The organism is Bacillus sp. AFS015802, assembly GCF_002561455.1.
In the GTDB taxonomy this organism is placed as follows: Bacteria; Bacillota; Bacilli; order Bacillales; family Bacillaceae_B; genus Rossellomorea.
This window is the reverse complement of record NZ_NTUP01000015.1, coordinates 1-115,343: the sequence shown is the minus strand read 5'-3', so window position 1 is coordinate 115,343 and position 115,343 is coordinate 1. Positions and strand designations below refer to the sequence as shown.

At 41.9% G+C, this 115,343-nt stretch carries 125 protein-coding genes and 6 pseudogenes (1 of these 131 running past the window's edge); 103 read left to right on the top strand and 28 right to left on the bottom strand.

From position 1 onward, the window contains the following. The 4 genes from CN378_RS12155 to CN378_RS12140 all read left to right on the top strand — a co-directional run. On the top strand, nucleotides 1-1,198 hold the 3' portion of the coding sequence (locus tag CN378_RS12155; RefSeq protein WP_179884896.1) for a YhgE/Pip domain-containing protein. 959 nt of this gene lie to the left of the window's left edge; only the last 1,198 of its 2,157 coding nucleotides appear in the window; the start codon falls outside the window, past its left edge; it ends in the stop codon at nucleotides 1,196-1,198. A 113-nt stretch (nucleotides 1,199-1,311) separates the two neighbouring features. After that, entirely contained in the window at nucleotides 1,312-2,199 is an 888-nt protein-coding gene (locus tag CN378_RS12150) for a YegS/Rv2252/BmrU family lipid kinase (protein WP_098352250.1), read from the top strand. Between the two features lie 12 nt (nucleotides 2,200-2,211). Next, nucleotides 2,212-2,523 carry an iron-sulfur cluster biosynthesis family protein gene (locus CN378_RS12145; RefSeq protein WP_098352248.1) on the top strand — a complete coding sequence of 104 codons (312 nt, stop codon included), beginning with the start codon at nucleotides 2,212-2,214 and terminating at the stop codon, nucleotides 2,521-2,523. Nucleotides 2,524-2,630: 107 nt separating this feature from the next. Beyond that, on the top strand, nucleotides 2,631-3,005 hold the full coding sequence (locus tag CN378_RS12140; RefSeq protein WP_098352246.1) for a nucleotide excision repair endonuclease: 375 nt from the start codon (nucleotides 2,631-2,633) through the stop codon (nucleotides 3,003-3,005). Between the two features lie 32 nt (nucleotides 3,006-3,037). On the opposite strand, the gene CN378_RS12135 is transcribed toward CN378_RS12140, so the two are convergent. Together CN378_RS12135 and CN378_RS12130 are read right to left on the bottom strand one after the other, a co-directional pair. After that, entirely contained in the window at nucleotides 3,038-3,514 is a 477-nt protein-coding gene (locus tag CN378_RS12135; protein WP_098352244.1) for a hypothetical protein, read from the bottom strand. A 173-nt stretch (nucleotides 3,515-3,687) separates the two neighbouring features. After that, nucleotides 3,688-4,245: an MEDS domain-containing protein gene (locus CN378_RS12130; protein WP_098352243.1), complete on the bottom strand. Its 558-nt coding sequence runs from the start codon at nucleotides 4,243-4,245 to the stop codon at nucleotides 3,688-3,690. Between the two features lie 241 nt (nucleotides 4,246-4,486). Here CN378_RS12130 and CN378_RS12125 point away from each other — a divergent pair, with 241 nt between their 5' ends. After that, nucleotides 4,487-5,014 carry a GNAT family N-acetyltransferase gene (locus CN378_RS12125; protein WP_098352242.1) on the top strand — a complete coding sequence of 176 codons (528 nt, stop codon included), beginning with the start codon at nucleotides 4,487-4,489 and terminating at the stop codon, nucleotides 5,012-5,014. A gap of 326 nt (nucleotides 5,015-5,340) precedes the next feature. Further along, nucleotides 5,341-6,045, top strand: coding sequence for a class I SAM-dependent methyltransferase (locus CN378_RS12120; RefSeq protein ID WP_098352241.1), 705 nt, complete (start codon nucleotides 5,341-5,343; stop codon nucleotides 6,043-6,045). A gap of 50 nt (nucleotides 6,046-6,095) precedes the next feature. Here the strand turns inward: CN378_RS12120 and CN378_RS12115 are convergent, their stop codons facing one another. Next, on the bottom strand, nucleotides 6,096-6,974 hold the full coding sequence (locus CN378_RS12115; RefSeq protein WP_098352239.1) for a LysR family transcriptional regulator: 879 nt from the start codon (nucleotides 6,972-6,974) through the stop codon (nucleotides 6,096-6,098). 115 nt (nucleotides 6,975-7,089) lie between these two features. On the opposite strand from CN378_RS12115, the gene CN378_RS12110 reads away from it, so the two are divergent. From CN378_RS12110 to CN378_RS12095, 4 genes are all read left to right on the top strand, one after another. After that, a complete protein-coding gene (locus tag CN378_RS12110) occupies nucleotides 7,090-8,175 on the top strand; it encodes a citrate synthase/methylcitrate synthase (RefSeq protein ID WP_098352237.1) in 1,086 nt (361 codons plus the stop codon). 100 nt (nucleotides 8,176-8,275) lie between these two features. Continuing rightward, nucleotides 8,276-8,659 carry a VOC family protein gene (locus tag CN378_RS12105; RefSeq protein ID WP_098352235.1) on the top strand — a complete coding sequence of 128 codons (384 nt, stop codon included), beginning with the start codon at nucleotides 8,276-8,278 and terminating at the stop codon, nucleotides 8,657-8,659. 549 nt (nucleotides 8,660-9,208) lie between these two features. After that, complete coding sequence (locus CN378_RS12100; protein ID WP_098352233.1) at nucleotides 9,209-9,613, top strand: hypothetical protein; 405 nt, start codon at nucleotides 9,209-9,211, stop codon at nucleotides 9,611-9,613. A gap of 25 nt (nucleotides 9,614-9,638) precedes the next feature. After that, entirely contained in the window at nucleotides 9,639-10,148 is a 510-nt protein-coding gene (locus tag CN378_RS12095; RefSeq protein ID WP_257141121.1) for an NUDIX hydrolase, read from the top strand. Nucleotides 10,149-10,342: 194 nt separating this feature from the next. Here the strand turns inward: CN378_RS12095 and CN378_RS12090 are convergent, their stop codons facing one another. Next, a complete protein-coding gene (locus tag CN378_RS12090) occupies nucleotides 10,343-10,849 on the bottom strand; it encodes a GNAT family N-acetyltransferase (protein ID WP_098352231.1) in 507 nt (168 codons plus the stop codon). A gap of 210 nt (nucleotides 10,850-11,059) precedes the next feature. Here CN378_RS12090 and CN378_RS12085 point away from each other — a divergent pair, with 210 nt between their 5' ends. Together CN378_RS12085 and CN378_RS12080 are read left to right on the top strand one after the other, a co-directional pair. Next, complete coding sequence (locus CN378_RS12085; RefSeq protein WP_257141120.1) at nucleotides 11,060-11,689, top strand: pentapeptide repeat-containing protein; 630 nt, start codon at nucleotides 11,060-11,062, stop codon at nucleotides 11,687-11,689. 140 nt (nucleotides 11,690-11,829) lie between these two features. Beyond that, nucleotides 11,830-12,276: pseudogene (locus CN378_RS12080) on the top strand (GNAT family N-acetyltransferase); the annotation flags it as partial. Nucleotides 12,277-12,384: 108 nt separating this feature from the next. Here CN378_RS12080 and CN378_RS12075 read toward each other — a convergent pair. Next, complete coding sequence (locus CN378_RS12075; protein ID WP_098352226.1) at nucleotides 12,385-12,873, bottom strand: sigma-70 family RNA polymerase sigma factor; 489 nt, start codon at nucleotides 12,871-12,873, stop codon at nucleotides 12,385-12,387. Nucleotides 12,874-13,132: 259 nt separating this feature from the next. Between CN378_RS12075 and CN378_RS12070 the strand changes: the two genes are divergently transcribed. After that, the gene (locus tag CN378_RS12070; RefSeq protein ID WP_098352224.1) at nucleotides 13,133-13,420 is read left to right on the top strand and encodes a hypothetical protein; all 288 of its coding nucleotides are present in this window, start codon (nucleotides 13,133-13,135) and stop codon (nucleotides 13,418-13,420) included. Nucleotides 13,421-13,625: 205 nt separating this feature from the next. Here CN378_RS12070 and CN378_RS12065 read toward each other — a convergent pair whose 3' ends face one another. Continuing rightward, nucleotides 13,626-14,675 carry a serine hydrolase domain-containing protein gene (locus CN378_RS12065; RefSeq protein WP_179884895.1) on the bottom strand — a complete coding sequence of 350 codons (1,050 nt, stop codon included), beginning with the start codon at nucleotides 14,673-14,675 and terminating at the stop codon, nucleotides 13,626-13,628. A 259-nt stretch (nucleotides 14,676-14,934) separates the two neighbouring features. Here CN378_RS12065 and CN378_RS12060 point away from each other — a divergent pair, with 259 nt between their 5' ends. Next, nucleotides 14,935-15,387 (top strand): NUDIX domain-containing protein, encoded by a 453-nt coding sequence (locus CN378_RS12060; protein ID WP_098352220.1) that lies wholly within the window; start codon nucleotides 14,935-14,937, stop codon nucleotides 15,385-15,387. Nucleotides 15,388-15,449: 62 nt separating this feature from the next. Here the strand turns inward: CN378_RS12060 and CN378_RS12055 are convergent, their stop codons facing one another. Next, nucleotides 15,450-15,632: a DUF1272 domain-containing protein gene (locus tag CN378_RS12055; protein WP_098352218.1), complete on the bottom strand. Its 183-nt coding sequence runs from the start codon at nucleotides 15,630-15,632 to the stop codon at nucleotides 15,450-15,452. 297 nt (nucleotides 15,633-15,929) lie between these two features. On the opposite strand from CN378_RS12055, the gene CN378_RS12050 reads away from it, so the two are divergent. The 6 genes from CN378_RS12050 (at nucleotide 15,930) to CN378_RS12025 (ending at nucleotide 21,232) form a co-directional block, all read left to right on the top strand. Further along, nucleotides 15,930-16,670 (top strand): class I SAM-dependent methyltransferase, encoded by a 741-nt coding sequence (locus CN378_RS12050; protein WP_098352216.1) that lies wholly within the window; start codon nucleotides 15,930-15,932, stop codon nucleotides 16,668-16,670. A gap of 27 nt (nucleotides 16,671-16,697) precedes the next feature. Further along, nucleotides 16,698-17,372, top strand: a complete 675-nt coding sequence (locus CN378_RS12045; RefSeq protein ID WP_098352214.1) for an HAD family hydrolase — start codon at nucleotides 16,698-16,700, stop codon at nucleotides 17,370-17,372. Nucleotides 17,373-17,682: 310 nt separating this feature from the next. Continuing rightward, nucleotides 17,683-17,910, top strand: a complete 228-nt coding sequence (locus CN378_RS12040; RefSeq protein ID WP_098352213.1) for a hypothetical protein — start codon at nucleotides 17,683-17,685, stop codon at nucleotides 17,908-17,910. 223 nt (nucleotides 17,911-18,133) lie between these two features. Beyond that, nucleotides 18,134-19,405 carry an MDR family MFS transporter gene (locus CN378_RS12035; RefSeq protein ID WP_098352211.1) on the top strand — a complete coding sequence of 424 codons (1,272 nt, stop codon included), beginning with the start codon at nucleotides 18,134-18,136 and terminating at the stop codon, nucleotides 19,403-19,405. A gap of 224 nt (nucleotides 19,406-19,629) precedes the next feature. After that, nucleotides 19,630-20,310 (top strand): serine/threonine protein kinase, encoded by a 681-nt coding sequence (locus CN378_RS12030; protein ID WP_098352209.1) that lies wholly within the window; start codon nucleotides 19,630-19,632, stop codon nucleotides 20,308-20,310. Between the two features lie 232 nt (nucleotides 20,311-20,542). Beyond that, a complete protein-coding gene (locus CN378_RS12025) occupies nucleotides 20,543-21,232 on the top strand; it encodes a hypothetical protein (protein ID WP_098352207.1) in 690 nt (229 codons plus the stop codon). Between the two features lie 34 nt (nucleotides 21,233-21,266). Here CN378_RS12025 and CN378_RS12020 read toward each other — a convergent pair whose 3' ends face one another. Further along, nucleotides 21,267-21,746 (bottom strand): hypothetical protein, encoded by a 480-nt coding sequence (locus CN378_RS12020; RefSeq protein WP_098352205.1) that lies wholly within the window; start codon nucleotides 21,744-21,746, stop codon nucleotides 21,267-21,269. 95 nt (nucleotides 21,747-21,841) lie between these two features. Between CN378_RS12020 and CN378_RS12015 the strand changes: the two genes are divergently transcribed. The 14 genes from CN378_RS12015 to CN378_RS11945 all read left to right on the top strand — a co-directional run bounded on the left by CN378_RS12015 (nucleotide 21,842) and on the right by CN378_RS11945 (nucleotide 36,135). Continuing rightward, complete coding sequence (locus CN378_RS12015; protein ID WP_098352203.1) at nucleotides 21,842-22,429, top strand: vWA domain-containing protein; 588 nt, start codon at nucleotides 21,842-21,844, stop codon at nucleotides 22,427-22,429. A 286-nt stretch (nucleotides 22,430-22,715) separates the two neighbouring features. Next, the gene (locus CN378_RS12010) at nucleotides 22,716-23,891 is read left to right on the top strand and encodes a TraB/GumN family protein (RefSeq protein WP_098352201.1); all 1,176 of its coding nucleotides are present in this window, start codon (nucleotides 22,716-22,718) and stop codon (nucleotides 23,889-23,891) included. Nucleotides 23,892-24,075: 184 nt separating this feature from the next. Continuing rightward, nucleotides 24,076-24,207: a hypothetical protein gene (locus tag CN378_RS22945; RefSeq protein ID WP_257141119.1), complete on the top strand. Its 132-nt coding sequence runs from the start codon at nucleotides 24,076-24,078 to the stop codon at nucleotides 24,205-24,207. Nucleotides 24,208-24,332: 125 nt separating this feature from the next. Continuing rightward, nucleotides 24,333-24,884: a histidine phosphatase family protein gene (locus tag CN378_RS12005; protein ID WP_098352199.1), complete on the top strand. Its 552-nt coding sequence runs from the start codon at nucleotides 24,333-24,335 to the stop codon at nucleotides 24,882-24,884. A gap of 991 nt (nucleotides 24,885-25,875) precedes the next feature. Next, nucleotides 25,876-26,700 (top strand): M55 family metallopeptidase, encoded by an 825-nt coding sequence (locus CN378_RS11990; protein WP_098352195.1) that lies wholly within the window; start codon nucleotides 25,876-25,878, stop codon nucleotides 26,698-26,700. A 14-nt stretch (nucleotides 26,701-26,714) separates the two neighbouring features. After that, nucleotides 26,715-27,647, top strand: coding sequence for an ABC transporter permease (locus CN378_RS11985; RefSeq protein WP_098352193.1), 933 nt, complete (start codon nucleotides 26,715-26,717; stop codon nucleotides 27,645-27,647). Further along, on the top strand, nucleotides 27,647-28,600 hold the full coding sequence (locus CN378_RS11980) for an ABC transporter permease (RefSeq protein ID WP_098352191.1): 954 nt from the start codon (nucleotides 27,647-27,649) through the stop codon (nucleotides 28,598-28,600). The genes CN378_RS11985 and CN378_RS11980 overlap by 1 nt, the downstream gene beginning before the upstream one ends. Before the next feature lie 5 nt (nucleotides 28,601-28,605). Beyond that, nucleotides 28,606-29,616 carry an ABC transporter ATP-binding protein gene (locus CN378_RS11975; protein ID WP_098352189.1) on the top strand — a complete coding sequence of 337 codons (1,011 nt, stop codon included), beginning with the start codon at nucleotides 28,606-28,608 and terminating at the stop codon, nucleotides 29,614-29,616. 42 nt (nucleotides 29,617-29,658) lie between these two features. Then, nucleotides 29,659-31,284, top strand: coding sequence for a peptide ABC transporter substrate-binding protein (locus tag CN378_RS11970; protein ID WP_098352187.1), 1,626 nt, complete (start codon nucleotides 29,659-29,661; stop codon nucleotides 31,282-31,284). A gap of 91 nt (nucleotides 31,285-31,375) precedes the next feature. After that, on the top strand, nucleotides 31,376-32,311 hold the full coding sequence (locus CN378_RS11965) for a S66 peptidase family protein (RefSeq protein WP_098352185.1): 936 nt from the start codon (nucleotides 31,376-31,378) through the stop codon (nucleotides 32,309-32,311). After that, nucleotides 32,308-33,387 (top strand): dipeptide epimerase, encoded by a 1,080-nt coding sequence (locus CN378_RS11960; protein WP_098352183.1) that lies wholly within the window; start codon nucleotides 32,308-32,310, stop codon nucleotides 33,385-33,387. Before CN378_RS11965 ends, CN378_RS11960 begins: the two co-directional genes overlap by 4 nt. A gap of 17 nt (nucleotides 33,388-33,404) precedes the next feature. Next, the gene (locus tag CN378_RS11955) at nucleotides 33,405-34,328 is read left to right on the top strand and encodes a C40 family peptidase (RefSeq protein WP_179884894.1); all 924 of its coding nucleotides are present in this window, start codon (nucleotides 33,405-33,407) and stop codon (nucleotides 34,326-34,328) included. After that, a complete protein-coding gene (locus CN378_RS11950; protein WP_098352181.1) occupies nucleotides 34,325-35,329 on the top strand; it encodes an ABC transporter ATP-binding protein in 1,005 nt (334 codons plus the stop codon). Before CN378_RS11955 ends, CN378_RS11950 begins: the two co-directional genes overlap by 4 nt. Before the next feature lie 17 nt (nucleotides 35,330-35,346). Continuing rightward, entirely contained in the window at nucleotides 35,347-36,135 is a 789-nt protein-coding gene (locus CN378_RS11945; protein ID WP_179884893.1) for a serine hydrolase, read from the top strand. A gap of 90 nt (nucleotides 36,136-36,225) precedes the next feature. Here CN378_RS11945 and CN378_RS11940 read toward each other — a convergent pair whose 3' ends face one another. After that, on the bottom strand, nucleotides 36,226-37,227 hold the full coding sequence (locus tag CN378_RS11940; RefSeq protein ID WP_098352349.1) for a DUF3231 family protein: 1,002 nt from the start codon (nucleotides 37,225-37,227) through the stop codon (nucleotides 36,226-36,228). 171 nt (nucleotides 37,228-37,398) lie between these two features. Further along, nucleotides 37,399-38,220 (bottom strand): STAS domain-containing protein, encoded by an 822-nt coding sequence (locus CN378_RS11935; RefSeq protein ID WP_098352177.1) that lies wholly within the window; start codon nucleotides 38,218-38,220, stop codon nucleotides 37,399-37,401. Between the two features lie 307 nt (nucleotides 38,221-38,527). Between CN378_RS11935 and CN378_RS11930 the strand changes: the two genes are divergently transcribed. Then, nucleotides 38,528-39,082, top strand: coding sequence for a helix-turn-helix domain-containing protein (locus CN378_RS11930; protein WP_098352176.1), 555 nt, complete (start codon nucleotides 38,528-38,530; stop codon nucleotides 39,080-39,082). Between the two features lie 87 nt (nucleotides 39,083-39,169). Here the strand turns inward: CN378_RS11930 and CN378_RS11925 are convergent, their stop codons facing one another. Beyond that, on the bottom strand, nucleotides 39,170-39,514 hold the full coding sequence (locus CN378_RS11925; RefSeq protein ID WP_098352174.1) for a YqzG/YhdC family protein: 345 nt from the start codon (nucleotides 39,512-39,514) through the stop codon (nucleotides 39,170-39,172). A 259-nt stretch (nucleotides 39,515-39,773) separates the two neighbouring features. Here CN378_RS11925 and CN378_RS11920 point away from each other — a divergent pair, with 259 nt between their 5' ends. After that, entirely contained in the window at nucleotides 39,774-42,857 is a 3,084-nt protein-coding gene (locus CN378_RS11920; protein WP_098352172.1) for a GNAT family N-acetyltransferase, read from the top strand. Between the two features lie 122 nt (nucleotides 42,858-42,979). Here the strand turns inward: CN378_RS11920 and CN378_RS11915 are convergent, their stop codons facing one another. The 3 genes from CN378_RS11915 to CN378_RS11905 all read right to left on the bottom strand — a co-directional run bounded on the left by CN378_RS11915 (nucleotide 42,980) and on the right by CN378_RS11905 (nucleotide 43,846). Continuing rightward, entirely contained in the window at nucleotides 42,980-43,180 is a 201-nt protein-coding gene (locus CN378_RS11915) for a twin-arginine translocase TatA/TatE family subunit (RefSeq protein WP_098352171.1), read from the bottom strand. Between the two features lie 48 nt (nucleotides 43,181-43,228). After that, nucleotides 43,229-43,423, bottom strand: a complete 195-nt coding sequence (locus CN378_RS11910) for a hypothetical protein (protein WP_098352169.1) — start codon at nucleotides 43,421-43,423, stop codon at nucleotides 43,229-43,231. 81 nt (nucleotides 43,424-43,504) lie between these two features. After that, a complete protein-coding gene (locus tag CN378_RS11905; RefSeq protein ID WP_098352167.1) occupies nucleotides 43,505-43,846 on the bottom strand; it encodes a hypothetical protein in 342 nt (113 codons plus the stop codon). Nucleotides 43,847-44,055: 209 nt separating this feature from the next. Here CN378_RS11905 and CN378_RS11900 point away from each other — a divergent pair, with 209 nt between their 5' ends. After that, nucleotides 44,056-44,610: an STM3941 family protein gene (locus tag CN378_RS11900; protein ID WP_098352166.1), complete on the top strand. Its 555-nt coding sequence runs from the start codon at nucleotides 44,056-44,058 to the stop codon at nucleotides 44,608-44,610. 44 nt (nucleotides 44,611-44,654) lie between these two features. Here CN378_RS11900 and guaC read toward each other — a convergent pair whose 3' ends face one another. Next, nucleotides 44,655-45,638 carry a GMP reductase gene (guaC, locus tag CN378_RS11895; protein ID WP_098352164.1) on the bottom strand — a complete coding sequence of 328 codons (984 nt, stop codon included), beginning with the start codon at nucleotides 45,636-45,638 and terminating at the stop codon, nucleotides 44,655-44,657. 241 nt (nucleotides 45,639-45,879) lie between these two features. Between guaC and CN378_RS11890 the strand changes: the two genes are divergently transcribed. The 10 genes from CN378_RS11890 to CN378_RS22615 all read left to right on the top strand — a co-directional run bounded on the left by CN378_RS11890 (nucleotide 45,880) and on the right by CN378_RS22615 (nucleotide 53,365). Next, entirely contained in the window at nucleotides 45,880-46,431 is a 552-nt protein-coding gene (locus tag CN378_RS11890; protein ID WP_098352162.1) for a 2'-5' RNA ligase family protein, read from the top strand. Between the two features lie 198 nt (nucleotides 46,432-46,629). Then, a complete protein-coding gene (locus tag CN378_RS11885) occupies nucleotides 46,630-47,016 on the top strand; it encodes a MerR family transcriptional regulator (protein WP_098352160.1) in 387 nt (128 codons plus the stop codon). 76 nt (nucleotides 47,017-47,092) lie between these two features. Further along, a complete protein-coding gene (locus CN378_RS11880; protein WP_098352158.1) occupies nucleotides 47,093-48,775 on the top strand; it encodes an acyl-CoA dehydrogenase family protein in 1,683 nt (560 codons plus the stop codon). Between the two features lie 329 nt (nucleotides 48,776-49,104). Further along, entirely contained in the window at nucleotides 49,105-49,656 is a 552-nt protein-coding gene (locus tag CN378_RS11875) for a hypothetical protein (protein ID WP_098352157.1), read from the top strand. A 340-nt stretch (nucleotides 49,657-49,996) separates the two neighbouring features. Next, nucleotides 49,997-50,866, top strand: a complete 870-nt coding sequence (locus tag CN378_RS11870) for a cation diffusion facilitator family transporter (protein ID WP_098352347.1) — start codon at nucleotides 49,997-49,999, stop codon at nucleotides 50,864-50,866. 171 nt (nucleotides 50,867-51,037) lie between these two features. Then, nucleotides 51,038-51,229, top strand: coding sequence for a hypothetical protein (locus CN378_RS11865; protein ID WP_098352155.1), 192 nt, complete (start codon nucleotides 51,038-51,040; stop codon nucleotides 51,227-51,229). 55 nt (nucleotides 51,230-51,284) lie between these two features. Further along, nucleotides 51,285-52,115, top strand: a complete 831-nt coding sequence (locus CN378_RS11860; RefSeq protein ID WP_098352345.1) for an alpha/beta fold hydrolase — start codon at nucleotides 51,285-51,287, stop codon at nucleotides 52,113-52,115. A gap of 16 nt (nucleotides 52,116-52,131) precedes the next feature. Then, a complete protein-coding gene (locus CN378_RS11855; RefSeq protein WP_257141117.1) occupies nucleotides 52,132-52,596 on the top strand; it encodes a GNAT family N-acetyltransferase in 465 nt (154 codons plus the stop codon). 189 nt (nucleotides 52,597-52,785) lie between these two features. Continuing rightward, nucleotides 52,786-53,208 carry a GNAT family N-acetyltransferase gene (locus CN378_RS11850; protein WP_098352341.1) on the top strand — a complete coding sequence of 141 codons (423 nt, stop codon included), beginning with the start codon at nucleotides 52,786-52,788 and terminating at the stop codon, nucleotides 53,206-53,208. Between the two features lie 16 nt (nucleotides 53,209-53,224). Continuing rightward, nucleotides 53,225-53,365 carry a hypothetical protein gene (locus CN378_RS22615; RefSeq protein ID WP_179884883.1) on the top strand — a complete coding sequence of 47 codons (141 nt, stop codon included), beginning with the start codon at nucleotides 53,225-53,227 and terminating at the stop codon, nucleotides 53,363-53,365. 37 nt (nucleotides 53,366-53,402) lie between these two features. On the opposite strand, the gene CN378_RS11845 is transcribed toward CN378_RS22615, so the two are convergent. Together CN378_RS11845 and CN378_RS11840 are read right to left on the bottom strand one after the other, a co-directional pair. Further along, nucleotides 53,403-53,789 (bottom strand): sporulation protein, encoded by a 387-nt coding sequence (locus tag CN378_RS11845; protein ID WP_098352153.1) that lies wholly within the window; start codon nucleotides 53,787-53,789, stop codon nucleotides 53,403-53,405. Continuing rightward, nucleotides 53,789-53,926, bottom strand: coding sequence for an FbpB family small basic protein (locus CN378_RS11840; protein ID WP_098352152.1), 138 nt, complete (start codon nucleotides 53,924-53,926; stop codon nucleotides 53,789-53,791). Before CN378_RS11840 ends, CN378_RS11845 begins: the two co-directional genes overlap by 1 nt. Before the next feature lie 384 nt (nucleotides 53,927-54,310). On the opposite strand from CN378_RS11840, the gene CN378_RS11835 reads away from it, so the two are divergent. The 3 genes from CN378_RS11835 (at nucleotide 54,311) to CN378_RS11825 (ending at nucleotide 55,886) form a co-directional block, all read left to right on the top strand. Next, nucleotides 54,311-54,733 (top strand): DUF1801 domain-containing protein, encoded by a 423-nt coding sequence (locus CN378_RS11835; RefSeq protein ID WP_098352150.1) that lies wholly within the window; start codon nucleotides 54,311-54,313, stop codon nucleotides 54,731-54,733. A 197-nt stretch (nucleotides 54,734-54,930) separates the two neighbouring features. Next, complete coding sequence (locus CN378_RS11830) at nucleotides 54,931-55,566, top strand: FMN-dependent NADH-azoreductase (RefSeq protein WP_098352148.1); 636 nt, start codon at nucleotides 54,931-54,933, stop codon at nucleotides 55,564-55,566. Between the two features lie 134 nt (nucleotides 55,567-55,700). Further along, complete coding sequence (locus CN378_RS11825; RefSeq protein WP_098352147.1) at nucleotides 55,701-55,886, top strand: hypothetical protein; 186 nt, start codon at nucleotides 55,701-55,703, stop codon at nucleotides 55,884-55,886. Nucleotides 55,887-56,023: 137 nt separating this feature from the next. Here the strand turns inward: CN378_RS11825 and safA are convergent, their stop codons facing one another. Further along, nucleotides 56,024-56,656: a SafA/ExsA family spore coat assembly protein gene (gene safA, locus CN378_RS11820; protein WP_098352145.1), complete on the bottom strand. Its 633-nt coding sequence runs from the start codon at nucleotides 56,654-56,656 to the stop codon at nucleotides 56,024-56,026. Between the two features lie 327 nt (nucleotides 56,657-56,983). Here safA and CN378_RS11815 point away from each other — a divergent pair, with 327 nt between their 5' ends. From CN378_RS11815 to CN378_RS11805, 3 genes are all read left to right on the top strand, one after another. Beyond that, a complete protein-coding gene (locus tag CN378_RS11815; protein WP_098352143.1) occupies nucleotides 56,984-57,154 on the top strand; it encodes a tRNA U-34 5-methylaminomethyl-2-thiouridine biosynthesis protein in 171 nt (56 codons plus the stop codon). Nucleotides 57,155-57,228: 74 nt separating this feature from the next. Then, nucleotides 57,229-57,993, top strand: a complete 765-nt coding sequence (locus CN378_RS11810) for an HAD family hydrolase (RefSeq protein ID WP_098352141.1) — start codon at nucleotides 57,229-57,231, stop codon at nucleotides 57,991-57,993. Continuing rightward, nucleotides 57,950-58,681 carry a nucleotidyltransferase domain-containing protein gene (locus CN378_RS11805; protein WP_098352139.1) on the top strand — a complete coding sequence of 244 codons (732 nt, stop codon included), beginning with the start codon at nucleotides 57,950-57,952 and terminating at the stop codon, nucleotides 58,679-58,681. Before CN378_RS11810 ends, CN378_RS11805 begins: the two co-directional genes overlap by 44 nt. Nucleotides 58,682-58,749: 68 nt before the next feature. Here CN378_RS11805 and CN378_RS11800 read toward each other — a convergent pair whose 3' ends face one another. After that, nucleotides 58,750-59,136, bottom strand: a complete 387-nt coding sequence (locus CN378_RS11800) for a sporulation protein (protein ID WP_179884891.1) — start codon at nucleotides 59,134-59,136, stop codon at nucleotides 58,750-58,752. A gap of 376 nt (nucleotides 59,137-59,512) precedes the next feature. Between CN378_RS11800 and CN378_RS11795 the strand changes: the two genes are divergently transcribed. The 11 genes from CN378_RS11795 to CN378_RS11750 all read left to right on the top strand — a co-directional run bounded on the left by CN378_RS11795 (nucleotide 59,513) and on the right by CN378_RS11750 (nucleotide 72,498). Beyond that, nucleotides 59,513-61,645 (top strand): peptidoglycan D,D-transpeptidase FtsI family protein, encoded by a 2,133-nt coding sequence (locus CN378_RS11795; RefSeq protein ID WP_098352340.1) that lies wholly within the window; start codon nucleotides 59,513-59,515, stop codon nucleotides 61,643-61,645. 253 nt (nucleotides 61,646-61,898) lie between these two features. Then, nucleotides 61,899-63,773, top strand: coding sequence for an IucA/IucC family protein (locus CN378_RS11790; RefSeq protein ID WP_098352136.1), 1,875 nt, complete (start codon nucleotides 61,899-61,901; stop codon nucleotides 63,771-63,773). A 2-nt stretch (nucleotides 63,774-63,775) separates the two neighbouring features. Next, nucleotides 63,776-65,764, top strand: coding sequence for an IucA/IucC family protein (locus CN378_RS11785; protein ID WP_098352134.1), 1,989 nt, complete (start codon nucleotides 63,776-63,778; stop codon nucleotides 65,762-65,764). Further along, on the top strand, nucleotides 65,761-66,972 hold the full coding sequence (locus CN378_RS11780) for an MFS transporter (protein WP_098352132.1): 1,212 nt from the start codon (nucleotides 65,761-65,763) through the stop codon (nucleotides 66,970-66,972). Before CN378_RS11785 ends, CN378_RS11780 begins: the two co-directional genes overlap by 4 nt. Before the next feature lie 3 nt (nucleotides 66,973-66,975). Beyond that, entirely contained in the window at nucleotides 66,976-68,172 is a 1,197-nt protein-coding gene (locus CN378_RS11775) for a type III PLP-dependent enzyme (protein ID WP_098352130.1), read from the top strand. 96 nt (nucleotides 68,173-68,268) lie between these two features. Continuing rightward, nucleotides 68,269-68,433 (top strand): hypothetical protein, encoded by a 165-nt coding sequence (locus tag CN378_RS22610; protein ID WP_179884890.1) that lies wholly within the window; start codon nucleotides 68,269-68,271, stop codon nucleotides 68,431-68,433. Nucleotides 68,434-68,593: 160 nt separating this feature from the next. Then, nucleotides 68,594-69,217, top strand: a complete 624-nt coding sequence (locus CN378_RS11770; protein ID WP_098352128.1) for a nucleotidyltransferase family protein — start codon at nucleotides 68,594-68,596, stop codon at nucleotides 69,215-69,217. A gap of 29 nt (nucleotides 69,218-69,246) precedes the next feature. Then, entirely contained in the window at nucleotides 69,247-69,993 is a 747-nt protein-coding gene (locus CN378_RS11765) for a YdcF family protein (RefSeq protein WP_179884889.1), read from the top strand. 131 nt (nucleotides 69,994-70,124) lie between these two features. After that, entirely contained in the window at nucleotides 70,125-70,607 is a 483-nt protein-coding gene (locus CN378_RS11760) for a YjdJ family protein (protein WP_098352124.1), read from the top strand. A 168-nt stretch (nucleotides 70,608-70,775) separates the two neighbouring features. Continuing rightward, nucleotides 70,776-71,186 carry a MerR family transcriptional regulator gene (locus CN378_RS11755; RefSeq protein WP_098352122.1) on the top strand — a complete coding sequence of 137 codons (411 nt, stop codon included), beginning with the start codon at nucleotides 70,776-70,778 and terminating at the stop codon, nucleotides 71,184-71,186. 43 nt (nucleotides 71,187-71,229) lie between these two features. After that, complete coding sequence (locus tag CN378_RS11750) at nucleotides 71,230-72,498, top strand: hemolysin family protein (protein WP_098352120.1); 1,269 nt, start codon at nucleotides 71,230-71,232, stop codon at nucleotides 72,496-72,498. Nucleotides 72,499-72,716: 218 nt separating this feature from the next. Here the strand turns inward: CN378_RS11750 and CN378_RS11745 are convergent, their stop codons facing one another. Both CN378_RS11745 and CN378_RS11740 read right to left on the bottom strand, forming a co-directional pair. Continuing rightward, nucleotides 72,717-73,109, bottom strand: a complete 393-nt coding sequence (locus CN378_RS11745) for an SET domain-containing protein (RefSeq protein ID WP_098352119.1) — start codon at nucleotides 73,107-73,109, stop codon at nucleotides 72,717-72,719. Nucleotides 73,110-73,213: 104 nt separating this feature from the next. Further along, nucleotides 73,214-74,527, bottom strand: coding sequence for a D-alanyl-D-alanine carboxypeptidase family protein (locus tag CN378_RS11740; protein ID WP_257141115.1), 1,314 nt, complete (start codon nucleotides 74,525-74,527; stop codon nucleotides 73,214-73,216). A 267-nt stretch (nucleotides 74,528-74,794) separates the two neighbouring features. On the opposite strand from CN378_RS11740, the gene CN378_RS11735 reads away from it, so the two are divergent. From CN378_RS11735 to CN378_RS11715, 5 genes are all read left to right on the top strand, one after another. Continuing rightward, nucleotides 74,795-75,808: a S66 family peptidase gene (locus tag CN378_RS11735; RefSeq protein ID WP_098352117.1), complete on the top strand. Its 1,014-nt coding sequence runs from the start codon at nucleotides 74,795-74,797 to the stop codon at nucleotides 75,806-75,808. 112 nt (nucleotides 75,809-75,920) lie between these two features. Next, entirely contained in the window at nucleotides 75,921-76,841 is a 921-nt protein-coding gene (locus CN378_RS11730; protein ID WP_257141114.1) for an alpha/beta fold hydrolase, read from the top strand. A 12-nt stretch (nucleotides 76,842-76,853) separates the two neighbouring features. Next, entirely contained in the window at nucleotides 76,854-77,399 is a 546-nt protein-coding gene (locus CN378_RS11725; protein WP_098352115.1) for a GNAT family N-acetyltransferase, read from the top strand. After that, on the top strand, nucleotides 77,396-78,421 hold the full coding sequence (locus CN378_RS11720; protein ID WP_257141113.1) for a serine hydrolase domain-containing protein: 1,026 nt from the start codon (nucleotides 77,396-77,398) through the stop codon (nucleotides 78,419-78,421). Before CN378_RS11725 ends, CN378_RS11720 begins: the two co-directional genes overlap by 4 nt. 84 nt (nucleotides 78,422-78,505) lie before the next feature. Beyond that, the gene (locus tag CN378_RS11715; RefSeq protein WP_098352114.1) at nucleotides 78,506-79,006 is read left to right on the top strand and encodes a CBO0543 family protein; all 501 of its coding nucleotides are present in this window, start codon (nucleotides 78,506-78,508) and stop codon (nucleotides 79,004-79,006) included. A gap of 53 nt (nucleotides 79,007-79,059) precedes the next feature. Here the strand turns inward: CN378_RS11715 and CN378_RS11710 are convergent, their stop codons facing one another. Then, entirely contained in the window at nucleotides 79,060-79,563 is a 504-nt protein-coding gene (locus tag CN378_RS11710; protein WP_098352113.1) for a GNAT family N-acetyltransferase, read from the bottom strand. Nucleotides 79,564-79,688: 125 nt separating this feature from the next. Here CN378_RS11710 and CN378_RS11705 point away from each other — a divergent pair, with 125 nt between their 5' ends. From CN378_RS11705 to CN378_RS11650, 12 genes are all read left to right on the top strand, one after another. Then, complete coding sequence (locus tag CN378_RS11705; protein ID WP_098352112.1) at nucleotides 79,689-80,135, top strand: HIT family protein; 447 nt, start codon at nucleotides 79,689-79,691, stop codon at nucleotides 80,133-80,135. Continuing rightward, a complete protein-coding gene (locus tag CN378_RS11700) occupies nucleotides 80,132-81,373 on the top strand; it encodes an aminopeptidase (RefSeq protein ID WP_098352111.1) in 1,242 nt (413 codons plus the stop codon). Before CN378_RS11705 ends, CN378_RS11700 begins: the two co-directional genes overlap by 4 nt. Before the next feature lie 277 nt (nucleotides 81,374-81,650). After that, nucleotides 81,651-82,418, top strand: coding sequence for a DeoR/GlpR family DNA-binding transcription regulator (locus tag CN378_RS11695; RefSeq protein WP_098352109.1), 768 nt, complete (start codon nucleotides 81,651-81,653; stop codon nucleotides 82,416-82,418). 172 nt (nucleotides 82,419-82,590) lie between these two features. Then, nucleotides 82,591-82,971 carry a DUF805 domain-containing protein gene (locus CN378_RS11690; protein ID WP_098352107.1) on the top strand — a complete coding sequence of 127 codons (381 nt, stop codon included), beginning with the start codon at nucleotides 82,591-82,593 and terminating at the stop codon, nucleotides 82,969-82,971. Nucleotides 82,972-83,184: 213 nt separating this feature from the next. Then, nucleotides 83,185-83,742 carry a glycerol-3-phosphate responsive antiterminator gene (locus tag CN378_RS11685; protein WP_098352332.1) on the top strand — a complete coding sequence of 186 codons (558 nt, stop codon included), beginning with the start codon at nucleotides 83,185-83,187 and terminating at the stop codon, nucleotides 83,740-83,742. A 338-nt stretch (nucleotides 83,743-84,080) separates the two neighbouring features. Then, nucleotides 84,081-84,911 carry an MIP/aquaporin family protein gene (locus tag CN378_RS11680; protein ID WP_098352105.1) on the top strand — a complete coding sequence of 277 codons (831 nt, stop codon included), beginning with the start codon at nucleotides 84,081-84,083 and terminating at the stop codon, nucleotides 84,909-84,911. Nucleotides 84,912-84,929: 18 nt separating this feature from the next. Further along, nucleotides 84,930-86,420, top strand: coding sequence for a glycerol kinase GlpK (gene glpK / locus CN378_RS11675; RefSeq protein WP_098352103.1), 1,491 nt, complete (start codon nucleotides 84,930-84,932; stop codon nucleotides 86,418-86,420). 167 nt (nucleotides 86,421-86,587) lie between these two features. Beyond that, the gene (locus CN378_RS11670; protein WP_098352101.1) at nucleotides 86,588-88,252 is read left to right on the top strand and encodes a glycerol-3-phosphate dehydrogenase/oxidase; all 1,665 of its coding nucleotides are present in this window, start codon (nucleotides 86,588-86,590) and stop codon (nucleotides 88,250-88,252) included. A gap of 114 nt (nucleotides 88,253-88,366) precedes the next feature. Further along, nucleotides 88,367-88,927 (top strand): hypothetical protein, encoded by a 561-nt coding sequence (locus tag CN378_RS11665; protein ID WP_098352099.1) that lies wholly within the window; start codon nucleotides 88,367-88,369, stop codon nucleotides 88,925-88,927. Between the two features lie 270 nt (nucleotides 88,928-89,197). Next, complete coding sequence (locus CN378_RS11660; protein WP_098352097.1) at nucleotides 89,198-90,052, top strand: SDR family oxidoreductase; 855 nt, start codon at nucleotides 89,198-89,200, stop codon at nucleotides 90,050-90,052. A 169-nt stretch (nucleotides 90,053-90,221) separates the two neighbouring features. Beyond that, nucleotides 90,222-90,641 carry an NUDIX hydrolase gene (locus tag CN378_RS11655; protein WP_098352095.1) on the top strand — a complete coding sequence of 140 codons (420 nt, stop codon included), beginning with the start codon at nucleotides 90,222-90,224 and terminating at the stop codon, nucleotides 90,639-90,641. 62 nt (nucleotides 90,642-90,703) lie between these two features. Further along, nucleotides 90,704-91,147, top strand: coding sequence for a DUF4064 domain-containing protein (locus CN378_RS11650; RefSeq protein ID WP_098352093.1), 444 nt, complete (start codon nucleotides 90,704-90,706; stop codon nucleotides 91,145-91,147). A gap of 227 nt (nucleotides 91,148-91,374) precedes the next feature. Here the strand turns inward: CN378_RS11650 and CN378_RS22940 are convergent, their stop codons facing one another. Then, nucleotides 91,375-91,470, bottom strand: a complete 96-nt coding sequence (locus CN378_RS22940; protein WP_224940763.1) for a putative holin-like toxin — start codon at nucleotides 91,468-91,470, stop codon at nucleotides 91,375-91,377. Between the two features lie 259 nt (nucleotides 91,471-91,729). Between CN378_RS22940 and CN378_RS11645 the strand changes: the two genes are divergently transcribed. The 11 genes and pseudogenes from CN378_RS11645 (at nucleotide 91,730) to CN378_RS23330 (ending at nucleotide 101,615) form a co-directional block, all read left to right on the top strand. After that, complete coding sequence (locus CN378_RS11645) at nucleotides 91,730-92,827, top strand: M24 family metallopeptidase (RefSeq protein WP_098352091.1); 1,098 nt, start codon at nucleotides 91,730-91,732, stop codon at nucleotides 92,825-92,827. A gap of 187 nt (nucleotides 92,828-93,014) precedes the next feature. Continuing rightward, the gene (locus CN378_RS11640; protein ID WP_098352089.1) at nucleotides 93,015-93,458 is read left to right on the top strand and encodes a DUF6376 family protein; all 444 of its coding nucleotides are present in this window, start codon (nucleotides 93,015-93,017) and stop codon (nucleotides 93,456-93,458) included. 183 nt (nucleotides 93,459-93,641) lie between these two features. After that, complete coding sequence (locus CN378_RS11635; RefSeq protein ID WP_098352087.1) at nucleotides 93,642-95,804, top strand: DNA topoisomerase III; 2,163 nt, start codon at nucleotides 93,642-93,644, stop codon at nucleotides 95,802-95,804. Nucleotides 95,805-95,957: 153 nt separating this feature from the next. Next, complete coding sequence (locus tag CN378_RS11630) at nucleotides 95,958-96,611, top strand: type 1 glutamine amidotransferase domain-containing protein (protein WP_098352085.1); 654 nt, start codon at nucleotides 95,958-95,960, stop codon at nucleotides 96,609-96,611. Between the two features lie 135 nt (nucleotides 96,612-96,746). Then, nucleotides 96,747-97,127, top strand: coding sequence for a CidA/LrgA family protein (locus CN378_RS11625; protein WP_098352084.1), 381 nt, complete (start codon nucleotides 96,747-96,749; stop codon nucleotides 97,125-97,127). Further along, complete coding sequence (locus tag CN378_RS11620) at nucleotides 97,111-97,797, top strand: LrgB family protein (protein ID WP_098352082.1); 687 nt, start codon at nucleotides 97,111-97,113, stop codon at nucleotides 97,795-97,797. Before CN378_RS11625 ends, CN378_RS11620 begins: the two co-directional genes overlap by 17 nt. 66 nt (nucleotides 97,798-97,863) lie before the next feature. Beyond that, nucleotides 97,864-98,694 carry a DUF2254 domain-containing protein gene (locus CN378_RS11615; RefSeq protein WP_179884888.1) on the top strand — a complete coding sequence of 277 codons (831 nt, stop codon included), beginning with the start codon at nucleotides 97,864-97,866 and terminating at the stop codon, nucleotides 98,692-98,694. Then, complete coding sequence (locus CN378_RS11610) at nucleotides 98,681-99,151, top strand: DUF2254 family protein (protein ID WP_179884887.1); 471 nt, start codon at nucleotides 98,681-98,683, stop codon at nucleotides 99,149-99,151. The genes CN378_RS11615 and CN378_RS11610 overlap by 14 nt, the downstream gene beginning before the upstream one ends. A 114-nt stretch (nucleotides 99,152-99,265) precedes the next feature. Continuing rightward, a complete protein-coding gene (gene map / locus CN378_RS11605) occupies nucleotides 99,266-100,009 on the top strand; it encodes a type I methionyl aminopeptidase (protein WP_098352076.1) in 744 nt (247 codons plus the stop codon). 319 nt (nucleotides 100,010-100,328) lie between these two features. Beyond that, nucleotides 100,329-100,853, top strand: a pseudogene (locus CN378_RS23335) (protoglobin domain-containing protein); the annotation flags it as partial. 15 nt (nucleotides 100,854-100,868) lie between these two features. Continuing rightward, nucleotides 100,869-101,615, top strand: a complete 747-nt coding sequence (locus CN378_RS23330; RefSeq protein WP_483295082.1) for a methyl-accepting chemotaxis protein — start codon at nucleotides 100,869-100,871, stop codon at nucleotides 101,613-101,615. Nucleotides 101,616-101,664: 49 nt separating this feature from the next. On the opposite strand, the gene CN378_RS22605 is transcribed toward CN378_RS23330, so the two are convergent. Beyond that, on the bottom strand, nucleotides 101,665-101,823 hold the full coding sequence (locus CN378_RS22605) for a DUF8096 family protein (protein WP_098352072.1): 159 nt from the start codon (nucleotides 101,821-101,823) through the stop codon (nucleotides 101,665-101,667). Between the two features lie 926 nt (nucleotides 101,824-102,749). Here CN378_RS22605 and CN378_RS23325 point away from each other — a divergent pair. After that, nucleotides 102,750-103,043: pseudogene (locus CN378_RS23325) on the top strand (3D domain-containing protein); the annotation flags it as partial. A gap of 323 nt (nucleotides 103,044-103,366) precedes the next feature. Further along, nucleotides 103,367-103,939: a 3D domain-containing protein gene (locus CN378_RS23085; RefSeq protein ID WP_098352068.1), complete on the top strand. Its 573-nt coding sequence runs from the start codon at nucleotides 103,367-103,369 to the stop codon at nucleotides 103,937-103,939. Nucleotides 103,940-104,009: 70 nt separating this feature from the next. Here the strand turns inward: CN378_RS23085 and CN378_RS22930 are convergent, their stop codons facing one another. Continuing rightward, nucleotides 104,010-104,138, bottom strand: coding sequence for a hypothetical protein (locus CN378_RS22930; RefSeq protein WP_257141111.1), 129 nt, complete (start codon nucleotides 104,136-104,138; stop codon nucleotides 104,010-104,012). A gap of 580 nt (nucleotides 104,139-104,718) precedes the next feature. Between CN378_RS22930 and CN378_RS11580 the strand changes: the two genes are divergently transcribed. From CN378_RS11580 to CN378_RS11560, 6 genes and pseudogenes are all read left to right on the top strand, one after another. Next, the gene (locus CN378_RS11580; RefSeq protein ID WP_098352066.1) at nucleotides 104,719-106,248 is read left to right on the top strand and encodes a glycine betaine uptake BCCT transporter; all 1,530 of its coding nucleotides are present in this window, start codon (nucleotides 104,719-104,721) and stop codon (nucleotides 106,246-106,248) included. A 230-nt stretch (nucleotides 106,249-106,478) separates the two neighbouring features. Next, a complete protein-coding gene (locus tag CN378_RS11575) occupies nucleotides 106,479-106,613 on the top strand; it encodes a YjcZ family sporulation protein (protein ID WP_142323601.1) in 135 nt (44 codons plus the stop codon). A gap of 152 nt (nucleotides 106,614-106,765) precedes the next feature. After that, nucleotides 106,766-107,401 (top strand): lytic transglycosylase domain-containing protein, encoded by a 636-nt coding sequence (locus tag CN378_RS11570; protein WP_098352062.1) that lies wholly within the window; start codon nucleotides 106,766-106,768, stop codon nucleotides 107,399-107,401. 107 nt (nucleotides 107,402-107,508) lie between these two features. Then, a pseudogene (locus CN378_RS23320) lies at nucleotides 107,509-108,054 on the top strand (protoglobin domain-containing protein); the annotation flags it as partial. Nucleotides 108,055-108,372: 318 nt separating this feature from the next. Continuing rightward, a pseudogene (locus tag CN378_RS23315) lies at nucleotides 108,373-108,819 on the top strand (methyl-accepting chemotaxis protein); the annotation flags it as partial. Nucleotides 108,820-109,031: 212 nt separating this feature from the next. After that, the gene (locus CN378_RS11560; RefSeq protein WP_179884885.1) at nucleotides 109,032-111,257 is read left to right on the top strand and encodes an AAA domain-containing protein; all 2,226 of its coding nucleotides are present in this window, start codon (nucleotides 109,032-109,034) and stop codon (nucleotides 111,255-111,257) included. Between the two features lie 48 nt (nucleotides 111,258-111,305). Here CN378_RS11560 and selD read toward each other — a convergent pair whose 3' ends face one another. After that, nucleotides 111,306-112,358 (bottom strand): selenide, water dikinase SelD, encoded by a 1,053-nt coding sequence (gene selD, locus CN378_RS11555; RefSeq protein WP_098352056.1) that lies wholly within the window; start codon nucleotides 112,356-112,358, stop codon nucleotides 111,306-111,308. A gap of 236 nt (nucleotides 112,359-112,594) precedes the next feature. Between selD and CN378_RS11550 the strand changes: the two are divergent. Further along, nucleotides 112,595-112,780 (top strand): annotated as a pseudogene (locus CN378_RS11550) (Rdx family protein); the annotation flags it as partial. A gap of 52 nt (nucleotides 112,781-112,832) precedes the next feature. Here the strand turns inward: CN378_RS11550 and CN378_RS11545 are convergent. Continuing rightward, on the bottom strand, nucleotides 112,833-113,225 hold the full coding sequence (locus CN378_RS11545; protein WP_098352052.1) for an Hsp20/alpha crystallin family protein: 393 nt from the start codon (nucleotides 113,223-113,225) through the stop codon (nucleotides 112,833-112,835). 99 nt (nucleotides 113,226-113,324) lie between these two features. Here CN378_RS11545 and selA point away from each other — a divergent pair, with 99 nt between their 5' ends. Next, nucleotides 113,325-114,725 carry an L-seryl-tRNA(Sec) selenium transferase gene (selA, locus tag CN378_RS11540; protein WP_098352050.1) on the top strand — a complete coding sequence of 467 codons (1,401 nt, stop codon included), beginning with the start codon at nucleotides 113,325-113,327 and terminating at the stop codon, nucleotides 114,723-114,725. Between the two features lie 57 nt (nucleotides 114,726-114,782). On the opposite strand, the gene CN378_RS11535 is transcribed toward selA, so the two are convergent. After that, nucleotides 114,783-114,920, bottom strand: coding sequence for a small acid-soluble spore protein P (locus CN378_RS11535; protein WP_098352048.1), 138 nt, complete (start codon nucleotides 114,918-114,920; stop codon nucleotides 114,783-114,785). Nucleotides 114,921-115,038: 118 nt separating this feature from the next. Here CN378_RS11535 and CN378_RS11530 point away from each other — a divergent pair, with 118 nt between their 5' ends. Beyond that, on the top strand, nucleotides 115,039-115,296 hold the full coding sequence (locus CN378_RS11530) for a hypothetical protein (RefSeq protein WP_098352046.1): 258 nt from the start codon (nucleotides 115,039-115,041) through the stop codon (nucleotides 115,294-115,296). Nucleotides 115,297-115,343 lie beyond the last annotated feature (47 nt).

Below are 115,343 nucleotides of genomic sequence, written 5' to 3'. Positions count from 1 at the left end.
GTCTTCCTTAAAGTCCCTGCAGAACAAAGAAAAAAACCAAAATCAGGAACAGATTAAACAAGCCCTGAATCAGCTGGGAGCGGTTAAACAGGAATTAGAGGCCATTCAACAAGATGGGCAGAATGTAAAAAATCTCCTAATTGCCAAACAGAAGGACGCAGACAAGGTGATAAATGGTATAAAAGAACGTGCTGTCAAAACAAAAACCAAAATAGATGCCTTTCTAAAAGAATATAAACAAACGATCGAACCGTCTGTATTAAAGGAGGTAGCCTCAGCAAAGAAAACATTAAATGATGCAAGGGGTATCCTTCAAGACATTCAAAGAACGATCCCGGAAGTAGAACGCATTCTTTCCAGTACCGATGAAAATATTGGGAAAGGAACCGAAACCCTTCAAGATGTGTTAGGGCAATTTCCGTATATAAAAAATAAAATCAGCCATCTCGCTGACCGTATCAGAGACATTCAAGGGAAAACGGATATCAATGAAATCATTGAACTTCTTCAAAACGACCCCAACAAAGAGAAAGATTTTTTTGAAGAGCCGGTCGTTTTAAATAAGAACAGCTTGTTTCCTATCCGGAATTACGGGGCAGCCATGACCCCGTTTTACACGGTGCTGGCCATATGGGTAGGTTGCCTCCTGCTAATTTCCCTTCTGGCGACTGAAGTGATGGGACAGCACGGGTTTTCCGAGAGGCATGTTTATTTCGGGAAACTTCTGACGTTCCTATTCATCGGATTGATCCAAGCCACGATTGTAACAGTGGGGGACATCTTCATTCTGGGGGTGCATATTGCTGAACCCGGGTGGTTTATCTGCTTCGGATTGTTCATAAGTTTCGTTTTTATGACCGTGGTTTATACGTTAGTGTCTGTGTTTGGAAATATCGGTAAGGCCATGGCAATCGTCCTGCTTGTTTTACAGATTGCAGGGGCAGGGGGGACATACCCGGTTGCGCTTTTACCCTCGTTCTTTCAAACGATTCACCCTTTCCTTCCATTTTCTTATGCGATTGATCTCATGAGGGAAGCGGTTGGGGGCATCGTATGGGAGAGGGTGTATAGGGATGTTCTTATTCTCACTCTCTTTGGTGTGTCCGCCTTGCTTTTCGGTGCATTTTTAAAAGGTCCATTAAGTGAGAAGACCAAAGCATTCATGAAAAAGTCAAAAGAGTCGGGGCTGTTTCATTAATTTCATTACCTATACAGAAATTTCTCTCTGCTCCTAAACGTGAGAAGGATTCCTCATTTGAAAATAGGGTATAGTCTAACTAAACACATATGCAGGAAGAGGGAGGAAGCAGCGTGAAGCAAGCTATGTTAATTGTCAATCCGAGTTCAGGGAAGGAAATGGGGAAAAAATACAGCAATTATGCTTTTGAAACGATGAAGGGGATGGGATACGAGACCGAAGTACGTATGACAAAAGGAGAAGGAGATGCCATGGAATTTGCGAGGGAAGCGTGTGAAAAGGAATTTGATTTCCTCGCAGCGATGGGAGGGGACGGTACCATCAATGAAGCCATCAACGGGATGGCCGAACAGGAACATCGTCCGCTATTTGGCCTCATTCCCCTCGGAACGGTCAATGACTTTGCAAGAGCCCTCCATATCCCAATGAAGCCCGAAGAAGCCATCGACATATTTAAACAGAACCACGTACAGAAAACCGATATCGGAAAGATCAATGATCGATATTTCATCAATATTGTGGCAGTCGGGGCACTCGCGGAGGCTTCGTTTTCCACACCCATCGAACAGAAATCAAAGCTTGGTCCACTTGCCTATATAATAGAAGGAATGAAGAAGATGAAAGAGAAGCAGCCATTCGAGCTACAGGTCAAATCCGACCACGATTGGGAAGGGGAGGCCCTCCTTATGCTAGTGGCCCTCACCAATTCCGTTGGGGGAATGGAAACCATCGCACCAGATGCCAAGGTGAATGATGGAAAGCTTCATGTCTTTATCATTAAAGATATGGCTTTGCCTCAATTTCTTCTTTTACTTCCTAAAATACTATTGGGTGAGTTGGCCGAAAGCGAAAACGTACACTATATGAAAGTGAACAAACTTCAGGCTGAAGCTGCCTATGAAATGATAGCCAATGTTGATGGGGACGAAGGGGACAAACTCCCGATCACAATAGAAAATTTGAAGCAGCATCTGGACATACTTGTTCCCCATAAAGAATAGGAGGAAGCCGAAATGAAATTAGAGATCACACAGACAGCGATCGAAAAACTGAACGAAATCCCAGAAGGTAACATGATTCAGTTATCTTTAGACAGGGGGAGCTGCGATATTGTCAATAACATATACGAAATGAAAGTGGTGAAAAGAAGAAGCCCTGAACCTCAAGAAAAAATCATCCACTCTGAACACCTCGAATTTATTGTAGACGACGACTTCGAAGATACATACGACCATGAATTGACGATTGATTATCGAAATCATTTCTTTGTTTTTAAAAACAAAAATCAAATTTTCAATAATCGAATCGGTCTGCGTTATGTGTAGGGAGGGGATTCACTCCCTTTTTTTTTAGCAAGTGCTTCGTAATGTAGTAATTCCATCCTTTTTGTGTTACCATTACTTCTTACAGCAAACAAAGGACGTGACCATTCATGATCAACATTCAAATCCCGCAAGCGGATATTTCCATAACGGAACGAAAACAATCAAGAGATTCAGAAGAGCCAAAGATCAAAAGCATAGAAGGCTTTATCGATCTTCATGAAATTCCAAGAGACAAGGGTGGCATCATCTTATTTTATAATATTAATGATGAGCTCTTGTTCGTTGGGAAAGCAAGAAAGCTGCGACAAAGAGTCAAAAAGCACCTTGAAGATAACGTGTCACCACTTCGCAATCACAGAGATGAGGTTTACCGTATCGACGTAGCCATAGTAGACGATGCAATGGACCGCGACATTTATGAAACCTATATTATCAACACATTACAAGCGAAATATAATGTAGATAAAGTATTCTATAAATAATGTTAAAAAAGGTACCAGGGTCTGATATGATATCAACCCCCGGTACCTTTTTCATATAGACCGTTGTCACGGTTGAATCGTCCATATTCCGGATTCCACTTTATCAACAACTCCTCCTGAACCCCAAAATAGGTTGTATCCGTCCGGTCGTTCAGCCCGTATAAGACCAAATATTTATCATTACCCCAAACCACCTTGATGGATGAGATAACAGAAGGCCTCTTCACCCCAGCTATTTCGATGTCAACCGATTGATGTAACTCGAATAACGTTCTAAAAGTGAGTTCACACCTTTGAATCGAAGGAGGGGAAGGAGAATCTTCAATATACATGAATTTCTTATTTCCAATAAGGATGTCATAGGTAATAATGGATTTTTCCGGCTCGATCCAGTAAACTATTTGTCTTATGCTCCCTGCTTTCAAAGAAGTTCCTTTAAACATCTCATGAAAGAGATCCTCATATTCTATGAATTCGTTCAGCCTAATCGGATTAATGGTTCCAATCACAAGGGTACCTCCCGGGTATAGGTCTTTGTAAGCTTCATAGTTATACTTATTGGAGGAATGACGTCGATAGAACCAAGAGGTTCAAAGGATGAAGAAAAGAAGGGAAGATCTTAGGATTAAAAGTGGATATAAAAAAAGACCCGTTTTATCAACGAGTCTTCTAACATCATCTATTATCTTTCATAATTCATCGATAAGCGAAGAAGATCATCGGTCATCACATATTGGTGAACCTTTTCCAAAGCTTCAGTCAAAGTAGATGATAAGCTGTTTTTAGAGTAGGCGCATACCGAAAGCAGACCTTCCTCCCGGACATAATCATCAGCTGTCGATTCAAATTCGTTGAGAAGCAATGCATCCGGTTCTTTGGAAATCCATTCAACATGGGCCCAGGTTCTGATTGAAGAATTCAGATTTCGAATGACTGAGAGGTCTTTTTGAAAGTGTCTGAGAATATGTTGAGTGTTAAAATCACCACTTAAAAAGTAGTAATCAAAATTATCAACTAAATAGATGGATGACAGCTGTTTTTCAGTTAATAACCGGCTCATTCTATTTTTTACCTTGGTAATATTTCTCATGCTTTCGATAATCAACATATGCTGATTATTTTCCAAACCGGCCTGAATGAATAGCATCAGGTTTCGAATGTAGGCTTCTTCTGCCTGAAATGGGTAAAAGACATGACCCTTGTGTAACGTTACGAGTTTAACATCGTTTAACACTTCCATTTATCCTCACCTCTCATCCAATGGAAATAAGACTTCCAGGGGCAAATCGACCTAAGCGTTAAAAATTTTTATTACTTTAAGCTTACCATAACCACTTGACAATCTATAGACATTTATTAAGAATAGAACAATTATTATTCTTAAGATAAAATCTATGAGTGTGAGGGTAAGGAGTTCTCGATTTGCGGTATTCCGCCCCTCCTTAACAGACGTAATGATAAATAGAAAGAGAGGGAACAAGATGAATGTTCTTTTCACCAAGTTAGTAGAACCTGAAAATGAAATCATCACCGCATTGAATAGGTGGGATAACAATCCTGATTTAGTCCCATTGATTCGTCCAAATAAAGATCAGGACGAACTCGAAAAGCGTTGGTATATGACCATGGATGACTTAAATACCCGATTGGACTCTCACGATATGTTCTTAATATACCTTGATAACAAACTTGTGGGAGAAATGAATTACATGGTCGATCCCGGTCACCTTTACAAAAAAGTGAAGGGGACTGCCTGGGTGGGAATTACGATTGGTGAACCCGAGGGACGTGGAAAAGGTATTGGTTTTAAGGCTGTACGATACTTGGAGAATGAAATAAAAAAGCAAGGGCTAACAAGGATAGAACTGGGTGTCTTTGAGTTTAATAGACAAGCCCATAAGCTATACCAGCAGATGGGGTATCAGGAAGTAGCCAGAATTCCTGACTTTACGTACTGGAACGGCAAAATGTGGTCCGATATCCGAATGGAGAAAATCATAGACTGGTAATGGGGAAAAAAAGAAGATTCATTTTTTTGAGGCCTTTTCGTTACAAATTTGTATCAATTATTACATCAGGCGGAGTCAAGTGGTTTATGACCATCAACTGTAAAGGGACCAGAACCCTCTTTTTTAAATGAAAACAAGGTTACATCCCCTCCTATTTGAAGGGTTTTTAAACCTTATTGTGGTCTTTCTGAATGATTTAAAGTGTATAATAGTGATCTCTTTACCATCTAACCTGAACACTAAAATAACCCATTTGTAAAATCGTGGTAACCTTACTCCCTTCGTCATAAAGTAAAATAAAAGTAGTTCATAAAGGGGGGAACCAAATGCAAGAAAACATTCATAATTACGATGACTTATTAACAATGCTGGATTCATTTTTACGGGAGCCTGAACCATTTTGGGATGATTTTTTTTCGGATCGTGAGAAATCAGTCCCTATATTTATGAATGCTCCAGACGAAAATTTAGTTTCCTATATTGATAGTGGAACGATTACTCGGGGAAAGGTACTGGAACTCGGCTGTGGACCAGGAAGGAATGCCATTTATCTCGCAGAGCATGGATTTGAGGTAGATGCAGTCGATGTATCAAAGACGTCCCTTGACTGGGCAAAAGAACGAGCGGATGAAAAAAATGTTAACATACAATTTTTTCACCAGAATATATTCGAGTTTGAGGTTGAACAAGGAAAGTATGATTTCATATACGATTCAGGCTGCTTTCATCATATAGCCCCACATAGGAGGCTCAGCTACATAAAACTCATTGAAAGAGCTTTAAAGCATCGGGGATACTTCGGCATTACGTGTTTTCATCAGGGTGGGAAATTAGGCGGTTCTGAAATATCGGATTGGGAAGTGTACAGAAGAGGCTCCCTTATGGGGGGGTTAGGTTATACAGAGAAACGCTTAATACATGCTTTCCATTCCTTACAGCCAATTGAAATCAGGAAAATGATTGATAAAGATGACTCGGAGAATCTATTTGGCGCCTCGGACTTACTGACTGGACTATTTCAAAAAAGGTAATCAAAACAGAGATGACATGATCAGGAGATAGTGATCATATCATCTCTGTTTTATACTCTGAACCGGGACAAGAAACGCAGAAATTCCCTTTGGACTTTGTGTTGATATTTAGTAATGGCGTAGGTTTTCGCTTCCGGCAAGGGAAAGGCTTTTGTTTCTACCTCCAGGAGTCTGCCTTCCAGCAGTTCTCTCCTGACTGAAGATGCAGGGAGATACGATACGCCTAGCCCTTCTGCGATGAATCGTTTCGTGATATGTGTTTGAGAAACCTTCATCATCCGAGCCCTGGGGTAAAATTTCTTTATTGCATGAGAGAGCTCATCCCAATAAGCAGGGTGATTATGGGTCAATAAATAATTCGATGATATTAGCTCCTCTTCTTCCAGAGGAGGGGCCGATTCAAAATCCCGTCCATCATGGGGTGCCACCAAGATGACTTTATCCGAATAAAGTAAAGTATGTTCAAGTTCAGGACTAAAGCAAGGAAGGCAGGAAAGTCCGATATCGACCCTTTCATCCAATACCGCTCTCTCAATTTCAGCAGATTCAATAATTTCAACTGAAATCTCAACCTGAGGATGATTTTCGATATATTGTTTTAATACAAAAGGTAACACATTATCAGCAATCAAGGGGGAAATAGCCATTTTAAGCGTTGTGGTGTATCCCTGACTTAAGGATTGAATGTCAGATATTCCTTCCTCATAAATCTCGATCAATCTTTTCGCATGCTGTAAATAGGATCTTCCAGCTTCTGTTAGTTTGATTTTCTTCCCATCTCTCTCAAACAATATCACACCCAATTCCTTTTCAAGTTGTTTAATATGTACCGTCACGGTAGGCTGTGAAATATATAACCGCTCAGCCGCTTTCCTGAAATGATTGTATTCAGCGGCTGTTATAAATGTTTTCACCACATTCAGATCCACATTTTCCACCCTTTTCTTATTTATAAATATAATCAATTGAATTAAATATATTTAATTTTCTTAATTATAAAACCATTATACAATAATTGTAATAAAGGAAAAGGGGATGAAACGAATGTTTAGTGAAGGATTAAAAGGAGTTATAGCTGCACAAACAACAATCAGTCATATCGATGGTAAGGAGGGTGTACTCATTTATAGGGGATATGAAATCGGGGAACTCAAGGATCTGTCATATGAAGAAGCGGCTTTCTTACTATGGTATGGTCATCTTCCATCAGAGAAGGATGCGATGGATATAAGGAAGAAGCTGAGCTCATACCGTTATTTGACGCCTGTCATGAGGGAAGTCCTTCATTCTCTGCCAGAAGGGATGGACATGATGAGCGTAATACGAACCGTCATCTCTTCTGAAGGGGGCACAGATTACAAATGGAAACCGAAGATTGATCAGGCCATGCGATTGACAGCCGTTATTCCTACTATCATATCCTACCGATTCAATAGAGTGAAGGAAAGACCTTTGATTGATCCGGATCCCGAGCTTGACCACGTAGAGAATTATCTCTATATGTTAACAGGGAAGACTCCGTCTAAAGCAGCTCGGGATGCACTCGAAGCCTATATGGTTCTGACGCTTGAACACGGGATGAATGCCTCTGCTTTCTCTGCAAGAGTCACTGCCTCAACAGAATCCGATTTGGTTTCTGCCATCACTTCAGCCATCGGGACAATGAAAGGTCCACTTCACGGAGGAGCACCATCCGGAGTCATTGAATTACTGAACGAAATAGGGACGGCTGACAATGCTGAAAGTGTCATGAGAAGAAAATTGTTGAAGGGTGAGAAGCTGATGGGGTTTGGCCATCGGGTATATAAGACGCATGACCCAAGAGCTGTTGCGATAAGAAAGAAGCTGATAGAAAACAGGGGGGATGATGATTCCCTGGATCTGGCACTTTATGTGGAGAAAAAGGCCATCGAACTTTTAGCTGAGTTAAAGCCGGGTAGATCTCTATACACAAATGTAGAGTTTTATGCTGCTGCCATCATGAAATCGATCCATCTGCCATCCGATCTCTTCACACCGACATTTACGGCCAGCCGCATTGTGGGATGGACTGCACATGTGTTGGAGCAGGCTGATCACAATACGATATACAGACCTCAAGCCGAATATATAGGAAAACGAAACGGCTAAAGAGATGAAACCTGCATGTTTACACTATGCAGGTTTTTTATATAAACGTTTCATTTGAACCGTGATATAATTGGAGCATACCTTTTAAGGAGTGATCTTGATGATCAGTAAAGTCGGTCAAATTATGTTATATGTTCATAATCAGGATGAAGCGGTACACTTCTGGACTGAAAAAGTAGGATTTTCAGTCCTTTCAGAAGAAGATAACGGCCAGGGGATGCGATGGATTGAACTCGCACCGACGAAAGATGCAGAAACAAGCATTGTGCTTCACAACAAGGAATTGATTGCTAAAATGCAGCCGGAACTTAATCTGGGAACTCCATCTTTAATGCTTTTCACAGACGATCTGGATGAATTACATAAAAACCTGTCTGATAAGAATATTACGGTGGGACAAATTGTTGAAATGCCTTCTGGAAGAGTATTCAATTTTGCAGATTTTGAGGAAAATCACTTTGCTGTAATGGAAAAAAATAAATGAGATGCGTAATAGAAAGCCCAAGATCTTCATTTGATCTTGGGCTTTCTATATCTTCATTCTATCATGTAATCAGCTAGAAACATTAGACGAAGCTGCAGAAGAATGAGGATTATTGTCTACTACTAGTGCTCCCTTCCAATTGGGAAAGGCGTCTGAAAGGGAGGATAACCCTCAAAAATCTTTGCTGGATGTCATAATGACAAAAGGGATTTTTTCAACCATGGTGGGAATGAAGCAAGTGAAACATATCCAACAAAATATCGGGTCGATTAAATGGGCTACAAAGTATAAAGGTTATCCTTAACTTTAAATCTTAGTCATTTTAAGACTAAAGCGTTTTTTTATAAATAAAAAACCATGGGAAGTTCATTCCTTTGGAGGATATTGGAATATTTTGTCGAATAGAAATTATATGTGTATGTACTATTTACAATCTTCATGATATTTGGTCATTCCTGCCAGGGTGGGAATTGGGTTGATTGAACAAAAGCAGGTGGAGAGATTTTGATATGGAAAAGATCATGTGACTACTTTATAAGGGGGATAACCATGTTAAAACTGGAAAATATGAGTATCGCGATGGATTATAAGAAAGCGATTATCACACATCTTGCTGATTTAAACCAACAGTTTGAAGAAGGACTGATTCCAAAAGAAGTCCTTTCTAAGAAAATGGGTACAATTCATATCCTGACTCAAACAGCCATGATTGAGGGACAAGTCAATTTTTTTGATAGCGATGAAAAAAGGAACACATTTCTGGAATATGGCCTAGATTTATTTGCTGAAGAGCTCAATAAACTTTCACCAGACATGATGGCCTCAAATGTAACAGGACCTATACATATAAAGAACGTTCGACTCAGATCACTTGGAAACCCAGACACCATTATCGAAATGGATGAAATGATAGTCTTTTCGGATCAAGTCGTAGGAGTATCGATAGTTCAATAATATTAAAGGGAAAGGAGGGGAGACTTTGTTTGAAACAGTATTGGGTAGACCAAAGAATGAGTTAACAAAATTAAAAATGAAGTACAGAACGGCCGTCAAAGCGGTCATCATTCAAAATCATACCATTCTCCTTATGCATACAAACCGGGGGGATTATAAATTTCCGGGAGGAGGAGTAGAGGAAGGTGAGTCCTTATCAGATGCCCTGATTCGTGAGGTGGCTGAAGAAACCGGTTTTGTACACTGTTTAGTGAAAGAGCCTCTGGGGATTGTAACACAAAGGTATAAGGACCTGTTTGAAGAGGATGTCTTGTTTGAAATGACCTCCCACTATTTCAAGTGTGAATTAATAGACTCAGAAAGAGTACCACAACAACTGGAGGATTATGAGTCGGAACTTGAGATGACCCCAAGGTGGGTTACCTTGGATGAAGCCATTGAAGGGAATGAAAAGTTGAAGGACCAATATGAGAATAACCGATGGGTTATACGGGAGAATTTTGTATTGGGCGAATTGAAGAAATTATTTAACTAGAATGGTATTGAACGCTTGTCTGGTTTCGGTTAGGTGTTTCTTGCAGGGGTTAGACCTATTTCTAAAATACATGATAAGGAGAGAAGAGCTGTAGATCCGAGATTCCAGCTCTTCTTAATAAAAGAAAGTTTTTTTGTTCCCTAAGGCTGCAAGTGAGAACACTGTCTCTCGATTGAAGAGCGTTTTCTTCCAGCTTAGAGTTTCATTCCATACAATTTCAGTTCCTCGGTATCATTCGGCAATGTCACGTATCCTTCTAATTTCAAATCCAATTTTTCAAGCAGTCTGGAGGATGATTCATTATCTTTAGTGGTAATCGCGACCAGACGTTTGATGCCGATGTCTTTAGCGAATTTCATAGTAGCCCATGCCGCTTCACTTGCATATCCTTGAGATTGATAGTCAGATAGAAACGCAAAGCCTATATCCACGTCCTTAAGACCGTGGCGCTTAATCAGTCCGCACAAACCGATTGGAATATGATCATCTTTGCGCTCTACCAAAAATAATCCAAACCCTTCCCGTTCATACATGGCCCGGGGACCATTTATGATATAAGCCTTTGCATCATCAATCGTTCGAATTCCTTTATCACCTATGTATTTCAGCCAACCTGGTTCATTCAATAATCTCTTGATAAATTCTGCATCCGTTACTTCTAACCACCTTATATTGAGGCGTTTTGTTTCTGTTACTGTCATGCAGAGCACCTCCCATTTTCTTATTCTATCTTATATTAACCCGAGGAATTATATAGGTAAAATGTTTTCATAAGAATCCAGCGACATCATAAACATCGCGAGACACACACATAAGAAAAATCCAAGACTACTATTCAAGTTTCTACATGCTATAGTTTCATTATACAGAATGAATATAGTAGAGGTGTAATCATGGGGCATAGGTTTAAGATGGAAATACCAAAAATCCCTGGTCGTTTAGAGTCAGCCAACTTTCAAGATGTCTATTATGAAGAAGATCCGTTCCTATCGAATTGTATAATCGAAAATGCGAGACTGGACCATGAAAAAATTGATCAGCTCGTACTATCAAAAGTGTTGTTTAAAAATATTTCATTTACTGGTGCATCCCTTCAACGGATCGATATGACAGATGTTGTATTTGAAAACTGCGACCTCTCGAATGCAATTTTCACAGAAGGCATCATACATCGGGCCACTTTCAACGAGTGCAAATTAATGGGTGTGAATTTCTCCGGAGCGAACCTGGGCAATGTGAAATTTAAGGAATGCCAGGCAAACATGAGTGACTTTGTTGAGGCGCGATTAAAGCAGGTGGAATTTAGCCAAACCACCCTGCAAAATGCAAACTACTCTGACTGTGAACTACTGAAAGTGAACTTTGATCAATGCGATCTAAATGAGATCGAATTTACTCAGACCAATCTCAAAGGAATCGACATTAGCACATGCATATTTACACGCATAAATGTGGCCGTTGAAAATCTATACGGGTGTGAAGTCTCACCTGAGCAGGCGATCGGGTTTGCAAGTTTATTGGGACTTAAGGTGAAGGAGTAGAGGTGTATAGGAGTGTAGGATCCTTTACGCGTGAACGTGTTAAATATCGGAAGGGCATCTAACATTACTATTCACTAAATGTTTTGAGTGCAGTTTGAAAATTATATGAAAATGCACCTCGTATTGAAAGGGGAAAATAATTGAAAGCGAACAACGTTAAAATCGAAGAACTAAGCGCAGAAAATTGGTACGAGTGCTGTCAATTGGAACTAACTCCTGACCAGAAGGAATTTATTGAGCCCAATGCGATATCAATCGCGCAATCAAAATTCGATGCGACATTAAAACCATTCGCCATATATTTCGAAGAAAAAATAGTGGGATTCTTAATGTTCAGCACTGAACCTGAAGAACTGCAAGCTTATTGGGTTTACCGGATCATGGTGGATAAAAGCTATCAGGGAAAAGGAATTGGAAAAGCTGCAACAGTTCTGATGATAACGCATATGATTAAACGTCTTGATATAACTAGAATCGCAGTAGGTTATCACCCCGATAATAAGGGAGCCCATCATTTATATGAAAGTCTTGGATTTGTCGATCATGGTGACAGATTCGGCAGAGAAATGGCCGTAGTAAAAGAAGTTACATCTACCTAAGAGTTTTTTGAAAGGGCCAAGTGCAGTTATTTGGCCCTCTTTGTTCTATAATCCAAACCCAAAGCTTCCATTATCTTGAGCTAGTGCTTGAGTGAATCAGCCTTTTATATCCAGCATTCGCTGCACTTTATCCTTCGCTCCTTTCCGCCACTTTTTCACAGCGGAAATCGATACATCCTCCACCTCTGCGATTTCACTGACGGTCAGCATATAGAGACAAGTATACATCACCCATTTTCTCTGATTCTCCGTCAAGTCTTCGCAATAACTGTACAATAATTCTTCTGCCAACCCTTCATTTACATGCTCATCCTCAATCATGTCAAAAAACTCCATCTCTTTAAAGATACTTTTTTCTTCATTTCGATTTTCATTCGTCAATTGAGAGAGTATTCTTCCTCGTACATATGAAAAAGCATAAGCAGGAAATGCTCCTTTTTCGTGGTCGAATTTTTGATGAGCCTCCCATAGTGCGATGAGTCCGGTCTGATAATACTCAGGTTTGTTTTTATAAATGTGTAAAGAATGAATGATTTTATGAATCATCAAGTCATATTGCGTATGAAGATCCTCGAAATTCTCCAACTATCGTTCCTTCTGATCAGCGCGCCGTTCTTTGAATTCCCGGGTAACTTAACCTTACAAAGAGAAGGAGAGATGGGCAAAGGAGGGTAGGGCTTGTTTTTATGGGAGAAACCGGGAGTTGTTCATGGTAATCATATTTAATTATCTATTAAGAACAGAAATATTTACTCAAATGAATGTCAAGCAAACAAAAGGTGTTTAACAACTCACATCAATAGTCAATACTAAAAGGACCATCCAACATAAAGGAGGACCTAATATGGCTGGGAAAAAAGAAAACACTGATGATTTAATGATTGAAAAGGAAAACGTTCAAAAGCTCGAGCAAATGTTAGCCGCCGTCCTTTATTATTTATCAGATGATGAAATTGAAGAGATCGACATTGAATATCTACTGACCAATACGGAAGACCTCCGGGAGTGGTGGGATAGCTATAGGAAGAAAAACAAAAAGAAGATCGAAGAAGAGATTAAGGGTTCTTTGAACACACTATCCCTTGAAGAATTAGAGAAGATTCGAGATCAAATAAAGAAGAAGAATGGCTAAGTCAAGGTGATTTAGTCTATTTTATAAGAAAATGAACCTTGTTTAGAACGTTTTCAATGCTGTCACTCAGTAAGTGGAAAGGAATCACGTTCTTAGAGGAGCAAGGAAGAAGATCATAACATTATTATGTTAACTTAATGTCAAGTGACATATGCCCGCTCCATCCCCAACAAAAGGGAAAGTAAAACGCTCAATTCAAAGCGTTTTACTCTTTAAAAACCTCTCTAAAAAGCTGATAGGCAAGTGATACTACTCCCACTGGCATTTGATTCACGATAACCGTCATAAAGATTTGTTTATCCGGGAAATAAAGTGTCACAGATTCATACCCATGAACCCCACCCTGATGCCCATATGCTTGCATACCGCTTTCAAACGTATATCTGTACAAACCCAAACCATAGAATTGATTCGGATGATCAGTTTCATGGAAATTCAGCATTTGTTCCAGTGATTCCTGAGATAAAAGGGTACTGCTGAAAAGAGCCTTCATGAACGTTTGGATTTCTGCTGTATTGGATATAAGAGCTCCTGCCGTCCACATGATTGACACATTGAGGTTCGTTATTTCTGTTATATCATCAGATATGTCTGTCAAGTCAGGAGTTGCCTTCGAATGCCCTGCTACAAAAGGCGGGGTTACACTATTCGCAGCGGGAAAGTATGTCCTTTCCAGTTGAAGTGGCTGGATGATCCGGTGATGGACGATATGTTCAAGCTTTTCTCCTGTACATTTTTCCAGAATCATTCCCAGCAGTATGTACCCAGTATTGGAATACTTAAATTTAGTTCCGGGCTCGAATTCCAGATCGTGGTTGGAGATAAGCCTTACAAGACTTTGAGGTGGAAAAAGATCCTGCAGGCTTGAAACTGCATGCTCTATACATTTAGTACCTGCAATATCCATCCATAAATAATCTTTCAAGCCACTTCTATGCTGAAGTAATTGACGGACCGATATCAGGCTGCCATTCTTCAGGGTGCCAGGTAAGATGGATTCCACAGACTGTTCAAGGGAGAGAAGGCCATCTTCTTGGAGTTTTAATATCAAAGTACTGATGAGTACCTTTGTAATGCTTCCTACACGCTGGTGATCATAGGGATCTAACAATGTCCCTTGATTCATTTCCCGAAACCCTGAGGCCGTAATAAAGTCGTCCCCTGAAGAATCTGTCAGGCACACCGATATGCCTGGAAGCTGGAAGGTTTCACGAAGGTTTGCGACTGTTTTTTCAAAAAAAGTGCGATTGACCAAAGAAATCATCCTTTCGAATTGTAGATATTCCTAGAATTTCAAAAAGATTAGTAGATGGAATTCTCACATCCATCTAAAGCATAAGCAGGATTATTCACATTCGGTATTGAAAGGTATTATGTGCATGCTTAGCATTTTACGTTTCCAGGAGCGGGGATTTTTAGTCATTCTAGGAGAATTCTAAGAATCTAGTAGATACATATAAACAGCATGTTCTATACATATGAGAAAGCAAGATAAATAGAAGGGAAATTAGCCGATGCCAATACGAAACTCTGCGAAAGCCATCATTATTAAAGAAAATAAATTACTTCTGACAAAAAACAAAGATGGGGAAGGATTTTTTTACTTATCTCCCGGTGGAGGTCAGGAACACGGTGAAACACTTCATGATACCTTAAAAAGAGAATGCATCGAGGAGATAGGGTGTGAAGTGGCGGTAGGAGAACTATTGCATGTAAGGGAGTATATCGGTAGGAATCATGAACATGCAGCTTTTGATTCTGAAGTTCACCAAATGGAGTTTTACTTTACATGTACGCTGATCAATGAATGGAGTAATCATCAGATGCCATCCAATCCCGACAGTCATCAAGTCGGGGTGGAGTGGGTTGAATTGAATGAACTGAAAGAGTATAGATTCTATCCTAAAGAAATAGAATCACATATTGTCAAAAGAACTTCTAAGATTTATCTGGGTGATATTAACTAGTCCTTTTCATTTTGTTCTATTCACAAAGGGGGAGTTGTACCCCCCTTTTCGTGTAATTCTTCTTAATGTTCTATACCTGTAGGTGGTTTTGGTCTTCTCACTAACTCTCCACTGCAATTCGGACAGATAGAATCATATTTTGCAGTACACTCTTCACAAAAAGTACACTCATGGACACAGATGTATGCGTGATCCGCCACTAATCTATTACATGTCTGACAGTTTGTCTTCATCTCTAATCCCATATGTATCACCCTTTCTATTTATCTCTTTCCATTATATTCTAAAATGCGTTAAGATAGTGAATATATCGACTAGTCCTTTATGATGAGGTGGAAATGATGGATTCTACATATGTAATGTGGGGGAAATCCAAAGGAACAGTGTGTACGAAAAAATCCTTTCACTGGCTAGCGCAGTCCATTTGTAAAGTGCCCTCCTTAAGGAAAGGAGAAGAGGATTCGCTGTCATATTTGAATTTCCGCTAATATACGGTGAAAAATCGCTGATAAACAGATCGATGCCAGGAGGAGGATGGAAAGTTGAACAAAACATCACTATTGACAAACAAAAAAAGCTGGGATGAGGCGGCACCCCGATTCTACGGTAGAAATCCCCTGCCGGAGTACGGTCCTCTTGCCCCAACCGAAGAAGAATTACATTTATTAGAGGGTATAAGGGATAAAAACGTATTAGACATTGGATGTGGAAGCGGACATTCCTTGAAATATATGAAAAAGAATCAAGCCAGGGAGATTTGGGGATTGGATCTTTCCCATAGCCAAATCCAGGCTGCACGACAATTACTTTCAAACGATGACGCCACCTTATTTGAAGCCCCAATGGAAGAGAATCCTGGAATACCAGAAAACTATTTTGACATTGTCTATTCCATTTACGCCCTGGGGTGGACCACTGATCTGGATCAAACGCTTGCACATGTGTATTCATACCTTAAAGCTGGAGGTATCTTTGTCTTCAGCTGGGAGCATCCATTCTATAACCGGGTTCAACAAACCGGTGAAAATCTTATTCTCAACCAAACTTATCATAAAGAAGGACCTTATGATCACGAGGCGTGGACGTATCCTGCCATTATGCAACAGTTCAAAGTCAGCACCTATTTGAATATGCTGGTGAAAAATGGTTTCATGATTGAACAGGTCATTGAAGAGGTTCGTTTAACCGAAAAGGATGTTGAGAGACATTCCAATAGATGGTATAGCTTTGATAAGGCGAGTTATTTACCCACGACAATGATTATAAAAACTAGAAAAATGTAATTTCTTGAGGAAGGAAGAGGGATTTAAATGATCAAAGCTGCCATATTCGACCTGGATGGAACGCTGTTGAATAGGGACGCGTCTGTTCGGGAATTCATCACAACCCAATATGATCGACTATACAAATGGCTCCATCATATCCCGAAAGATTTATACATATCCAGATTCATTGAATTAGATCAAAAGGGGTATGTGTGGAAAGACAAGGTTTATATGCAGCTTATTGAGGAGTTTACAATTCCTGAACTGACTTGGGAAGAGCTGCTTGACGATTATATCAGTCAATTTAAGCACAGCTGTGTCCCTTTTCCTCATTTACTTGACATGTTGGATGAATTAAAAGAGGCAGGAATCCAATTGGGGATGATCACAAACGGCTTTGGCCGTTTTCAAATGGATAACATCCTTGCTCTTGATATTCAACCATATTTTCATGAAATCCTTGTCTCTGAGTGGGAAGGGGTCAAAAAGCCCGATCCTGAAATCTTCATGCGGGCGATGAAAAGATTCCGCCTGGAGCCTCATGAGTGTATTTTTATCGGGGACCACCCTGAATATGATGTGTACGGTGCCCAAAGGGTAGGGATGAAAGGCATTTGGAAAAAGGACCCTCATTGGAGCGATGTACAGCATGCTGATGCGATAGTGGATGATCTGTCTGATTTACCAGGACTAATCAGGACGGTTCAATCCTCTGAGTAAAATTAATAAAGAGAAAATTAATAGTAGATGGTTCATGTGACTATCAACAAACCAATTGTCCCATTCAGCCCCTATGATGCACCATGGGAACCACCATATTAAGATGAAGAAGCGAAAATCCGTCAGCATATGGTAACAAAAAGGTTTAAGACGATCCGTTTCTATTAATATAATGGCTTAGAAGTTAAATTAGACAATGCTACCACTATGAAAAATGTGTTATTTCTAGTATAATAGTCTTCTTGATACTACATATTCAGCGTAACAACATATAAAGAGCTGTAATTGGATTAAAACAGGAGGGTCTTTTGTGTTAGAACTCAGTAAATTATTTACAGAACCAGTCAAAACAGTTGCCATTAATATAGCGATTGTTTCATTAGTTACCATTTCGCTGACTACACTAATCTATACGGTACTTAAATTTATTAAGTTACCTGAAAAGTTCATTGAAAATATTATCGGCCTGATCGTTGTGTTTGTGGGAATCGGAACTGTTTATTATTCACTTAGATGGGATTTATTTTTGGCCTTATAGTCATCTTATCAACCACTAAGAAAGCATCCTGAGCGATGTTTTTTTAGTGGTTTTTTAATGAAAAATTATATCAAGACTTATGAAAAGTATTCTGGTTGATGAGGATCCTCATCCAAAAGTCTTATCTCCTTTCATTCAAACTGACGATGAAACCTAACGATTGAAACCGTATAGTATAAATAGGTTAAGACTTGAATTACGTGAAAAGAGAGAAGGAATACATATGAGATTTAGAGATTTTCATAAAAATATTAAGATACGTATAATCGAAACGTTTATGAGCCGTTTCATCGGGAGTATGATTTTTCCGTTTATGTCCATCTACTTAGCCGTTCACTTTGGAGCAAAGGTAGCAGGGTTATTACTTTTGATCAATGTCTTCGTTGGGATAGGTATCAATTTTCTTGGAGGTTATTTTGCCGATCAATTCGGTCGTAAAAAAATAATGCTATTTGCAGAAGTGCTCAGATTTCTGGCTTTTCTCACAATGATGGTTTGTAATTCACCCTGGTATGAATCTGCCTCTATCACTTTCGCCATGATGACGATTAACAGCATATGCTGGGGGCTTGCAGGACCTGCTAATCAAGCAATGATGATCGATGTCAGCACGCCTCCGCAGCGTAAGCTCATGTACTCGATTACTTACTGGGCAAACAATCTGTCCATTGCGATCGGAGGAATCATAGGGGCTTTCTTGTTTAGTGATTACCTTTTTGAACTATTCTTTGCCCTTAGTGTTGCATCCGCCATAACGGCGTCACTAGTGGCATTCTTTATTGATGAGAGCTACGCACCTGTGAAAACCGACATGACACCTACTCAGCACATCACGCAATTAATTTCAAACTATGGAAAAGTCCTTCATGACAAGCTGTTTGTCCTTTTTACGATTGCGGGTGTACTGATCCTGTCCATGGAGTTTCAACTGACCAATTACATTGGCATTCGATTGAGTAAAGAAATGCCTTCGCAACCATTTCTCTTTTGGGACATAGATGGTGTACAGGCGATGGGGATTCTCCGAAGTGAAAATACGATCCTGGTTGTCATCCTTATGCTATTTGTCACAAGGATTCACCATTCTTTAAAGGACAGAACCGTTTTAGTGTGGAGTTGTTTCTTCTTCTCAGTAGGGTATGCAGCGCTTGCTTACTCGAACAACTTGTTCATCCTATTCTTGATGATGGCGATTTTAACGATCGGTGAAGTATTTCGCGTACCGGTTGAGCAATCCTATATGGCAGCCATTCCCCCTGACGATGCCCGCAGTTCCTACATGGCATTTAACGGTCTAAAATTTAACCTGTCCATGCTGATTGCATCCATTACCGTTACACTTGGAGCCATTCTCCCTTCAAGCATGATGGCGGGAATCATTCTTGCTGTCGGTCTTATCGGGACATTTATTTTAAAAATCATTACTCCGGAGTTGGATAGGCGGAAGGAAGGAGCGGAGTTAAGGCAACATAATGAAGCTGTGAAAGTTGGTTAGTAGAAAAAAGGCGGAGTAATCAGCCTTAGCTGTTCATTCAGGTTTATAAAAGGATCCATACAATATGGACATTGTATGGAAAAATGACTAAAACGGTTTACTATTACTAGCTAAATGGAAAGTCCAGGAGTTGAATGAAGTCCCTAACGATGCTATATTATCCTGAATAAGGTACCAACCTGTATCATACTATTAAGAGTTCAATCCGATTGAGGGGAGAAAATATGGATAATAAATGGGAACTCGCACTGCCATCTTTATCTAAAATGGCCGTATCTTCAAATCCCAATAATGAACCTGTCACTATACATGGTGGTGATGATCGCCTGAGATGCATTGGGGTCGGGACAGACGCAGCGGTATTTCAAGCCATCGATGCACCACAATATGCATTCAAACTGTATGCAGGGGATAAACGATCAAAAATTAAAGTGGAAGAAGAAGTATACCGTTCAATTAGTGATTCTCCTTTTTTTTCCACCTGCTATGCAGCTTATGAAACATTATTAGTATTAAGTTTTGAAGAAGGAACGACACTTTTTGACTGTTTGCTGCAGGGGATCCAAATTCCTGAGCAAGTGGTTCAAGATGTTGAGAGCGCGAGACAATATGTGCGGGATCAAGGTCTGAACCCACGGGATATCCATTTAAAAAACATCCTGTTGCAAAATGGAAGAGCGAAAATCATCGATGTATCGGAATATGTTCTTCCTGGAAATGACTTCAGATGGGAGCACCTGAAGAAAGCCTATGATGATCATTACCATCTGATAGAGGGCAGAGCCGTACCATTTTGGTTATTGGAGACGATTCGAAAGTGGTATAACACATGGAATAAGCATTTTAGTTCCTACGAGGAATTCATGAAAATTGTAGTGAAGTTCACTTCTTTTAAAAAAGATTGAAAAACGTTCATGGCATAGCTTGCTTGAACGTTTTTTTATATGGAAAAAGGTTACCGGAACCATCCTATTTCCACCATTAGTTCCATTATCACAAATCCTGTTTTCCAAATGTTTTACCTTGTAATCATTTCTAGCAAAGGTATAATTTTGAGATAAGGAAAGCGTTTTTTTATCTTTAATTTTCGAAATAATTAAAATTCATATGTCGAGATGCATTTTTTAGGAGGTTCACATGAGAGAGATTTTACCGGGATCAGTGCTGTCACACATACAGTACGGTTATCAGAAAGTTCCTAAGAAAGTGAAAAGTCAATGTCCCAGCTGCTCTAAGACCAGTGAATTTGTTCTGAAGGCCAATTTCTATCAGGTCAATAAGACAGGGTTGTTTGCAGAGGCAAACTGCTCGGAATGTAGGAAACCTGCTGTGTTTGTTATTATGCTTAATGATGATTCGGTCCATCGTCGGGAGGAAGCAGGCCTTTATATTTACGATCCTTTAGCTACGAACGGACCATTGGATCAGATTCAGGGGAATAAACGAATCCCACAGGACCTCGTCCGATCATTTCGATCCGCATTAAATGTCAGCCAATCGAAGGATAACTCTGCTACAGCCGTTATGTCTAAGCGGGTGCTTGAAAGTGTATTGAAGAATTTCAATGGCGATCAATCATCAGGGCAATCTTTGTCGGAACAATTCGATCAGCTTCCCAAGAATGTTGACCTGTCAAAGCCGATCCAGGCGCTCAGTCATCTTGTTCATCCAAAGTCTGCTTTCTATGAGATGCTTGAATTGGAACGGGAGATAGATGATGAAACAGCCGGCCTACTGATGGAGTTATTGGAAGGTTTAATTGAATACCTGTATGTACTTCCAGAGAAAATCGAAACTTTGCAGGAAAAAATCGAAAAGAAATATTAGTAGGGGTAGAGTGCCGTTTCCAGCACTCTACTTTTTATAATGGTTTTAAATTAAGGGAATTCAGTGCTTGATTCACGTCATCGATGTCATAGATTTTCTTCTCTAAACAAAACTGAATCACGAGATCGAATCGGTCACTGTCTGAAAGGGAGAAACCGGCGGCACTCAATAGATCTTCGGTGTCCTTCTCCGATAGTTCCAGAGAAAGACAAAGGGCCACCACTGTTCGTTTACTCGGCTTGTAGTCAGGTATCGACCTTATTTTCGAAAAATGCTTTCGGTCTACTCCTGCTTTTTTATAGATGGAAGCATCTGTTTCACCTTTGCCATCGATATGCTGAAACAACTTTTCTGAAAAAGAGGGTGACTTATGCATTTCAATAAACTCATCCAGCTCACTTGAGTAGAGGGAATCTCTAAAAAAGGCTTCTTCTTTTTCTATATCATATATCCGTATTTCTCTCATTGTTGCTACGAAATCATGAAGTTCCTGCAAAACTTTTTCATGAAGCATACCTTCACCTCCAAAATGTCGCCTGCAAGGCGACCCATTTCTACCTATATGTGGTTATGATTATATCAGAAACCATAAAGAGAGGATGAAGAAAATTGAATACTGCATCAACAGAGATCATTTTTTTACTGGACAGAAGCGGATCAATGGCTGGACTTGAACAAGAAACGATTGGAGGCTATAACTCCTTTATTGAAAAGCAGAGTCAATTACCCGGTCAAACCCTCGTCACTACCGTTCTTTTTGATGATAAGGTCGAGCTGCTATGGAGTGGGTCTGACGTTAATAAGGTAAGGCTCACACAAGAGGAGTATGTCGTAAGGGGAAGCACGGCTCTGATGGACGCTGTCGGAAAAACGATTCTCGATGTGGGTCATCGGTTATCTAGTATGGGGGAAAGTGACCGGCCAGGTAAAGTCATCTTCGTGATCACAACCGACGGTATGGAAAATGCGAGCGTCGAGTTCTCGGCAAGTAAGGTGAAGGACCTAATCCGTCACCAACAGGAGCGATACAATTGGGAGTTCATTTTTCTCGGAGCAAATATCAATGCCGCTGAAGAAGCTTTGAATATCGGCATCGATATCGGGAATGCGTTTCAGTTTGAGACGTCTTCTAAAGGGGTTGAAAAGATGTACGATGTGGTGAGTGAGGCTGTGTTTGATAAGAGAAATAAATGGTAGTACTGATTTTGGAGATCTCATCTTTTGGATGGGATCTTTTCTGTGTATAGATTGATTTTGTGGCTTATAATGAATTCACAGATATGTTTTATTAAATCGATCGGATAGCAAGCAACGCACCCAAAACTCAACCTTACCTATCCGCAGCATAAGAAATCATCATCATAAAAATCGAGATCTTTCATGATTCTGAACAGAATTTATTTAAATTTTGCCAAAACTAGTTTATCATAATGAGGTAGATTCGATTTATGTGAACGTCAACGGAGTTAAAGGAAGGTACACTATGACAACAGAAAACGAGAAGAATATTACGAGAATACATATGGATGGGAAGGAATACATTCTCATCGGAACCGCTCACGTATCCCGTCAGAGTGCGGAGCAGGTAAAAGAAGTAATAGAAGCTGAACGGCCTGACACGGTTTGTGTAGAGCTGGATGAGCCAAGGTATCAATCCATTGTAGAAGGTGATAAATGGAGGGACACCGACATCTTTCAGGTGATTAAAGATAAGAAAGCTACATTGCTGCTCATGAATCTTGCCATTGGATCATTTCAGCGTAGAATGGCCAAGCAATTCGGCATCAAGCCGGGACAGGAAATGATTCAGGGAATTCAGTCCGCGAAAGAAATGAAGGCAGAACTAGTCCTAGCTGACCGAAACATCCAGGTGACATTCTCCCGGATATGGAGCAGTGTGGGTTTCAGCGGAAAAGCCAAGCTCCTGACACAGATCGTATACAGTATCTTCAGCAATGATACGATTACAGAGGAAGAGCTCGAAAAAATCAAATCACAGGATATGCTTGATTCGATGCTGAATGAATTCACTCAAGTGTTTCCCAAATTGAAAACACCCTTAATCGATGAACGTGACCAATACCTTGCACAGAAAATCAAAGACGCACCAGGTAGGAAGATCGTTGCGGTCCTTGGTGCGGCGCACGTTCCCGGCATCTCGAAAGAAATCTACAAAGACCATGATTTAGACAGACTAAGTGAACGTCCTGCTAAATCGAAATGGCCAAAAATGATCGGGTGGGCCATCCCGATCTTGATCCTGGCCGTCATTGCTTATACATTTATCTCCAACCCCGATGCAGGTATTCAACAGGGGATCAGCTGGATCCTGTGGAACGGCGGTTTCTCTGCCCTTGGTGTAGCCATTGGGTTGGGACATCCATTAGCCATTTTGACCGCATTCGTAGCAGCACCTATCACCTCATTAAATCCGCTGCTCGCAGCCGGGTGGTTTGCAGGATTCGTCCAAGCTTATTTCAAAAGACCGAATGTTGGTGACTTTGACTCTCTTCCAGAGGATGTACTGAGCATAAAGGGATTCTGGAGAAACAAAGTCACACGGATCCTCCTCATTGTCGTACTTGCCAACCTGGGAAGTACACTTGGGACAGTCATTGGTGGAGCAGATGTTGTTAGGTTATTTCTTGAAAACGTATAGAAACGAAATGAGCTATCCTTTTGGGTGGCTTATTTTTTGTAGGGAAGTTGGAATATTATGTTAAAATATATTGGAATATTATGTTAAAATATATATGCAAATGGGTTTGGAGGGGATTAAGATTTCAAAGTTCATAAATAGATACGCCCACTGGTTGCTTCTTCTTATCGTAGGATTAAGTATCATGGCGGGATTCACGATTTATGCATCTTCTGTTCAAGGAATCATCGCAGGCGTCTTTGCAATCGTAGGATTTTTGGGTGTTACGTACCTCGCCCTGAATATTGAAACACAGAAGAGGAACAAGGATAAATAAATCAAAAAGCTGAGCCTACTTGGAATTGTCGATAGCAAGCTTCATCTGTAGAACTTAGCTAGTTGTTTTGGCAAAGGCAAACAATCGTAGCACTACGAATTTTCTCGAATGAAAGGATTTTTCTTATGATTTATGTTATCAGACACGGACAAACGGATTTGAACAAGGAAGGTAGGCTGCAGGGAAGAAGGGGACTTCCTTTAAATCAGGAAGGGGGTAGACAAGCTGAAGACTTGAAACAGCAGTTAAGTCACATACGCTTTGATTACGTTTTTTCATCTCCTCAGGAAAGAGCCATCCAAACGGCTGAAATTGCTACGGGTATGTCATGCGTGATCGACTCAAGATTGGATGTATACGATTTAGGGGAAGTGGATGGTCTGTTGAAACGCGAGGTGAAAATGGCAGGACCACTGCCTGATCCATCTTATTATAAGGGCATGGAGGATCCTGAGCAGTTTATGTATAGGATTCTGACCTTCATGGATGAACTGCAATCCAATCATAGAAGAGAAAATAAGAATATCCTCATTTCCGGGCACAGATGTACAACAGGGGCTATCGGTGCATACTTTACAGGAATTCCTGAAGATAAGAATATCTTGAGGCTCTCATCCAATAACGGTGAATACAAACAGTATGAATTCAAAAAAATAAAAATGGGAAAATCCAAGTGATACCTGCTTTATTTTACTTTTGGAGCAAATAATCGTGTTGAAGGAAGAGACCTGAAAATGTAACTGTACAGCCACGTTTTCAAAATGGAACTTTGGGTAAATAGTAATTAACCTTTACCCGCGACCTTGTGAGGAGAGAATAATAGGAGCTGTGACGATCGTTGCTCAATATACATGACAGATACTCCATTGTTTTGTATCAAACCTATATGGCAAGACACCAGGCTTCCCGTACTTCTCAGAAGATTACGATACAAATGCTTTCTCAGTATACAGGATTCTCTGAGGAAATCATTCTCGAAGCTCTTGAATTTGGAAAGTTATCACCTGATTTATCTTTAAGATAATCACCTACGTGTAAAGGTCTAAGAAAATTATTTTCTCCTCCAGGGTTGACCTAACTTTTCCTGTAATATCGTTGATTCATTTTTGTTACATAATTAATTTTTAAAGAATATATTGAAAAAACAAGCCTATATTTATTATAATAACAGAAAGGATTTATAGAGGAGGATCTAATGGACACCCACAGGAGTAAAAGGATCTCAAAGTTATACAGAAAGTTAATTACTTCTGATGCAACACAAGCTTTCCTTATTTATAAAGGCCTAGATGAGACAACGAAAGCAGAATTACTTGATTTAGTGGCAGAGATGGGCTCTCAGCACTCAGAAAAACTTTTGAATAAAATAAGCTAATATACATGTACCAAGTTTAAGACCCGGAGATGAATTTCTCCGGGTCTTTTTCTATTATGAAATCACCCCGCACTTTGAGTTTTGATCGATAGTCGATCATTCCACTATACTATTTTTCCTTCCTGCAGGAGAAAAATCCACATGAAAACATCAAATATAGGTCAATATTCCCCATTCTATGAAAATAGGAATATATTCCTTTTTATTCAAAAAATTGTTGTAATTAGGCGAATTAAAAATTATAATATTAAGAAAATTTAATAAAATTTCATCTAGAGAGGAGGATCCATTTTATGAACGTTTATATGTCGGTTGACATGGAGGGGATTACGGGCCTTGTTGATCATACACATGTGTCATCGAATAAGCATAATTATGAGCGTGGGAGAATCATTATGACCGATGAGGCAAATGCCGTTGTGACTGCTGCCTTTGAGTCAGGCTGCAGGGAGGTACTTGTGAATGATAGCCATTCCCAAATGAACAATCTGTTAATAGAGAAGCTGCACCCTGAAACGAAGCTGATATCTGGTGGAGTGAAACCATATTCTATGGTTCAAGGACTGGATGGGACGTTTGATGGGGCTTTTTTTGTGGGTTATCATGCCAGGGCATCTGTGAAGGGAGTGATGTCCCATTCTATGATCTTCGGAGTGCGAAACATGTACATCAATGAGGTGGCCGTTGGTGAACTCGGCTTTAATGCCTATGTTGCAGGATACTACGGCGTTCCTGTTTTAATGGTGGCAGGGGACGACCAGGCTGCACTTGAGGCTGAAGCGTTGATCCCGAATGTAACGACCGCAGTCGTGAAAGAAACGATTTCACGGTCCGTAGCCAAAAGTCTTACCCCGAAGAAATCGGCTTTGTTATTAAAGAAGAAAACGCAAGAAGCGATACATAATCAGAAAAACGTGAAACCTCTCACTCCTCCTGATCATCCAGTTTTGCGCATCGAGTTCGCAAATTACGGACAGGCTGAGTGGGCAAGTCTCATGCCGGGAACGATTCTTGAATCAGGCACCACCACTGTGCGTTTTGAAGCAAAAGATATTCTTGAAGCCTACAGGGCTATGCTTGTCATGACTGAACTCGCGATGAGAACAACATTCTGTTAGAAAGTGTGAGAAAAATGAGTACATATTTGTTGAAGCGACTATTGGCCATGGTCATTACCCTATGGCTGATCGTGACGTTAACGTTCTTCCTGATGCATGCAATCCCGGGCTCACCGTTTAACGAAGAAAGAAACACAAGTGAGATGGTCCAGCAAAATCTAGAAGCCCACTATCACTTAAATGAGCCAATAATGGTGCAATACTTTCTATACTTAAAATCTCTTGTTTCTCTGGATTTCGGTCCTTCCATTACCCAGCCGTCACAGACCGTGAATGATCTGTTGGGCAGGGGGTTTCCAATTTCCTTTGAATTAGGGATGATCACCCTCCTGATTGCTGTTCTGTCCGGGATTCTCTTAGGGGTGATGGCAGCCCTGAGACACAATGGAATCATCGACTATATGGCAATGACGTTTGCCGTACTTGGAATTTCGATTCCAAACTTCGTCATGGCGACATTGCTGATTCAACAAGTGGCTGTGAATTGGGAGATCCTGCCCGTTGCCACTTGGACGAGCTGGCGCCATATGATTCTGCCGACTCTTGCTTTGGCTACCGGGCCGATGGCGATCATAGCCCGTCTCACACGCTCAAGTATGTTGGAAGTGTTGACACAGGATTATATACGGACCGCACGTGCTAAAGGATTGTCACCAGTGAAGATTGTGGTGAAACATGCTTTAAGAAATGCCTTGCTCCCGGTTGTAACCGTCCTCGGGACACTGGCTGCAGGGATTTTGACGGGGACTTTTGTCATTGAACAGATTTTTGCCATTCCGGGAATGGGGAAGTATTTCGTGGAGAGTATCAATCAACGTGATTATCCAGTCATTATGGGGACCACCGTTTTTTATAGTGCATTTCTCATTATCATGTTGTTTTTAGTCGATCTGGCATATGGTTTCCTTGATCCGCGGATTAAGCTACATAAAAAGGAGGCGAAATAATGGGGATCCCAAAACAACAAGAACCACTTGTCACTCCTGACGTTAAGGACGAATGGTTCACACCTAAGAAGAGGAATAAAGAGGATGCTGAAGCGGTGGTCAGACCGAGTCTTTCCTATTGGCAGGATGCCTGGAAGCGTCTTCTGAAGAATAAACTGGCTATGCTCGGGTTAGTTTTCTTGACTGGATTGATTGTCATGGCCGTCATTGGACCGATTATTTCACCCCATGACGTTACGAAACAGACACTTTCTAATCAGAACCTGCCTCCTTCGGGTGAGCACTGGTTTGGTACTGATGATATGGGGAGAGATGTATTTACCCGAACCTGGTATGGTGCACGGATTTCCCTGTTTGTTGGTTTCATGGCAGCGCTTATCGATTTTGTGATAGGGATTCTATATGGTGGCATTGCAGGTTATAAAGGTGGTAAAACGGATCATGTCATGATGCGCATTGTGGAAATATTATACGGGTTACCTTACCTGCTTGTCGTCATTCTATTGATGGTCGTCATGGGACCGGGCCTCCTAACCATCATCGTTGCCTTGACGGTCACAGGCTGGATCGGCATGGCGCGGATAGTCCGGGGGCAGGTTCTCCAGATTAAAAACTATGAATTTATTTTAGCTTCTAAAACATTCGGGACGAAAACAGCCCGGATCATTCGTAAGAATCTGCTTCCCAATACAATGGGCCCGATAATCGTACAGATGACACTGACCGTCCCAAGTGCCATCTTTGCGGAAGCTTTCTTAAGCTTCCTGGGACTTGGAATCCAGGCTCCATATGCAAGCTGGGGTGTGATGGCAAATGACGGTTTATCTACGATTCTATCAGGGTACTGGTGGCGCTTATTCTTCCCTGCATTATTTATTTCATTGACCATGTTTTCATTCAATGTGCTGGGAGACGGATTACAGGATGCACTAGATCCGAAACTAAGGAGGTAATCATCATGAGCAAAGTATTATCCGTACAAGATCTCCATGTCTCCTTTACGACATATGGCGGTGAAGTCAAGGCTGTCAGGGGTGTAAGCTTTGATTTACGTAAAGGGGAGACCCTGGCGATTGTAGGGGAGTCAGGGTGCGGGAAGAGCGTCACTTCACAGAGCATCATGAGACTGATTCCAAACCCACCGGGAAAGGTGACCGGTGGGAGGATCCTGTTTAAAGGGAAAGATTTAATAAGGTTATCAGAACCTCAAATGAGAAAAGTACGCGGATCCGATATTTCCATGATCTTTCAGGATCCCATGACGGCACTCAATCCTACACTGACCATAGGCGAACAAATCATGGAGGGGATTTTGCAGCATAACGATATTTCCAAGAAACTGGCCAAACAAAAAGCGATCGACATGTTGAAACTGGTCAGCATTCCCAATCCTGAAGAAAGGTTAAAGCAGTACCCTCATCAATTCAGTGGGGGAATGCGACAGCGGATCGTGATTGCCATGTCTCTCGTATGCGAACCGGATGTTTTGATTGCCGATGAGCCGACAACGGCCCTGGATGTTACCATACAGGCTCAAATACTGGAATTGTTTAAAGAAATCCAGAAGAAGACTGGCGTCTCCATTATATTAATCACACATGATTTAGGCGTCGTCGCTCAAGTGGCTGATCGAATAGCCGTTATGTATGCCGGAAAAATAGTAGAGGAAGGGAACAGGAGGGAGATCTTTTATCATGCCCAACACCCCTATACTCAGGGACTGTTGAAGTCAGTCCCAAGGCTTGATCTTGACGGGGAAGACCTGGTACCCATTCCTGGTTCACCACCCGATCTGTTTTCTCCACCCGTTGGATGCCCGTTCGTTCCACGATGTGATAAGGCGATGGAAGTATGCGACCGTGTCTATCCCGGGAAGACGCAATTATCGGAGGAACATCATGTCGACTGCTGGCTTCAGGATAAACGGGCCAAAGACTTGCTTTCATCGATCAGTTTAACCATTCGCTAAACTGATCGTTTGATAGATAAATAGGATAAGAGGGGGAAAATCATGAAAAAGGTATTATCAGTCTTTCTAGTAGGAATGCTTCTGTTCATGCTGGCAGCTTGTACGGCCACAAAGGATGCAGGCAGTGAGTCAAGCAGCGGAGACAGTAAGAAAGAAAATGCAGGGAAGGTCCTCCACTTGAATAATGGAGCTGAACCAACGTCCTTTGACCCACCTATCGGCTTTGATTCTTACTCCTGGACGGCATTGAACAACTTAATGGAAGGGATGACCCGTTTAAATGCCAGTCACGAACCAGAAGCAGCCATGGCGGAAAAGTGGGATGTCTCAGAAGATGGCAAAGTCTATACCTTCCACATCAGGGACAATGCCAAATGGTCAAATGGTGATGATGTCACAGCCGGAGATTTCGTATTTGCATGGAAACGCCTATTAAACCCGGAAACAGGCTCACCGGCTGCTTTCCTGGGATACTTTATTGAAGGGGGAGAGGCATTCAACACTGGAAAAGGTTCAGCTGACGACGTGAAAGTGGCGGCTAAGGATGAGAAGACATTCGAAGTCACACTGACAAGTCCACAAGCCTATTTCTTGAGCGTCATCGCCAATCCAGCATTTTTCCCGATCAATGAAAAGGTTGCTACTGAAAACCCTGAATGGTTTGCAGAAGCTGACAGCTTCGTGGCTAATGGGCCTTTCAAGTTGACGGAATGGGAACATGACAGTCATTTCGTGATGGAAAAGAATGATCAATATTGGGATAAAGACTCGGTGAAATTAGACAAGATCCACTGGGCGATGGTGAACGATACCAATACGGATTATCAATTATACAAAACGGGTGAATTGGATACAGCTGATGTACCTGCGGATTTAAGTAAACAGTTATTTGAAGAAGGAAAAGTGAATGTTGAAGACCAAGCCGGAACGTATTTCTATCGTTTCAATTTAGAAAAAGAGCCTTTCCAAAATCAGAACATCCGGAAAGCATTCGCCATGGCAGTCGATCAACAGCAAATGGTTGACTTTGTGACAAAGAACAAAGAAAAAGCTGCTTACGGATTCGTTTCTAAAGGCTTTAAGGACCCTTCAGGTAAAGACTTCCGTGAAGCAAACGGAGACTTGGTAAAAACAGATGTGGAAGAAGCAAAGGCTTTACTGAAAAAAGGGATGGAAGAAGAGGGTTACGACAAACTTCCGGAAGTCACTTTAACATACAGCACGAGTGATACTCATCAAAAAATTGCCGAAGCATTGCAGCAAATGTTCAAAGAAAACCTGGATGTGGATGTTTCATTAGCCAATATGGAATGGAACGTATTCCAGGATGAACAAAAAGCGTTGAAGTTCCAACTATCCCGCAGTTCATTCTTAGCGGACTACGCAGATCCAATCAACTTCCTGGAGAATTTCCAAACAGGGCACTCCATGAACCGTACTGGCTGGAGTAACGAAAAGTATGACAGCCTGATCAAACAAGCGATGAATGAAGCGGATGAGGCGAAACGTTTTGACATGATGTATGAAGCAGAAAAGATTTTGATGGATGAAATGCCGATCATTCCGATTCACTTCTATAATCATGTGTACCTGCAAAATGAGGATGTGACAGGTATCGTCCGCCATCCGGTCGGATACATGGAGCTGAAATGGGCTGAAAAAAAATAGGGAAATGAAAAGGATGAGTGGAGGGACAAGTAAGGTGCATTTTGGGCCTATTGTCCGCTCCCTCTTTTTCTACGAAAGGGGTCCGGAATGTATGATAAAACCTTCTAAACTTAAAAAAGGGGATACTGTTGGAGTCATAGCACCTGCAAGCCCTCCAAAAACTGAACCCTTACAAAAAGGGATACGCTTCCTTGAGGAGTTAGGATTGAATGTAAAGACCGGGAAATCGGTACATAAGAAATATGGCTACTTGGCAGGTGAGGACAAAGAACGGGCAGAAGATATCCATGAGATGTTTGGGGACCGGAACATAAAAGCTATTTTTTGTGCATGTGGAGGTTTTGGAACAGGACGCATTGTTTCCAAATTGGATTTCGACCTCATCCGGAATAATCCGAAGATTTTTTGGGGGTATAGTGACATTACCTTTTTACATACCGCTATCCATCAACAGACCGGTCTCGTAACCTTCCACGGTCCGATGTTAAGTTCAGATATCGGACTGGATGATGTTCATGAAGCATCAAAGGAATCGTTTCGACAACTGTTTCAAACGGAAGATTTTGACTATACGTATGATAAACCCCAGCTGGAGGTGCTAGTGGAAGGCGCAGCAAGCGGACCCATGATCGGCGGGAACCTCACCCTTCTGGTCAGCACTTTGGGAACACCCTATGAAGTGAATACGGAAGGGAAGCTCCTTTTCATTGAGGATATTGATGAAGAGCCTTATCAAGTTGATCGAATGGTGAATCAATTGAAAATGGCTAATAAATTCACCGAAGCTTCAGGAATCATCATTGGTGATTTTAAAAACTGCGAGCCTAAGAAAAGAGAACGCTCCCTGACTCTCGATGAGGTGCTGACAGAACATATCAAGAGTGCAGGAAAGCCTGTCATGAAAGGGTTTAAAATCGGGCACTCTTCCCCGAGTATCGCCATTCCGGTGGGCAGTATAGGAACAATGAATACGCTTGATCAAACGTTAAAGATCGAATCAGGCATTAGTGAGGGTGAGAAAGATTGAAGATCCATCAACTTGAAACTTTCAGGACGGCAGTCCCTTTACATACCCCTTTTAAGACTGCTTTACGTACTGTTGAAGTAGCAGAAGCCATCGTTGTGAAACTGACATGTGACAATGGTATCGTCGGCTGGGGGGAGGCGCCACCGACTGTGGTGATAACAGGGGATAGTTTATCCAGCATTGAATATAGCATCCAGGAAGTGATCAAACCAGCACTGGTTGGCCAAAATCTTCTAAACTATGAATATCTGTTCCAACAACTGCATTCTTTGCTAGTCCGGAATTCAAGCGCGAAAGCGGCAGTAGATATGGCGATATACGACTGTTTGGCCCAACAAAGTGATTTGCCACTTTATCAGTATCTTGGGGGGTATCGTAAGGAGCTTGAGACGGATTACACTGTGAGTGTGAACAGCGCGACGGAAATGGGTGAGGATGCAGCAGCATATGTAAAAAAAGGCTTTGACGTGCTGAAGGTGAAGGTCGGAAAAGATGAAATCGAAACTGATATTAAGAGAATCCAAGAAATCCGTAAACGGATTGGATATACGATCAAAATACGTTTGGATGCCAATCAGGGATGGGAATCGAAAGCGGCTGTTAAAGCAATTCGAAAAATGGAGGATCTTGACCTGAATATTGAATTAATCGAGCAGCCGGTACCTGCCCATGACATTGAGGGGTTGAAACGAGTCACGGATGGGGTTGATACCTTAATCATGGCAGATGAGAGTGTTTTCACTCCGCATCAAGCCTTTGCAGTATTAAAAACCAGGAGTGCAGATCTTATCAACATTAAACTTATGAAAGCAGGCGGGATTTACCATGCTCAGAAAATAAATGATCTTGCTGAAGTGTGCGGGGTTGAATGTATGGTGGGAAGCATGATTGAAACCCGACTGGGAATAACGGCCGCAGCCCATTTTGCTGCAAGCAGGAAAAATATTACCCGGTTTGATTTCGATGCTCCGCTCATGCTGGCTCAAGATATTGTAGTGGGAGGCATAAGATATAACGGTCGAAAGATAACCATGCCGAGCGAACCGGGTTTGGGAATAGCGAGAGTATTAGTATGAATATAGGGGGAATTCAAATGACGACTAAAGCGCTGATAGCCGTACCTGTAGCAACTGTATGGACCAATGGGGATTCTGCACGTGAGATGGATAGACCAGCACTTACCAATCCGGTTCGTATCACTAAATGGTTAGATTCCTTAACATATGAAACACGCTTGGCTCTTTGTGATGAGAACCGAATCCAATCTCAGGCCTTATTCGGTCAGGAAGTGTTCGTGATGGAAGAGAAAAACGGGTGGTCCCATGTCATCATTCCTGATCAGCCCTCATCTAAAGACGATCGCGGATACCCTGGTTGGATCCCGAGCGCTCAGCTTTCAACAGGAGAGGTACCTCCTTCTGAAACGTATGCCATTGTGGTAAGTCCATTCACGAACTTAATCAACGATCAGAATGAAACCGAATTAGAACTCAGTTTTCAAACCGTTTTACCGATTGTGAAAGAGCTTGATGAGTTGGTAGAAGTGAACGCTCCGACGGGCAGAAGATACTTAAAACAAAGCGATATCATCATTTCAAAAGCAAACATCAACGATCAAATGGGAAGTGGACAAGACATTGTCACTTCAGGGGAAACATTTCTTGGTCTTCCATATTTATGGGGAGGGATGTCAAGCTATGGGTTTGATTGCTCAGGATTCAGCTACACCATGTGTAAAACAAATGGTTACTTGATTCCCCGTGATGCAAATGACCAGGCAAAAAAAGGGAAAGAGATCCCCTTGGATCACGTAATGCCCGGTGACCTTTTATTCTTTGCGTACGAAGAGGGAAAAGGAAGCATTCATCACGTTGCCATCTATTATGGGGACGGAAAGATGATTCATTCCCCGAATACCGGGAAATCGATTGAAATTCTCTCCTTGAAAGGAACCTATTACGAAAAAGAGTTATGTGCTGCCAGACGCTACTGGGAAGAAACGGAGGGATCATCATGAAGGGTCACAAGCTTCTTGAAGTGAAGGAATTAAAAAAGCACTTTCACCTGGAAAAAGGAAAAACATTGAAAGCCGTTGATCAAATTTCATTTGATATATATAAAGGGGAGACCTTCGGATTGGTTGGTGAATCCGGTTGCGGAAAATCAACGACCGGGCGTACCATTATCGGACTATATGACCGGACAGAAGGAGAGGTCCTCTATGAAGGTAAAAACGTACATGAACTCTTGGAAAAGGAAAAATTGTCGTTTTACCGGAATGTGCAGATGATCTTCCAAGATCCATACGCTTCTCTGAACCCACGCTCTACAGTAAGGGAAATTATAGCTGAACCGATGGAGGCTAATAAATTATTCAAGAACAAAAAAGAACAGGTGGAACGGATTTATCAGCTTTTGGAAGATGTAGGACTGAATAGGGATCACGCCAATCGTTATCCTCATGAATTCAGCGGGGGGCAGCGTCAGCGTATAGGTATTGCAAGGGCCCTTGCTCTTAATCCTGATTTCATTATTGCAGATGAGCCGATTTCTGCTCTTGATGTATCTGTACAGGCACAAATTGTAAACTTATTAACGAAGCTGCAAAAAGAAAAGGGACTGACCTTTTTATTTATTGCCCATGACCTTTCGATGGTCAAACATATCAGTAACCGCATAGGTGTGATGTATCTAGGACATATTGTAGAGCTGACTGATAGCAAAGAATTATATAAGAAGCCTCTTCATCCTTACACTCAAGCATTGCTTTCAGCCATTCCCATTCCCGACCCCGATGTGGAGGATGCACGTGAAAGAATGATCATTCAGGGTGAAATCCCAAGTCCTATCAATCCACCAAGCGGTTGTGTATTCAGAACCCGTTGTCCTGCAGCCATGGAAGCGTGCGCCACCCATAAGCCAAAGTGGCAGGAAGTAGAGGAAAAGCACTTTGTGGCTTGTCACCTTTACGATAAGGAAATCACCAGGGGCCGAGATGAAGTAGCTGTCACTACGTGAAGGGATGAATGAGTCAAATGGACACAATGTTAGAACATTCAATACAGGAAATAGCGGAACGTTGTGATGGGATGGTCAGCGTAGCCGTTGATCTACCATCACAAGCAATCCATATCAATGGGGACAGACCCTGTTCTGCTGCCAGCTTGATCAAAATTCCCATTCTACTCGAAGGCTTCCGCCAATCAGAGAAAGGGATGATCTCCCTTTCTGAAAAAGTCTACGTTCCTAAAGATGAAAGGGTGGGAGGGGCTGGAGTACTGACGTCACTTTCAGAAAATGTATCCCTGACGATCGAGGATCTTCTCACCCTCATGATCATCGTTTCAGATAATACGGCTTCAAATCTTCTCATAGACCGACTTGGTTCAAAGCCCATACAAGACCTATGTCATTCTCTGAACTTAAAACAGACAAAACTCATGAGGAAGTTGATGGATTTTAAAGCAATGGAGCAGGGGTTGAATAACTTCACTTCGGCACATGATATCATCACTTGCTTAAAGGTGATGGACAACGGTGAACAATTCAGTCAGACGAGCCGTGAAAAAATGCTGAATATATTGCAACAGCAACAATTTGACAACAAACTCCCATCAAGGATGGATCGGGAAAAAGTATTTGTAGCCAACAAAACAGGGGAACTTCCCGGGGTGGAGCATGATTGTGCGATCTTAAAGTTCAAAAACAAAACCGCCTATATAGCCGTTTTAATAGATGAATTGGATGAAAATGAATACGGAAAAGACACCATTGCACGGATTGGAAAGCTGATATTCAATTCGTTGATCAATGAGGAGAAATAGAAAAAGCAGATGAGCCATACCAATGTATGATGGCTCATCTGCTTTTGTCTCTCGTTTGCCTTGACCTGAAACATGTTCTTGTAACTGCTACTATTTAAACAACTTATTTCGATCCTCCATACTTGGAGGCTGTTCCAACCAACCATTTTTCGCCATGATCTTTCCTCCATCGTGCCCATAAGCCAAAATGTCTTTTGCTGTTGAAGCAAGCATGACAGGAAGATCACTGCGTAAGCTGAAAGCTGTGCCCAGGGCATTACTTCCCAAACCGAAATTAGTGAAGAGAGAGGTACAATACATCACCAGCTTATCTGAAAATGGCGAAATCGTTGAATCAGTTGCCCGTGCCCCAGAGGTAGCAGGGGCCTGGATATCACTTTGCATCAGCACTTTAGAATATTCGCGTATGATTTTCTTCGACAATTCTTTCCCTTTGATGAAGTATTTCTTCACCTCGGGTTCATTCGCTACCTGAGCAAAGCCCGTCATCATCTGCATACCCAATGTATTTGATTCGATACCAAAATACAGATAGGCGACTTCCACAGTATTCAACGTCCTTTTATCTGAAAAGATGTTGAAACCAGCCATATAATTCGGACTTTGAGCAAATTCTACCGACTTTGGAAGAGTCACGGCAGGGGGACCTGGTAAAACATCCTTATCCTTTAAGTAATCCATACATTTTTCATATACTGTTTGAGTGAATCCCGTTAATTCTTTGTACAAGAGGATGAGGTCTTTCCTGTACGACATATTGAGGTGTAACGTATGTAAACCCATGCTAATTGCTTTGAGCTGCCTTAGGAACATGATGTCGAAGCTGTGACCAAACAAAATCGGGACCCCCGGATTAACATCCTCTTCAGTAAAACCGGCCGGTACGACACATCCCTCTTCCTCGAATATAGATACCAGCCTTCCCACATACTCCTTTACATGTGTATGTGTGTAAACCAAGATGTTTTTTGCTTCCTCATCATCAGCCTTCTCTATGAGATACTCCAATATTTGTTGAATCATGGTTTTCTGTTGATACGTCATCCATAATGTAGCAAGCTCACTTGAATTTAAGGCTTTCTTCTCCGTCATTAACACCCATCCTTTTTCCATGCATTTTACTCCCCGGAACTTTGCAATTATGGGATCCGAGAAAATCCTATCTTTATTTTTTCGTATTCATGTAAAAATTATTCTATCGTGCTCGAGATAGGTGAGTATTAAATGACGTCAGAATGGAAATTAGAAGGCAAAAGCACCCTATTATCTCAGGGTGCTTTTGCTTTTTTGTAAATGTATCAGGGCTGTATGAAGACTCGCGAAAGTCGGGATGTGATTGATGATAATGCCAAGATTGACCATGGTTTGTGCAATTTCCGGTCTAATACCTGTCAAGACCGCTTGAATCCCGGCTAATTTAAGTGCGGCCACCACTTTAAATAACTGATCTGCCACCATCGTATCGACAACCGAAACACCTGACAAGTCAATAATGAGATGCTGTAAATTCAGTGCCGTTCCTTTTGTGAGCGCCCTTTCCATTAAATCCTTCGCCCGTGAGGAATCAATGTCTCCGATAAGGGGGAGAATGGCAATACTATCCGTCACCTTCACAATGGGAATGGACAGTTCTGAACTGATTGAATCCGATAGAGGGTGAGAATAGGCAATCGTAATACGAAATATGGCCCGGTCCACACCTGAATGAAAGAGTGAAAGTAAATCATGAAACGTAGCGATGGACAACTCTTTGTCAATCGCCTCTCTTTTTATCACTTCCCCAATCGCGGTTCGAAAGGAGTGAAGGTCACTGATCGCTACTTCTAAAGACACCTCTAATTGTTTAAAGAGCGTTACAGATGAGCATGCCCATTTTTCGATGGTTCCTTCCGTATTATCATTTCGCAGTGAGTGAGCCAGCACCTCGATGGAATCTCCCCGCCATTTTCTGAGTGATACATCGACAATATTTGAATGGGAAGAGTCCTTATTCGCTCTTTCGAGAATCAGCGCCGACTTTGATTCAATGATTCGATTGATGAAATCAAGATATTTGTTTTCGTCCTGAACGGCCTTTATCGACATAAAATAACCTCCTTCTATTAATCAACTCTGCGTGTTGTTTAATTATGTAAATATATTTGGAAAAAAGATTAGAGGAAACGGTGGATACTATGTTATGATTTTTATAAGAGTGATACTAAGTGAGGAAGTAAAATGTCTCATAAAGAGGTCGCTGAAAAAACAAGGAATAGAGAGTTATTGTCGATATATTCCTTCAATTTTATTATACCGTATGTGAACAGTTGAAAAAGTGTCTGTTTAGACACTATCAGGCTGTATAAATAATTTTGTTTTTCTGCCATTAAGGTTCAGAGGGGGGGATTGAAGGTTGAATAAGAGAACTTGGCTTACGAAGTTAAGAAAAAGGAAAAAGATGACTCAGCAGGAAGTGGCTGAAAAAGCGTTCATTGAAAGATCCTATTATGCCCAAATTGAAAATGGAATCCGAAAACCGAGTCCTGAGGTGACGATCAAGCTCGGAGAAGTTCTTAACTTTCACGCTTCCAGCTTTAATCTGGAGGAAAATCCATTCTCCATCGCCTTACAGAATGCTCCTGTCATCCTTGCTCATTGTGATACCCAGTTGCGCTACACCTGGATTTTCAATACTCCTGATCTTATTCCGGAAGATCATATTGGAAAAACGGACGTGGAATTGGATGATAATGAGGGGAACCGTGCGCTAATGAGGCTTAAACAAAAGGTACTAGAAGAAAGGACTCCCATCAGTCGAGTGATTTCCATTCCATTATCATCCGGGGACATTGCGTATAATGTGTACGCACATCCTTTACTTAATGAAGAGAGTACGATTATTGGGGTTGCCACTGCTTCCACCGTCATACATAATGTACGCCCGAACGATTTGCGTGAAGATCATTGACTTCACTAAGGTATCAGTGTTCTTAATCACAGAGTCAAATTAAAAGAGATCGAAGGTTGAAAATGCCCCTTCGATCTCTTTTTTATTTTAACGATCTGTCTCCCTGAATGTAATATCAATCAGCTTTTCACTATCGGTTTCGAATTGTATATCAACCAATACCCCGAATTCCTTCCCGCCCCGCTTTAACCAGAGCTTGAATTTTTCGGTCGAAATCTTTGTTCCATTTTCCTTACCAATATGAAGATAATCAACGATAGCTGCGTCAGGATACCTTTCTTTCGTCTTCCTTACAGCAAGACTTCCCCACTTTGCATAGGAGGGGATTTCCTGCTGTGCATGAAGAACCTGGATGTTGTATCCATTTCCCCAGTTTGCCATCACCATCATACAAAGAACCGCTGAAACTACTCGTATCATTTTCATAGCCATGACCCTCTTTTTACTTTGTAGGGTTATCTAGTCTGTCTGAATTTATTCTGATTTCCCCCAGTTTCAGAAAGATGGAATTGTTTTTTTAGTTAGAATATTCTTTACTTAATTCTCATAAAATCTTACACTGTGGATGTGGGAAGAAAAACTTTCCAACAACATGAAAGGAGGCGATGACGATGATCACAATCGTCGATGCAAATCAAAAAATTAATGAAAATGAGGTTCTTTCATACAAAACGTAGCGCAGGAGGATATGATGAAGACAACATTGGAACAAGTGAAAATCGTAGAATATCATGAGGGATTAGCAAAAGGAATCGCGAAAATGTGGAATGAAAGCCGAGAGAACTGGGGTGGGGATTCTACTATTACGACCGAGCAGGATGTGAAGGACAAGGAAGCCAATTCCACCAATCTTAATTTATTTTTAGCACTGGTCGGGGATGAGGTTGCCGGGTATTGCGGGCTTTCCGAATATCGTGAAGATGAAGGCGCTTTATACATTCCGTTATTAAATGTACACCCTAAATTTCATGGGATGAAGATCGGCAAAAAACTTGTATTGAAAGCGATTGAGAAGACGGTAGAGATGCAATGGCCGAGACTTGATCTGTTTACATGGCCGGGAAATACAAAAGCCGTGCCTCTTTATAAAAAATGTGGATTCTTCTGGGAAGACCGAGATGACACCGTCCACCTGATGAACTTCATCCCTATGGTGCTGCAGCTCGACCTTCTAAAGCCATTTTTCGATAAACACGACTGGTATGAGACCAGTCAGCGCTTAATTGAGATCAAACCTGATGGTGTAAAAGAGAAGGACCATACGTATTATGAATACAGATGGGAAGCAGGGGACGAGTTTGTTCGCATTCAATTTGAGCGGACCGGAAGAGGCATCCGATTAATTGAAACCCGGGATGTTTTGGTGGAAATGATGATGCCTGAATTCAAGCTCCTTGAAAATGAAGAGTATGTAATCAGCTATCAGGTGGAGAACCGCAGTAAGGAGCCTGTTGAGATTTCCCTGAAAGGTATGTCTTCTTTCGGTGCCGGACATCATTTCGATGAGAGCATACTAGTAGAGGACAAATGGAAGGGAGAGTTCCCTGCCACGGTTTCGTTTTCAAGCAATGACCCAAGTCCCTGGAAAACGCACCCCACTATCGGGGCTGAACTCCTGATTGAAGGGAAACCTTTGGTTGTCAAAATGGGGGTATTTCCTAAGCAGGCAGGGAAGCTTCATTTGAGAACGGTTAAAAAGAATTGGAAACCTCATCATGGGGGGACTGTTTTTCTTGATCTTGAAAGCCAGGTAGAGGAAGACACCCTTTGGACCATTCACTTGCCCCTGAATAAGATTCTGGAATGGGAAAAGCCTGTAATATTAAAGAAGGTCTCCGGAAGAGGGAGAGTTTCCGTACCTCTTTGTGTAAGGCTGTTGAAGAATGGATTTTTTTCCGAAGAAATCGTTGTAAGTATGGAACGGGAAGACGGAAAACTATCTTCTTTTACGACCACTCTAAGATTAGCCCTTCCAGGGTATGGTGCGAAGTTTGGCGGCGAAACAGACGACCACTGGTATGGCTACAATGGGCCATTTTATGTGGAGATTGAAAAAAGGAACCATGTTGTGAAAATCGGCTCTACTGCTTTTTCCAGGGATCCCATTTCATTCTTCACACCGAAATTCGGAAAACCGTACAGTGAAGAATTTTCAAAGAAAGAAGCTTCTTCCATTGAATACATTGAATTACCTGAGGCGTTGGTGATTAAAACATCACTGCTTTCTGAAGCATTTCAATCCATGCTCTTAAACACCTATTTCAAGATTTATGGAGATGGATTAGTGGAAATCAAGCACGAGGTAGTGAACAAAGGGTACACTGAACTGAACGACCTTTGCTTGATTCAACCCGTGTTCACCAGTTTTGAAGGAGTGGCAATCCCTCAAAAAGATGGCGTCTTGATAGGGAATGAATCCATTGTTCCGTTTATGGAATATATCGATGACAAGGCTATTCCTGAAAATTGGCTTCATATCACCTCCTCTAAAGGCGATACGATTGGCTTAGCCTGGCCGGAACATGCCAATGGGCGAAAAGATGATTGGAGAATGGCTCTCGAATATGAGATGAAACTGGTCCGACCTCAGGAAGAAATCTGCTTAGGTCCGATTCAAATAGGGGTCAATACGTCCAATCACTGGTCGAAATGGCGTGAATTAGTGATCGGAGATGAAGCAGTTGAAATGAAGGAATTGCCTCTTTATGCGTTCGAAAAAGCGAATGGCGATGTTGTATCGTCCGTAAATGAGAACGTGGAGTATTCATTTAAATCGATGCTGACCCCGTATGTGCATGGAACATTAACGGTCCATAAAGAAAATGTGAGTCTTGTGAAGAAATTGCAGAAGGATGAGGGTCTTACTCATATGAGTGTTCAGCTTGAACATTCTTCACCGGGTGTGAAGTGGGTTTGTGGTGAATTTATGTCAAATAGTCAAACGGCAAAAGTGGACTCCCTGCAATTTGTTCATGGAAAGAGCGAGGTGACGATTGAGCAAAAAAGAGATATTTGGTCGGTTGACAATGGTGTGATTTCGTTTCAAGCCTCTTCGGATTATTATCCGGGGATCTATTCCTTGAGGTTTAACGGGATTGAAGCACTCGACCATCAATACCCTACACCTGGTCCCCGCGCATGGTGGAATCCTTGGGGAGGTGGTATTGCATACTCCTTCCAGAACATCAGTGCATATTCCATGCTGAAAGAAGAGACCACGATTGAATCCGTGACTAAAGAGGATCTTTACGGTCATCACTGGACCGGTATCTGTTTAACAACTCAGTTTAAGAAGCACGATAAGATGAAGGGAGTCATTCTTCGTCAATATGCATTAACCCTCCCGGAAGTACCGATTCTTACCGTTTATGCAGAGATTCATCAGAATTCAGGAAGAACGATTGAAAATGAAATACTGGATCTGGATGCTTTCTTCAAGCAAGGAGATACATTACAATCCAGCTACGTAGCCCTTCCTACAGAAGGAATCTTTCATAAATATTATGCTGGATCAGAAGAATTCGTTTTAAGAGATTCACCTTATGTTACATTGGGTTCTGACGAACATGAAGAATTGATCACGTTTGTTCACCCTAATAATAGAAAGATATCAGAAGCATACGTTAACCAGGATGCTCTCCTTGTGGCGTCAACAAGCGAGTGGTCGGCTTCAACGGGAGAAACCATAAGGATAGAACCAAGTATCCTCTTCTACGGTGAAGTCAAAGGTAATACCCAGAGTATTAAGGCGTTACAAAATATCAGATTTAAATAACCTTTGCGCGAACCTGCACACTTTGGCAGGTTCGCGCTTTTAGCTTGTAAGAGAGGGACGGACCCCGAAAGGAAGGAAGTATTTTTTCAATTTCCTCCTAATCAAGGTCCGTCCCTCAAAAGTTACCTGTTCTCTTTATCCTTATTGGGAACTCTATCTCCAAGATTTTCTTTTTCTTCATCATCCATTAATCCACTGACTGCCTTCTTGAACTCTCTAAGGGATGTACCTGCCGCTTTTCCAAGCTCTGGAAGTTTGCTTGGTCCGAAGAACAACAGTGCAACAAATAGTATAATCGCTATTTCACCAAATCCGAGATTCATTTTTAATTCCTCACTTTTATTAGAGTCGATTTGATTTAATGATCTAACTCATTTCAAGTCGAATATTTCCACGATATCCTGCCATTTCATCATCATATCCCAAGAGAATCGTGGAAAGGAAGAAACAAGGCTATTGCCGCTCATTTCTGCACATAACAAGATAAAACCGATAAAGCATAGCAGGAATAGTAAGCAGAATACATAACAAGAAATGGATTCCTTACGATATTCATCATTTTTCATTTTCATGAGCCTCCACTAAATTAAGTTGCAAGACAAATAAACTCTTTTCTCCAAGAGAAAAAAAGTTTTACTCATGACGATTTATGAATGTAAGGTTATGAGGTAATTTGACTGAGACCTGACCACTTCAAGAAAGCCCAATGAATCGGGAAAGACCTTAAAGAAAATTGGACTTATGGCCAGTGGCTTCAAATCGAAATCCTGGTCAGGTGGAATCATCATTTTGTTAGGGGGGATACCATCTTGTTTATGAACAAGGGAAGGGACCGCGTCGAGAATCACGGATGCATCCGTTAAGAGCAGGTGATCAGAAATTGTCGCCACTTCATCAAAACTCGGTAAATCTGATTGTTGTGTTTGTTGTTGAAATGGATTGGTTATAACCATCATGCACAGTAGCATCACGAACATTAATCTCGACACAGCCCTTCACCTCCCAAGATCGTATTAAATCTAATTATAGCCAGAATTCTCCCGGTGTCTATAAAATTATGAGGGACGGACCTCTATAGAAGGAAATTAAAACATGATTTCGATCCTTTTTGAGGTCCGTCCCTCGTTATTTAGGGTTTATTTTGAGTTTGTATGGGTATAGAAAGTTGAATATGTATATTTATGGAAGGTGATGGGGTATGGAAGAGAAGGTTATTCATTTTTATGAATCTAAGAAGAAGTTGAGTTTGATAGCTATTGGCTGTGTTTTATTTGTTGTTGTTTGTATGTATATGGCGTTTGATTTTTTCTTTGTTGATATCAACTATCTGATAGGGACGGTCGTTGCATTGTCCGGATTGTTTTTTCTATTTTGTTTGATCCAGATCTTTAAGAAGCTCTCCTCTAAAGTTCCACATGTAAGCATGACACAGGACCATCTAATTTTATATGTATTACCCAGCAATCCTGTTCCCATCATCTGGGAAGATATTAAAAGCTATATTCATTATAAAGTATACCGCAATGCTTTTATCGGGCTCAATCTATACAACGAAGAGAAATACCGAAACAAGATGCCTCATAAGTTAAAAACCATGTCCAAGATGAATGTGAAAATGGGCTATCCCCAATACAATATTGTGATAGGTAATCTTAAAGAACCTGAACAATTGATTGATGAATTAAACCTCCGTATTCCTCACGTAAAAATGGTTCATGAAGAAAAGAGTGTATCTTCTACAAATTCAATATGATTCTATTTAAAGAGGTGAGCAATCTTTGCTCACCTCTCAATGTATTAATATACCTTATCCCCGTTGAAGATCGAATTCTTTACGACAACGTAATCTACCGTACGGATGGATTCGAGTTTTGTACCACCTGCATAGGAGATGGAGGATTGAAGGTCTTGTTCCATTTCAATAAGGGTATGCTCTAATGAACCTTTATGTTCGACATACATTTTCTTACCCTCAACGTTTTTCTTCTCGCCTTTCTGGAATTCGGAGGCTGATCCGAAGTATTCTTTGAAAAGTTTGCCGTCTTTTTCAATTGTGTCTCCAGGAGATTCTTCGTGACCGGCAAATAAGGAGCCGATCATCACCATGGTAGCTCCAAAGCGGATGGATTTTGCAACGTCACCATGGGTACGGATGCCTCCATCAGCAATGATAGGCTTTGTTGCCGCTTTTGCACACCATCTCAGTGCAGCCAGCTGCCAACCGCCAGTACCGAAGCCTGTTTTGATCTTTGTGATGCACACTTTACCTGGCCCGATTCCCACCTTTGTGGCATCGGCACCGGCATGTTCCAATTCTCTTACGGCCTCTGGAGTACCAACGTTCCCCGCAATCACAAAGCTTTCAGGTACGTGTTTTTTGATGTGTTGAATCATACTGATGACGGCATTGGAATGACCGTGTGCGATATCGATTGTGATGAATTCCGGAACCAGCTTTTCTTCCGCGAGCTGCTTTACAAAGGCATATTCTTCCTCCTTAACACCGACAGATATGGAAGAAATTAATCCACGTGATTTCATATCTTTAATGAATGTCACACGCTTTTCAGGTTCAAAACGATGCATGATATAGAAATAGTTATTTTCAGCTAAGTATACAGCGATTTTTTCATCAATAATGGTTTGCATGTTGGCAGGGACTACAGGCAATTTAAACGTGTGTCCACCAAGGGTTACACTCGTATCACATTCAGAACGGCTGTTAACCACACATTTTGCAGGAATTAATTGAATATCTTCGTAATCAAATACATTTTCCATTATTACACCCCTAAACACGAATATTAAAGTTTGTTTATTTTATAAATGTTCGTCCATTAGGTAATTTACATCATTTTCTGTCGTATGTCAAAGCTTTTTACTAAATTATTGGAGAAGGTTAACAAATATTGATCCGTCAGCTCTTAAAACGTTTACACATGCTCTATCACCACTGGAACTGTGTTAAAGTATAAGGAGGCGGCAAGTAAATAAATCCGTAAAATAAGAAAGGTGGTTTACAATGTACTGGGTAATCGCTTTATTCGATGATAAAACGGAAAAGCTTATTAAAGGAATTTGGGAAGAACTAACCATAAAGAATATTTCTTATTACGAAGAAGAAATAAATGACGCACGTCCCCATATTACAATAGGGAGTTACACCCATTTGGACAAAACAGCATACATAGAAGCCTTAGACTCATATTATGAACATAAAAGATCTTTCAATATCACACTGAATACAGTAGGGTCATTTCTAAACTTCGGCACGCTCTTTCTCTCCCCGACGGTTACAAAGGAACTCCTGAATTTCCACTCATCTCATCACGAATACTTTCAAGCATTTAGTGAAACGGCAAATCCATTATATCTTCCCGACAACTGGATTCCTCATTGTACATTGGCGAATAAGCTTTCCCCTGATAAATTGGCTGAGGGATTCGAGCATTGCCTGAATAGGGGGGATCTTATTGAAGCGAAGATCACAGGGATTGCGTTAATTGAGCTGGTGGATGATTCAGAGAATTGCATGAACGCTCCTATCGTGTATTTGAAACATCTAAATGGATAGAAGCTTATTATCATATAAGTGATAGGGGGGTAACATCCTCTCAATAAATCTTGACCAAAAGGAATGAACTCTTTAATCGGAGGTCATTCCTTTTTTTGGTGCTTTATGAAGAATTATTGATGAATACGATTGAACTTTACGTTAACGTCAATGGTAAAATATAAATATCTAAATTTTCAAAAAAGAGTTGATGAAGAAATGCTATATTCAATATCGCACTTAGCCAAAAGGTTCAATGTTACGACACGGACAATCAGGTATTATGAAGAACTTCACTTACTGCATCCGGAAAGAAGTGAATCAGGAAGGAGGTTGTATTCAAAGGGAGACATCGCCAGGCTCAAATTGATCTTCAGAGGTAAACGATTTGGTTTTACTCTGGATGAAATCAAAGAGATGATTCTATTATTCGACCATGATCGAAGCGGGAGAAAACAATTAGAACGAACAATCGAGTATGGAAACATGCGAATTGAGGAGGTGACCCACTATATTCATGAGCTCGAGGTCTTGAGATCTGAAATGGATGGCCTAAGGGATGAATTCATCAAAAAACTAAATGAATCAGGGGAGGAATCAGAATGAATATTTCAGCATTAGCATCACGTATTGCCCTCCTGAAACAAGCATTAAGGGAAGGGATTCAGGAGGTGACATCACAATGAAGAAAATCCAGAATTTTTACCAGGAAGATTCTCATTTGATAGATATACTTAAAAACTACCTGGACGAGGATTTTTTCGCCTTTGCCGATCGAGAACTGCACCATTTCGGTGCGCTATGTGCTGGGGAGATCGATGAGCGGGCCGTCCACACAGATCGAGAAGGTCAGCCCAAACTTGTGAAGTATAACCGGTTTGGGGAAGAAATTTCCGAGATCTGGGTGAATGAAGGATATAAGAAAACGGTCGAGCAAACGTATAATAAGGGGATTGTGGGTTATATTCATAAAGAAATTCCTGAACTCAGAAAGAAAGGAAACTATGTATATTCCTATGCCCAGGGATATCTTTTATCTCATACAGAGCCCGGCTTCTATTGCCCGGTCACCCTTTCCATGGCAACGGCCCTCCTTCTTGAGAGATATGCTTCAGAAGAGTTAAAAGAACGATTCCTTCCCCATGTACTTTCAACAGGAGAAGTCGAATTGTATGAGGGTGCGACCTTCTTAACCGAAAGACAGGGAGGATCGGACGTAGGGGCAAACGATACAAAAGCCGTCCCAAATGGTGATACATATCAACTGTGGGGTGAAAAATATTTTGCTTCCAATTCAGGTATGTGCGGGGTGACGATGGTGCTCGCGCGCATCGAGGGATCAGGAAATGGAACAAAGGGACTGAGCTTATTCGCTGTTCCATGGAGAAACGATGATGGATCCATAAACGGCATTCACATTCGAAGGCTGAAAGATAAGTTAGGTGTCCGTGCAGTGCCTTCAGCCGAAGTAGAGTTCAAAGGTGCAGATGCCTACCTTGTTGGCGAACCGAATAAAGGCATCTACTATATGATGGAAGCTCTTAATCTTTCCCGAGTCTGCAACGCGATTGCATCCATCGGCATTATGAGAAGAGCGTATCTAGAAGCAAGAAACTACGCCCTGCACCGGACAGCATTCGGACAGGCGCTGGCTCACTATCCAATGATTAAAGAAACCTTGACTCGCATGGCCGCCAAGCAGGAAGTGGAAACAAGTGCCGTGTTTCATCTCGTTCAATTGTTTGATCGGGTCGTATCAGATGACATTCCAACCACTGAAGAAGAATCTGTTCTCAATCGATTGCTCATTGCGATCTTGAAAAAAGAATCGGCAGAACAGGCCATCCATTTCTCTCATGAAGCGATCGAAATGCATGGGGGCAATGGCTACATCGAAGACTTCATCCTGCCTCGTTTACTGAGGGATGCACAAGTATTAACGGTGTGGGAGGGGACAGCCAATATTTTAGGGCTTGAAATACTGAGATTAATGAATAAACACCAGGCACATGAATACTTTTTAGCTCAAGTGAAAGAAGAGCTATCCCGGTTGCCGGAAGGACTTATGAAATTAACTCCTCCAATCTCTGAAGGAATTGAGAAACTTGAAACACTTTTGGAATTAGTAGTCTCGGCTAATCATGATACTCAAACGTATCATGCAAAGAGGATCGCAGAGATGATGGTCCGAATTTTTGAAAGTGTGATGGCCCTTAAGGATGCCCATACATTTGGCGGAGAAAGAAAACGCATGATTGCAGAGGTCTTTATCCAGCAGACCTGGAAACAAACGGAATGGATCGATGAAGAAATGAAATCAGTTGAGTATTTCGACGAGATCGTCGGGGTGAACGTTCGAATCTAAATAAAAAGAAATCCCTGGACAAAAACTTTAGAACAGGGATTTCTTTTTTTATTTTTCACAGCAACAAGGACAATCACATTCTTTTTTTGTTTTACACGTGCAGCGTTCACATGAACATTCTTTCGATACCAAGAAAGGCACCTCCCTTTAAAATTTATATGATTATTCATCGTAACCAAATCATGGGTTTCCATACATAGTGGGCAGGAACAATTGATCAAAAAAATGAAATGACAAATAAGTCAAAATGATATCCATTTGTTTACAAATAAAAAAGAATAAGGTAATATATGTAATTGTAGGAAAGAATGAATGGGGAGGAAATGTAGATGAAGAAACTGATGTTACCATTTTTCTTGCTATCTATGAGTTTATTTATTGCTGCCTGCAGCAGTGATGAAGGTAGTACAGAAGAAAAAGAAACAAACACTGAAGCAACAGAGGAAACGGCAAAATCAGATGAGATGGATATGAAGTCCGCTCTATTAGACTATCAAATGGAGATCATCGACACGGTGAACGCTAACGATTCAGCTATCTATGCGTTTGAATCAGCCAAGGCAAAAGAAGAAGATAAGCCTTCTGCTGAAGAGATTGCAAAGCTGAAGACGGATGCCGAAGCTGCGGCTAAAACCGTAGCGGAAGACGTGCATGCCCTGGAAGTACCTGCTGCACTTGATGCGAAAAAAGATGAAATCCAAAGTGCTCTGGATGATCTTGCGAAATCTTATGAAACAAGAGCTGCCAACCTTTCAGACGAAGCGAACGCAGAATACACAGAGTCAGATGAACAATTTGCGTCTTTCGAAGAAAAAATGGCTGCTGTCTACGAAGAAGCAGGATTGACCAAGCCTAGTTTTGCAGCTGATATGGTAGATTGATAAAATTAGAATAAAATATTTTAGACTTAGATTTTTGACTCATTCGGGAGAAACCTGGGTTTCTCCCGCTTTTCAGCTTCGCTGAAAAGGAGCCCGTACGTAAAGGCAGCNNGCTGCCTTTACGTACGGGCTAAATGAGTCAAACATCGTTTAAGATAATCATGCTTTATAGGACTGATTCTACGGTCCTATTTTTTCTTCGTTCATAAATGTTTGCTCAACGACACATTGTTACCCTCATCATATTAAGATTCCTTTGCTAAAGAAGGTTGCTATAGACCCACATAGTGAAGGGTTGCTATGATATTCAAGTACATAAAATGTGTGGAGGATTATGATCGTGAATCAAGAAAAGTATGATCAGTTAAAATTGGGTGAGCGTGGAGCGATCATTAGCATCGTTGCCTATATTATATTATCATTGATTAAATTTCTTATCGGTACATCTGCCAACTCAGAAGCATTACGTGCAGATGGGTTGAACAATGCAACAGATATCGTTGCTTCTGTGGCGGTATTGATTGGGCTGCGCTATTCAAGGAAGCCTGCAGACCATGATCATCCGTATGGTCATTGGAAAGCAGAAAGCGTGGCCTCTTTAATCGCATCATTTATTATGATGGTGGTTGGTATCCAAGTCCTTTACAATGCCACACAGTCTATTTTTGACGGTAAAACGCAGTCGCCTGATCTTCTTTCAGCATGGACAGGTATCGGTGCAGCGCTGGTCATGTACCTGGTATATCGATACAACAAAACATTAGCCCAAAAAATCAATAGTCAATCCCTCATGGCTGCAGCTAAAGATAACCTTTCAGATGCATGGGTGAGTATCGGTACCGCTATCGGAATTATAGGAGCACAATTCTACCTGCCCTGGTTAGACCCCCTGACTGCAGTCATTGTCGGCCTCTTAATCTGCAAAACCGCATGGAATATCTTCATGGAAGCCTCTCATTACTTAACGGACGGATTCGATGAACAGCTTATACAATCTTATGAAAAGACGGTCCTCGATTTACCGGGGGTCAAAGGAGTTAAGGATATTCGGGCGAGGAATTATGGAAATAACACGGTCGTTGATGTGGTGATCCTGGTTAGATCCACTCTTGATATTAAACAGGCACATGATATATCAAGTGAGGTTGAGGAAGAATTAATGCATAAACATGAAGTCTATGATGTCCATGTTCATGTTGAACCAAACTGACAATTGGCTGATTGGAGCAGGCAAGCAGTCACCATATGGATACTAAATAATATTTTATAAAGTTCTCCGCTTAAGGCCCTTATTAGGGTCTTTTTTACTCATTAAGATATTTCTATTAAATCCGAAACCTTTCCTTCACGAAAACGTATACATTAGTAAGAGGTGATGAACATGACAGGAATGTTGGTCTTACTGTTAGTCCCGATTTTCTTCACCATTGTTGCTCTTAACCTTACAAGCTCATCAAAACGTGACTATCGGAATGGGGATGGGGGTTACTTTGGTTCTTCTGATGGTAGTCATGATCATGCAGGCTGTGACAGTGGTTTCGATGGAGGAGATTGTGGAGGAGGCGGGGAATAATCCAATTCCCCTTTGTTTCTTCATTGACATTCTCATTAAATAGGAGATGAATATCATTAAACGTTATTTTATTCAAATTCGCAATCGACACATACATATAACAGAATGGGGAAAGCCGGATAAACCCATTATTTTTTGTCTTCATGGCTTGGGAAGTACAGGGCTCAGCTTTATCGAAATAGCACACGTATTAAAAGATGAATACAGGATCATTTCCATTGATGCCCCAGGCCATGGGAAAACCACCCCGTTTGAAAGGGGAGAAGAGTATGAAATGAATAAGATGGCTGATTGGCTGAATGAAGTGATCGAGGTACTCGAAATAGAATCTTTCTACTTTTTATCCCATTCTTGGGGAAGTTTTGTCTCCCTCTTTTATGCGGTTAAATACCCTGAAAGAATTCGAGACTGTATCCTGATTGACGGCGGTTATCAGGGGAAACGCCATTCAAAACAATCTGTGGAGGAAGAAGTCGCATATTATGAAGACGACTTTGAACAGGTTTGGGAAACTTGGGATGACTTCCTCGACCTTGTCAAAAGTGAAACGTTAAACTGGACTTCATTGAAAATGGAAGCTGCCAAGGACCTTGCCCTCTGTAGTCATCATCACTATCATTGGCATGCCCGTGGAAAGACAGCTGCTCATATCATCCGGGCCATGCACAAAGACGAGGCAGAGGATATCTTTCATAAGATTGAGTCTTCCGTATTATTATTAAGGGCCACTCTTCCGGAAGGGCAGGAGGACAATCGAAAAAAGACCGCCGACATATTTAAGGAAAAGACAGGTGGGGAAGTGAGAAGTATTTTAAAGACCACCCATCTTCTTCATTGGGACCGTCCAGAAATCGTAGTGGAAGAAATTAGAAAACGTTGGGGATGAAAAAGGAGGAACACCTATGATTCTATTAAAACCTATGACAGAAAACGCATATATCCATTGGTTAAAAGACTCCATCAAAGAATACGCAGATGAAAAGACGAAAGCAGGTAATTTCAAAAAAGAAACGTCCCTTGAACAGGCAGAAAAGGAATTCAGTCAATTACTGCCTGAAGGAAGGGAAACAAAAAATCATTATTTGTTCACATTAATTCATGAAGAGAGCGGGGAAGCAGTAGGAAACTTATGGGTTCATGTAAAGGAAGAAGAAAAGGAAATATTTATTTACGATATAGTGATTCTTGAAAGCAAAAGAGGATTGGGTTATGGAAAAGAAGCTTTAACGTCCCTGGACTCGTTTGCAAGGGAATTAGGTATCAACAAAATATCCCTCCACGTATTCGGGCACAACAAAATAGCGCTCTCCTTGTACCAAAAATCAGGATTTGAAATCACAAATGTTCTAATGTCCAAGTCACTGTAGTATCAAACCAATGGCCCCTGTTCATTTGACGTAATGAAGGACTTTCAAAATGACCACTGCGATAGAAACCTACAGCTATGAAGACCGTTATTTCTACATAGGGAATGATGTATGGGTCCAGATTATTGCTGTCATCATAATCGTTGTATTTCTAACCATATTATTTAGGAAAAGAAGGTAATGTCCGACATGAGAAATGTAGCAATTGCGCAATTATCGGATTTGGAATCGATGGTCAAAATCGATCGTCAAGTAACCGGTCATGAAAATAGAAGAAGTGAAATCGAAAGAGCCATAATGGAGGAGCGATGTTTGGCAGTGAAAAGTGATAAGATCACAGGCTTTCTTCTATATCATACTCACTTTTTTGAGAGCACGTTCGTCACTCTAATCATCATTGCCCCAGAAGAAAGAAGAAAGGGCTATGCGTCATCGCTATTGCGGCAACTTGAAAAGGTCGCCCCGACAGGAAAGATTTTTTCTTCCACTAATCAGTCAAACCATGAAATGCAAAAGGTTTTTGAAAAGAATGGATACTCTCCAAGCGGTGTAATAGATAACCTGGACCCGGGGGATCCCGAGATGATTTATTTTAAATTGAAAGAAACGTGAGAAAGGGGGGGAAAACTTGTTAGGAATCATGTTAGCAATCTTCCTTCTCATCTTTTCGTTTGATTTCACAAAGTTCAGGAAGCAGAATCAAACGATGATTGAACAGAATGAAAGGATTATTTCACTACTGGAAGACATCAAAAAAGAGGATGCATAACAATAAAAAGTCTCGCATCCGGATGCGAGACTTTCCTTTATTCAATAGAGATGTAATCTTCATCCAAGCTTTCGACCCCCTGGTCAAATGTCAGCTTAGTCTTGAATAAATAACGGACCCCTTCTTCTGAGCAAGGGAGGTCGTTCGGAATCCGATAGGTAAAGGACAGTTTATTGCGTTCATCGGCCCGGATAATATCCGATTTTAAAACAGTTGTTGAATCAATGAGTCTTTCTGCCTTACCATTTTTATCAATCATAACCAAGTCACACTCGACCCGCCTCAGTTTTTGTTCAATGATCCCCCCCTCCAAAAAGAAATATCCATGTAAGAGTTCCCCCTGTTTAAATGAGGTTTTGGGTAAAACAAGATCAATTTTGGCAGAACCGATACCGAAGAGTGACATGTATTTACGCAGAATCATCAGGCATCCCCCTTTTTGATTGCCGTGTATTTTTGTTCTATTTTTTCTTCTATCTTGTTTATTTCACGTCGATCTTTCAGAATTTCTTCTTTGTTTTGTTGAATCAATTGAGAGAGGTTCGCTTTTAATTTTTTCATAGTTCATTACTTCCTTTCCAAGTGAAGTGATAAAGAAAAAAGACCTTTACCGGAAATGGTAAAGGTCTTTTTTAGACATATATAAGCCTTCACCAACTGGTAAAGGTCTCGCTAACAACATGGTTGTCAATAAAGCCGAGAGTGTGCACTCTGTAATGACGACTTTATTGTTACAGCTACTCCCCTTTAGGAGAATATGAAATTATGAGACTATCATAATCGATACCGGTCTAGTTGTCAATGAAAATCCTGTTTCAGGAAGATATTTGCCACACTTAAAATATTGTGAAGCTCAATACCCCCTTTAGAACTCAATCAGGGCAGGAATTGCCAGAAAGAATAGAGAAAGTAATTTGTAGTATGAATTGAAAGGGTGATGGTAAGATGTATGAGTTGAAAACCAAGCAACATGACGGCAGTGTCATAGAATTTATCGAGAAGGTAGACAATCCAAATAAACGAGAAGATGCCTATAGACTCCTGGATATTTTCTCTGAAACAACGGGGTTGGAAGCCAAAATGTGGGGACCGAGCATTATCGGATTCGGTTCTTATCATTATAAATATAAGACCGGACACGGAGGGGACGCTCCATTAGTGGGATTTTCCCCTCGCAAAGCGAAAATAAGCCTATATTTTGCCACTGGGGACCCTGAGAGGGAAAAGCTCTTGCCGTCATTTGGAAAACATACATCCGGGAAAGCATGTGTGTACATAAATAAAGTGGCGGACATTGATAAAGAGATTTTGAGGCAATTGATCCAGCAGTCAGTGACATATTTACAAAAAACCTATCCTAATAAATAAAAATAACGGGAATTGGTCGTATCCATGTGACTAATTCCTTATTTTTTTTGATACAAACCTTAACATTTGTAATTCAAGTTAATATCCTATATTATTAATCTTGAATTAAGACTATTCTGGTTCAAGATAAATGGTTTCGAATCATTTTTTATGGATTGGACTTAAATCATTTCACATTCAGAAAGGGACGAATCAACATGACAAAAGTTTTATACATCACAGCACATCCGCACGATGACACACAATCTTACAGCATGGCTGTCGGGAAAGCATTTATTGATACGTATAAAGAAGCAAATCCTTCACATGAAGTGGTCAATGTGGACTTATACAAGGAAAACATCCCGCAAATCGATGCTGACGTATTCAGCGGCTGGGGTAAATTGCAGTCCGGTAAAGGATTTGAAGAACTTTCTCAAGAAGAGCAGGCAAAAGTAGGTCGACTTGGTGAATTATCCGATCAGTTTGTCAACGCTGATAAATATATCTTTGTCACTCCGTTCTGGAATTTCTCTTTCCCTCCAGTGATGAAAGCTTATATTGATTCTGTATCAGTGGCAGGAAAAGCGTTCAAATATACAGAAGAAGGACCAGTTGGCCTTCTGACTGATAAAAAGGCCCTTCATATTCAGGCCCGTGGAGGAATTTATTCTGAAGGACCTGCAGCCGCCATGGAAATGGGGCACCGCTACCTGGAAGTGATGATGCAATTCTACGGCGTTCCTTCCTTTGAAGGATTATTTGTTGAGGGTCATGCAGCAATGCCTGATAAAGCCGCTGAAATCAAAGAAAATGCGATTGCAAGAGCAAAAGATTTAGCACATACATTCTAAATTATTATGAGGGAGTCAACGTTTCTGTTGGCTCTTTTTTATGTATTCTTCCATTTACTTTTTAAAAATTTCTACATTCTATGGAACCCTATCCACTCCTAATTCGTAAATAGAGAAGCGAAGGAGTTGAGGGAATGAAGGACCAGGAGTTTATGGATATTGAACTAGGGAAAGATGAATCACTTGCTGCCTTGATGCGAAAGATTGTGACACAGAAGAGGGAAGAATCAGGAAGCCAGGCTGTGTATGTACAAGAGGTTGTTTCTACAGATGAAAACAGATTCACCATTATTCTTGAAATCAACCACAGTCCTTATTAGATGGGGAGACAACAATGTAGCACAATGTTTCCAGTGATGTTTATTTTACGGTCAGAGTATCAACCGCACTGATACTCTCACTGTAAAAAAATGACCCCGGTACAATACCAGGGTCATCTCCTTAAGCTTCCTTTCAACTAATATCTTTTGATGAACATTTGGGTCCAGTAATGACCGTACGATCCACCTTTCACATATCCCACTCCGATTTCCGTATACGTCGGTGACAGGATGTTTTTTCTATGACCTTCGCTATTCATCCACGCCTCTACAACTTCTGCAGGTGTTCTTTGACCAGCAGCAATGTTTTCCCCTGCTGCTTGATAAGAAATGCCGAAATCCTTCATCATCTGGAACGGCGACCCATATGTCGGGGATGTATGGCTGAAGTAGTTCTTTGCAATCATGTCTTCTGACTTATAGCGAGCGACACGGGACAACTCCCAATTTTCCTTCAATGGGGGTAAACCCACTTTTGAACGCTCCATGTTTACAAGTTTCACTACTTCATATGTATAACTTTCAGCAGTGGCATTTGCTCCTGGGATATTTATGCTTTGACCAGGGTAAATCATATTCGGGTTACTGATCCCGGGGTTTGCTGAAATCAGCTCGGATACTCCAACCTGATGTTTCACGGCAATCTTCCACATCGTATCCCCATAAGTGACCGTGTAGGTACCAGCAGCGGCAACCTTGGAAGAATGACCAAATCCAATGACAAAAGTGACAGACAACAATAAGATAGATAAAAGTTTTAATGTTTTCATAGTTCTATTGAAATATAATTCTGTTAATTTTAAAACAGGTAGTTGTTACCACCATTTAAGGAAACCTTTTAAATCAGCATCTAGTAAATTTTACTAGGACTGAATGAGGGGGTACTTTCTAATCAGCGCTTTAAAAAATCCAAATTATGGACTCCGTTTGGTATACTTATAGATACGAACGTCTTACATACTTTGGGCATTGGTGACAATAGAGTGTATGTTGTTAATGATAGCTAAAGGAGCGGACTATATGAGCTTGTCTCCTTACCATCATTGGGGTCGGGCTCCTCACGATGATCGGATTCTATTAGAAAGGATGGTCATGATATGAAATCCCTTTTCTTAGTTATAATCGGTGCCCTTTTAGGATGGGGTATTACCGGCTTCTTTACGAACGGCTTTGAAACAGACTATTTATTCATTCTGATCATGGGAATCGTGATTGGATATAGTATCGGGAGGAGGAAGGAAAAAGAAGAATTTACAGAGTCCCTCTGATAATTTCTATTACACCTTAAGGAAAAAACATTTCAGCACTTTCTTTACAAAACTGAAAAAGAAAGTTAATTCTCATGAAGTCTATCTTACTTAAAAAATATGAGTTATTCTTATTTGATTTGGATGATACATTGTTCGATCATTCAAGTGCTTTTCAAAGGGGCATTGGTGATACCCTTCGTCAGTTCAACGAGTTGAAGGATCTCAATCAAGCGGAATTTTTGCTTGCATTCACAAAGCACAACCATCGCCTGTGGCCCAGGTTTTCATCTAACGAGTTGAATTTTCAGCAATTTTCAATTATGAGACTTGAGAACACCTTGGCGGATTTCAATATAGACCTTGCCCCTAAGGTTTCACTGCAATTTGTAAAAACCTTTCAAGCCTCCTATATTCAACAAATCAGACCTCAACAAGAAATAATCAAGTTCCTATTGGATTTATCGAATAAAGCACAGTTGGGGATTGTTACGAATGGAACGGTTTTTAATGCTTACAAAAAGGTAGAGCGTCTAGGATTGTCGAACATTTTCCCTGACTCATCTGTTATCGTTTCCGAAAGGATCGGTTTCTTTAAGCCCCATAAAGGATTATTTCAGCATGCCCTGGATGTTTTTAAAAGCGAGCCTATCACAACGCTTTTTATAGGGGACAACTATTTCACGGATATAACAGGGGCAAAATCCGTTGGAATGGACGCTTTATGGATCAATAAGCATGATTATGATTCACCGGATGAGATTCAACCGGATTATATAGTGAAACACGTGTTAGATATGGAGGAATTGATCATCGATGGAGAATGGAGGGAATCATGTGATAAGAACATCCGCGATTGAAGCAGCCAAGCTATTCATCCAGGAAAACTTCCCCACCTGTCAGGGTGCCCTTCTCGGAGGCAGCGTCGTAAGGGGGGAAGAGACTTCCACATCGGATCTTGATATCGTCGTCATTGAGGGACAGCTTCCCTCTGAATACCGGGAATCCTTCACCGCATACGGTTGGCCAATAGAAGTGTTCGTGCACAATTCGGTAACGCTCCGTCACTATTTCCAATCAGACTGCAAGCGGGCCAGACCTTCCTTACCAAGGATGGTTTCAGAAGGGATTCCCCTCGTTGACCACCCCATTATCCCCATACTAAAAAAAGAGGCGGACACACTGTTGAGGGACGGACCTCCGAAGTGGAACGCATCCACCATCAGAATGAAGCGATATTTCCTCACGGATGCTCTCGATGATTTCATCGGCTCAACGAATAGGGGAGAAAGCATCTTTATCGCAAACTCAATCGGAGAATCACTGCACGAATTTGTGCTTCGGACGAATGGTCATTGGATCGGTTCTTCGAAATGGATCGTCCGGGCATTACAAGAGTATGATCAGCACTTTGCAGGGAAATATGTAGATGCTTTCGAGCGATTCTATCGAAAGGATGATAAAAAGGCTGTAGTGAAGCTTGTTGAGTCTGTCCTGCAGCCACATGGTGGGAGATTATTTGAAGGTTTTTCAGTAGGCAAAGAGTGAAAAGCTGCCACCAAACTTCAAATCAAAGAGCCCTTCCAGTATTAGAAGGGCTCCTGTCTTATTTATCATTATACTAAAATTTGAAAATCATCATGATCGACGCTATTCACACCATCGTCAAAGACAAGTCGTGTAACGAACTTGTAAGAGACCGTATCACTGCTTGGCGGGAATGCGTCAGAAAGTCTGCACGAAAAGTGAATGGTGCGTTGTTCGTTTGCTTTCATCGTCGATGAGCTTAATATGGTATTTTGATGAAGAACAGAAGAGCGATCACGCTTTTCATCATACTGCAATAGGTCTGTCTCGATCCTCTTTAATTTCTGTTCCACACGGCCGCCGGTGAGTTCATATTCACCTTTGATGACATCCCCCGGACGAAACTCCTTCTTGTTTAATACCAAATCAATCTTTGTTGCTCCAATACCGAACCTGCACATCAGTTTACTAAACATAACAGCCATTCAACCTCTCATTCATCTAGTTACCAATTCTACGCAATAAGGAGAGCTTTGGTTTCATTTTCTTCGACTTTAATACGACTATATTCTAAAAGAAACCGGACTGTTTTGTCTACACTCCTTCTTCGACATTTTTCGCAATCCACTCAATATCGATCTAGCAGATGAGTTTTACTGGCAAACATCCCACCACCTACTCCCAGTGAAGTAAAATTAATGGAATTTGTTCCATATAGAGGTAGAAATATAGTCGAAATTTCTATAAAATAGGACTAGAACATTATCATATTTTGGTAAAATACGAGCTTAAAAGGGGTTATTCAAATTGAAGGAAAAGAAGAAAAAGAAAAAAACCCATGTCCCATTGAGAATGAATCTACTATTTATTTCGGTCTTTTTTCTATTTTCGCTTCTGATTCTTCGTCTTGGAATTGTGCAAATCGTGCAGGGAAACCATTATGAAGCAGAAGTCGCCAGAACCGAAAATGTAAAATCCCATAATGGAACACCTCCGAGAGGGAAAATCTATGACCGTTATCGAAATGTCATTGTCGACAATGTTCCACTGAATGCCATTACGTATACCAGAACCCAGACGACGAAACCTAAAGATATGCTGAAGGTTGCGGAGAAACTTTCTGGACTGATTGAAATGGATACAGATAAAATCACCGATCGAGATCGGCAGGATTTCTGGCTACTGACTCATCCCGATGAAGCTGAAAAGCTGGTTTCCAAGGAGGAAATAAAGAAGCTGGAAGATGACGAGGATCTTGCAGAGGATGATAGAAACAAGAAGATTTACGAAATGCAGCTTGAAAGGATCACTAAAAAGGACATTGAGTCATTTTCCAAACAGGAAGAGGAAGTACTGGCGATTTTCCGTGAATTCAACACGGGATATGCCCTCAGTCCACAGATCATCAAAAATAAAGATGTATCCATGGAAGAAATGGCCAGGGTGAGTGAACGATTATCGGAAATGCCAGGGGTCAATGTAACGACCGATTGGGAACGGAAGTATGTGAATGACAGTACCTTGCGAACGATCCTCGGGAGGGTAACCACTTCCCAGCAAGGACTGCCAAGCGAACTTGTGAAAGAGTATAAAGCTCAGGGGTATGCCTTGAATGACCGTGTTGGAAAAAGTTACTTTGAGTCACAATATGAAAATGTCCTTAAGGGACAAAAAGAAGAAATCGAATACATTACGAAAAATGGAAGTGTCCTTGATACACAGCTTGTTAGCGAAGGACATAGCGGTAAGGATGTCGTGTTGACCATCGACCTCCAACTCCAGAAAGAAATTGAGAAGATTGTTGAAGAAGAGCTTAGTAAACAAGCCTCAAAATATTGGGAATCCCCGTTTCTGGACCGTGCATTTGTTGTCATGATGGATCCGCACACAGGTGAGATCCTCTCCATGGTAGGAAAGAAGTATGGTAAGGATGAAAACGGAAAAACGGAATTACAGGATTATGCTTTAGGTACGTATACTTCTGAATATGGGGTGGGATCTGCTGTAAAGGGTGCTACTGTGTTGACGGGGTATATGACTGGGGCTTTGAATGTTGGGGATGTTTTGTATGATGAAGCTATCGCTATAAAAGGGACTCCCGTTAAAAGATCATGGTTTAACCTTTCGAGAGGGCCAATTTACTTAAATGATATAGATGCCCTGGAGATCTCCTCAAACGCGTACATGTTCAAAACAGCAATTAAAATTGCGGGAGGAGTTTATAGAAAGGGAGAACCAATCGATATGGATCCAAAGGCGTTTGATACCATGCGAAATTACTATAGTCAGTTCGGCCTTGGCGTAAAGACTGGTATAGATCTGCCTGGTGAAGTAGAAGGGTTAAAGGGGGAAAAAAGAGAACCAGGTATGTTAATGGACTTCGCTATTGGGCAATACGACTTATATACACCGATGCAACTTGTGCAGTATGCATCTACAATCGCCAACGGAGGTTTCAGGATGGAGCCCCATTTAATGAAAGAAGTGAGGGAACCAAGTCAAGAGAGGGATAAAGTAGGGTCATTAATTTATGAAAATGATGCTAAAGTATTAAATCGGATCGATGCAACGGAAAGACAAATTCAGCAAGTGCAGAGAGGATTCTATAAGGTCGCACATGGGAGCCAAGGTACTGCCAATAATTTTAGAAACGCACCATATGATGCAGCAGCTAAATCCGGTACTGCCGAAGCATTTTACTACAGTCCTGAAGAAAAGAGACAGTATGATACTTACAACACTACACTAATAGGCTATGCACCATACGACAACCCAGAAGTGGCTTTCTCAGTGGTGTTACCTTATTCACATCAAAATAAAGACCCATACGTAAACAAAACCATCGCTAAAAGAGCCATGGACAAATACTTCGAACTAAAAAAGCAATACGAAAAAGAGGGATACTATAACTCTTCAACGGAAGAAAAAGTGCGTAATGCCGACCAATTGGAAAATACAGAAGATCAGGAAACAGCAGAAGAATAAATGAAACGCAGCCTTTTTAAATAAAGGGCTGCGTTTTTTTGTTGAATAATAGAATGTTAGGTTCTATGGAGCTCCGTTTCAGAATAATTTGAATGGCACCTTCAAATACCTGTTCAATGGACGGTTCATACCTGATGTCCGGTGTTCCTGATGGTTGGGACTATTTTCCTTACTTCTGTATTAAAGATTGACAATGAGAATCATTTTCAATTNNAATTGAAAATGATTCTCATTAATAGGAGGAATACACACGATGAGCAGAGTTTATAGTTACCATTCATTACCCAAAGAGTCCACAAATGTTGAGGATTTAGTCAAAGAAAAAGGGCAGCTTTCACAAAGACGCATCCTACATAAATTAATACAAGCCATTATTCGGGAAGAACTTATTGAATATACGCATGGAATGACTGGGGATAAGAAAAAATTCATTTACATAACTCCGGTTGAAAATTCTAAGATCACCATCCCTATTGAAAATACCTATATGTTGGGCCACCTGGATATAGGAGGACCCATCACCATTACAAAAGGGAATACGACCTTACCAATCGAAACCCCTACACAGTTTATGAAGGAGTTATTAGAGGGACGGACATCCCGATCACATCAATTCCAACTCTTCATAAAAGAACTTGAGAACAGTGTAGAAAATGATTCCTTGGCTTTAACTGCAGAAACCTTAAGAAAGGACCATTACACAGGAGAAGGGACATTTGAATACTTGCACAATCGATCTCTTGAGCCTTCATTCAGCCCATTGGCCTTCTTGGAACAATCCGTCATTGAAGGTCACACCCTACACCCCTGTTCGAAGACAAGGCTTGGTTTATCCAGGGAGGAAGTCATATCGTACGCTCCCGAATGGGGAAGGGAGGTTTCCATCATCCCCCTGGCCATCCATAAAAGCATTTCGGTCTTCACGAAAATCGCCGGCGGACCCTCCATGACAGACATCCTGTTGAATGAATACCCGGAGGTGGCAACAGCCATGAAGCAACAATTCACCCTATTAAGGAGGAACATCGAGGAGTACGAAATCATCCCTGTCCATCCTTGGCAGTTCGATCATACGGTGAAGCAATATTATCAGGAAGAAATGAAACAGCAATTGCTGATTCCGGTCGATGCAGTCATTCCATACCGTCCACTCATTTCATTCCGCTCCCTGGCACCGGATTCTCGAAAGCATCATCATTTGAAGACGGCGTTAAATGTCCAAATGACCAGTGCCAAGAGAATCGTTTCACCGACATCCGTCTGGAACGGTCCAGTCATCTCGGAAATATTGAATGACATCTGGGATCATGACAAAGAGATCAACAAAAGAATCTATTTTTTATCAGAATGTGGTGGGGGACATTATTTTTCTCAACGAAAAAATGCAAGCATCCATCTGGAGAAAAACTTATCCGCGTTGGTGAGGGAAAACCCTGAAATGAAACTGATCAGAGGTGAAATTGCAGTTCCCGGAGCCGCTCTTATAAATGTCTCACCCATTTCCGGAAAGCTTCTCGCAAAAGAATTGATCGAAGACTGGTCTACACATAAAGGGATTTCCATCGAAACCGCGGCAGTCGATTTTATCCAACAGTACGCAAATACGCTCGTTCCCGGGCTCATTGCTTTAATCGTGAAATATGGAATCAGTCTGGAAGCCCATCTTCAAAACGCACTCATTGTTTTTGAGCAGGGCAGTCCACGAAAGTTACTGATTCGGGACAACGGAGGCATCCGGATATTGGAGAAACGCCTCCCTGCCTTTGTGGAAAGAGGGAGGATCTGCAACGAAACGAATATTCTCACTTCAGAACCGGTTGATCTATATCATATGTTCTCACACGCAGTCCTTCATAATCATTTAGGAGAAATCATTGTGAGAGTAACAAAAGAATTCGGACTTCAGGAGGCCCTCCTTTGGAGACAGGTTTCAAATGTTGTTGGAGGCACGATCGAAAGATTGGAAAGTGAAAAGCCCCACAAAAGGGATGTGTCCCATTTTGAACAATTCGTTTTCGGTCGATCAACTTATTTAAAGTCCCTGATCAACATGAGATTATCTGATTCTTTCACGGAAAATGTATATGTTTCAGCACCCAATCCATTAACAGCGGGGAAAGGAGAATAGCCATGAGACTTAATACGAACCATCCATTGACAGAAGGGCAGCTGCTGGATGATGAAGTGAAATGCCTGGGCTATTTGAGTGAAAATCACCCCCCTATGATTCCATTTTATAAAGAGAATATCGAAAGGGGGCGACAGACCATATTGAATAAACTAGCTGCCTCCCTTCTAAGAGAAGACGTGAACTCTCTGTATTCCGATTCAGTTCAATTGAAGAAAATCGGTTCAGTCTATGTCACAAGCTTATTGAAAGTATACAAACAATGGGAACCGCTCCTCCATCAGCTTCAAACCGTGGAGTTGAATGAGGGGATTTCTTACAGAATGAAATCCTTCGGTGAGTATATGATTCTTTTTCCAATAAAAGATGAACTTGCCTTTCAGCGGGTCACTATTGAAGGAAATCTATTGTGTATTACCCATGACTCTCATCGGAAAATAAAGACTGCCGGCGAGCTGATCTCCCTTTTAGGACTTGAAGAAAAAGGAAAGGGATTGATGAAAGAACTTGAAAATGGTACGGCTAATCAATCACTAAGTTATGCCGCACATTATCACTGGACGAAAAAGATAAAGGAAAGCGCAGGTAAAATTCCTTACCGATCCACCTTTGATTACATTAAACACAGGAAGGAAGAAGAACCGATGTGGAGTTCCCTCACCTTTTTTGAACAGCTGTGCGTAGAGGGGCACCATCTGCATCCCGGGTCTAAAACCAAAACCGGCATGAATGCTGAGGAGGTGGCCAGGTATTCACCTGAATTCCGACAAAACTTTGAGATTTGCTTTGTGGCTGTCCGGAAAGAATGGGTGGAGAAAACCGAATCAGAACCAACATTGATAGAAAAAACATTTAAAGAAATCATACCGGCCTACCATGAGTTCATGAAAAATAACGGAAAGGACCCAGAAGAATACCAGATTTTGCCTATTCACGAATGGCAATACAAGCATACGCTATATCCCATTTATTCTACTGAAATAAAAAAAGGGATCATCCTACCGGTTGAATCGGTTTCTGTCGGGTGTTGTGCTACTTCTTCTTTTCGAACGGTTCTGCCAGATGGCTATTCAAGAAGATTCGTGAAACTGGCCGTCAACAGTCAAATGACATCCACGGTGAGATCGATTTCCAGTCAAACCGCTTTAAACAGCACTGTTTTTACAAAAATGGTGGATGAAGTGCTAAGACAAGAACCAAAGTTAGCGCAATTTCTTCCCATGAATGAAGTTGCAGGATACTCGTTCATTTCAAACCATGATGAACAAAGAAGAAATCTGACGGTGGTCATAAGAGACAATCCGGAAGACGAGCTGGAAGAGGATGAGTTGATGATTACCGGAAGCAGTCTTTATGCAGCATCCCCTTTTTCGGAACAAACGATCCTTGCTGAGCTTCTTGATGAATATTGTGCTTATAACAAACTGACCCGGCAAAGAGGAGCCCAATCTTTCTTTAAAGACTATTTATCTATCACGTTACCAGGCTTCCTCACCCTTTTAACCAAGTATGGAATTGCACTGGAAGGACATCTGCAGAATAGTGTCCCTGTCTTCAAAAATGGGCAACCGGTACGATTTTACTTCAGGGATTGGGGGGGAGCGAGAATATACAGGAATCGACTAGAGGAGCAGCATCTGTTTCCGACCTTTTATCCAGGGAGTATCACCATGACCGAAACGAAAGAAGAGATGTACTCCAAAGCGCATTATACGGTGTTCCAGAGTCATTTCGGGGAAATCATCCGTCTTCTCGTTGAAGCTTCGGGAGTGTATGAAGGAGTATTCTGGACATTGGTCCGGGAGGCTTGCGAAGAGACATTCACTTGCCTATATCCGGACGTACCGATAAACGTGGAAGAAGATCGACGGTTTTTATATCAGAAAAAAGTGAAGCATAAAGCGTTGACCAAAATGAGGATGAGTCCTTCTGATGGTTATCTATATCATTATGTTGAAAATCCACTCGGAACTGAAGCTGAAAGGACGTGAATATTGAATCAGCACAACAGAAGCTTGCACTGACGTCACGCCCTTTCCGTCGATTCTTATATGGAAGTTTCTTCGTACGCACTGCGGATTGGATGGATTTGACCATCCTAAACTGGGTTGTGTACGAATGGACCGGTTCAGGTGTGGCATTGGGGATGGTGAACGCGTGCAGACTTCTTCCTGTTTTTCTATTTTCCGTATCAGCAGGATTGGTGGCCGACAACTATAATAGACGCCAGTCCCTTCTCATTCTTTATGGTGGAATGTTGTTATCCACCATTTCTGTCGGGATCATTATCGGCCAACAAGCATCGTTTCTCTTGTTATTAATGGCCATAACCATACGCTCGGTCTTTATGAGCTATGAAGTACCGATCCGGAACGCATGGTTATCCGATATTGTACCGGGAAGGATGCTTGGTAGTGCGATAACCCTTCAAACCACTTCTATCAATGTTGCGAGAATGATAGGTCCTGCGTTGGCAGGTGTCCTTCTTGGATATTTTCCTGCCGGCGGAATCATACTCGGGGTCTCGCTTGGAATACTGATCGTCCTATTTTCGTTAATGACTATTTCCGGCCATCAACAGAAGATACAGGAAAGGGGACAATGGGAGAAGAAGTCGTTTCATGAGACCATCCAATACTTGAAGGGGCAACCGGTATTACTCGCCCTCCTGTTTGTGGCCATTGCTCCGATGATTTTCGGTTTCCCCTATACGACCATGCTTCCCATTTTTTCAAAAGAGCTGATGGGGCTTGGTCCGGCGGGCTTTGGGTTCCTGCTGTCTGTCTCTTCCTTAGGTGCGATCGGTGCCACTGGACTCCTCACATTCCAGCAGCCGGTGCTGGGAGGCAGATGGCTCATTATCTCCTCCCTTGCCTTTGGGACAAGCCTGATCTTCTTTACATTAATGAGCCGATTTTATTGGGCGGCGATCGGACTCATGTTCATCGTGGGTTTCACCAGTCAATATTACCGGACAATGAGCAGGGTCCTCCTTCAATTGAAAGTAGCCGATGAATTTCGGGGCAGGGTATTGGCCATTGCCCTCATGGACCGCGGCTATATTCCCCTCGGGGCCATTTTAATTGGATGGGTGGCCAGTTCATTCAATGCTTTCACAGCCGGACTTTTAATGGGGATCGGAACCATCCTCTTTACCATCGTCGTCGTAAGGAGTAATCGAAGTTTATGGAAGGAGTAATCTATGATTTCTAAAAACGTCAGCTCGTATCTTCCTTCTCTTATAAAAAAGAGAGGAGCAGACCCGATATGTGCTTATCTCTATGATATAAAGCACCTAAAAAATCATGCCCGGCAACTGAGAGAGTCATTGCCTTCTTACTGTTCAATGTTTTATGCGGTCAAAGCAAATCCCGATAAGAACATCATCCTGGCATTGGAAGGATGCGTGGATGGATTCGATACCGCTTCAGAAGGAGAGCTCGTCAAGGTTATGGATCTCACCGGCAAGCCCATTATCTTTGGGGCACCAGCCAAAAAAGATAGGGAACTGAAGTATCTATCCAAGGGAAAACTTCATGCGATGAATATTGAAAGCGAAAGGGACCTGCATCGATTGAACCGCTTAGGGTCTGTAACGGGGGAAAAGTTGCCAGTCCTCATTCGCGTAAACAGTACCTATCAGGTCGAAAGAAGCTCTCATAAAATGACCGGGGTTCCGACACAATTTGGAATAGAAGAAGAACGTATTCCCTCTCTATTAAATGGACTATCAGGTTATCCCTATCTTGAAGTGAGAGGCTTCCACTTTCATGCCATGAGTAATAATCTCAATGCCCGTGATCACCTGGATTTCATACAATTCTGCAGGGAGAAAGTAATGGACTGGAAGACTCTCTTTTCACTCCCTGCCATCAGTATATTAAATGCAGGCGGAGGCATTGGATTAAACTATGGGGAGCGGGAACAGCCGTTTGAATGGGAAACGTTCACTAAAGGGTTGCACGAGATGGAAGCTTTATTTCAACAGAATGGAATCCAGCTGATATTGGAGCTCGGCCGTTATATGGTAGGTGGCAGCGGATACTATGTGGCAGAAGTGATGGACATTAAGGAAAACCACGGTGAGCACTTTGCCTTGATAAGAGGCGGATCCCATCACTTACGGCTGCCCGCAGCCTGGAAAATGACTCATCCCCATACCATTTACCCCGTGGATGAATGGTATGATGAACCATTGCCGAGACCAGAGGTAAGAGGAGAATATGTTACAGTCGCCGGTGAGCTATGCACCCCTAATGACCTGCTGATCCGAAAGAGTTATGTAGAAAAATTGAGAGCAGGGGACTTGGTCGTCTTCTCAATGGCAGGAGCATATGGATGGACCATCTCCCATCATGATTTCCTGTCACATCCTCAACCAGAATTTCATTACCTGTAAAAGGTGCGGACAGGAGAGATTTTAGAAAAATGAAACTTTTCCACCTTTTCATACGTATATATAGAAAAGGACTGTTCAAGGAAGGGAGTGAAGAGTATGTTATGGTGGATTATTGGCATTGCCGTTGGATTCGGAATAGTGAGTGCACTTCTTCGTCGTAAATTCTCCCAAAATACGTTTGAAGCAGGAAATCGTAACGAAAGACAACTTCAGGAAGAAGAGCGCGTGAAAGCGAGCAGCTGGTTTACAGGCGGACAATGATTGGAAATGTCAGGGGAAGCTCCCTGGCATTATTTTTTTGATGTTCATGACCCATTGATCGAATGAATGGAGAAAAAAACCATGGAACACCCTTTTTTCATGGTAAAATAAGTTAAAACCATTTACGTTCGATCACTGAAAACGTTAAGGGTCAATTCTTATGTGGCATGCGAAAGGGGTGAAGGAGACCGTGGTCCAATCAGAACAGGATATTTTGAAGCTGGTGAAAGAAGATCCCTGGATGATGAAAATCCTTGAGACTGCACAAACTTTACACCTGCCAGACTGGTGGATTTGTGCAGGGTTTGTAAGGACAAAGGTATGGGATACTCTGCATGGGTTTTCAAATAAAACGGATCTGCCGGATATTGATGTAGTGTATTTCGATCGATCGAATATAGACGAACGCATTGAAAAGCAACTTGAAGCAAAATTGCAGGATCGGGCACCGAGTGAACCTTGGTCTGTGAAAAACCAGGCTAGGATGCATATAAAAAATGGAGAAGCACCGTATAGCTCCACGATTGATGCTGTATCCCGTTTCCCTGAAACGGCTACCTCCATTGCATTGACGTTAAACGGGAAAAATGAGCTTATTTTAGCAGCGCCCTGGGGAATACAAGACTTACTTTCTCTCCAAATTAAACCGACTCCCTATTTTAAAGAAAAAGAAGCATTAGCTTCCATTTATGAAAAAAGGCTGCATGAAAAAGAGTGGGATAAAAAATGGCCAAAAGTGAAAATTCAAGGTGTACCCAGGGATTTCGCTGAAGGTGAAGCATGATGGGTTTTTATTTTACGAATGGGGTTCTGATGCAGAAGATTATCAAGTACGAGTTACTATTCATCTTCATTTTTACTGTACTCGTTCTTTTCGGAGGGGTGACCTTCGGGATACTGTTCTTCGCTGGTGTTGCGCAAACCCTCATACTGATTTTCCTTTTACATATCGCTTATAAGAATACGGGAGATACCCGTTTTCAAACAGCCCGTCGAAGCATTGGGGTGCTGTTCCTCCTTTTTATTGTTTCGTTTGGTATTGTTGAAGGCCTGCTTCTGAAAACGGCCGTTCAATCCCATCATATCAGGGAGGAAGCTCCCGATGCGGTCATCATACTCGGAGCCGGTTTAAAAGGCCATGAGCTTTCCAACACCTTAAGGGAGAGACTCGAAAAGGGAAGAGAGCTGCTTACTGTCAATGAAAACGTCCCTGTTGTCGTTTCCGGTGGACAAGGTCCTGGAGAGGCTATCCCAGAAGCAGATGCAATGGGGGCTTACCTAAAAACGCATGGCATCAGGGAAGATCGAATCTACTATGATAAAACGTCCACCACTACATATGAAAACCTTCGGAATGCAGAAGCCATTCTGAGACATGAGGGACTACACAACAAGAAAGTAATCATCGTTACTAGCGATTACCATATCTTACGCGCCGAAAAAATCAGCGAAGAACTGGGGCTTGACTGCACTGGCCTTGGCAGTGAATCCCCCTTACTCATCACCGCAAACTACATCATACGAGAATACTTCGCCGTGGTGAACATGATGCTGAATTGAGGGACTGAATTGAGGGACGGACCTCAAATTCGTATCCCATCTCAAGGGGAAACCCTTGAGATGATGCGTTTTTCATCTTTAAACAAAGCATTTTCTTGAGGTCCGTCCCTCAAAGTAGGAAGGAGAAAGGTATGTCGATTAAGTATTGGTCACAAATTGGAATGGGGTTGGTTGTACTGGGATTTGCGTCTTTGGTCTCTTGGTATGAAGGGAGTACTTTGTTGGATAAGTCTTCGGAATGGAGGTATTCGGCTCCGTTCAGTGACATGATTCATGGCAGTGTTCAAACTACACATGATATTGTAGCTCTCGATTTCTTTGTATATGCTGCCAAGTTTTCGCCAATCTATCCGGGGATGATGATTATCAGCGCCAGTTATCTTGCAGTGCTGATCGGTTATCGAGTAATGAAGCCATCAAGTTTCCGGATTTCACTTGTCCTCCTTGGAATGATTGAACTTGCTTTAGGTTTCGCCATCTCCCCTTCATCTACTTCAGGAGGGAACACTTTATTTTTGCTATTCCTTTTGACCGGACTAATTATGATATTACTTGCGAGTGTCCTTCACTTATTACCCTTTGTACGAATGAAAAGCCATTGGGATGCTAAATAAGGGGACGGACCTCAATTTGTGACCCTATTTTAGGGGGAAACCCTTGATACTAAGCGTTTTCACTTATAAAACATAGTATATTTTGAGGTCCGTCCCTAAACCGTAACGTTTAACTGTACGGTTTAGTAGAAATAAAGTATACTACTCTAGAGGTGATCACTTGGGAAGTTGTATCGAATAGGCGAGTTATCGAGGCTAAGTGAAGTGTCCAAGCGGACGATTGATTATTATACAAAAATGGGTTTATTAAAATGTGACCGGTCAAAGAATAATTACCGGTACTATCATGAAGAGACATTAGCAGATTTGAAGCTGATCGAACAGTGTCAGCAGATGAATATGACGCTGAATGAAATTAAGGATCGAATGATTCTTTTGAAATCCAAGCAGGTGGATCAATCCGTACTTGAGAAGCAAGTGAAGCATATACGGAATGAAATGAAGCATTTGCATAATGAATTGCATGAGGTCCTGCATGCATTGGATACTTTGGGGGATGAGGAACGCAGACGCATGTTGAAACAGGTGTCCCCACAAGCGTTGGCCTTATTCCAAACATTAATGGTTTTTTCTGGGTAATCCCGCATAAATAGATAAACAACTACAGGAGAGTGACTTTTTTTTGGACGATATACCACTGAATTCATTAGTATTATTAGGAGCATTAATTCTTTTATCTGCCTTTTTTTCATCGGCGGAAACGGCTTACTCCAGCGTAAACAAGATCAGGCTTAAGAATTTCGTAAGTGAAGGAAGAAGAGGGAGCATCAAAGCCCATTATATTGCTGAAAATTTTGATAAAGCACTGTCTACGATATTAGTCGGAAACAACATCGTAAACATCGCCGCAGCCAGTATTTCAGCAAAGCTTGCGACGGATATTTTTGGAGGCAACACGGGACTTGTCATCAGTACGTTTGTCATGACACTGTTAATTCTGATTTTCGGAGAGATCCTTCCGAAGTCATTGGCAAAAGAGAACGCTGAAACCTATTCCCTGACTATAGCCGGCGTGCTGTTCTTCCTGATCAAGGTCCTTACACCGATTAACTTCTTTTTTATCAAACTAAAAGAGTTAGTCTCGAAGTTCTTCTCGAAAAACCCCGAGATGCCGTCTGTCACAGAGGAAGAGTTAAAAGTGATGCTTGATATTAGTGAAGAAGAAGGAGTCATTGATAGAGAAGAAAGGGAGTTGATCCACCGCTCCATGGACTTTGATGACATCCTTGCAACCGAGGTCCTGACGCCCCGGATCGATGTAATGGCCGTTGAAGTGAATCAACCGATCGAAGAAATCAAAGAGATGTTCTTTGAAGAACGTTTTTCACGGATACCTGTTTATGAAGATCATATCGATAACGTCATCGGTATCCTTTCAGAGAAAGAATTTTTTACTCACTTGATCAAGTTCGGTGAAGTGAACATCCGGGAATTGATCCGAGAACCGATGTTTGTATTTGAATCAGCCAAGATTTCCACCCTGCTTACCAAGCTTCAAAAGAACAACGTGCATATGGCCATTGTAGTGGATGAGTTTGGCGGCACGACGGGAATCATCACCCTTGAAGATATCCTTGAAGAAATCGTAGGGGAAATCTGGGATGAACAGGACGAAAAAACCCATTCCATGAGAAAAATCAGTGACAAAGAGTATCGATTCGATTCCCAATATCAATTGGATGAATTTACAGAGCTGCTTGATGTACCAGAGCCGGAAAGTTCCTACCATACAATAGGAGGATGGGTCGTCGAAAGCTTCGAAGACCTTCCATCAGAGGGTGACAGCTTCGACTATGAAAACCTTAAAGTGAGTGTGGAAGAAGTGGATAACCGCCGGGTACGCACGATTAAAGTTGAAATCCTGGAAGAAACAACCGAAGACATGGTTTAACACAAATGCAAAAACAGGCAGCGATGCCTGTTTTTTTATTATAAGCAGCAGTATTCAATCACCAGAGGGACGGACCTCGCTATATCATGCTATTTCAGCAAGGAATGCAGACACTATGCGGATTCTTATTACTTTTTAAAGAATTATTAGAGGTCCGTCCCTCGGAAGAAGAATAACGAAAAAAGGGACCCCGGTGTTAACCGGAAGTCCCTTTTTCGTTATTCTTCGTCACTCTTATCTTTATTAAACCAAAGCGGCTCATCGTTATCCACTTCGCCATTATAATTAATAAGCAGTTCTTCGCCAGCTTGAATGTCTGTATAGGCATAAAAGTCGAAGGTATGATTATCAAAATTGATTTCGTAAACCGTATTTGGTGTATATGAATGGTTAAACAGCATTCCATATCCTAATAGAAGTGCAGTATGATTGATTCCATATTCAAATACATAATCCGCGAGGAATGTTTTCTCGATATGTTCATGTTCCTCATTCGGGTAGGGGATGACCGGCGCTTCATGAACCAGCTCTCCTTTAGCTATATCTCTTTTTGCAAAAACTCCACGATTAAGGTCACCGTCGCTAAGAGACGATATTTTCACTTCGATCATTATGCCACCTGCTTTCTAAATCCTTGACTTAGTAAGCTTGACACGAACGTGACAGAAAAGCAACACCAAATCTTTTACAACCTGTAAAAAGTGAACCTCACAGTTTAAAAGAGATTACTGAAAAACCCCTGGATGCTGCGTGAACTCCGTACCAGCCAGCTCGCTTTTTTCACGGATTCTGCAGCATACACATCCACCCTGTAAGGGGCTGCTTTCTTGTCAAAGATATATTCTTCTTCCTCCTGAGTATCAATGATCAATTCCCCGATTTTCTCACCTTTTTCAATCGGAGCCTGAAGGGAACCGTCTTCGTTTACTTTCGTTTCGTCCATTTTCAAGCTGGTTTTCACTTTGTCTTCTTCCTGCTTCATTAAACGGATAGAGACCGGCTTGTCCAGCTTAATGGTCACTTCCTGCTCCTTACCATCAGGAACCGGTAACGTATGCTCCTTGTTCTTCTCGATGTTATCTAAACTGAAGCTTACGCTCTCAAATTCATCGAATCCGTAATCGAGAAGTTCCCTCGTTTGAATAAATCGTTCTGCACTGCTCGGTTGTCCGTACTCATCCTTCGCATCTAAAATGACCGATATATAACGGACACCGTTTCGCTTCGCCGTTCCGGTAAAAGTGGAGCCTGCAAAGGGGGTGGTTCCCGTTTTCAGTCCATCTGCCCCTTTGTAATGATAAGACTTTCCTTTTAAAAGTCCATTCGTATTTTTCATGACCAGCTCTTCACTGGTTCCAGGTCTGAATACCTTGGAAGAGAGACTGGATGTTTCCAGGACTTCAGGGAAATCATGGATGAGATAATAGGCAAGGGTGGCCATATCTTCAGCTGATACCACATTCTCGTCATTCACATCTGTACCTTCTGGATACATGCCGAGCATATCATAATTACTGAGACCTGAAGAATTGACAAATTTATAATGTTCGAAGCCAAGTTCCTTTGCTTTGGCGTTCATCATCTTGACAAATTTCCCTTCAGAACCCGCCACTACCTCTGAAAGAGCGATGGCTGCACCGTTGCCGGACTTAATGACCATGGCATCATACAATTCCCTTACCGTATACTCTTCATCTGCTCTCAACGGGACATTGCTAAGTCCGGGAGCATTTGCTAATTGGTACACTTTATCGCTTACTTTATACGTTTGATCCCATTTGATCTTTCCTTCATCAATTGCTTCTAACACCAGGTATTCCGTCATCATTTTCGTCATGCTGGCAATACCGAGGGCCTTGTCTTCATTTTCACTATAAACAATTTTTCCTGTATCTGCTTCTACTAGTATGGCAGCATCTGCATTGATTTCTAATGTAGATTTCCCATGCGCCGTCTGCTGAAAGGGCGTCATGGCCATAAATGATATCATCAAAACCGACAGGCTTTGCTTCACCGTTTTCTTCTTCAAATCAGAACCTCCAAAAATCCAATTTTACACAACCACATCATTTTACCACACAAACCTCATACACACCCCAAATCACACTAACCGTTTCAAATCGTTCATATAATTGTAAAAAAATGTGGTGCTGAGGGACGGACCTTCAAGGTCAATTCCAGGTTTACCATAACTATTCTTATAGAGGTCCGTCCCTCTAATGATGGAAAAAAATTCTTGTACGGAGTCTATCATTCTGGTAAAATCATGTAAATTAACCGTTGGGAGGGGATAGGGATGATTACATATCCATTGCTTAAGGGAAATTCTACTGTGGGCTTGACCGCACCTTCCTCTGGTGTGCCTCATGAGCTGCACGATTTACTGAAAAAAGCGATAGCTAAAATGGAAGAAAAGGGATACGTCATAGAGTGTGGTGAAACCGTTTGGAAGCAGCACAAGGCTAAGTCTGCTCCTGCAAAGGAGAGAGCAGACGAATTAAATAGAATGCTCCAGGACGAATCAATTTCACTCATCGCTCCACCATGGGGAGGAGAGCTCCTCATAGAAGTTCTCGAGTTAATCGATTATGAACAGATCAAGCCCAAATGGGTGCTTGGTTATTCCGATATTAGTGCCCTTTTACTTGCCATCACTTTAAAGACAGGGATGGCCACTGCACATGGGACAAACCTCATTGATTTAAGGGGAGAGGAGACGGATCCAACGACAAAACAATGGGAAAAAGTCCTTTCGACAGATAAAGGTTCTTCGGTCACACAATATTCCTCCCGGAAGCATCAAAAACAATGGGACCACTTACATCCTTCACCAAGTGTATTTCACTTAACGGAGTCCACTGTCTGGAAGACCATTGGAGACAGGGAGGTTGAAATGAAAGGTCGATTCCTCGGGGGCTGCATCGATGTGATCAGAAATCTTATCGGCACTCCATACGGTGATGTGGCTTCTTTCAGAAAGAAACATATCGTCGGGGAACCTATCATTTGGTATCTTGAAAACTGTGAGATCAATACGGCAGATTTACGCCGTACACTTGTACAAATGAAACTTGCAGGGTGGTTAGATCATTCTTCAGGGCTACTATTCGGGAGAAGTGCCGTCAATACTCCGGTTGATGACTATTGGGCAGAAGATGTCTATCATGAACTGGAAGAAGAATTGCAAATCCCGGTAGTATATGATGTCGACTGCGGACATCAGCCGCCTCAGATCACCTTCATCAATGGAGCCTACGGAGAAGTAGAAGTCCAAAATGGAAAAGGTAAAGTAATTCAAACGTTTCGATAGACTTTCTGCCTGCTCACTCTTAAAGGGAGGGACGGACCTTCGGTGAGCAGCAGCAGTTTACCATAATTGCACAAATGAAGGTCCGTCCCTTTTCACACAGGAGGTTTTGAGTATGAAAGCAAACATCATGACGATTCGGGGGAAAGGTCTTCATGTGGAGACATACGGTTCTGCGAAGGACCCGGCTTTATTATATCTACACGGTGGACCAGGGGAGAGCTGCTACGATTTCTCTTTTCATCAGCGTGAACGGCTGGGGGAAAATCTATTTCTTGTTCTCATCGACCAGCGCGGTGTCTGCCGGTCTGAAGCCATTCAGGAAAATGAATCCTTTGGTTTTCAGGATCTCATAGAAGACTGTGAAGCCCTAAGAAGAGAGTTAGGGATTGATCAATGGTCTGTCCTTGGGCATTCCTTTGGAGGTTTTCTTGCCCTTGCTTATGCTTCACAGTACCCGGACTCCATCGAAAAAGTCATCTTTGAATGCCCGACTTTCGATTTTACCCTGACTTCGAAGGGACTGCTCAGGAAGACGGCTTATCTGTTCGGAAAGTATGATCAGCCTGATCTACAAGAAAAAGCTTTGAATTTGGTGGAAGGAGATCTATCTCCTAGGGATTTTACAGAAATCTATATGAAGTTAAGCGATGAGCTTGGAGAATATCGGATGGAAATCTATACGCATAATTTTGATAACCCTACAGACTACTATGCCACTTATACTGATGAAGAGTGGGACTCTTTTTACGACCGCTCGGATTATCACTACCAACTTCTTCGTGATGAAGGGGTCATTTTTTCCAATATGTTAGACAGGATAAAAACGATTGAAACCCCTATGCTTCTCTTAACAGGGGAGTATGACCCAGTCACATGTGAAGAGCATATTAACACATTTAATCGGGATGCCCAAAAAGGGAAGAGGGTTCATTTCAAAAAAAGTGGTCATACCCCGCATTACGAGGAAGCAGACCGCTTCACAGAAGTAGTGATGAATTTCCTGAAAATCAATCGTCTTTCTACACAAAGATAAGGAGGAACAAACATGTTTACATATAAATTACATGATGAATTGGAATTAAGGTTACTTGATCTACAGGATGCCGAACGGATTTATGAACTGACAGATGGGTCCCGTTCCTATTTACGCGAATGGCTTCCGTGGGTGGATTATTCTAAAACCCTTGAGGATACAGAGGAGTTCATTAAAGGCACCCGCCAAGGTTTTGCCAATCAAAAGAGTTTGACGGCAGCCATCGTTTATCAAAAGGAAGTCGTGGGCGTAGCAGGTTTCAATGCGCTTGATTGGTCCAACAAGGTGGCATACATCGGTTATTGGCTTGGGGAAGGCTATCAAGGGAAAGGCATCATGACGACCGTTGCAAGTGGTTTGACGGATTACGCCTTCGATTATTATAAAATGAATAAAGTTGAAATAACGGCAGCTGAGTTCAATCATCGGAGCAGGGCTATCCCTGAGAGACTGGGTTATGTTGAGGAAGGAAAGCTGAGACAAAGAGAATGGATTTATGATCACTTTGTGGATCATATTGTATATGGAATGCTTGCAAAAGAGTGGAAAAAAGCGTGAACCCAAGTGTTGCCCGAGGGACAAAGGAACTGATTTCCTGGGTTGAGGAGATTAAAGATAAAAACGAGAGCTCTGCTGCAGCACTTTATATTCTTAAGGATGGAGAAGTAGTGGTAGACCATTACAGCGGAAGGCACTCCCACGAAATAAATGCACGGCAGGTTCAAGCTGATTCTCAATTCAATGTGGCTTCCGCCAGAAAGAGCTATTTAGGGCTCGCTGTTTCCTATGCATTATATGACAAACACATCGAAAGCCTTGACGACCCCATTACTGCATATATGTCCGAATGGGACTCACCGTTGGGAAAAGAAATGACCATCAGGCACTTGGTAACCCATTCCCACGGACTTGATGTAGATACAGAAGGGAACTGCTTTCGAGAATTCAAGGCAGGTACAAACTGGGTTTATCGCAACATCGGAGTGGAGATCATGACCGAATTGATTCATAAACTTTACGGGAAAGGCTTTCCACAGCTTTTAGAGGAACGGGTGTTTTCACCGGCTGGTTTGAAAGAAACGGGCTGGCGGACAGAAGAAGACCAAAACCTTGTTCATATCATTGAAGCAAGAACCACTCCTGCTCTTACCGGATTGGGGACCAACAATGATGGAAAAGAAAAAAACCTTTTCGTTTCTCCCCGCGAATTTGCTCTATGGGGACAACTGCATCTTCAAATGGGGAGGATGAACGGGGAACAGGTGGTTCCTCGAGAGGTGATCGAGATTTCCACCTCGATACAGAATGGGGCTTACGCTGACCCGTCCCTGCCAGATAACGGCCTTTTCTGGTATGTACAAGGAGCTCCCAGGTCGAAAAGTGAAATCGGGGAACGAGTGCCCCGTGCCGCTTATCAAATAATCGGTGTCACAGGTCCAACGCTTCTTGTCATTCCATCTTTAAACGTTGTTGTGGCAAAGATGTATAATAAGCGCTATAACTATGGCGGGAAGAACTACCTTCATTACTTAAGAGAGTTCAGTAACAAGGTATCGGATGTATTTACTCCTGGTAGCTAAAGCCAAAATCTCATTTGGGAATGAATTTCCATATCCAAGGGTACACTATGACCTATAAATTGTACCGGATTATGGGGGGATCCCATGTTTCATATTGTCGTTATTTTATTGGTCGTTCTTAGTTCCTTGAAATGGGGATCCTGGAGCAGGTGGAGGGAATTCCTTCCCACCGTCTACTACTTTAGTTTCTTCAATATGTTTTATCAGTATATCAGCTATACGGTGAAGGCTGTGTGGGAACTGGATGGTTTTTTTGTCAATATGTTTGTGACAGATACTCTATATACCATGGTGGCTTACCCTTGCCTCGTTATTCTGTTCCTAAGCCATTATCCTGGAGAATGGAGAATCAAGGTCATCTATTATTTGAAATATGTCGGGGTTGCAACATTGACGGAATGGGCTGCGGGGAAAACCGATTCCATTGAATATTTTGAAGGTTGGAATCTATGGTGGACGGTATTTTTTTATTGTATTATGTTCCCGATGCTGCGCCTCCATTTTTTAAATCCTCTAAAAGCCTTGATTGGGTCAGTATTTGTTGTGGCCTTCCTTCTACTCTGCTTCGATTATCATGTATTGTGAAAAACGGTGATCCTCCTGTATGAGAATCACCGTTTTTTTTATCACCATTCCTATTATAAAAACAAAACCATCAATTCTTCATCATAATATTCCCCATCATATTTCAATGCTCTTTTTTCTGTCCCATATGGTTTGAATCCACACGAATGGTAAAGACCCTTTGCTGTTTCATTGGTTGTCACGACTGTGATCATCAGTTGTTCAATGCCTTCCGTTTTCTTCGCCTGGTTGATGGCAGCTTCAATCAATCGTCTTGCAAACCCTTTTCCCCGGTGGGATGGAGAAACATACATTGCATAAATGGATGCTTTATGCTTCATCTTTAACCCTTCTTCCCGTACCATCGTAACAGCCCCCACCAAATGTTTCTCCCAAAAGCAGCCAAATGTGAAGTTTCCCTCGCTTACAAGTCTTTCTTTAGTCATTTCAATTGGATTCTGACGCTTGACTGCCTCTTCATAGCTGCTGCCAAAGTTTAAGGGACTCTGTTTCAGCATTTCAAGCCTGAGGTTCCAATACTCTTCGGCATGTTTTTCATTAAGTAATGCGATTTCCATTATATTCTGACCTTCTTTCCTTTACGTGATATGATAAGAGAAACACTATTTTTTCGTCCATTCAACAATGTTCGACACTTTTGAAAATAAACCTTTAAATTTTACTGAGTATTGGAGATGCTAGAATGGAAAAATGCCTGGGCTGCCGGCTTGCAAATCAAGAAGAGAAAGTATACATCATATATGAAAACGATCACGTCACTTGTTTATTGGATCATGTTCCCCATCATGCAGGTCATACCTTGATCCTCCCCAAGAAGCATAGAGTGGAAGTGATGGAAATGGATACCGAGGAAAGCCTTTCCGTCATGAAGGCTTCTCAACTGGTTGCACGCACCATTTACGAATTATATGAACCTGATGGAGTGACGATCTGTCAAAATGGAGGAGTCTATAGTGAGTTGTCACATTATCACATGCATGTCATTCCAAGGAGTGAAGAAGCAGATCGATTCGGTGAATTATTTTATGGAAATGCCGAAGTAGAAGAACCGTCTGAGACATTGGAAGAAACACATATAAACATGAAGACATATATCAATAGATTATTGGAACAGGAGAATTTGGAATGACCCTACATAAAGAATTTCAGGAAAAAGTAAAACAATACGCAGAGCTGGCTATTAAGGTCGGGGTGAATGTTCAAGAAGATCAACCGCTCTGGATATCGGCACCACTTGGAACAGAGGACTTTGTACGAATGGTGGTGAAGGAAGCCTATCTTGCCGGTGCGAGAAATGTACATGTTCAATGGTTTGATGAGGAAATCATGAGAACACATTATGAATTGGCACCGTACGATGTATTCTATGAATACCCTAGCTGGCTTGCGGCTGCGCATGAATGGGTCGTGGACCTTAAAGGAGCATTCCTGCAAATAGAAGCCAATGACCCTGACCTCCTGAAAGGGATCGACCCTGACCGGATCCTAAATTATGAGAAAGCAAGCGGGGATGCACTTGATCGTTTCTATGAGGCGATTGAAAAGGATGAAATCAGCTGGTCGATCGTCGCCATCCCATCTCAAAAATGGGCCGACAAAGTATTTCCTGAGCTTCCGGAATCAGACAGAGTCCCAAGCCTTTGGGAGCGGATCTTCACATCTGTCCGCATCGATCAGCCAGATCCCATTACCGCGTGGAAATCACATATCCAGAACCTGACAGATAAAGCCGCCCAACTCAACTCGCTTAAACTGGAGAGCCTTCACTACACTTCAAGAGGGACGGACCTTTCAATTGAGCTGCACGAAGATCATATATGGCTTACGGGTGCCAGTAAAAACCCGCAGGGAACCCATTTCATTGCCAATATGCCGACTGAAGAGGTATATACCGTGCCTGTAAGAACAGGAGTGAATGGGATCGTTTCAAGCACCAAGCCTCTTGCCTACAATGGAAATGTCATAGACGACTTCTCCCTCACATTTGTTGATGGAGAAATTACGGAAGTCTCCGCAAAAGAAGGGGAAGAAATCCTCAAGAAGTTAATTCTTACCGATGAAGGGGCTGCCTACCTGGGCGAGGTGGCGCTCGTTCCTCATCGATCACCTATTTCAGACTCAGGGGTCCTATTCTTTAATACCTTGTTTGATGAGAATGCATCGAATCATTTAGCGATTGGTTCCTCTTATCCGACTTGCATAAAAGACGGAAACATCTTATCCGACGAGGAACGCGAAGAGAAAGGGCTCAATGAAAGTGTTGTACATGAAGACTTCATGATCGGATCGGCAACGATGAATATCGACGGCGTGTGCAGGGATGGAAGAAAGATTGCTATTTTCCGTAATGGAAATTGGGCTATCTGATGGTATAGTTCGTCTTATATTAGAAACAAAAGAGATAATAAGATCTCCAGGAGAGTCGCTGAATGTGGGAACGAAACGCACTTCATTTGAGTGCGTTTTTTTCGTTCGTGAATAAACATGAAGAAATTAAGCGAAATCCATGAAGAAAAAGGAATGAACAAGTTGACAAATTATACCTTTTATCATAATAATAAGAATATACGTGAACAAAGAAGCCATACATCACACGGAAACATGTATAAACTTGCAAATAAATGATAACGAGGGGGAAGAATTGATGTTTTCTGAAGAAAGACGTGAAAAGATATTTGAGAAGGTGGAAAAAGCAGGGCGCGTATTAGCAAAGGACCTGGCAGATGAATTTAGTGTTTCCATCGATTCAATCCGCAGGGATTTATCGATCATGGAGGAAGAAGGGCTAATCAAACGGACCCACGGGGGAGCCATTCCCAACCCAAAAGTCCGCACTAAGCCTCAAGCCCCGTCGAAACGCTACGGAAAAGGAACAGACTATCAACATGCAATCGCGAAAGAAGCTGTTCTGCACATTCAAGAAGATGAGACGATTTTTATAGGAGGGGCCTCCATTCATTACGTGATGCTGAAGTACCTTCCGAGACACATCGCCTTCACCGTTGTGACAAATTCGGTGGAAATCGCCTATCATTTAAGAGAATTTTCCAATATCCAAACCTACCTCATGGGAGGAAGAGTAAAGTCATCCGGAAACATAACGGACGGACTGGCGAATGAGTTTGCCCGACAATTCACTATCGACTTAAGCTTTGCAACGGCGGGAGGGATATCAAGCCGGGGGTTAACTACTTCCACACCTGAAGTTGCGATATTCCACCGAACCGTCTTTGATAACTCCAGAAAGGTCATTGCACTGATGGAGCATACCAAACTAGGGGTGGAACTTTTTACAGGTATGCACGCAATAACGAAGCTGGATCTCGTCATCACAGATGAGGAAGCCTCAAAAGATAAAATTGAGATGATCCGCTCTCAAGGAGTCAGAACCCTCATCGCAAAGGGAGAATGACTGAGATCTCCCCCCATCTAAAGAAGGATGGGGGATTTTTACATACTAAAAAATTCACTATAAAACTAGTCAAAAAGGTTTACCAGTTCAAATATTGAGGTAAATTGGAATTAATTCAAATAATTGTAAAATTTGAAGGGAAGTTAAGTCAGGCAGAGGAGAGGTTGTACTCATGAATTGGTACGTAGCGGCTTTAAAGAAATATGCAGATTTCACAGGAAGGTCGAGAAGAAAGGAATATTGGATGTTTACACTGGTCAATTCCATCATTATGTTCGTTCTCAGTTTTACAGCCAGTTTAGTCGATTCCTCAGGTATAATCTTCATTGTACTTTATGCCATTTATGCACTCGCTGTTTTCGTTCCTTCTTTGGCTGTAACCGTCAGGCGTCTTCATGATACAGGCAGGAGTGGAGCCTGGTATTTCCTTGTATTTGTCCCTGTAGTGGGGGCCATCGTTATACTCGTGTTTATGTGTTTGGATAGTGATCACGGAAGTAACCAATACGGACCTACCCCCAAACACTTCGAGAACATTACGGTCACCACATAGACAAGAAAGGAGAACCCGACAACCGAGGGTTCTCCTTTTCCCGCTTAAGTCCTGTTTACTTATTTACAATGATGTGGTTCTATCAATAAGGGGTCTATGTCCACCATATGCCATTTTGTGGTAAAATCGAAAGGGACACCTCCCAGAAGCAACTATGATATAATTTCTCCTTGTGAAAACATACATAAAAAATGTAAGAGGAAGTGAATGACAGTGAGTTTTGAAGGTCAAAAAATCCTGCCTGCCATACGGTCCATGAAGGACTTTGATAAAATGCTCGAAACATCTTTCCAATATGGTGTGTTCCTCGATCTGCATGTCGGGATGCTGAAAAGTGTTTTCGAATATGCCCGTAGAGAGAATCGAAAGATGTTCTTGCACCTGGATCTCATTCATGGTTTAGCCAGTGATGAGTACGCGGCTGAATATGTCTGTCAGGAAATCAAACCTTATGGCATCATTTCTACCAAAGGTAATGTCATAAAAAAAGCGAGGCAAAAGGGAGTGTATGCCACCCAACGGATGTTTGTGATTGATTCAAGCGCCATGAATCGAAGCATTGAACTGATCCGGAAGACCGATCCTGACTTTATTGAAGTTCTCCCGGGTGTGGTTCCTAAAATCATAAAAGAAATTGGTGGAAAAACGGGCAAGCCCATTTTTGCAGGGGGTCTGATTGATACGATCGAAGAAGTGGAAGCGGCCCTTGAAGCAGGAGCGACCGCCATTACAACCTCTGACCGTGTCCTATGGAAACATTTTGACAGATAAAAAATCATGAAAAACCATTGACACCGCTTTCATTGTGGAGTAATATAAATCACAAGTTAATACGTTGTGAAAGAGATGAAGAGACTCACGTGAAGTGCCTGCCATTTATGGGCATATTCCGTGAGTCTCTTTCTTTTTGATTCAACAAGCTCTGGTAAAGGTCAGAATGAGTAAATAAGTAGGTTACCACATGCATAAAAAGGGTAAACGTGCTAAAAAGCCTCACAAAAGCGAGCATACGCCCTGCCGCGCATTTATTCTTGGAACAGATGTCGTACGCATGTTGTTCATTTGCCTTTGACTACGGAGCAAAAATCTATTGAAACGAGGGATGATACATGAATGCATTTTTAGGAGAAGTGGTTGGAACAGCCATGCTGATTATCTTTGGTGCGGGGGTTTGTGCCAACGTAAACCTTAAGAAATCCTTTGCGTATAACGCAGGATGGATCGTGATCACATTTGGCTGGGGATTAGGTGTTGCCATGAGCGTATATGCTGTCGGACAGTTTAGCGGTGCCCATTTAAATCCGGCTGTCACATTGGGACTTGCCTTTAACGGAGATTTTCCATGGAGTGACGTACCAACATACATCCTTGCTCAAATGATCGGGGCGATCATCGGGGCTTCGATAACGTATTTACACTTTCTGCCTCATTGGCATGCAACAAAGGATCCCGGTGTGAAACTAGGTGTTTTCGCTACAGGTCCTGCCATTCCGCATTATTTTTCAAATTTATTGAGTGAAATCATTGGAACTTTTGTATTAGTAGTAGGATTATTATCCATAGGGGCGAATACCTTTACAGAGGGATTAAATCCATTTATCGTCGGATTCCTGATCATCGCAATCGGAATCTCTCTTGGAGGTACGACCGGGTATGCGATAAACCCGGCTCGTGATCTTGGACCGCGTATCGCTCACTTCATCCTTCCGATTCCTGGAAAGGGACCATCCAACTGGGGATATTCATGGATTCCGGTAGTGGGTCCAGTGTTAGGCGGATCTTTTGGAGGCGTCTTTTATAAAGCCGTTTTCATTGGACAAGTCACGACAAGCTTCTGGGTGGTTCTTGTGATTCTTCTAGCCGTGCTTGGACTTGCCTACGCAAGTGACAGAAAGACCAGTTTAGCTAAAAAAGTACATCAATTATCTACTGAAAATTAATCTATGGAGGGGTTATCAATGGAAAAGTATATTTTATCTTTGGATCAGGGAACTACAAGCTCAAGAGCCATCCTTTTTAATAAAAAAGGGGAAATCGTTCATACTGCCCAAAAGGAGTTTACTCAGCATTTTCCTAAACCGGGCTGGGTAGAACATAGCGCCAATGAAATTTGGGGATCTGTCCTTGCCGTCATTGCAAGCGTTTTATCGGAATCCAGTGTGAAACCCGATCAGATCGAAGGAATCGGGATCACGAATCAACGTGAAACAACCGTCGTATGGGATAAAGAGACCGGTGACCCGGTATATAATGCGATCGTGTGGCAGTCCCGACAAACCGCAGGAATCTGTGAGGAGTTGAAATCACAAGGACTGAACGATACCTTCCGTGATAAAACCGGATTACTGATCGATGCCTATTTCTCCGGTACGAAGGTGAAATGGATCCTCGACAATGTCGAAGGTGTAAAGCAAAAGGCGGAAGAAGGAAAGCTCCTGTTCGGAACGATCGACACCTGGCTGATTTGGAAGATGTCCGGTGGAACCGCTCACGTAACGGACTACTCAAACGCATCCCGGACACTCATGTACAATATCCATGAGTTGAAGTGGGATGAAGAACTCCTTGATATCCTCGGGGTACCGGCAAGTATGCTCCCAGAGGTCCGTCCCTCATCCGAAGTGTATGGGAAGACGGTTCCGTATCATTTCTTCGGGAGGGAAATCCCGATCGCAGGTGCTGCAGGGGATCAGCAAGCGGCATTATTCGGACAGGCGTGTTATGAAAAAGGTATGGCGAAGAACACGTATGGGACAGGCTGCTTTATGCTTATGAACACGGGGGAAAAAGCGGTTAAGTCTGATAATGGACTACTGACCACTCTTGCTTGGGGAATCGACGGAAAGGTCGAATATGCTCTTGAAGGCAGCATTTTCGTTGCCGGTTCTGCCATTCAATGGCTTCGCGACGGTCTTCGTATGCTAAAGGATGCAAAGGACAGCCAGGGCTATGCTGAGAAAGTGGACTCGACGGATGGAGTATATGTTGTCCCTGCCTTTGTAGGTTTGGGAACTCCTTATTGGGACAGTGACGTCCGCGGTGCTGTATTTGGTTTAACACGGGGGACTTCTAAGGAGCACTTTGTAAGAGCCACATTGGAATCACTTGCGTATCAGACGAAAGATGTCTTGACGGCCATGGAAGCGGATTCCGGTATTTCCCTTAAGAAACTCCGTGTCGATGGCGGGGCGGTCAAGAATGATTTCTTAATGCAATTCCAGAGCGATCTTTTATCCGTTCCGGTCGAGCGTCCCGTTGTCAATGAAACCACCGCTCTTGGTGCTGCTTACTTGGCGGGACTTGCCGTCGGATTTTGGAAAGACAGGGATGAAATCTCGAAGCAGTGGCTTAAAGATAAGGAATTCGAACCGGAAATGAAAGTTGAAACCCAGGAAGAATTGTATGCTGGCTGGAAAAAAGCGGTCAAAGCAGCTATGGCTTTTAAATAAATGAATTTTATGATATAATAGCTACAAGTTAATAAAACGGTTAGAGACCAAGAGAGACCAGACTTGCATTATGGCACATTAGGACCATGATGTTTGTTTCGGTCTCTTTTTTTATGGTTAAACAGTAGAGTATAAACTATTACTAAATTCCTTAGGAGGAACCAACTATGACATTTTCAAGCACTGCTAGAACAGAAGTGAAACATACATTGTCCTCGAACCATTTCGACCTGATTGTTATCGGTGGAGGTATTACCGGAGCAGGGATCGCTCTCGATGCATCCAAACGGGGAATGAAGGTTGCCTTGGTGGAAATGCAGGATTTCGCTGCAGGGACCTCCAGCAGATCAACAAAATTAGTCCACGGAGGATTGCGTTATTTAAAGCAATTTGAAGTCAAGATGGTGGCAGAAGTAGGAAAGGAACGTGAAATCGTATACGAAAACGGCCCCCACGTCACCACACCTGAGTGGATGCTTCTACCTCTGCACAAAGGAGGGACATTCGGCAAATTCAGCACATCGATCGGCTTGAAGGTATACGACCACCTTGCTGGTGTAAAGAGAAGTGAAAGACGTTCCATGCTATCTGTATCGGAAACGTTATCAAAAGAACCACTCGTCAAAAAAGACGGCTTGAAAGGCGGCGGGTACTATGTTGAATATCGGACTGACGACGCCCGTTTAACCATCGAAGTAATGAAGGAAGCAGTTGCCCATGGAGCCACAGTCTTAAACTATATGAAATCCCAGCGCTTCCTCTATGACAACAAAAAAGTCGTAGGAATAGAAGCAGAAGACCTCGTCACAGGAGAAACAATTGAAATCCGCGGGTCGAAAATTGTCAATGCTGCCGGTCCTTGGGTTGATGATGTGCGTGGGAAGGATTACAGCACGAATAACAAGCAGCTCCGCCTGACCAAGGGAGTCCACCTTGTCATCGATCAAAGCAAATTCCCTCTCCGACAGGCTGTCTATTTTGATACACCGGATGGACGTATGGTATTTGCGATTCCTCGTGATGGGAAAGCTTATGTAGGGACTACGGATACATTCTTTGACTCTGAGAAAGCATCCCCTCATATGACATCAGAAGACAGGGATTATATCTTGAATGCGATTCACTTCATGTTCCCCGATGTGTCAGTCGGGAAAGAGGATGTGGAATCCAGCTGGGCAGGCGTTCGTCCACTCATATTTGAAAAAGGAAAAGATCCTTCTGAAATTTCACGGAAAGATGAGGTTTGGGAAGCGGAGAGCGGACTGATCACCATTGCCGGTGGTAAACTGACAGGTTACCGCAAGATGGGCGAACACGTCGTTGACCTTGTTTCAAAACGATTAAAAGAAGAAAACAAGCAGAAGTTCCCTGCTTCCTCTACGAAGCATATGCCGATTTCAGGCGGTCATGTGGGGGGCTCGAAGAATTTCCCAACCTTTATTGATCAAAAGGCTGGGGAAGCGATTCAATATGGTTTATCAGAGGCAGAGGGCAGGAAGCTCGCGGGAATGTACGGTTCCAATGTGGATCAGCTATTCAAGCTTGCTCATGCCTATAGTGGTTCCACGGATGAAAGGTCCGTCCCTCCGTATTTGTACGCCCAACTGATTTATGCGATTCAGGAAGAGATGGCTGCGACACCGGTGGATTTCTTCATTAGACGGACAGGTGCTTTATTCTTTGATCGTGAGTGGGTAGAGAAGTGGAAGGAACCAGTCATTGAGATGATGTCCAAATTGTTGAATTGGACTTCTGAACAGAAGTACAAATACACTGCTGATTTAAACGAAGAATTAAAAAATGCAGTAGTACCGGTAGATTTGCAGTCATAAGGATGTAAACGGCAGAAGATATTTCTGCCGTTTTTTTCATTTTTTGTAAGATTTTCTTTTGATGAATGGTAAAATAGGGGGAGAATCCATTTTCCACAGCAGGAGGAATACACAATGGAAGAAGAAAAGAAGAGAAAAAAAGGGAAAGTTTTTATCTCCATTCTCCTTTCATCACTTTTGGCAGCAACCCTCTCATTTTTTATTGAAAGAAACGCTGTGATCACTAAAAAGAGCACGATCAGTCGGCATTTCAAGCAGTTCGCACTCACTGAATTCAACGAGGACGTGAATATAGTGTTAGAGAAAGAGGTCGGGGAACAATATCTTATTCTCTATACCCATCGTGATAGAAATAAAGAGAAGGAAATCGGATTGGTGCGGTATAAAAAAATGAAACTCATTCCCCTTTATGAATTTGAACAATACTATCAACCTCAGGAATCTTCCTTAGGTACCGACTCACTGAACAATTACCAGTTTATTGTATACGGCAACAGAGAAGAATTGGATGCAGATTACTTTACATATCGAAAGAATATTGAGTTTAAACACGTAAGCTTGACAGCAAAGGACTTCTTCATCCATATCGAAACATTTGAAGATATGTTTCTTGTTCCGAGAGTGAATTTCTATTCTAAAGATAGTGGAATCGTCGCTTCAACCCGTGCAAAATAAATTATGCTTACAATTATATAAATATATGAAATGAGGCTGAAATCGTCTAAACCCTGGACTTCATTTCCCTAGAGAAGAATACATCCTTCCTGAGGGATGTTGTGTGAGAGAAACAGATGCTGTAGATTAAGGGTAGAAATTGACACGACTCCTCGTTAAAAAGGCAGGCTTCAATGGGATGAAGCCTGCCTTTTTTTTGTTATGTAATAGAAAAACGTTCATGTATATGACATCTTATTGCTATACTGATAGAAGAAGGGAGGAGGATACATGAATCAGAAGATTGCTGTGGTGACGGGATCGAACAGTGGATTTGGTTTACTATCGTCGCTTGAACTCGCACAGATTGGGTTTACGGTGATTGCCACAATGAGAGATGTCCACAAAGATGAGGATTTGATATCTCAGGCGAAAATATTCGGAGTGGAAAAATCCATACATATTCATTCATTGGATGTCACCTCTGAAGAATCCATAAAGGAATTTTCAAGCATGATTGCTAAAATCGGGAGGGTCGATCTCCTCCTGAATAATGCGGGTTATGCCGGTGGAGGGTTTGCCGAGGAAGTCAGTATAGAAGAATTCCGCGCACAATTTGAAACGAATGTATTTGGTGCGATGAGGGTCACTCAGCTTGTGCTTCCATATATGAGAAAGCAGGGAAAAGGGAAGATCATCAATATGGGCAGCATTAGCGGAAGAATCGGATTCCCTGGTCTAAGTCCTTATGTGTCCTCCAAACATGCCCTTGAAGGATATAGTGAAAGTCTTCGTTTGGAGCTGAAACCATTTGGCATTGACGTACATCTTATTGAACCCGGTTCTTATCGGACAAATATATGGACATCAGGAAAAAAAGTTGCCAATCGCTCATTGGAGAAACATTCACCCTATTATTTTTACATGAAGGCAATCAATGCAGAAATTGAATCCGGGGAAGATTCGCTTGGAGATCCAAGAGAGGTAGCTTCTATCGTAGGTGAACTGGCCCAATATAAAAGGAACACCTTCAGAATTCCCATCGGCAAAGGAATTCGTTTAATGTTACTCCTCAAAAATCTTCTTCCTTGGAATATTCTAGAAAAGGCTATCCTCAAAAAACTACGCATAAAAAACGGAACGTGAACGGATATATACATCTAAACATCCAACCGATGGATGTCTGAAAATAAAGAAATTAATACAAAGGAAGGAGAATTTTGTCAAAACGGCGAATATGCTTAAGGTGATTCCTTATGATGAAGGGAAGAGTCGGTGGGATGCAGGTGGATTCCACATGATGGGAGGTGAATGAATGAACGATTGGAAAGGGGCATCAGCCCTTTGCATGAATGAAGGTCGTTTACTGATGGTATTACAGGGAAAAGAACATGAAGAGAAGCGATGGTCGGTCCCTTCAGGCGGACTGGAAGAAGGGGAAAGCCTCAGGGAGTGCTGTAAGCGAGAAGTCTGGGAGGAGACCGGTTATGAGGTGGAGGTAGGCAAACACCTCTACACTAAGTGGGGATGTGAAGGGAGCATTTCCACGACCATTCATTATTATGAAGTTCAGCTCCTTGGAGGAAAAGCCACTCTTCAAGATCCTGATCAGTTAATACATAAGATTGAATGGGTTTCCTTACATGAATTGAAAGATCTGCCCCTGGGCTTTCCTGAGGACCATTCCATCCTTGAAGCCTATATGATCAAGAAACAAAACATACAATGGCAATAAGGAATCGTACTGTTTTCTCAAAAGAACACATGAGAGAATACAATTATAAAGGAGAGATTAGAATGGTAAAACGTACTGGTGAAGTCATCATGGGAGTGATCGGCATCGTCTTGTCCGCATTATTCTCAATCATTGGGATTGTACTGAACATGGGAATGAACAGTCCAGAGGTCATGTCCGAAATCGAGGAGGGAATGGCGAGTGACCCGAATCTGCAGGAATCAGGGATGACGGCAGGAGATATGAATTCCATCATGGAAGCGGCTGAGTCGATGGGATCGTACCTGGTGATTTTGGGCATTATTGCTTCTATCCTTGGCATCATAGCCGTATTGACTATCGTCAAAAATAAGAAACCGGTACTATCCGGTATCATGTTCATCATTGCTGCTCTAGTGATCGGACTTGGAACAATCGGTTTCGGTTTCATTCCTGGACTTTTATTCTTAATTGCGGGCATCATGGCATTTGTTCGTAAGCCCAAGAAAACGGACCCGGTTTATTAATACATAAAGATTAGAGAATTTTCTTTAATCTTTCATTTAATGCCCGGTCCCATCTTGCTTTCCGCCGGAAAATGTACTATCTTAAAATGAGAGCATAATAAAAACAAGAGACACTGGCTGCAACCAATGTCTCCTGCTACACAGCAAACTGCAAGGAAAGCAGTGGCCCAATAGAGAAAGGAATATAACTCTACCCTTCAAAGTTTAGGCGCTTCATGAGGGTGGGGTTATTTCTTTTTATCATTCGAAATAACTATGGCAATGATGGAGACAATTAAAGAGCCAAAGGTTATCATCAGCGTTAACGCCTCATACGTTGTCACTATAAGCACCACCTCCTTCTATAAGGAAGTGGCCACTCCCACCCTACATTCACTGTATACTCCAAATTATATCACTAACACCCCTCACCCTTTATAGGCAGGAAGTAGGAAAAGCCTGACCCTGTCAAAAAAACATACAACCCCAGTGTTGACCATTCATCTACTACAATTATTTCAAACTTTCCTCGAAATATGTTAGCATAGATATGCTCATATTAAACGATTACATAACATCACGATACTCGAGGAGGAATACACGATGAAACAGCGTATAGAATTAGTAAAAGAGTGGTTAAAGGAAGAGAAAATTGATGCAGCATTTATAAATTCAACTGAAAATGTATTTTACTTAACGAATTTCCATACAGATCCGCATGAGCGATTAATGGGACTGTTTATATTCCCAGATGCAGACCCTTTTGTAGTCGTTCCAGGAATGGAAGCGAGACAAGTGAAGGATGCCGGGTGGGGCAGCGAAGTGATTGGTTATTCAGACCACGAAAATCCTTGGGACTTTATAAAAGAAGCCATTCAGTCAAGAAACATTTCAGGCAATAAGGTGGCTTTCGAAAACGAAGTCGTAACGTATGGACGCAGTCAGTCATTCTTAAACATCTTTGATACACCCAATGTAGTGAATGTAGAAGACAAACTAAACGAGATGCGCGTAGTGAAGGACGAGAAAGAAATTGAAATCATGCGTCGAGCGGCAGAAATGGCGGACTTCGGGGTGGAAGTAGGTGTAAGCGCCCTTAAAGAAGGCATTACCGAAATGGAGGTCCTTGCCAAGATTGAATATGAATTAAAGAAAAAAGGGATTCGTGAAATGTCGTTTTCAACTATGGTTCTGTTCGGTGAAAAAGCGGGCGATCCACATGGAAATCCGGGAGACCGCAAGCTGAAAGCAGGAGATTTTGTCCTGTTTGATCTCGGGGTTGTCCTTGAAGGGTACACTTCTGATATTACCCGCACATTCGCATATAAGTCAGTATCAGAGAAACAAAAGGACATTTACAACACTGTTCTAAAAGCAGAGCTCGCTTCTCTAGAAGCGAGCAGACCAGGCAACCGGATAGGGGACCTGGATCAAATCGCACGAGATATTATTTCAGATGCGGGGTACGGCGACTATTTCCCACATCGAATCGGACACGGCCTGGGAATCAATGTTCATGAATTCCCTTCCATGAGTCATTTAAATGATGGCATCTTAAAAGAAGGAATGACATACACAATCGAGCCAGGAATCTACGTACCGGAAATCGGCGGTGTAAGAATTGAAGATGACGTCCTTATTACCAAGGATGGTCACGTCACGTTAACGAACTATCCTAAAGAACTTCAGATAATCGAATAAATATAAAAAGAAGGCTGACGTTTGATGAGCGTCAGCCTCCTTTTTTATATTGCCTATTATCTCTTCCAAGATCATCTATTCTGTTTTATTGCCAGAAATCAAAAATCAATCATTTTATTAAAAGTGAAACTTTTATTCAAAAGGTCCGTATATACAGTGGAAGCAACACACAGGGAGGACGACATACATGAAAAAATTACTGATGCTCATTGCTTGCAGCTTTTTCACACTGACAGGCTGTGGCATTCTAGAAGAAGCAAACAACAGTTTGACATATGTAGACGAGATGACCGATTACCTGAATGAGGCTGAACAGTTCGTAAATGACCTTCCAGGTTTAATGGAAAATGCCGCTGCTGATTCATCTGCCATTCCGAAGCTGGAGACAAGGTTGGTCGATATGAAAAATGAAATCAAGGAAATCAACGAATTAACCCCCCCTAAATTGGCAGAAGACATCCACAAAAATGTGGAGGGATATAATCAAGAAGCGTTGGAAGGGATCGATCGGGCATTAGTCGAAATTGATAAGGGCGAAGTTCAAATGTCGGAGCTTAAAAATCTTGAAATCGTGAATACATTCAATCAGCTTCAGGAAATTAAAGGAAACTTAGAGAATCTGGGTCAATGATGGACGGGTGTTACAGATGGGTCTGTAACACCTTTTTACTGGAGTTTTCACACGGAATGAATCCATACATACCTTTAAGGAACAGCCATTCCAATCAATGGACGGTTGTTTCATGTTTTTATAGAACAAGAGTTCTTTAAAATGATATAATGATAAAATCAACAAAAGGAAAAGGAGGATGTTATGAAAGTCGTTATAGCTGAGAAACCCGACCAAGGAGCAACCCTTGCCAAGCCTTTCTCCCATCGGAAACGTCAAGGATATATCGAGATTCATGCAAACGAGGTGTTCCCTAAAGGCGCATATATTACCTGGGCTGTGGGACACCTTTTTCAGCTACAGGCCCCTGAGAAATATGAAGGCAAATGGAAGAAATGGTCACTGGACGACCTGCCGATCATTCCTCTCAGATTTCAATATGAGTTGCAGAGGGCAAAAGCGAAACAATTCTCCGTCATTAAAGACCTTCTTAAGAAAAGGGAAGTAACAGAAATCATTCATGCGGGTGATGCGGGACGTGAAGGGGAGTTAATCATCCGGAATATCATCTCCATGTCCAAGGTGCAGAAACCTATGAAAAGACTGTGGATTTCTTCTCTGACTGAGAAGGCGATCATTCAAGGATTCGAAAGCTTACGGGAAGAAGCAGAAATGAGAAGCCTCTATCATGAAGCTTATTCCAGGGCCTGTGCCGATTGGCTGGTAGGTATGAATGCATCAAGGGTGTACAGCATTCTGCTCAAGCAACAGGGAATGTCGGATGTTTTCTCTGCAGGCAGGGTTCAAACTCCTACACTGGCCCTGATCGTGAGGCGCGACGAAGAGATTGAGCGTTTTAAAAGTGAACCCTTCTGGGAAGTGAAAGCTCACTTTCAAATCGGAGATCACTCTTATGAAGGGACATGGCAAAAGGATGGAGAGAGCCGAATTCAATCCCGGGAGCTGGCCGAGAAGATAGCCTCTTTCTGCCAAAACAAGCAGGCAATCGTAAAAACGATGAAGATTGAACGAAAAGAGTTTGCACCACCCTTACTATTCAACCTTTCATCCCTTCAAGCTACCATCAATAAAATGTATAAGTTCTCACCCAAGAAAACATTGGATGTTCTGCAGAAGCTTTACCAAAAGGGGATCGTATCGTATCCAAGATCGGATTCCCAGTATGTAACGAAAGGGGAGGCTGAGACCTTTCCGGAAATATTGTCCAAACTGAAAAAGTTCAGTCCTTACAACAAGTGGATTCCCACTCCTCATGCAAGCTTATTGAACAATAAGCGATTTGTGAATGAAGCAAAGGTATCGGATCATTACGCCATCATCCCGACTGAACAGGTAACAGATCCTGTTTCCTTATCAGAAGACGAAAAGAAAATATATGATTTGGTGATTAAGCGCTTCATCGCAGCACATCATGACAAAGCCATCATGAATTACAGCACTATTACTACGCTGGTAGATGAGAGGGCTGAGTTTGTTTCTAAAGGAAAGCAGATTCTACAGGATGGATGGCGGCAGGTCCTCATGCAAAACGAAAAGGAAGAAGAACCGCTCCTGCCTCCCGTACAAGAACAGGACAAAGGAGTAGTAAAGAAAGTCTTGACCAAGGAAGGAAAAACACAGCCTCCCAAACGATACACAGAAGGACAGCTGATCACCCTGATGAAGACAGCAGGAAAACATATGGAAAATGATGAGCTTGAAAAAGTGCTGAAACAGACAGAGGGACTTGGTACAGAGGCTACACGGGCAGGAATCATCACGATGCTTAAAGATCGTAAGTACATTGATATTCAAAAGAATATTGTGTATCCAACCGACAAAGCTAAGGTTTTAATACGGGCGATCGGGGAGAATGTGTTAGCCTCAGCTGAAATGACGGCCAAATGGGAGCAGCGCCTTCAAGAGATCGGAAAAGGAAAGGCATCTGCACCAGAATTTATGGAACAAGTGAAAAAATTAAGCGATCGCCTTGTTCACAATGCCCTTCAGGAAGCCACCACATGGAACTTCGAAGATCTTGATACTGAATCCATTCAACGAACGAAGGGTAGAAAAGGGAAAAGCATCCCCAAAACGAGCCTCGGTAACTGTTTGAAATGTGGGGGTAAGGTGATTGATAAAGGAAAATTCTATGGTTGTTCCAACTATCAAAATACAAAATGCAGCTTTACCATTTCCAAAATCATTCTGTCGAAGAGAATAACACAGAAGATCGTCAAAAAAGTATTGACCGATGGTAAATCCGATCGCATAGACGGATTTAAAAAAGGCGAGAAAGAATTTTCAGCTTATCTGAGCTGGGATTCGAATCAGAAAAAAATTCACTTTCAATTCGATATAAACTAACAAGCACCAAGACTCCGTTCCAAACGGAGTCTCTTTATATTGTCAGCCATTCCTAAGGAGACCAATAATAATCAGTAGGAAGTTTATTTTTATGTGAAATGGATAAAACAATAGAGTGATAAGAATACAGAGAATAAAAATGGAGGGTATACAATGAAAAAAATATTAATGGTCTTAACAAATGAAAGCAAAATCGACGAAGAACACGAAACAGGCCTTTGGTTATCTGAATTCGCTGAACCATATGAAGAATTCACCAATCAAGGTTTTGGTGTAGACGTGGCCAGTTTAAAGGGCGGCCGCATCCCATTGGATCCAAACAGCCTTGATGATGAGCAAGTGGAAAAATGGAAAGGGGTCACAAAAGAACTTGACCAAACGCTTGTCCTTTCTCAATTGAATGTAAACGAATATGCCGGTATCTTCTTACCAGGAGGGCATGGAACCATGTTTGACCTGCCTGATAGTCCTGAACTGCAACAGGCATTAGCCCACTTTGCTGAAAATGATAAAGCGATCGGTTCTGTATGCCACGGTCCAGCTGGATTTGTCGGCACGAAATTATCAAATGGTAAATGGCTGGTTGAGGGGAAAAGCTTGACTGCATTCACAAACGAAGAAGAGCAGCAAACGGGTCTGGACTCACTGATGCCTTTCTTATTAGAAACAAAATTGAGAGAGCAGGGAGCTCAATTTGAAAAGTCAGAAGCGTGGAGCGATCATGTGATCACCGATGGTAAATTCGTGACAGGTCAAAACCCGCAATCCAGTCAGTCCGCAGCAGAAGCATTCGTAAAAGTATTATAAACATTCTTTTTCATAGATTCTTCTCGGGAGCATGGGTCAAACCCATGCTCTTTTTTTATCCCATCTACATTGTCCTCTTTTCCATCATCATATGTGATAAAATCGGGAGAAGAATACAGTGGGGAGGAGAAGCAAATGCAGACGATTCGGGTCATCATACAAGTGGCACTTCTATGTTTATTTTATGAAATTGGAAAGTGGTGTACAGCATTCTTTCATTTACCGATACCCGGAAGCATCATCGGAATGCTTCTATTGTTTCTATTATTATTAACGGGTGTAATGAATGAACGTTTACTGCTGGAAGGTTCAGGATTCTTTTTAAGACACTTCTCCTTCTTTTTCCTGCCTTTATCAGTTAGTGCCATTGTTCTCGGACCGTATTTTATCGAATATGGTTGGAAGCTGGTTACCATCCTTGTTGTCAGCGGGGTGACCGGATTCGTGGCCACTGCTGTTTCAGCAGAGGGATTCATCAGATGGAAGGAGAAAAGAAAGTATGATCGAGCTCATTAATTCACTCGTCACAATAGGTCTTACGCTCTTATATTTTTTCTTGGGTGTCAGGATTCACAAACAATGGCCCCATCCATTCACGATTCCTATCTTCTTGAGTACGATTGCGATGATTGTCACGCTACTCGCTTTGGATATCCCATACAAACGGTTTGCACATGACACGTCACTCATCACCTATTTACTTGGACCTGCAACGGTTGCACTTGCATACCCCCTCTATCAGCATCGTCAATTGCTTTCAAGAAACCTTCACCCCATCCTTATGGGCATTCTGTTCGGAAGTGGCTTATCCATGCTGGTATCCTATTATGTAAGCATCTGGTTGGGGATTCCATCCGACTGGAACCGTTCCTTACTGATCAAGACGATTACGACCCCGGTAGCTGTTGATATCGGGAGCGTAATCGGCGCAAAGATCGAGGTCATTCCGACGGTTGTCATCGTCACGGGGATGATTGGTGCGATGATCATCCCGTCGATCCTGAAGTGGATGGGCATTAACCATCCTATTGCCAGGGGGCTGCCATTCGGTGTCATTTCCCATGGGGTCGGGACAGCACAAGCCATCAAAGAAGGAGAAAGAGAAGGAGCAGTGAGCGGCGCTGCCATGGCGTTGACGGCAACCATCATGTCCTTTGTCATTCCCATTCTATTTCTCTTGGTTTGATAACAGATCCTGAGGGAGAAGCTAATGAAGGTACACACCCTAAATGAACAAAGGAGAGGCCGGCCAGTGAAACAATTACTTATGAAAATGAGAAAAGGGATATGGGTCGTTCCTGCCCTTTACAGTTCAGCTTCATTGGCATTGGCCATCCTCACGGTATCACTTGATACGTACTGGATCCATAAAGTCGAACCATTTTTACCGGTCATGATGCTGACGAGCATCGATCTTGCCCAGACGGTGCTAAGTGCGATCGCATCATCCCTGCTTACCATGACAACCTTTACGTTCTCAACAGTGATGGTTGTTTTAACCACCTATTCATCTCAATTCTCACCAAGGACCCTCCAAAATTTCGTCAAAGACAAAACGACTATGAGAGGACTTGGCATTTTTCTCGGCGGCTTTATCTATTCCATCATTTCCCTCTTATTCATGAGACAGAGCCTCGAGGAGCACCTCGTATCTTCTGCCTTTATTGGTGTTTTGTATGCAATCGTTTGTTTGGCTTTCTTTGCTTACTTCATTCACCACATTGCAACCTCCATTCAAATCAGCCGTTTAATACAACGATTGGAGGAGGAAGCGTTAAACGTGATCGATTACTACCACTCCATTCAACAAGATCAGGATGTAAAGCCGTATAATACCATTCCGGTGCACTATAAGGCGACTAGTAAAGTCCCTTCCCATACATCAGGTTTCATTCAATATATTGATTTTTCAGGGTTGGTGAATGAAGCGTCTCAAAACGATGTTCTCCTCCATTTTGAAAAGGGGATTGGCGATTTTGTCAAACAAGGGGAAACCCTTTTCACCATACATAGTCATCAAAAAATCGAAGAAGATTTCATTTCCTACATATTTTCTCGGGAGGGAACGGATGGGGGAGTATGACCTTGCCTATTCTCTCCAGAAGATTGTTGAAGTGGCCTTGAGGGCCATTTCTCCCGGAATAAATGACCCCAACACAGCGAGGGATTCAATCAAGTATTTAGGCCTTATCCTGAGCGAGACTCACGGAATAAGGGACGGGATTCTCACGTTACGTGATGATGATCATAAGCCCCGTGTATCAGTGACTGTATTTACATTCAACCATATTCTATATAACACCTATTATCAAATTGTCCATTATGGTAAAGGCGATATTTCTGTCATTCTGTCCATCATGGACTCGCTTATTATGATTCATCAAGAAGTTGATATGGAACGTAAACAGATCGTGTATGATTTTCATCAATATGTTCTGCACGGTATGGATATGGATCAAATGCAGGAATGGGATCTATACTATTTAAATGAAAGGATCGAAAGGTTGAAACCCTACCAAACAGAAAATCGGGGAGATTGACTGGCATACATACATCTGTGGCAATACGATGGAAAGCCAGGTTCTTTCCCTTTAAAAATGCACGATGTTTATGTATAGTAAGGGAAGGAAATTCAAAAAGAGAAGGAAGATTTTATGATTGTCAAAACAGATGAAGATTTACAGGCATTAAAAGAAATTGGACGTATTGTCGCCATGATCCGCGATGAGTTGCGTTCTCAAACAAAACCAGGTGTCACGACGAAGGAACTGGACGATATCGCTGGTAAAATGTTTGAAGATCATGGAGCGATCTCGGGGCCAAAGGGAGAATATGACTTCCCAGGGTTTACATGTATCAGCGTAAACGAAGAAGTTGCACACGGCATTCCCGGAGAAAGAGTGATAAACGAAGGAGACCTTGTCAATATAGATGTTTCCGGATCTAAAAATGGATACTATGCAGATACAGGCATTTCATTCGTAGTCGGAGTGGGAGATACGGTCCTGACCGATTTATGTGATGCTGCATTAAAGTCATTCCAGGCCGGAATTCAAAAGGCAAGAGCCGGTTCTAAACAAAATGGCATCGGAAAAGCCGTAAATAATGAGGCGAGAAAAAATGGATTCACGGTGATCATGAATTTAACCGGGCACGGTATCGGACGCTCACTGCATGAAAAGCCGGATCACATCTTGAACTACTTCGATCCATGGGATAATGCCCTATTGAAGGAAGGAATGGTCATCGCGTTTGAACCATTCATCTCGACCAAAGCCCAAAACGTAGTCGAAAAAGGGGACGGTTGGACGTACATCACACCTGACAACAGCCAAGTTGCCCAAATCGAACACACCATCATCATCACCAAAAACGAACCCATTATCATCACAGAGTAAAGCAGTGAGGGACGGACCTTCATTCCTAGGAGCAGCTCCTAGGAATGAAGGTCCGTCCCTCTTTTTGTATATGTTTTGTATAACTATTGGTACAATCAGGATGTAAGAGAAAGGTCCTGTCCAATGTATTTCCGAGATATAGTGATTGTGTTTCATAGAAGAGGAATCTTCAGCTGTGTCAGGGAATAGGGAGTTTTTAAAATTTTACAAACAAAAAGATTGTCATAGGAAAAAAGTTGGGGTAAAGTAAAGATATTGATGTTGTACAAAAATTATACATACCAACCAAAAAATAACATGATTATCGGAGGCACCCCTTATGGCTGTATTATTCTCTAGAAAACCTAAGAGTGAACCTGTAGTGGTTCACGAATCAAATGTCATTGTCCTAAAAGACAAGAAACTGAATGAAAGGCTCCATTATATGCAGTTTCAAGAGCACCATCTCAAAGAACTAAAAGAGGTTCTCCCCGTTTACGAACAATTATCGGATACCTTGCTTGATATTGTACTCGATCACCTATACAAGCATCCCAGTTTAGTCGAGATAGCCGTGAATCATTCAAGTCGGGCACGATTAAAGGCCGTTTTCCATGATTATTTCCGGTCGTTATTTTCAGGAGAGCTGAATGATGAATATTTCGCAATGAGGGAACGAATGGGGAAAACTCATAATCGAAACGGGGTCACCATTGATTGGTTCATTTCGACGTACACCACGATTCAGCATTTACTCATTCCAAAGATTGTAGAATTATATCAAAGTGAACCATCCAAACTCGCATCTGTTTTAGTAGCGATTGATCACGGTATCCATTTAGATGCAAGCATCGTCTCAGAATATTATATTCAGAGCAGGATGGACGAGCTTGAAAAACTGCACCAGGAAAACCAGGCACTGCAACTCGAAATGCTCAACATGAATACAGAACTCGGTTCCTCCTTAAGTCAAACGGAACAGAGCCTGAATGAGACCGCAACCAAAGCAGAAAGCATCCGTGCCGAATCGGAAAATACTGAAAAAAGCAGCAAAAATCTTCTTCAACTTTCTAAAATGAACAAAAACCAAACGGATCATATGATTGAAAGCTTTGGCGTCATCACAGAACAGATCAAAACGCTCTTAAATGAAATCCAAGGGGTCAAGAACATTGCAGAACAGATCACACCTCTTTCCAACTCAATCCAGCAAATCGCCGAGCAAACCAATCTTCTTGCATTGAATGCCTCCATTGAAGCGGCCAGGGCAGGTAATGAAGGAAGGGGATTCGCGGTTGTGGCATCTGAGGTAAGAAAGCTTGCGGAAGATTCAAAAGAACTGAGCACGTCCATTCATCAGCTTGTGAATGAAAGCAATAAGCAAATCGGCGTTGTATCTAATCGCGTACGCAACATGACCGACCTGACCGAAAACTCACGTAAGGAAATCGGGAATGTCCAAAGCGGGATCATGACCGTGCAAATGGAAATGGAAAACTATATGGATATGTTTAAACGAAACCAATCCGAATTAAATCATATAGTGGAAGCCATCAAAAAAATCAACCATACAACCGATGAACTAGTTCAATTCGCTTCGACAATCATTCATAAAATGAACAAATAAAGAAAAAAGGGAAACCGGATAGTAACGGTTCCCCTTTTTTCTTTCACTATTAAACGATTTTCGTTTTACCGCATTCCTGACACTTCCGATAAAACTTCCCATCCAATACCCGTGATTTGAAAATATTATTTCCACATTCGCAACGACCACTATGCTCGTCGGGGTCATCTTTATAAAGTACAATCTTCTCTTCCTGTTTTTCCATCATCGTCTTCCTCCAGTACAAACCAACCTTCTTTCTTTAGTATAGAGGGAAGAAAGCAGCTTGTTAAGGAAAAATCGTCATGATTCGCCAATAAATTTGTTTACCTCCCTGTCTCTTTCACCAAAAGATGATCCTGTATGCATCTCTTTATCACTATTTAATTAAAAGAACACACATCTACCAATTTATCCATAAAAACCCTCTATAACTATAAAATTCTATATTTTTTACCATAGTATTCCTCTATATGATAGTTTATACAGGAAATCGCTTTCTATTACAGTAGTGAAATATTCTTGACGCACGATGTTAAAGTTCCTGTTATTGTATTGAGATTTTACTATGTTAGTATTTTCACTGTTAGCAAAAATAAATAAACCGCTAGCTACATAAGGAGGAATTTTTCTATGAAACTAAAAAAATCGATTATTTCTGTGGCTGCATTTACTACACTCGCAGTGTCTGGTGGAGCTAGCGCTTCAGCACAAAACATAGAAGTAAAAAAAGGCGACACATTATGGGGACTTGCAAAAGAATACGGAACATCTGTAGATCAACTTATGACATGGAACAATTTAAATTCGCACATCATCTATCCTGATCAGGAACTCACAGTTTCTTCCAAGGAATACTATACAGTCAAAAAAGGTGACACACTCTGGGGGATTTCCTCATTTTATGGAATTCCAGTGGACAGTTTAATGGGCTGGAACGCACTAGAAAGTGACCTGATTGTTCCTGGACAAGAGTTGGTCATCAACTTAGATAATAAAGCACCTTCAGCTACTGCAAATACTTCTGAAAAAGCAGAAGCTCCTGCTCCAGAAAAAGAAGCAGAAGTAGCTCCAGAAGCTGAAGCACCGGCACCAGCACCGGCAGCAGAGGAAGCATCAGCACAGCCCGAACCGGCTGCAACTGAGCAAGCAGTGAAAGAAATCACTGTAGAGGCCACTGCCTATACGGCAAGTTGTGATGGTTGCTCAGGTACAACAGCAACCGGAGTGAACTTAAAAGAAAATCCTGATGCCAAAGTGATTGCAGTAGACCCAAATGTCATTCCACTTGGATCTAAGGTGTATGTGGAAGGTTACGGCTATGCAACTGCAGCGGATACAGGCGGAGCAATCAAAGGGAACCGAATTGATGTATTTATCCCTTCAAAGGATCAAGCCGTTGATTTTGGGAGAAAAACAGTCAACGTCAAAATCCTTGAAACAAACTAAAGAAATCCAAACCACTGAGACGCTTCTCTCAGTGGTTTTTTTTCATGCCATTTTTTATCATCAATACCCATTTTGATCTACCTATTAAACCCAATCGAGCCATTATTTTGTCTTACTAATTATTCGTCTCTCACCAAAATTCTCCTTCACATGAAATACATAGAAAACAGTATCCTCAAGTCGTCGGAATAGAAAATATATTACATGCTTGTCATCTAATTGTTATGGGTTTATAAACAGTTTGTTATGTAACTGAGGTAAGTCTATGTTACTATTTCAACTGTTGGTTTCATTACCAATCACAAAAGGAGGAATTTGACAAGATGAAAAAAGTATTATTTTCCATTTTTTCCTTCACGGTTTTTCTTTCAATCGGACTTGCTTCTGCTTCTGCAGAAAGCAATGATGCTGCTATCAATGATTATCATAATATAGAAGAAGGCGACATCCTATGGGAAATCGCAAATCGATATCATGTGTCGATCGATGAGGTCATCACACGTAAGCAATTGTTAGAAGAAGGGGTTTCTGTGAATGATGAATCAGAAGAGGAACAGGCTGTAAAAGCGGTCAAGACAGAGGACCCTAAAAATGATGAAGTAGTGAAAGAATTAAACATCACGGCGACAGCCTATACGGCACATTGTGAAGGATGTATCGGTATTACAAAGACCGGGGTGGATTTACTCAAAAACCCTGATGCCAGAGTCATTGCCGTTGATCCACGTGTCATTCCATTAGGATCCAAGGTATATATCGAAGGGTACGGTTATGCAAGAGCAGAAGATACCGGTGGAGCAATTAAAGGAAACCGGATCGACATTTATATGGAGAAAGAAAAAGATGCCCTTCAATATGGGGTAAGAGATGTGAAAGTTAAAATCATAAAAGAATAATCTTTGAAAAGGGCGCCGAATCAGGCGTCCTTTTTCATGATTATTCTCTTATGAGGAGCAAAATCCGTTGTTATTTCCCTTTTTGTCCGATACCCTTTTGGGCAGACGGAGCAACGGATTTCAACTCAATTTCTTCACCCATCTGTTGCTGTGCTAATTTTTTTGCTGTTTCGTGCTGGCGATTATTTTTATTTTTCACTTGATTCCCTCCTTATAATGATTCTTTACTAGTATCTCCCATTAGACGCCATTTACAAAAAAAATCGATGACAATATTTCCAATTCATTCTTCATTCCAGCCCGTTCGATTCCATACCTCCATATCATTTCCTTCTATTATATATCTATCAGGGAAGACACCTCATAGGTACCCCCTGAGGTTTTCTCACAACTCATTATAAAACGCTTCCATTTCCAATTAAGTTTAGTGGAAGTATTTTGGTATGGAGGATAAATTCATCAAAAAGAAAAGGAATGAAAACGAAAAAATGACAAAGACTAATAAAATAAATGATGGTTTTTACTTGCAAAGATAAACTTCTTTCTGATAGGGTAACAAATGTTGGTTTTATAAGAGAGTGACAGGGGAATAGGTAAGAAGTAATCATTCCCTCATCCTCAGAATGCACATTTTCCCATCTGCATTAACTGAGACTCTTTCAACATGAGGGGCCGTTACAGTAGGTGTACATACCTATAGCAAACACCTCGAATCCCACTGTAGTTCCCTTCATTAAGAAAAGAGCAAAAAATCGCAAGAATATGGAAAGGAGAATTTTATGAAGAGGATATCAAATGTTTTCTGGATTACCGTTTTACTCGTTGCAGCTGCCGTTGCGTATGGCGCAATCGCACCTAAATCGTTTGAAAACGTAACAGCAAGTATGCAAACATTCATCACTTCAACTTTTGGTTGGTATTATCTTATTTTAGTTACAGTGATTGTCATCTTCTGTGTATTCTTAATCTTTAGTCCCATGGGAACGATTCGATTAGGAAAACCGGATGAAAAACCTGAATACACAAAAGGAACATGGTTTGCCATGTTATTTAGTGCAGGTATGGGAATAGGTTTAGTATTCTGGGGGGCAGCAGAGCCGCTGTCTCACTATATGACGCCTCCTATGGCAGAAGGGGGAACCGACCAGGCGATTAAAGAATCGATGCGTTATACATTCTTTCACTGGGGTATCCACGCATGGGGGATCTATGCGATCGTTGCTTTAGCACTTGCTTACTTTAAATTCCGTAAAGATGAGCCCGGCCTGATCTCAGCCACATTGAAGCCGATCTTCGGTGATAAGGTAAATGGGCCACTCGGAACGATCATCGACGTCCTGGCTGTATTCGCCACAGTGGTAGGGGTAGCGACTACCCTTGGATTCGGGGCAGCGCAGATTAACGGTGGACTTTCTTACCTGCTTGGTATTCCAAATAACTTCACCGTCCAGTCCATCATCATCGGGATTGTTACGGTTCTGTTCATGATTTCTGCTTGGTCCGGATTAAGTAAAGGAATCAAGTATTTATCCAATACCAATATGGTACTGGCGATCTTGCTTCTAGTATTGGTGTTCTTTATTGGACCGACTCTGTTAATCCTTAATATGTTCACTGATACCATCGGGGCTTATATTCAGAATATCGCCGCGATGAGCTTCAGGATTGCACCTTTAAATGAAGAGCATCGTTCATGGATCAATGGATGGACCATCTTCTATTGGGCATGGTGGATTTCCTGGTCACCATTTGTCGGGATCTTCATTGCACGCGTCTCGAGAGGGAGAACGATCCGTGAATTCCTTATCGGGGTCCTGCTGTTACCTGCCCTTGTCAGCTTCTTTTGGTTCGCTGTCTTCGGTACATCCGCGATTGAAGTCCAGCAGGCCGGTGCAGCTCTATCGGATCTGAAAACGGAAGAAGTTCTGTTTGCTGTGTTTAATGGATTTGAATGGTCGACCATTCTTTCTGTCATTGCCATCACGCTGATCGGAACGTTCTTCATTACATCTGCTGACTCTGCTACTTTCGTGTTGGGGATGCAAACGACTTACGGTTCATTAACTCCACCAAATTATGTGAAATTAACGTGGGGACTTGCACAGTCTACCGTGGCATTGATTTTATTATACAGCGGTGGATTACAGGCTTTACAGAACGCCTTGATTGTCGCAGCACTGCCGTTCTCTGTTATTATGGCACTGATGATGATTTCTCTGTATAAGTCACTGAACCAGGAGAAAAAAGAGCTTGGCTTATACATTAAACCTAAGCCGAGGAAAACGAAAGAACCTAAAGAACATATGTAAATGACTTAAAGCGCCTGGATGCTTCCAGGTGCTTTATTTTATAATTCGGACTTTTCATCTAGACGTTTTACTCATTTTTTCTTTTCATCACATGTCTGGAACCCTTGATTTATGCATCATCCAACTTTTTTTCAGGATAACAGTCTGAAATGTTTGCTGATTTTAATTAACCTACTTTTTGTCCACTACATACATTAATATCGTAGTAAGATAACTGGAGGTGACTGATGATGTATGGATATGGATACCCTGGATATGGATACGGCTGCGGTGGTGGCTACGGCGGTGGCTACGCTGGTGGATTTGCGTTAATCGTAGTTCTGTTCATCCTTTTAATTATCGTTGGAGCAGCGTTTGTTTGTTAACAATAAATAGATGATGGATAGGTGCCCCCTGCAGCAGTTGAAAAACCGCTGCAGGGAGCATCTTTTTTTATTTATACATAATCCATTGTCACAAAGGTATTCTCATATTAAAATACAAGGAGCATTAATAACCTTGTAAAGGATCGACTCCCATGACAAAAAAAACGGCTGGAAAAATACGCCCTAGCAAGAAAAAGCGATCATCACCTTTTAAAATAATCCTTATCCCCATCGTCATTTTAGCGATATATTATGCTGTCAATAATGGTGGCCATTCATATGACCTCTCATCACTTGGAAAAGAAGAGATCCCAGCAGAGTATATTCCCATCTACAAAGCTGCAGAAGACCGATACGGTGTACCGTGGTATCTGCTGGCTGCCCACCACCGGGTTGAAACGAAGTTCTCTAGCATGAGGACCCTCGTCTCTCCGGCAGGGGCAGAGGGCCACATGCAGTTCATGCCCTGTACCTTTGTCGGCTGGTCTCACCCAAGTTGCTCAGGACTGGGGAAGGGAAACATCCCTGAGGACCAAAAAACGGATCCTGCCGTCATTGAAAAATATGGAGGTTACGGGGTGGATGCAAACGGGGATGGAATAGCCGACCCTTTTCAAATAGACGATGCCATCTTCAGCGCCGCCAACTATCTCGCGCGAAATGGAGCTGCTGACGGTAAGATCGAGCAAGCCGTGTTTGCATACAATCACAGCGAGCAATATGTAGAAGATGTACTATATTATGCTGATCGGTTTGTGGAAGAGGAAGAAGAAGGTAAGCCCATGTAATTTCTTACTATTGTCACAATTTCCTTTAAACACCCATACTTATATGGGTGTTTTTTTGATATATTATTTACGCGGGATTTCCAAAAAAGGATTATTATACTAACTTCATGCTAAGAGGGGTACAAATGCTACTATTAAAAAAGAAAACTAAACACGAGATTGATAACAGGCTGGAATTAAAATCTAATGAAGTAAGAATAGCCGTTTCACAGGATGTCGTAAAACAATTGGATATGATTCAGTTGTCAAAAGAGGATTTGGCTGTATTATCGGCAACAAAACCTTATATAAAGGAAAACATTAAAGAAATCATTGATGGCTTCTACAATCCAATTGAACATAACTCTACGTTATTGGGGATCATAGAGAAATACAGCACCATAGATCGCTTAAAGCAGACGTTATCCATTCATGTCGTTGAAATGACCAATGGGATCATTGATCAGCCATTCATTGAAAAACGAAGAAAAATCGCTAAGATGCATATACATATCGGACTTCCAACCAAATGGTACATCGCTTCATTTCAGAACCTGCAAACCACCATTTTCAAAGTGATGTTCAGACACTATACGCATATGGATGATTATAATAAAGTCATTAATGCCTTCACAAAAATTTTAAATCTTGAGCAACAACTGGTTTTAGAAGCGTATGAAGACGAAATCGATGGTATAAGAGCTGAGTCACAACGTTTAAAAGAAAAGATGAACGAAAATGTACGTGAAGCCACAACAGGTTTATCGGCCATATCGGAAGAGTCAATGGCATCTTTGGATTCCATCAACGCGAGAATGAGTGAGGTCAGTTTATTATCGATAAAAGGGACTCAATCAATAGAAAAAATAAGTCACTTCTCCGTTGAGGGAAAAGACAAGATGGGTGTTCAGAAAGAACATATGAGTAAAATTCTGTCTGACATGAGAGAAATGCTGCATGAGATTCATCAATTGCAGCAAATTTCCAACCAAATATTCGATATCGTGTCAATTGTACAAACCATTGCAGAGCAAACGAATTTACTTTCCCTCAATGCAAGTATAGAAGCTGCCCGCGCAGGAGAACACGGGAAAGGATTTGCGATTGTAGCAGAAGAAGTGCGAAAGCTTTCCGAGCAGACCAAAAAATCTGTCACGAATGTATCCAGTCTCATTAACGGGACTAAATTACAGGTCGATAAAATATCCGGTTACATTGTTTCTGTGGAAGAGACTGCGAAGAGCGGGATGGACTCTACGAATAAAGCTCACGTGTTCTTTCAGGAGATTGTAGATTCCATCTATTTCTCCAAAAATCAAAGTGAGCAAATCGAAACAGAAATGAAAGAGATTTCCCTGGCCGTGGAGGAAATTTCTAATGCCATTTCCCATTTAACGATTTCCGCAGATCAATTGAGTCAATTAACAGCTGAATTATAATGTGGAAAAGGACCGATTGAAAGGATCGGTTCTTTTTTGCACATTTTGGACCATTCATCCAGGATATTGACAATAAGCTTTATAACATCAACTCCGATGAATTATGCATGATCAATCATTTTTTGCCAGTCGGACAATATCCATATACACTCACCCCATTAATTGTTATGATAAGGTTCTTGATTTTTTATCGTATGACAAAGGTGATATTTATGAAGATGACAGACATGATAGAAGAGTGGAAAACCGCTCTTGATATGGAAATCATGCAACTGAAGAAAAGAGAGACGACTGGAATTTCAATAGAAGAAGGAAGATGCATCCGAAAGGGGGAAGGTGCCTATATTTATTGGTTTACCCTTCCTTATCCTGCGACGCTTCCTGAGGGGGGCAGCGTCGTGTTTAAGCGAAAGCAATCCTCCACTCCGGGGATGGTGATCAGTTCAGAGGATCGCGAATGCATACTTGAATTCGATCAGTTCCTCGGGGATACTCTTTCATTTGGTCAGATCCTTCATGAGCCATGGGAGATTCTTGAGAAGCTCATGGAGCGATTGGATGAAGCCAAGGAACGTCATGGAAAAACACGGCGCATTCAGAAGGTGATGTTCCCGGACATGGATAAAACGCATCCTATGACGGAATATAAGACTCCCTTGCACGAAGCGTATGTCAGAAGCAAATATAATCCCGTAACCTACCTGTGGGGACCACCTGGTACAGGCAAAACCTATACGCTTGCCCGGGTGGCGGCTTATCATTATTCAGAAGGGCAAAAGGTGCTTCTTCTCTCCCACAGTAATGCAGCAGTGGATGTATTAATAGAAGAAATGCATCATTTCTTAAGCAGCCACGATCGCTGGGTGCCTGGAGAAGTCATCAGGTACGGGGCAAGCAGGAAAAACTATCGGGCAGGAGTCACGGATTTAAATGTGCTTCAATTACTGGAGAAAGAGGATCCAACTCTATCCGAAGAAAAAGGGAAAGTGGAAAAGTACAGAAAAAGACTCAAAAAAAAATTATCTAAAAACTATTCGGCATATGACTCAGATAGACTGTCACAGCTTGAAGTCCATTATCAAAAAATTAAAGAAACGTTTAAGAGAAGGGAAGGGGAGCTGGTATCGGAGGCAAAGGTGATCGGTACCACACTTTCTAAAGCCGCCATCGACCGACTTTTTTATGAAGATGAATTCGATCTTGTCATTGTGGATGAGGCAAGCATGGCGTATGTCCCTCAAGTAGCATTCGCTGCCTCCCTTGGAAAAAAGATCATCATTTGTGGCGATTTCAAACAACTGCCACCTATTTCAACATCCTTTCATCCATTGGCTGCCAAGTGGCTAAAAGAAGACATCTTTCATTCAGCGGGTGTCGCAGGGGCCGTCGAGAAAGGGTGGGATCACCCCCAGCTCTTGCTGCTTCCTGAACAGAGACGAATGCACCCCAGTATTTCGGCATTCACGAATCAATATATTTACCATTCAAGGGTGGGGGACCATCATTCAGTCGAAACCATTCGGAGGGGCATCACGAATAAACACCCTTTTCCCTCTCGGGGAGCGGTCCTGTTTTCACTGAAAGAAGGCACTGAATGGGCAGAAACCCAAAAAGGGTCAAGATGGAATGTGTTATCCAGCTTAGTCACGATCCAATTGACCCTCCTGGCAGTGGAGGATGGCTTGCATTCTATCGGGATTGTGACTCCATATCGCAGCCAGGCCAAATGGTATAATCTCTTACTGGATGAATTGGTAAAGAGTTCAGATCCTTCAGCTGACATCTATGCAGCCACGGTCCATGGCTTTCAAGGATCTGAGAATGATATGATATTATTTGATCTTGTTGATGGGGTTTCTCACGGCAAGCCGGGTACGCTGCTTACCCGAAAAGGGAGCGAGAGGCTGATCAATGTAGCCATTACTCGTGCGAGAGGGAAGTTTATTCTGCTTGGAAATGATCAGTTCATCAAGGAAAAGACACATCCGTCGAAACCGATCCATCAATTGATCTCGCATCTTCAACAGAAAGGGCATAAGGAAACGGGTGCTTCACTTATTCCCACCACTACAAAGAAGATGAAATGGGTTAGATCCAACGACCATAAAAAGCTGGAAAAAGATTTTAAAGCCGCTAAAAGCAAGATCATCGTGAATGTCCATGATATAAAAGATATTTCCGAAGATATGATGAATGCATTAAAGGTTGCTTCAGAGGTTAAGAGTGTCACCATCCTCTGTCGGTCCGGGACAGAATTACAATCATCTCCCAAGATCCAGCTAAAGAATTCGATAACATATATTCCTTTCATTGCCTTGGATGAAAAAGTGATTTGGTTCAATTCTTTCTCTAGGAGTGAAAACCCGTTCCCTTTCCAGGTGAGGATTTTGTCAAAAAAGATAACCGGCCAATTCTTCAAGATGATCCAAGAAAAATAAACGGAGTCCCCTTGAGACGAATACTTCTCTCAAGGGGACTCCGCTTTTTTAATTTTTCACTGAGATACACCAAGTTTGTTTCGAATGAACGTGACCAATGATTCCGGCGGGGACCCGGTGATGTTTAAGTTCTTCTATTAATCTTTCTCCTTGGGCCGCAGGTAAGCTGACGAGCAAACCACCTGATGTAATGGCATCACATAGAATCCATTGATCTTCCTGTGTAAGACCCGAATCATAATACACTTTGTCTTCAAGCCATGCATGGTTCGCTTTCGTTCCACCTGGGATAACTCCCAGATCTGCTAATTTTTTCGTACCTTCCAACAAAGGGATAGAGGAGTAGGAGAATTCGATTGACACGTGACTGCCTTTGGCCATTTCATAAGCATGCCCCATTAATCCGAACCCGGTCACATCTGTGACGGCATTGGGACGGAACCCTTGCAGTACTTCTGCAGCCTCTTTATTCAACATGCTCATTACTTCGATAACAGACGTTTCCTGGGCTGAGGTCACAACCTGACGCTTGATCCCTGTTGTCATGATCCCTACACCCAATGGCTTTGTCAGGACAATGACGTCTCCTTCCTTTGCCCCGGTATTGGTCCAATATTTTTCCGGATGCACGATCCCTGTCACGCTCAGACCGAATTTAGGCTCTTGATCGTCGATGGAATGACCACCCACTGTCACGGCACCGGCTTCGATCACTTTACTTTGTGCCCCTCTGAGAATGGCGGCGAGCATCTCGCTTCCCAGCTTTTTAATGGGGAAGCCTACAATGTTTAAGACCGTTTTCGGCGTTCCACCCATAGCATACACGTCACTTAGCGCATTCGCTGCGGCAATTTGGCCGAATTGGTAAGGATCGTCTACAATAGGTGTGAAGTAATCTACCGTTTGCACCATGGCAAGATCATCTGTCAGTTGAAAGATGCCACCGTCGTCTGACGATTCGTTCCCTACTAATAAATCTTTCGTAAATGGTTGAGGAGGTAGCTGACGCAAAACTTGCGTCAAGTCACTAGGACTAATTTTGCAGCCTCAGCCAGCCTTTGAAGAAAGTTCTGTTAACCGGATTATTTCTTCCTTGCTCATTCAGTTCACCTCTTTATGTATGAATAATCCCATTGTACAGGATGAAAATACAATTGAGCAAAAGAGAAGTATAGAGATGATTGGATTGAAGAAAGAAATGTATATTTGCACATGTATTTACTGTAATATAGAATGAAATCATACGATCAAAACACTTTCAGGATGGAAGGGGGAAGATGTTGATGAACAAAGTAAAAATGACAATAGAATTCTGCATGATGTGAAACTATGCACCTAAAGCCGCGAGTTTCGCGGAACAGTTATTCAATCACTTCAGGTCCAACTTGGAGGAATTGACGTTAGTACCGTCCTCTGGAGGCGCCTTCGAGATTACTGTAGGGGAAGAAAAGATTTATTCCAAGCTCGATACAGGTGTTTTTCCTGAAATCAACCGGATTATTTCAATCATCGAATCCCTGTAAACCAGGGAAAAAGGTCTTTAGCATGCTAAAGACCTTGGTTTGATTATGAAAATTATTCACACGACAATCCCTGAACCCGAATCACGAAGGATGAGGGGGTGGAACATTCCTTTTTAGGAACATTGATCTCGATTGTATGATGCTCAATGGAATAAGTGATGGATCGTTGCTTTAAACAAAAAGGAAAACAAATGGACCGTTTTCTGAGTTTACTTTCGTCTTTCAGCATGATTGATATCAATAATTGAGTATCCTTTTTCTTAATAATCAATTCCTCGGGACAAATATTCTCTGTCTCGATCTCCACTATGAACGATTCAGTCGTATCAAGGAAGTCGACACGAAATTCCTGTTCATCCAATTGAACCGTAGCTGGATCCAATAACCAATCCTTCATACTTTCCTCCCAGTTCTCTAAATAGAAATCCTCCTTATCCTTACTCATTTACACCTGACCCCCAACTACGTCTTTTACATATTGTATTCGTTCTAAAATAAATGGTGAGGGTGTTATAATGGGTAAAAAGAAGACAGGGGGAACAAAATGAAACATCTCGTCAGACACATACCACCCATTCATGAAATCCAGCAAACCACAAAATTCCATACTTTCCTCCGTCATCACGAGATTTCGACTGAAATAGGGACGGACCTCTTAAAAAAAGCGATATCATTTTGTCGGATCTCCATTTTGAATGATGAGTGGAAGGGACCTCATCCCTCATCCGAAGCATTTCTCGAAGAGGTGCTGGCCCGGGCAGAAGCCATGGTACACGAATCATATTTCCCGTCACTCCGAAGAATCATAAATGCCACAGGTACCATCTTACATACCAACTTAGGACGGGCACGCTTAGGTCAGGAAGCGATAAACCATGTCATTGAGGTTTCTTGTCAATTCAGTAATCTGGAATATGACATTGATGAGGGTGTCAGGGGCTCGAGGCACAGTCATGCCGAGAAGTTCATCTGTGAGTTGACAGGAGCGGAGGCGGCCATGGTTGTGAATAATAATGCTGCAGCCGTCTTTCTTATCCTCTCTGCACTTGCCAGGCAAAAAGAAGTGATCGTCTCCCGGGGGGAACTGGTGGAGATCGGCGGGTCATTTCGGATTTCTTCCATCATGGAAGAAAGCGGGGCTCTCCTCCATGAAGTGGGTACAACGAACAAGACCCATATAAGGGATTATGAAGAGGCGATGAACGAAGAAACCAGCATGATCATGAAGGTTCATCAAAGCAATTTCATCATAAAAGGATTTACAGCTTCCGTTTCTACCGATGAACTGGTTGAATTATCTCAATTGCATTCCGGTATCCTTTATTACGAAGATTTAGGAAGTGGTGCCTTTTACGACTTCACCCGGGCTGGGATCGGAAATGAGCCCATTGTCAAAGAAGTCTTAGAAAGAGGGGTGGACCTCGTCTCCTTCAGTGGTGACAAATTATTAGGGGGACCCCAGGCAGGAATCATTGCAGGAAAGAAGCGATGGATCGATCAGTTAAAAAAACATCAGCTTGCACGCGTACTCCGTGTCGACAAAATGACACTGGCAGCGCTGGAGATGACTCTCCTACAATATATCAAGGGGGAGGAACAGGTTAAAAATCCAACCATTGAATCCATCACCCGTTCCAAAGAAGCAATCCTGCATCAGTCCCGTCAGTTCGCAGAGGATATCCACTCCCTGCAAAAGGGGTACAGATCAGAGATTTTAGAAGGAAAGAGTCAAATTGGAGGAGGGACGATGCCGGAAGTTGAGCTGGACACATACACCGTTTCTGTCATCCATGATGGTATTTCCCCACAGGAAATACATGAGAAGCTTAGAAAGGGAAGCCCTTCTATTCTTACAAGGATTCAAGATGGGGTCGTCCTCTTCGATTTGCGGACTGTGTCTACGAAAGAACAAATGGAAATCATCCAAGCATTGCAGACAATGTAAGATACAGACTGAAAGGGAGTGCAGGCTTATAGACGCCTGCACTCCCTCATTTACATCTTACATATCGTGATGACTATTGTTTTTTTGTCGAGTATGGTTGCGGTTCTTAACCTTATGTGATCCACTTAGAGGCTCCGGCTGTCCTGATTGCTTTGGAGCGTTTTTACGCATATCTTTGCCATCGTTTTTGTTCATGTGTCATCCCTCCTGTTCTTTAGAATGCTATATAGATGAAAAGTTTATTCACTTGCATGGAATTCCCCTTCTTTGGACATACTAAAAAAGCTAATTTCTGAATAAGGAGAGATCATCCATGCCCTACCATAAAAATAAACAACAAGCGTTTCAAGCTGCTGAACAAAGTGTGACGGAAGTACAGAATACCATCAATGAGCTAGTACTCGACGGAGCAAGCTATGGTTCTCAACTGGCACATCTTAAGAACGAAGTGAATGAGGCCTATCAACAAATTGAAAATGCACTTGAAGTGGCTTCGGATACACAACGGGCACAACTTCAACAATTCAAATCCGATCTGTCTTCCATCGTGAATGAAGTGAATCAGCAATAGCTTTCATTATTTAATAAAACCCGCTCTGCTAGACTGACCTAGTCGTA

Coding starts and splice junctions, on each gene's coding strand:
- CN378_RS12145 (WP_098352248.1), top strand. CDS start 2,212: ATGAAATTAGAGATCACACAGACAGCGATCGAAAAACTGAACGAAATC.
- CN378_RS12140 (WP_098352246.1), top strand. CDS start 2,631: ATGATCAACATTCAAATCCCGCAAGCGGATATTTCCATAACGGAACGA.
- CN378_RS12130 (WP_098352243.1), bottom strand. CDS start 4,245: ATGGAAGTGTTAAACGATGTTAAACTCGTAACGTTACACAAGGGTCAT.
- CN378_RS12125 (WP_098352242.1), top strand. CDS start 4,487: ATGAATGTTCTTTTCACCAAGTTAGTAGAACCTGAAAATGAAATCATC.
- CN378_RS12120 (WP_098352241.1), top strand. CDS start 5,341: ATGCAAGAAAACATTCATAATTACGATGACTTATTAACAATGCTGGAT.
- CN378_RS12110 (WP_098352237.1), top strand. CDS start 7,090: ATGTTTAGTGAAGGATTAAAAGGAGTTATAGCTGCACAAACAACAATC.
- CN378_RS12105 (WP_098352235.1), top strand. CDS start 8,276: ATGATCAGTAAAGTCGGTCAAATTATGTTATATGTTCATAATCAGGAT.
- CN378_RS12100 (WP_098352233.1), top strand. CDS start 9,209: ATGTTAAAACTGGAAAATATGAGTATCGCGATGGATTATAAGAAAGCG.
- CN378_RS12090 (WP_098352231.1), bottom strand. CDS start 10,849: ATGACAGTAACAGAAACAAAACGCCTCAATATAAGGTGGTTAGAAGTA.
- CN378_RS12085 (WP_257141120.1), top strand. CDS start 11,060: ATGGAAATACCAAAAATCCCTGGTCGTTTAGAGTCAGCCAACTTTCAA.
- CN378_RS12070 (WP_098352224.1), top strand. CDS start 13,133: ATGGCTGGGAAAAAAGAAAACACTGATGATTTAATGATTGAAAAGGAA.
- CN378_RS12060 (WP_098352220.1), top strand. CDS start 14,935: ATGCCAATACGAAACTCTGCGAAAGCCATCATTATTAAAGAAAATAAA.
- CN378_RS12055 (WP_098352218.1), bottom strand. CDS start 15,632: ATGGGATTAGAGATGAAGACAAACTGTCAGACATGTAATAGATTAGTG.
- CN378_RS12045 (WP_098352214.1), top strand. CDS start 16,698: ATGATCAAAGCTGCCATATTCGACCTGGATGGAACGCTGTTGAATAGG.
- CN378_RS12035 (WP_098352211.1), top strand. CDS start 18,134: ATGAGATTTAGAGATTTTCATAAAAATATTAAGATACGTATAATCGAA.
- CN378_RS12030 (WP_098352209.1), top strand. CDS start 19,630: ATGGATAATAAATGGGAACTCGCACTGCCATCTTTATCTAAAATGGCC.
- CN378_RS12025 (WP_098352207.1), top strand. CDS start 20,543: ATGAGAGAGATTTTACCGGGATCAGTGCTGTCACACATACAGTACGGT.
- CN378_RS12020 (WP_098352205.1), bottom strand. CDS start 21,746: ATGCTTCATGAAAAAGTTTTGCAGGAACTTCATGATTTCGTAGCAACA.
- CN378_RS12010 (WP_098352201.1), top strand. CDS start 22,716: ATGACAACAGAAAACGAGAAGAATATTACGAGAATACATATGGATGGG.
- CN378_RS22945 (WP_257141119.1), top strand. CDS start 24,076: ATGGCGGGATTCACGATTTATGCATCTTCTGTTCAAGGAATCATCGCA.
- CN378_RS12005 (WP_098352199.1), top strand. CDS start 24,333: ATGATTTATGTTATCAGACACGGACAAACGGATTTGAACAAGGAAGGT.
- CN378_RS11990 (WP_098352195.1), top strand. CDS start 25,876: ATGAACGTTTATATGTCGGTTGACATGGAGGGGATTACGGGCCTTGTT.
- CN378_RS11985 (WP_098352193.1), top strand. CDS start 26,715: ATGAGTACATATTTGTTGAAGCGACTATTGGCCATGGTCATTACCCTA.
- CN378_RS11980 (WP_098352191.1), top strand. CDS start 27,647: ATGGGGATCCCAAAACAACAAGAACCACTTGTCACTCCTGACGTTAAG.
- CN378_RS11975 (WP_098352189.1), top strand. CDS start 28,606: ATGAGCAAAGTATTATCCGTACAAGATCTCCATGTCTCCTTTACGACA.
- CN378_RS11970 (WP_098352187.1), top strand. CDS start 29,659: ATGAAAAAGGTATTATCAGTCTTTCTAGTAGGAATGCTTCTGTTCATG.
- CN378_RS11965 (WP_098352185.1), top strand. CDS start 31,376: ATGATAAAACCTTCTAAACTTAAAAAAGGGGATACTGTTGGAGTCATA.
- CN378_RS11955 (WP_179884894.1), top strand. CDS start 33,405: ATGACGACTAAAGCGCTGATAGCCGTACCTGTAGCAACTGTATGGACC.
- CN378_RS11950 (WP_098352181.1), top strand. CDS start 34,325: ATGAAGGGTCACAAGCTTCTTGAAGTGAAGGAATTAAAAAAGCACTTT.
- CN378_RS11945 (WP_179884893.1), top strand. CDS start 35,347: ATGGACACAATGTTAGAACATTCAATACAGGAAATAGCGGAACGTTGT.
- CN378_RS11940 (WP_098352349.1), bottom strand. CDS start 37,227: ATGACGGAGAAGAAAGCCTTAAATTCAAGTGAGCTTGCTACATTATGG.
- CN378_RS11935 (WP_098352177.1), bottom strand. CDS start 38,220: ATGTCGATAAAGGCCGTTCAGGACGAAAACAAATATCTTGATTTCATC.
- CN378_RS11925 (WP_098352174.1), bottom strand. CDS start 39,514: ATGGCTATGAAAATGATACGAGTAGTTTCAGCGGTTCTTTGTATGATG.
- CN378_RS11920 (WP_098352172.1), top strand. CDS start 39,774: ATGAAGACAACATTGGAACAAGTGAAAATCGTAGAATATCATGAGGGA.
- CN378_RS11915 (WP_098352171.1), bottom strand. CDS start 43,180: ATGAATCTCGGATTTGGTGAAATAGCGATTATACTATTTGTTGCACTG.
- CN378_RS11910 (WP_098352169.1), bottom strand. CDS start 43,423: ATGAAAAATGATGAATATCGTAAGGAATCCATTTCTTGTTATGTATTC.
- CN378_RS11900 (WP_098352166.1), top strand. CDS start 44,056: ATGGAAGAGAAGGTTATTCATTTTTATGAATCTAAGAAGAAGTTGAGT.
- guaC (WP_098352164.1), bottom strand. CDS start 45,638: ATGGAAAATGTATTTGATTACGAAGATATTCAATTAATTCCTGCAAAA.
- CN378_RS11890 (WP_098352162.1), top strand. CDS start 45,880: ATGTACTGGGTAATCGCTTTATTCGATGATAAAACGGAAAAGCTTATT.
- CN378_RS11885 (WP_098352160.1), top strand. CDS start 46,630: ATGCTATATTCAATATCGCACTTAGCCAAAAGGTTCAATGTTACGACA.
- CN378_RS11880 (WP_098352158.1), top strand. CDS start 47,093: ATGAAGAAAATCCAGAATTTTTACCAGGAAGATTCTCATTTGATAGAT.
- CN378_RS11875 (WP_098352157.1), top strand. CDS start 49,105: ATGAAGAAACTGATGTTACCATTTTTCTTGCTATCTATGAGTTTATTT.
- CN378_RS11865 (WP_098352155.1), top strand. CDS start 51,038: ATGACAGGAATGTTGGTCTTACTGTTAGTCCCGATTTTCTTCACCATT.
- CN378_RS11855 (WP_257141117.1), top strand. CDS start 52,132: ATGATTCTATTAAAACCTATGACAGAAAACGCATATATCCATTGGTTA.
- CN378_RS11850 (WP_098352341.1), top strand. CDS start 52,786: ATGAGAAATGTAGCAATTGCGCAATTATCGGATTTGGAATCGATGGTC.
- CN378_RS11845 (WP_098352153.1), bottom strand. CDS start 53,789: ATGATTCTGCGTAAATACATGTCACTCTTCGGTATCGGTTCTGCCAAA.
- CN378_RS11840 (WP_098352152.1), bottom strand. CDS start 53,926: ATGAAAAAATTAAAAGCGAACCTCTCTCAATTGATTCAACAAAACAAA.
- CN378_RS11835 (WP_098352150.1), top strand. CDS start 54,311: ATGTATGAGTTGAAAACCAAGCAACATGACGGCAGTGTCATAGAATTT.
- CN378_RS11830 (WP_098352148.1), top strand. CDS start 54,931: ATGACAAAAGTTTTATACATCACAGCACATCCGCACGATGACACACAA.
- CN378_RS11825 (WP_098352147.1), top strand. CDS start 55,701: ATGAAGGACCAGGAGTTTATGGATATTGAACTAGGGAAAGATGAATCA.
- safA (WP_098352145.1), bottom strand. CDS start 56,656: ATGAAAACATTAAAACTTTTATCTATCTTATTGTTGTCTGTCACTTTT.
- CN378_RS11815 (WP_098352143.1), top strand. CDS start 56,984: ATGAAATCCCTTTTCTTAGTTATAATCGGTGCCCTTTTAGGATGGGGT.
- CN378_RS11810 (WP_098352141.1), top strand. CDS start 57,229: ATGAAGTCTATCTTACTTAAAAAATATGAGTTATTCTTATTTGATTTG.
- CN378_RS11805 (WP_098352139.1), top strand. CDS start 57,950: ATGGAGAATGGAGGGAATCATGTGATAAGAACATCCGCGATTGAAGCA.
- CN378_RS11800 (WP_179884891.1), bottom strand. CDS start 59,136: ATGTTTAGTAAACTGATGTGCAGGTTCGGTATTGGAGCAACAAAGATT.
- CN378_RS11795 (WP_098352340.1), top strand. CDS start 59,513: ATGAATCTACTATTTATTTCGGTCTTTTTTCTATTTTCGCTTCTGATT.
- CN378_RS11790 (WP_098352136.1), top strand. CDS start 61,899: ATGAGCAGAGTTTATAGTTACCATTCATTACCCAAAGAGTCCACAAAT.
- CN378_RS11785 (WP_098352134.1), top strand. CDS start 63,776: ATGAGACTTAATACGAACCATCCATTGACAGAAGGGCAGCTGCTGGAT.
- CN378_RS11775 (WP_098352130.1), top strand. CDS start 66,976: ATGATTTCTAAAAACGTCAGCTCGTATCTTCCTTCTCTTATAAAAAAG.
- CN378_RS22610 (WP_179884890.1), top strand. CDS start 68,269: ATGTTATGGTGGATTATTGGCATTGCCGTTGGATTCGGAATAGTGAGT.
- CN378_RS11770 (WP_098352128.1), top strand. CDS start 68,594: ATGTGGCATGCGAAAGGGGTGAAGGAGACCGTGGTCCAATCAGAACAG.
- CN378_RS11765 (WP_179884889.1), top strand. CDS start 69,247: ATGCAGAAGATTATCAAGTACGAGTTACTATTCATCTTCATTTTTACT.
- CN378_RS11760 (WP_098352124.1), top strand. CDS start 70,125: ATGTCGATTAAGTATTGGTCACAAATTGGAATGGGGTTGGTTGTACTG.
- CN378_RS11745 (WP_098352119.1), bottom strand. CDS start 73,109: ATGATCGAAGTGAAAATATCGTCTCTTAGCGACGGTGACCTTAATCGT.
- CN378_RS11735 (WP_098352117.1), top strand. CDS start 74,795: ATGATTACATATCCATTGCTTAAGGGAAATTCTACTGTGGGCTTGACC.
- CN378_RS11730 (WP_257141114.1), top strand. CDS start 75,921: ATGAAAGCAAACATCATGACGATTCGGGGGAAAGGTCTTCATGTGGAG.
- CN378_RS11725 (WP_098352115.1), top strand. CDS start 76,854: ATGTTTACATATAAATTACATGATGAATTGGAATTAAGGTTACTTGAT.
- CN378_RS11715 (WP_098352114.1), top strand. CDS start 78,506: ATGTTTCATATTGTCGTTATTTTATTGGTCGTTCTTAGTTCCTTGAAA.
- CN378_RS11710 (WP_098352113.1), bottom strand. CDS start 79,563: ATGGAAATCGCATTACTTAATGAAAAACATGCCGAAGAGTATTGGAAC.
- CN378_RS11705 (WP_098352112.1), top strand. CDS start 79,689: ATGGAAAAATGCCTGGGCTGCCGGCTTGCAAATCAAGAAGAGAAAGTA.
- CN378_RS11700 (WP_098352111.1), top strand. CDS start 80,132: ATGACCCTACATAAAGAATTTCAGGAAAAAGTAAAACAATACGCAGAG.
- CN378_RS11695 (WP_098352109.1), top strand. CDS start 81,651: ATGTTTTCTGAAGAAAGACGTGAAAAGATATTTGAGAAGGTGGAAAAA.
- CN378_RS11690 (WP_098352107.1), top strand. CDS start 82,591: ATGAATTGGTACGTAGCGGCTTTAAAGAAATATGCAGATTTCACAGGA.
- CN378_RS11680 (WP_098352105.1), top strand. CDS start 84,081: ATGAATGCATTTTTAGGAGAAGTGGTTGGAACAGCCATGCTGATTATC.
- glpK (WP_098352103.1), top strand. CDS start 84,930: ATGGAAAAGTATATTTTATCTTTGGATCAGGGAACTACAAGCTCAAGA.
- CN378_RS11670 (WP_098352101.1), top strand. CDS start 86,588: ATGACATTTTCAAGCACTGCTAGAACAGAAGTGAAACATACATTGTCC.
- CN378_RS11665 (WP_098352099.1), top strand. CDS start 88,367: ATGGAAGAAGAAAAGAAGAGAAAAAAAGGGAAAGTTTTTATCTCCATT.
- CN378_RS11660 (WP_098352097.1), top strand. CDS start 89,198: ATGAATCAGAAGATTGCTGTGGTGACGGGATCGAACAGTGGATTTGGT.
- CN378_RS11655 (WP_098352095.1), top strand. CDS start 90,222: ATGAACGATTGGAAAGGGGCATCAGCCCTTTGCATGAATGAAGGTCGT.
- CN378_RS11650 (WP_098352093.1), top strand. CDS start 90,704: ATGGTAAAACGTACTGGTGAAGTCATCATGGGAGTGATCGGCATCGTC.
- CN378_RS11645 (WP_098352091.1), top strand. CDS start 91,730: ATGAAACAGCGTATAGAATTAGTAAAAGAGTGGTTAAAGGAAGAGAAA.
- CN378_RS11640 (WP_098352089.1), top strand. CDS start 93,015: ATGAAAAAATTACTGATGCTCATTGCTTGCAGCTTTTTCACACTGACA.
- CN378_RS11635 (WP_098352087.1), top strand. CDS start 93,642: ATGAAAGTCGTTATAGCTGAGAAACCCGACCAAGGAGCAACCCTTGCC.
- CN378_RS11630 (WP_098352085.1), top strand. CDS start 95,958: ATGAAAAAAATATTAATGGTCTTAACAAATGAAAGCAAAATCGACGAA.
- CN378_RS11625 (WP_098352084.1), top strand. CDS start 96,747: ATGCAGACGATTCGGGTCATCATACAAGTGGCACTTCTATGTTTATTT.
- CN378_RS11620 (WP_098352082.1), top strand. CDS start 97,111: ATGATCGAGCTCATTAATTCACTCGTCACAATAGGTCTTACGCTCTTA.
- CN378_RS11610 (WP_179884887.1), top strand. CDS start 98,681: ATGGGGGAGTATGACCTTGCCTATTCTCTCCAGAAGATTGTTGAAGTG.
- map (WP_098352076.1), top strand. CDS start 99,266: ATGATTGTCAAAACAGATGAAGATTTACAGGCATTAAAAGAAATTGGA.
- CN378_RS23330 (WP_483295082.1), top strand. CDS start 100,869: ATGGACGAGCTTGAAAAACTGCACCAGGAAAACCAGGCACTGCAACTC.
- CN378_RS22605 (WP_098352072.1), bottom strand. CDS start 101,823: ATGATGGAAAAACAGGAAGAGAAGATTGTACTTTATAAAGATGACCCC.
- CN378_RS23085 (WP_098352068.1), top strand. CDS start 103,367: ATGAAAAAAGTATTATTTTCCATTTTTTCCTTCACGGTTTTTCTTTCA.
- CN378_RS11580 (WP_098352066.1), top strand. CDS start 104,719: ATGAAGAGGATATCAAATGTTTTCTGGATTACCGTTTTACTCGTTGCA.
- CN378_RS11575 (WP_142323601.1), top strand. CDS start 106,479: ATGTATGGATATGGATACCCTGGATATGGATACGGCTGCGGTGGTGGC.
- CN378_RS11570 (WP_098352062.1), top strand. CDS start 106,766: ATGACAAAAAAAACGGCTGGAAAAATACGCCCTAGCAAGAAAAAGCGA.
- CN378_RS11560 (WP_179884885.1), top strand. CDS start 109,032: ATGAAGATGACAGACATGATAGAAGAGTGGAAAACCGCTCTTGATATG.
- CN378_RS11545 (WP_098352052.1), bottom strand. CDS start 113,225: ATGAGTAAGGATAAGGAGGATTTCTATTTAGAGAACTGGGAGGAAAGT.
- selA (WP_098352050.1), top strand. CDS start 113,325: ATGAAACATCTCGTCAGACACATACCACCCATTCATGAAATCCAGCAA.
- CN378_RS11535 (WP_098352048.1), bottom strand. CDS start 114,920: ATGAACAAAAACGATGGCAAAGATATGCGTAAAAACGCTCCAAAGCAA.
- CN378_RS11530 (WP_098352046.1), top strand. CDS start 115,039: ATGCCCTACCATAAAAATAAACAACAAGCGTTTCAAGCTGCTGAACAA.